The sequence below is a fragment of the Lactiplantibacillus plajomi genome (assembly GCF_005405405.1).
In the GTDB taxonomy this organism is placed as follows: Bacteria; Bacillota; Bacilli; order Lactobacillales; family Lactobacillaceae; genus Lactiplantibacillus; species Lactiplantibacillus plajomi.
Map to the genome: position 1 here is coordinate 57,672 of NZ_BJDZ01000001.1, position 95,668 is coordinate 153,339.

The window sequence follows — 95,668 nt, forward strand, 5'->3', positions numbered from 1 at the left end:
TTTTAACGTTTGCTGGTACTGGATTTGTTGATCACTCAGCGTCGCGATTTTCGTTTGGAGGGCCTGGTACTGCGGGTACCGCACCCGCGCCGCTTCGACCTGGGCACTCAACTCGCGGTACTGGTGCAACGCCCGGTTTAATTCCGGCTTGCGGCCGCGCGGTTTATACAAGTCTTCAGCATCGTGTTGTAGACTGGCGGCGGTCGTCCGCCAAGGCGCACTGCCGACTAAGCCAACTTGTTGTAGCTGGCGGTTCAGCTCTTGGGCCCCCAACGACTTCAACGCCGTTAGTTCCGCCTGGTTAAACGTAAAGAGTTGCTTATACTGGTCTAAATCATAGGGCGCTAACCAGTGGTCCAGTAAGGATAACGGCTGCGCCGCTTGGGTCGCTAAATCGATTAGTTGGGCTGGCTGATCACCGAGCCGGGTCAGTCGGTAAGTCGTCCCGTTGACCATCAGATCCAGGCTACCCCCGTACTGACTAGTGGCTTGTGGCTCATAGCGCTCTAGCGGGTGGCGCCGGGACGGAAAACCAAATAACATTCCGAGGATGAAAGCCCGCAGCGTTGATTTGCCGGACTCATTATCCCCGTAAATCACCTGTAAACCGTCGGCCAACTCAAAAACTTGTTGCGTAAACTTCCCAAAGCCAGCAATTTCAACCCGTTTAATCCGCATCCTGATCGCCCCCCGTCGTTAAGTGGTATTGTTCCGTTAATAGTCGCATCACCTGGTCTCGCCACTGTTCAGCGGACTGGTCTTCTAGTAACGCCTGGTTTAAAAAAGCCTCGTTGAGCAATGAATCCGCTAAGTCGGCAATCGTCTGGGGCGTCACGACCGCTTCACCGGCAGCGTCCCAGGTGGCGCCATTCAGCCCGAAAAGTTGCGGTTCAGCGGCGGTCCCCATTTGATGCAATCCGACCGGCCACCAGGTTGTGCCGGCGTTGGCCTGCAACTGTCCCAGTAAGCTACCCTGGTTCAAGGCTAAACTGGCATTGGCCGCCAACTGTGCTTCCGCTGGTAAGGTCACCGTGACCAGTGTCAGGCCGCTTTGAAACTGGGCGTTGAGTTGGTCAGTTAGTTGCCGCAATAAGTCGGCACGGTCACTCATACCACGTAAAGTCGGCTGCCAGTCCGTCCAAGTCACGTCCGTTAAGGGGATGAATTCCGGTTGTAAGCGGTGGTCGGCGGTACTGGTTACGATTAGGCAGCCCTTGGCCCCTTGTTCATCGCGGTGCCGCCCCTGAATATTTCCGGGGTACATGATTGGCGGGGTCTGACTCAATGCTTGGCGTTGATGAATGTGCCCCAACGCCCAGTAATCGTAGTGCTTGGCCTGTAATTCGCCGACGCTAAACGGTGCGTAGTGGTCACCGGGACGGCCGACCTGCCCGTGTAAGCACCCAATTCGGTAATCGACCGCGCTGGTTTTCAACGGGTAGTCCGTGACCATGTCGCGCTCGACCCAGCGTTGCCCGTAACTAAAGCCGCTGATGGCAACCCGCTCCTGCGCGGCGGTCGTCAGCGTAACCGTTGTAACGACGTTACCAAGCACGTGCACGGTGCTCGGAAAGTGCCAACTGCTAAGGTCCGGCTGAAAATCATGGTTTCCAAAGGACAGAACGACCGGAATTTGGGCACGAGCTAAGCGGGTCAGGTCACTCATCAAAGCCGCCTGGGCCTGTACACTCTGAGCCGAAGCGTCGAATAAGTCCCCGACCAATAGCACGCAGTCGACCCGTTGATCCAGCGCCAGGTCCGTTAGCCGTTGCAAGGCCTTGATCGGTGCTTCGACGAGTCGCCGTTGCAACGCGGGCGAGACGTCACTCAACCCGCGAAACGGGGTATCTAAATGTAAATCCGCAGCGTGTAGAAATTTCATTCTAACCTCCATAAAAAAAGAGAACAATCACGAAATAATTCCGTCATTGTTCTCTCCACCTTCAATTGAACTAGTCGCGGTAAAGTTCTTGAACCGGCTTCGTGATGATGCCGTTCAAATCATTCATTAACTGGTTTAAGCCCCGTTCTTTGCCCATTAAATTCTTAATTTCATCAACGTTACCGATTTTATCGGCTAAGTCGTGAGCCTTGTTAACTTCATCATCCGAAAGGTCTTCACCGTTCATTTGTTTTTGAGAAAGCTGCATTTGAACTTCCTGGAAATCCTTGAAAAGCGCGTAGGCACTTTCGTTCGCCTTCATAGTTTCATAAGCAGCTTGTAATTCCTTGTATTCTTTAGTTTGACGCAGATCTTGTTCTAATTGGTTCGCAGTATCGTAAATATTAACGGCCATCATCAGTTCCTCCTCGAAGTATCGGTCAATATTATTTTAGCATGTTTAACCTGCCTTGAATAGCGCCAGTCCTAGTTACCAAGGAAATTCTTCGCCTTCGAGAACCAGTCCTTTGCGGTATCCTTAACGGCCTTACCCACGTCGCCGGCACCCTTTTCAACTTCTTTCCAAACCGACTTGCCACTGCCGGAAGAACTATCGCTATTATTCGACTGGTTCGCCAACGTGGCGGCGTCCTGGGTGTCAAAGCTGGTATTCTTCGTATTCGGCAGGATATTTTGCAGCTCGGTCTTAAAGAGTGATGAGAGTTGGTTTTCGGACAAACTCTTCAAGTAATGGGTGCTGTTCGTATTGTCAAAGCCAATCCAAGTTGTGACCACGATATCCGGGGTGTAGGCGATCATCCACTGGTCCTTCGTTCCGGAACCGGTATCGTAATCGGCCTGGGTACTCCCGGTTTTCCCAGCGACCTTATAACCGTACGGCTTAGCCGCCGCCCCGGTCCCACTGTTGTAGACGCCGAGCATCATACTGGTCATTTCCTTAGCGGTACTTGCTGACATGACACGCTTCGTATCCGTATCGGTATTGTCAACGACCACGTTGCCGTTCGCATCGACGATCTTCGTAATGAAATGGGTCGTGGTCTTCTTACCACCATTTGCAAACGCCGTGTAGGCACTCGTCATTTGCGCGGGCGAGACCCCGGACGTTAAGCCACCGAGGGCCAACGCCAGGTTCTTATCGGACTTAGAAACTGGTAAGCCAAACTTCTTAACCGACTTGTAACCCTTATTAACGCCGACCTTGTTTAATAACCAAACGGCCGGAATGTTCATACTTTGTGACAGGGCGGTGTACATCGGTACCGATTCCGAATAGACGTTGTCGTAGTTATGCGGGGCGTACTTGTTAGCTCCGAAGGTTTGTTTCTTATTCGACAAGTCAGAATCGTAGGTGTAGCCGTTTTCGAGCGCCGGCGTGTAGACGGCCAGCGGTTTAATGGTTGATCCCGGCTGCCGTTTGATCTGGGTTGCGCGGTTAAAGCCGCGGAAAACGTGCTTGCCACGGCCGCCGACAACTGCTAAGGCGCCCCCGGTCGACGGGTCGACCGCGATTGAGGCCCCCTGCACCTTGGTTCCGTCGTCCGCGTTGGCGGGAAACAGCGTTGAATTCTTAAAGGCGTTTTGCATCTCGGTCTGGTCATCCTGGTCGAGAGCCGTATAAATCTTATAGCCCCGGTTCATGATGTCCGATTCGGACAAGTCGTACTTATTAATGGCCTCGCTGATCACGGCGTCGAAGTAGTACGGGTAGTTATAACTACTCTCATAACTGTAGGCGTCGTTTAAGGTCATCGCCTTTTTCGAATACGTCTGGTAGTCCGCCTGTGACAACTTCTTGTTGTTGACCATGTTGTTTAAAACAACGTTGCGGCGGGCGGTCGAGGCCTTCGGGTGATTGATCGGGTCGTAGCCGCTCGGCGAGCTTAACATCCCCGCCAAGGTGGCGGCCTGGTCGACCGATAATTCCGCGGCGTGCACGCCAAAGTAGCGCAACGACGCGTCTTCAGCGCCCCAAACGCCGTGACCAAAGTAGGCGTTGTTCAGGTACATCGTTAAAATTTCTTTTTTTGAATAAACGTTTTCGACTTCGATCGACAGGAAAATTTCCCGTAATTTCCGGGTAAACGTCTGCTGCTGGGTCAAATAAGCGTTTTTCACCAGTTGTTGGGTCAGGGTACTCCCACCACCGCTAATGTAGTCGCGGCGGAGTAGTTTATTAACCACCAACATGACGGCGGCCCGGCCCATCCCCTTGATTGAAAAACCGTGCTCGTGGTAAAAATTACGATCTTCCGTTGAAATAACGGCATTTTGTAGGTTCGTCGAAATGCGGTCTAAGTGCACGTAGGTCCCCTTTTGTGAGTAGAGGGTCCCCGCCTTCTGCTTATCGTGGTCGTAAATCGTCGTCACCTTTTCCAGTGACGCCTGTAAGTTACCGACCTTGGCCGTCTTGGCTTCAAACGTCAAGTAGGCGCTCACGACTAATATCATGGTCAAAAAAAGTACGATCAACCAGCGGGTCAACTGGCGGCGGTGCCACTGATAGCCCACCGCAGCGGCAAACCGTTGCCAGTATGGGTGTAACCAACGACCAATCGCCCGCAAGCCGGACTTGATCGTCGCCCAAAATCCATTTCTTTGCATAATCTTCCCCTTGTTCAGCCGGTGTTGCAACCAAGCAAATTGGTTGCACGAGTTATTGACACCCGCGTTACTTGTTGCTAGCTTTCATAATTGTATCATAAATCTAGCCGAACTTAGTTGCCGGCCGTAAGCTTGGAAAAATCTTCAGAATTTTAAAAAAGGCGGTGACTTTCCGTTGATTGGAAAATCACCGCCTACCGAGCAGTCCGGTTACTTGCGCCGGACTCCCCGGCGATTTGCGTTTAATTCGTTTTGTTGCCGCTTGAATTTTTCAAAGGTCGCGTCCCGTTTCTTTTGGTTTTGACGGGAAGACCGTTTTTTGGTGTATTTCATTTTCGATCCCTCCCTAACTTATGCTGTCCCTTCTATGATACCTGCTGAAAGCGGGGCTTGTAAACTAAAACGGCGGCCAAGGACCGGCCGCCGGCTTTTATAAGTCGTCTTCATTTGCAACGTGGCGCATTAAGAGTGCGTGAAACTGCTTAGCGACCGTCACGCTCGGGCTAACGACAAAGATGGTGTCGTGCCCCGCCAAGGTTCCGGCAACTTCCGGCATGTTCAGGTCGTCAATAATCGCTGCCAACAGGTTTCCATTGCTTGGTAACGTGTGAATGATATTCATGAATTCGACCCGGTCAACACCGGTGACGACGTCGTGTAAACTTTCGAACAGGCGGTCCTGTTCGTTCTTACTGGTCGTTTTGAAAATCGCGTAGTGCGCTTGGCCGTGTTCGTCGGGCGTTTTGACGATTTGCATTTCCCGGATGTCCCGCGAAATGGTGGCCTGCGTCGCAGCAATCCCCTCCGCCTTTAATTTAGCCATTAGTTCTTCCTGCGTGGCAATCGGGTACTGGTTGATCAGTTGCTCAATCGCCGCCTGCCGGTCAGTCTTTTTCATTGCGGGACCCCCCTTAATAAATATGAGTACATTATAGCAAATATTCATTACCTAAACTACGCTGATTGCACGAAAAAAGCATAATTTCCCCGTTTGTCAGGAAACTATGCTTATTTTTAATTGCATATATAACCGGCTATTAATCTAACTGGGCTAAGTAGTCACCGAGTAAGTGCAAGCCGCGCTTTAGCGTCGGCGTGTCCGTACAGTAACCGAGGCGGGCGCGCCCTGGTAAGTCGAAGCGACTCCCCGGCACTAATAGTACGCCGGTGTCACGCAACAGGTTCAAACAAAAGCTTTCGTCGTCCATTGGTAAATCGAGCTTAATGCAGGCGACCGAAATCCCCTTTGGCATGATCAGGCTGACCCGTGGTTGCTGGGCGATCCAATCCCGAACGATTGCCCGGTTACGGACCACGATTGCCCGGTTGCGCGCCCAGATCTGCTGGCGGTGCTTTAAAATCAGCACGGCCAACTGATCGTTAACGACCCCGCCACAAATCATCGTGTAGTCGCGGTACTTGCGGAATTGGTCGACGACCGCGCTGTCCGGGGTGGCCACCCAGCCGATCCGCACGCCGGGCGCTGAATAGGTTTTGGACAAACTGTTAACCGCAATCCCGTGCTCGTAAAGGTCGGCAATTGAGGTAAACGGCGTCCCGTCCAACGGCTGATAAACTTCATCCGCCAAGACGTAGGCCCCGACTTCACGTGCTAGCGCAACGACCGCGCTTAACAACGCTTTATCCATCAAGCCGCCGGTCGGGTTCATCGCGTTATTCAATAAAATCATCTTGGTGTCGGGGCGGATTAACCGCCGTAATTCCGCGATGTCCGGTAACCACTCGCGGTCTTCACGTACGTGCCAGTAATCGACGGTTGCGCCTAGTGACCGCGGGATGTCGTAAAGTTGCTGGTAAGTTGGGTACAGCGCAATCACGTGGTCGCCGGGATTGATTAAACTATAAATCGCTAAGTAGTTTGCACCGGTCGCCCCGTTGGTTTGTAAGACGTTTTCTCCAGGCACCCGCTGATACAAGTCACTCACGAGTGCTTTAAAGGTCGGCGAACCCTCGATCCAGCCGTAATCCAACCGTGCCTGGTTTAACTGCTGATAAAAAGCTTGTCCCTTTTGGCCGTCCATGGCAGCGATTTCCGCCATCGTTAGGGCAACCACCGAACTTTGACTAATATCGGTCGTTGCTTCGCGCTCGTGGTCGTTCAACCATGATTCGACCCCGAATCCCGCAATTTGCATGCTATCGTTCCTCTCAAATAAAGTCCAATAGTTCTAGCATACCGATTGTCCGGCTGAACCGCAACTAAATCTTGGTGACGAAGGTTGCCAGTAATTTCACCCCGTACAAAATAATGATTGCGCCACAAACCCGGTTGATCCAGAGCAGGACCCGCGGGCGCATCAGGTGCTTGAAACGACTAACCAGGCTCGTCAGGCTAAAGAACCAGATGATCGACGCGATGATGACCCCCGCTATAAAGAAGTGGGTCAACGCGGCCGGAATCGACACCCGAAAGGCCGCTAACAATACCGAGCCGTCGATAATCGCCTGCGGGTTCAACCAGGCGACCGAAAAGGCGGTGACGACCGCCGTCCGGTAAGAAAACGGCGCGGTCACCGTACCCATCGCTTGCTCCTGCGCGCTGACTAGTCCCCAACCAATGTAAAAAACTAACAAGCTCCCAACCAATAAAACTAACAGTTCAAGCCACGGCCGCGCCTGCAACAGTTGCCCCACGCCGTAAAAGCACGCTAGCGACAGCGACGCATCAAAGGCAATGACAATCAACGCCACTCGTAACGCCCGCCGGTACGGCTGTTCGATGGCGGTCGAAACCACGAATAAATTTTGCATCCCAATCGGTGCAATGTAAACAATTCCGAATAATAACCCTTGTAAAAAAATCGACATCCTTTAATTCCCCCAAACCCAACTAGTTCGGTTCGTCACCAAAACTGATTTTTAATTCAAAGACGATTATAATGGGGGTATTCAAAATTGTCCCCAACCAATTCAGTGAAAATTACCCAACCACTAGGAGGAATCGCCATGGCCACTGTTACCATCGACTGGCGTCCGGATAAGTCCGCGGACACGCCAATCTACCAACAAATCACCAACTTTTTTCAACACCAAATCGCAACCGGTAATTGGCCGGTCGGAACGAAATTACCCCCACAACGGCAGTTAGCCAGCCTGTTCACCGTCAACCGCAGTACCGTGATCACCGCCCTCGACGAGCTGATGGCGGTCGGCCTGATTACCAGCGTCCGCGGCTCGGGAATGGTGGTTTCCGGTAACCACTGGTCGAGCTTACTGGCCGAACACATCAACTGGTCCCAGTACGTGAAGGCCGGTCAGTTCAAACCCAACTCGCGGGCGTTACAAAAAATCAACCAGTTCGAAACCGACGCCGTCATCCGCTTAAGCACCGGTGAACCCGCTCCCGAGCAGTTCCCGCGGCCACTGTTTCAGCGATCCCTTAGCCAACTGGGCGAGCGGCTCACTAGCCTAAACTACACCGAACCGGCCGGTATCCTGGCGCTACGCCAGCAAATCGCCCGCCACTTGCAAAAGGTCGGGATTCAAACGACCGCCGCCAACATTTTAATCACCTCGGGGTCGTTGCAGGCCTTACAATTAGTTTCGATGGCGCTATTCCCCGCCAACGCGACGATTTACACCGAAGCGCCGACCTACGTCAAATCGCTGAACGTCTTTCAGTCCGCCAAGACCCACTTAGCGGGCGTACCGATGGACAGTCAGGGCATGGCCTACTGGCAAATGACGCCGCCCACCCGCGACGAGCACGCCATTATCTACACCATTCCGACCTTCAATAACCCGACCGGAATTGTGATGAGTGCGGAACGGCGTCAACAACTGTTGCAGTACGCGCAGGAGCACCGCTTACCGATTTTGGAAGACGCCGCCTACCAGGACGTCTGGTTCGACCAGCAACCGCCACAGCCGCTAAAGGCCCGGGATAGCGCCGGTAACGTCATCTACTTCGGCAGTATCTCCAAGTCACTGGCGCCCGGCTTAAGAATCGGTTGGACGGTCGCGGCTAAGCCGGTGATCGACCGCCTGACCGACGTGCGGATGCAAACCGACTACGGGGCCAGTTCGTTGTCACAACTAGTCTTAGCAACCATTTTAGCCGATCCCGAATACGAGACTTACCAAGCCCACTTCCGGCAAGTGCTACGCCAAAAAGCGAGCGCTGCCCAAGCGATTTTACAACGCTACTGGGGCGACTTTGCGACCTGGCAAGCGCCTACCGGTGGGTTCTACCTCTGGGTCCACTTGAGCGATAAGATCAACATTACCAAGCTATTCGACCTGGCGACCGCCCACAACGTCCTGTTCAACCCTGGTAGTATTTACGACTTTCAACCGAACCATTACATCCGCCTGAGTTTTTCCTACGAAACCAGCGACCGCTTTGAACGCGGCATTCAGCTACTGACCGAGTTAATCCACGCCAATTTTGACGTCTAGTTCGGACATTTCCAGAACGGACGCCTTTACTGGGATTCGCCGGCGCCGCGGTTTAAGCTTGCCAAGACGACTTGCCAAGCAGCAGCGTCAAACCAGTAGAAAGCGGGTCAACTAATGATTCAACTCATTTTAAAAACGTGGCAGCGTCACCGCCGCATCTGGGCGTACCTAATTTTTGGCGGCTTAATGACCGTCGTCAACTTTGTCTTATACGGTGGCTTAACCGGGTGGCTGCAATGTCCCTACCTAATCAGCAACGTCATCGCCTGGTTCGGGTCGGTGCTCTTCGCCTACGTCACCAACCGGCGCTGGGTCTTTACCAGTCATGCCGACAGCGGTCGGGCCCAATTACGCGAAATTGCCAGTTTCTTCTGGTACCGGGCGCTAAGCTTAGGCGTCGACGAACTGATCATGTTCGTGGGGGTCAGCTTACTAGCTGGCAACGGACTGATTGTTAAACTAATCGATCAAGTCATCATCGTCTTACTGAACTGGGTCTTTAGTAAGTACCTGATTTTCAAGAGGCCGACCAATAAAGCCACTGACCGTTAAAACGGCTCGTTACCAAGCGTTGCGGTCACCCGCAATCACCATATTTGTGTTACGCTAAACGTGTTCGTTATTAAATCACTAGGGGGATCAACAACATGGACGACACAAAGGCAACGGTACTCTCAATTTTACAAGACTTAACGGGTGAAGACGTCTCGGCCCACATGGATAGTAACTTATTCGATGAAGGATTACTTGACTCGATGGGGTCCGTCCAACTATTACTCGAACTGCAAAACCAATTAGGAATCGAAGTGCCAGTATCGGAATTTGAGCGTTCCGAATGGGAAACGCCCGCCAAAATCGTGGCGAAGGTTGCGAGCTTAGAATAAGTCGCCCCACCACTTTCAACCCGCAAAAAACAGGTTGCTTGACTAATCGCCAAGCAACCTGTTTTTTATGGGTTATTTTTTGAATCCTGTCGCACCGCTACCAGCGCGGCGGTGGCAAACACGCTGCTCATCAGCAGTGCACTGAGCCAACTCCGACTCAGTGTCTGGGGACCGTGGTACTGCACGACCCGCACCATTAAACTCGGGTTCGGCCGAGGCGTGATTCGCCCCGTTTGGAGGTTATACGAGGCGATTGCCGCACCGTACGCAACTGACCGCTGACCCACGTTTTTAATGACGACCCGCAAGCCCCCGGTGGTCTGCGGATAGGTCAACTTTTTCAGTTGCCCGCTCCGTCCCTGCCGATTGAGCAGTGGTCGTTCGCCACTCATTAGGCGAATATGCACTTGCTGCCGCTGCCCGCGTACCGGGCTTAGGGTGAGTTGATCACTCGCTGCCAGCGGGTTAATCCTAAGCGTAGTTTGCTGACCGGGACGCAACTGTAGGCTGGTATGTTCAACGTAATTGCCGTCCCCCTGCTCAGCCACGACAGTTTGGCGACTGACCGACTGCTGACTAGTTTGCCAGATACTGATTAGTGCGAGCACCCCTAGCCCAACCAAGGCCAGTGCACCACCGCGCCGCCAGTTTGGCTGCCACTGCCAGGTTGGCCGGTCAGTCAAGCCAATTGCCGTCAACAGCAACAATCCTGGTAATAACGGTAATGCATAGCGCGGCTCGACTTCCCAAAACAGGACGTGAAACGCCGTTAAGCCTAAAATCGTGAGTGCAATGAACTGACGGGCCAATGCTGGCGTGGTGGTCCGCATCAACGTGCCACAACTTTCCAATAAAAGCACTAAGTAGCCGACCTGCGCCATCAGGACCAACCAGAACTGAAAATTACGTTGGTAAAGCCGGTACGGTCGCAGCGCCCGGAGCCACTGGGTCGTCAACTTAAAACTGTCAAAGTCGCCGGTCGCCCAAAAGACCCGCATTTTTTTGGCAAGGTGGACCGCTAACCCGCTGATGCCAAAGCGTTTCAGCCGGTGCTCAATCAACGCTTTAGCCCGCCGTTGCTTCGCTTTGGCGGTTGGTTGGTCGTTAACGCGCGCAAAGTCCGGTTCATTATATTGCCCCGCGTAACGCGGGTTCAGGCTCATGGCGATCCAACTGGTGGCCGGCAACTGGGCGTTGGCGTCACCGCGGTACCCGGCGTGCTGCCGGGCCACGTTTGCACCGCCCATCACGAGGAGTAACGTCACCACCAGGCTAGCGAACCAGAGCAGCGCCGTCCGCCAAGTTAGTCGCCGAAGAGCAGCCAAGCCGATACCAATCAGGACCAGCGCCAGCCAAAAAACGATCAAGTTGGTTTTAAACCCGACCGCCCCGCTAACTAACAGCATCGTCAGTGGCAGTACCCACCAACGTTGCCGGTGGGCTGCCCAGTACGTTAAACCGGCTAAGGTGTTCAAGGCGACTGGCAAAACTAAGCCATCGGTATACGCAAACAGCCCGTAAGCGTAGATGGCCGGGCTCAGTAACCAAAATAGTAATAGCCAAAATACGCCGGGCTGGGCCCGCCGCCACCACATCAACAAGTAAATTGCGCTGACTAGCGCGGTATCGATCCAGGCAAAGCGCAGGACGTTCAGCAGCGGCCACGGCGTCGCCGTTAACGGCTGCAATAATTTTAGTAAGCCCGCTTCCAGCAACGTAAAATTAACGTTATTCGGGTAAATCAAAAAGTAACGCGACCACGTCAGGTGACCCTGGGCAAGCAAAATTGCTTGATTCCGCACGTGAAAGGCGTCCGCCCGCGCCACGTCGACAAAGGTCAGCGCCACTAATAACTGCATCAAGATGATTGTCACGCCTAGACCCACGCAGACGCGCCAGTAGGTCTTAGGCTGCCACCGCTTTAGCCACCGGCGTAACCCGTTAATGATTACAATCACGGCGAAGGCCAGACTACCGGTCACCAGCGGCGTAGCGACGTCGGGATTACCCAAAAAGCGAACCGGCGCTAACCAGGCTAGTAGCACCGCCCACGCTAATACCGCGACCGCCAACCCCGGAATCAGCCGTGCGCCCCACCGCATTAGCTGTTGACCCGTTGCTTAGTCAGGACGGCCGGCTGTTCTGAGGCCGTATAATCATTGGTTTCAATAATGTACCGCGGCCGGTGCTTGACTTCCGCAAAGATCTTGCCAACGTACTCGCCGACAATGCTAATCCCAATCAACTGGACCCCGCCTAAGAACCAGAGGCTGGTCATCAACGACGCCCAGCCATCGACCGGGTCGCCAATCAGCCGCTCGATCAGCGTTAATAACATGACGAACAGGCTGGCAGCACTAATGAAGACCCCCACCGATAAAATCGCCTTAATCGGTGCGATGGAAAATGACGTGATGCCGTCCATCGCAAAGTGCAGCATCTTTTTCAGCGGGTACTTCGAGGTGCCGGCAAACCGCGGCCGACGCTTGTAATAAAGCTTGGTCGTTGGAAAGCCGAGCTGCGGGACGATGCCGCGTAAAAACAAGTTGGTTTCCGAATATTCCATCAACGCACTGACCGCCCGCTGGCTAAGCAACCGAAAATCGGCGTGGTCGGGCACGAGTTGCACCCCAATTTTGCGCATCATGCCGTAAAAAGTCTCGGCCGTCCACCGCTTAAAGCGTGAATCGCTAGACCGGTCGTTGCGGACCCCCAAAACGACGTCGTTGCCGGCTTTAAAACGCGCCACCATTTCGGGGATCACGTTCGGATCATCTTGCAGGTCGGCATCGATCGTAATAATTGCGTCCGAAGTCGGTCCCGTGACTTGCATCCCGGCCATCAACGCGTTTTGGTGACCAAAATTACGACTGAACTTCAGCCCGCAAAACCGCTCGGACTGCCCTTCCAATTTTTTAATAATCGGCCAAGTCTGGTCGGTACTACCGTCGTCTACAAAGAGGACTTTACTCTCCCGGTCGAGTTGGTGACTCTGAATTAATTTTGTCACGATTGTCCCCAGCACCTTAGCGGAAGTTGGTAACACCTCTTCCTCGTCGTAACAAGGTACGATAATCGTTAAACGTGGCTGTTGCATGCTTAAATTTCTCCCTTTCAAGCTACTCGCCGACTACGCGAGTCATAGTCAGTATACGAACTGCAAAATTGAAAGACTAGCTTTTGACCTTTCGGCTTTCCGCCCCTACCCGTACCGCGCACTGTGACCTCCCGTCACGGCGGGCATCCGTCAGCTTTCACCCTAATAAAGTTGAGCTAGCAAACTTTGCGACCCGCTAGCGGCTAAGCGGTCGGATTAAGTCAATCAACTTACTAGTACCGTGACCGTTGTGCATCGTTACTCAACTACGGATGGCGCATTAAATCGCGTTAAACCGCGCTCAATGGGGTGAACACCGCACCGTGCTGGTCCTAAAAATCGCACTTTTTCACATTATAACCCAATTTTTAGAAGACCCGCGGCTAGGCACAGCTTTTTCTGCCGTGGTAGGCTATTCATATAACTTGCAGTCGTCTTTGGGGAGACGCTGCCAACGGTCCCGAACTGAATGCGCCGTTGACAACCGCTTACCTGACCGATGACCGCCTTATTCTGGTATCGGAGTTGAAACGGATGTTAACTTATTTTAAACGCGGAAAAAATTGGATTCGGCCGCTAAGCGCCGGTCTACTAGCACTACTAATCGTTAGTGCCGTTTTTGCCGTGTACGGGGTGACCCCCTTCGGCCACCATAATTTACTGATTAGCGATATGGGTGGTCAGTACCTATCGTTCTTTACGGCTTACCGCCACGCACTTTTAACCCATAATTTTCAGCTCTACTTCTTTTCACAATCGCTCGGTGGCAACACGGTCCCACTGCTGGCGTACTACCTGCTGAGCCCGTTTAACTTATTGATTTTACTTTTTCCGGCCGCCAAAATTCCGACCGGACTCAGTGTCATCATCATCATTAAGGTCGCGGCGATTGCCCTGACCGGAACCTTCTTTTTACAACGCCACTACCGTAGCCATAGTTGGGCGACCGCACTGTTCGGTACGGCCTACAGTCTGTGTGGCTTCGTGGCCGGCAACTACTTTACGATCATGTGGCTCGACGCCCTGATCTGGCTGCCCCTGATCATCCTGGGCTTAGAACATTTGATTGAACGCGGCCGGCCCGCCATGTTCTTCTGGTGGTTGTGGTTAAGCATCGTCACCAACTACTATCTCGGTTACATGACCTGCCTGTTTGTTTGTTACTACTTCGTTTACCTACTGTTTGAAATGAAGGCACCCGGTACTTCGTTCTGGCAAGCACTTAAAATGCAAGCCCGCTTGATTCGGCGCGCACTCCTGACCGGCTTGTTAAGCGGACTAAGCAGCCTGTTCTTACTCGTCCCGACCATGCTGGCAATGCTCAAAACGGCGAAGTCGGCCGTGTCAATCGGTAACTACTTACCGGTTCCCCAGCTGGGCCTCAGCACCTTCAGTCAACTGGGGGTTGGCGGGATTCACTACCTGACCCGCTTGCACCACGCACCGACGCTATTTGTCACCACGTTAGTCGTATTACTAGTTCTCAGCTTCTTTCAACACCCGCAAATTCGCCGCGCCCATAAATGGCACGTCGCCGGTTTGTTGATGGCGCTCCTATTAACAATGGCGATTCGGACCCTCGACACCGCCTGGCACATGTTTCAACGCCCCGCCGGTTTCCCTTACCGCGAAGCGTTTTTCCTGAGCTTCGTGATGGTGATGATTGCCTTTGAAACTTGGCAGGCCGGTATCGACGCCGTGGCGCGCAAATGGCAGTCGGCCGTAGCGCTCCTGCTAGCAGGGTTGTTACTCGCCGGCTGGGTGGCGCAACGCCTCGCCGGAACGCCCCAACGGTTACGGACGCTCGCATTCGGCTTAGCCTTCATTCTCGTGACCAGCCTAATTTTAACCCTGACCCGCGGTCGCCTACGGGGGGGCTTATTAACGGTAACGGTCGCCCTGGAGTTAGCCGTCAACCTAAGCCTCACAATGGTCGGCTCGCCACTGGGTGACCAAACCGCCTACCAGCGCACTTACCAGCTGGAGGACCGGCAAATGCGCGCCTTCAACGACCCCAGCGGTCAACTTTACCGGGTTGAAAATCAGAACACCCTGATCAACGCGGCCTTCAATTACGATAGCCGTTATCGCAATTATAACGACCCACTACTATTTAACTTCCACGACATTACTTACTACAGCTCGACGTTTAACGACCAGACTAGGCGCACGCTAAAGGCGCTCGGGCTGTACAGTCGCAACGTCCGCCGAATTAGTTCGGAAGGTCTCAACACGGTCAGCGCCATGCTTCTGGGCGTCAAGTATAACGTGACCTTGAATACGTTGGGTGAAGCCGATACCCGTACCGTTCGTAGTTACAACGGGATGGGCTTTGCCGTGCCGGACGCCTTAACCGCAGTCAAGTTAAGCTCGAACAACGTCCTAGCCAACCAAGAACGACTCTTACAAGCCTTGCAACCGCGTTCAGCGGGCTACTTTCAAGCCGCCAGCGTCGTCAGTCAGAAAACGACCACCGATCACGCGGCGCAGCGCTACCCGTACCGTCACCGCGTCTGGCTACGGGTCCGTCAAACCGGGCCGCTGTATTACGACGATCCGCACGGGTCTAGTAAATATACGACCATGACGGTCAACGGTCAGCGGGTCCCGTCGAAGTTTAACGCCAATGGTGGCGTCGTAATCCGCAACTTAGGCCACTTTACCCGCGGTGACATGGTCGTGCTAACCGTTAAGACCACCCGTCGGAGCTTACTACCGGGCGTTCAAATCGCCAGCTTAAACGCCGCGGCCTTCACCCGGCTCCACCAGTCGTTAACTGCCAGCGCCTTTTATCCGCGTTACTACGGTGCTGGCCTTCACACGGTGGTCAGTGGGACAATGACTAACGCAACCAATCAACGTTGGGGGTACGTCGCTATCCCCGCCGATAGCGGCTGGCGGGTGACCGTCAACGGCACCAACGTGACCAAGCGGGTGCGCACTGTTCTGGGCGGTATGCAGGCCGTGCCGCTGCGTCCCGGCAAGAACCAGCTCAAGCTGGTCTACCACGTTCCCGGCGCCGGACTGGGTTGGAGCGTCTCACTTCTAAGCCTTGCCATTTTTAGTGGCTGTACTTGGTACTGGCGCCGTGACCAACGGCGTTAAACTACTAACTAAAGACAACACAAATCGCACTGGGTCGGTGATGACCCAGTGCGATTTTAGTTAGCACTATTTTGATAAGGTGTTTTAAGCAATGATTGCGCACCAAAAACTTACGTTGGCGGCCCTTTTAAGTTAAGACGGGACCATCACTTTAGCCAACAACTGGCGGGCGTCCGTCAAAATTTGGGCAGGCGCCTGCTGCGCATCGCGGAGCCACCCGAGCGGTTCTAGGTCCAGCGCGGCAAATTCACGGTGCTGGGCCTGAAAGTCGCGTTGCCAAGTCAGTAGCCGTGCCGTGGTCAGCACAGAATCCCCGTGGTCACCGTAAGCATTTGCCACGGTGTAAACTTTCGGGTGCCGACCCGTGTATTCCATGCTAAATTGCAAGCTGCCGAGGTCCTGGAATAAACGTTGATTCCAGTCTGCCGTAGCCGCATAAACCAGTAGTACGTCGTCCACGAGCGGTAACCAGCACTGGTTCATCAACCAGGTCTCTTTCTGCTGATCACGGTCCGAAGTCGACAGATCGATCAGCAGGTAGTCCGTGTGTACGAACTGGAGCGCCTCCCAAAAATCAGCTTGTTCAGCGGCTGTTTGAATGTTTGTTTGCCATTGGTGACGCGTCCGACCAGCACCGATTTTTGTCCAGGTCACCGTGTCGGCGTGGCAGTGAACGATGGTAACCGTCAGCGTCCGCTCAACCAGCACGGTTGCAAATGCGAGCGAGAGTAGACTCTTGCCACTACCCGCCTGCGTACCACCAATAAGCAGTGTACGCGGTTTATTTCTCAATAGTATTACCCCATATTTTTCATATTTCTTAGAAGTACCAACAGCATAACCGCTGGCGGGATGAAATACTAGTCCACGGCGCCGTTTTTAAGCGCTGTGACCCCCTAAAAATGAGAAATCAGTGATAATTTTGTTGGCGAATCAAAGCAGTGACCAGCGGCAAATGGTATAGTCCAATGTTAGCCTGAATCGTTGGCGGTCCGCTTATTCAAATCGTTGTGTGACTCATTAATGTACGTGGTAGACAATTAAAAATGATACGACTTAATGGCGCAAAAGTTTTATAAGTTAAGTTCAAAATGAGTTTTTGCTAATAGTTTATGTTCCGATAATTAACTAACTAAAAATACAGCCGAACGCCCCAATCAGCCCCGCTTTTAAGGGCTGGTAGTTGACGTTCGTCTAGATTGGATTTAACGAGCACTTAAGGCTTTGATTGGGTTCAACCGCGCCGCGCGCCGGGCCGGTAAAATTGCGGCCAACCAAGCGATCACAACGGCTAAGCCAAAAATCACCGCAATACTGGTACTGTGAATTTGAACTAACGGGTATCCCGCAATCCGGTACAACCAGTGGTTCAGCCCAAAACCGATACCGTATGCAAAGCCGGTCGCTAAGCCGGCACTAAAGAGCCCGAGCATCAAGGCCTCGCTGGTAAATAATCGCCGAATATCACGCCGACTTTCACCAATCGACCGTAACACCCCAATTTCTTTCATCCGGGCACTCACCGACATAAACATCGTGACGATGATCATCAGCGCGGACACTAGGAGTGAAATACCGGCAATCGCAGCTAACACCGCCGTTGCCAGACCAACGTAGGTATTAACCCGGTCAAGGGTCGTGGAAATACTATTGGCAGAAAATTGCGGTTGGCCCTTAATCCGAATCTGATTAATCGCCGTAACGACCGCTTCGTTTTGCTGGCGACTAGCGACCCGCACGGTAGCAAAGGTCGGCTGTGTTGATAGGCCGGCCCGGCGCATCATCGCCCGCATCGTGTGATAATTGACGGCGTTTAGACTGGCATCCGAAGCGCTGTTAACGATCCCCGCGACCTTCAATTGCCGCTTAACCAGGATTGGTCTGCCCGCCGCGTTCATCATTTGAAAAGAAACCGTGACCGAATGGCCAACTAATTGGCGCCACCGCGTTGGTGACCACTTCTGGGCAATCGTGCTCTTATCCAAAACAATTTGATCATTTTTAGCTGCGTGACCACTCATGAGACTGGACTCCGGATCACTGCTAGTCCAAGTGGTTAACTCCGGTGCCGAGTACGGTGTCCCGTCGATGGTAACCGTTGCGTTGGTGGCAGAAATTCCGGGCTCAACGCCAACGACGTGGTCCAAATCACGCAACACTTGCAACTGTTGCGGCGAAAAGGTCGGCATGTGCGGCGCAATCGTTCCCGCCAGCGCCGGATCCAGTGCGACCGACTGTTCCTGTTGATCCTTACCATTCGTCGTGTAACGCATGACGGTGACCGACTGCGGATCGACCACGTTATTGATTTGGTGGTTAATATAACCGCGAATCCCGTTGCCTAACCCCATGAATAGCATGACGGCAAACAATCCGATTGCGGTCCCTAAAACAATTAACGTGTTCCAGCTCCAGGTAAAGCGCATGTGGCGAAACGCCGTCATTAACGAGGCGTACCACGGCAACGACCGGGCCGGTAATTGTAGGCGCGGCGCAACTTCAACCGTTACGCTTGCCCCGGACCGGTGTGGGCTTGCGACCAACTGGCCGTTGACTAAATGTTCGATGCGACTGGCCGCCTGGGCGACCTGCGCCGAATGGGTCACACAAATCACGAGGTGGCCTTCCTTCGCAATCGTTTGTAACATCCGCATCACCGCAACCGTATTCTTCGCATCCAGCGCTCCGGTTGGTTCATCGGCAACGATGATTGGCGGGTTGCCCGCCAACGCCCGGGCAATTGCAACCCGTTGCTGTTGACCGCCCGAGAGCTGCGCCGGATATTTTTTGACCTGTTCAGCCAACCCGACCCGTGCTAATAAACTCGTCGCCCGTTTAAGTCGGTCCGCACGTGACAGCGTCGTCATATCAAGCGCCAGCATCACATTTTCCAAAACGGTCAGGTGGCGGAGCAGATTGTAACTCTGCGAAATGTAGCCAATGGTGGCCCGACGATAACGGTCCAACTGCTTATCCTTCAATTGGTCAAGCTGTTGCCCGTTGACCGTGACCGTGCCGCTAAACTGACGGTCAAGACCACTGATAATGTTCATCAAGGTCGTTTTTCCGCCACCAGACTCCCCCAAAACGGCGATAAACTCGCCCAATTCAGCTGACAAGTCAATGCCTTTCAAAACCGGAAAGGGCTGCTTGCCAATGTAATAGTCTTTACGAACCGCGCGTAATTCCAAATAAGCCATTTTGTTGCCCCCTCAACACGTTCTTAGTTCAAGGGTAGCACCGGCCCCGCCGACTTGCGGGTTTGACTGGTTGGTACGCGTGGTTAACGAACCAAAAACCACTAGGACGCAAAACGCCACGTTTGATTTGAATCATCATAGTGATGAACAACTGGTTTGATTTCAATTGAATTTAAATCTACTTAATATTATTAAGTTTGAATAAGTCGCATCAACCCCGTGCCAATTCTCAACTTATTTAATTTAGGTCAAAAATAAAGAACGTGGTTTCTACTAACTCGATAAATGGTATGAAATACACAAACAGAATAAAATACCAGAATGCTTCATTGAAACTAACCACGTTGTACCGCGTCACGCCAAAAATAATGAAGCAATTTATCAACATCAGCATTGAGAAAAATTTCCGACTTTTAATCCTTTTAGCAAATAGTGAGCCAGTGATAAGGCCGCTTAAAACACCACAGCAAACGTACCCCCAAAGTTGATCACTATCCAATTTAAAGCCAGTATGAACGCCCGTCGAAAAATACAGTGCCAAAATATATGTCAGTAGATAAAGTGCTGCTATTATCTGAATTCGTTTAAACCCCATGTTTCCCCCATGATTGTCCGTATTTGGCTGGCGAATGTGCGCTTAATAATGTCTTGGCCGTAGCCTAAAGAACCCGTAATCCCCTTTAAAATGCACATTTTCGTGCTCGCTATAGTACTATACTTGATAAAACACTAAGTGCCAATCATATTTTAACCGGCTACCGTTAGTGACTTTTGTGGCATAAAAAATATAATTTAGATTTAATGATTATTTTTTTGAAACAATTCATTTTCTAATCCACTGAATATCCCTGATTGAAATTTTATATATTTTCAAAATCAAATTTTAACGATGCTCAATAGGTTATTTTGAAATGAAAGCACGTTAACTAGCTACATAAATTAGCCGTAGCCGGCGACTCCTTCCTTTAATTTATTAATCCAATCATGACGGTTATTTTCTGCATCAAATCCGTTGACCCAACCGAAGTGGCCTGATGATCTAAAAATAAAATTATTTTTAGATCATCCAACATAGCAAAGCCGGCACTCCGCCAGATTGGCCGGTTTTACCATTGCGGTCCGTTTTCATTCAACAGCGGGGTCTTTCGTAATCGCCGTCACACAAAAAAGCGCCGCAAAACCGATTACGATTTTGCGGCGCTAGTCTTGAGACGTCAACTTATCACATTATTTTTTTACATTTCGTCCGGTGCTTTAACGCCAAGTAAGCGCAAGGCTTCCTTCAAGACAATGCTGACCGCCTTAACCAGCGCTAGGCGGGCGTTCAATTCGTCGTCTTCAACCAAGATCTTGGTGTTACCGTAATACTTGTTGAAGGCCTTCGCTAAGTGGATCGCGTACTTCGCAACTACGGAAGGTTCAAATTCGGTGCTGGCGCGCACGACCGTTGCCGGGAATTCGCTCAATAGCTTCAACGTGTCCCAAGCGGCCGGGTCACTGATCTTTTGACCATCAGTAGCTAATTCTGGACTGCCCGCCTTACGCAGGATACTTTCGGCGCGGGCGTGGGCGTATTGCACGTACGGCCCGGTTTCACCTTCAAAGCGCACCACTTCTTCCAAGTTGAAGTCGAAACTGTTCATCCGTTCGTTCTTCAAGTCGTGGAAGACGACGGCGCCAACGCCGACCGCGTCGGCCACGGCGTCCTTATCCTTCAAGTCCGGGTTCTTCGCTTCGATTTGGTCATGTGCCAAGTCGACCGCGTCGTCCAACACTTTATCGAGCAAGATGACCCGACCACTCCGCGTCGATAACTTCTTCCCGTTGGACGTGATCAAACCGAACGGGATGTGGTGAATCTGGTCAGCCCAGTCAAAGCCCATTTCGGTTAAGACGGCCTTTAATTGCTTGAAGTGGTTGGTCTGTTCGTTACCAACGACGTACAGGGATTGAACGAAGTCGTAGGTCCGCTTCCGGTAAATTGCGGCGGCCAAGTCGCGGGTGATGTATAACGTCGCGCCGTCGGACTTCTTGATCAACGCCGGGTTCAAGTCGTACTTGCTTAAGTCGACCACTTCGGCCCCCTGACTTTCGTGTAAGAGGTTCTTGCTTTCCAGTAAGTCGACCACTTCCTGCATCTTATCATTATAGAAAGCTTCACCCTTATAAGAGTCGAAGTCGATGTCTAAGCGGGCGTAAATCTTCTTGAACGCCTTCAATGATTCGGAACGGAACCACTGCCATAATTCAGTTGCTTCTTCGTCACCGTTTTCCAACTTCTTGAACCAGTCGCGGGCCACGTCGTCCATCTCCGGGTGCTCCTGGTCTTCTTGGTGGAAGCGCACGTAGTACTTCAGTAAGTTATTGATGGGGTCAGCTTTTACGGCTTCTTCGCTCCCCCACATCTTGTAGGCGGTGATTAACTTACCGAACTGGGTCCCCCAGTCACCTAAGTGGTTAATTTTAACCGGTTTGTAATCCAGCTTACTTAAAATATTGGCCAACGCGTTCCCAATCACGGTTGAGCGTAGGTGGCCCATCGAAATCGGCTTAGCGATGTTTGGTGAGGACATGTCGATTGGCACTTGTCCCTGTTCACCAATTTTACCGTCACCGAAGTGGTCCGCCTGGCTCAACACTTGGTTTAAAATGTCGGCTGAAAAGACGTCCTTCTTAAAGAAGAAGTTGACGTACGGGCCCATCGCAACCACTTTTTCAAAGTTGCTCTGGTCAATTTTTTCAACTACGTCGGTAGCAATCATTTGGGGTGCTTTCCGTAAGACCTTGGCTAACGTAAAGGTCGGGAAGGCTAAGTCCCCCTGCTTGGACGTCTTCGGCTGTTCTAACTTCGCTAAAATATCAGCTGGGTCTAAATCGGGTAAAGCGGGCGCTAAAGCGTCGGTCACGAGTTGTTTGTAATCCATAGTTTCCTCCTCTGGTCACGGGAATAAAAAAAGTCCCCTACATATTTAATAAACATGTAAGAGACGAGAGTTCCCGCGGTACCACTCTAATTGATAAATTATCCACTTAATATCGAATTGTCGTCTTCAAAAGCGCGCTTCAATCGGCACTGGGTTCGGCTTGCACCACCCCGAACTCGCTAGACCAGCTGACCGGTTTACTCCTCTTTCTCGTTAGACGTGTAAATTTTTAACAAGCGTTAGTATAACAGACTTTGGTCACTTTGACTAGCTTAATGCTAAAACCATGTCCTGGTGCGGAATCCCGTCTTCCAGGTAAACGGCTGACGCCGGCAGGAACCCGAATGAGCGGTAAAAACGGTCGAGGTAGTGCTGGGCCTGAATGTTGAGTTGTACCGTATTCGGCCACTGGCGGCGAATTTGTTGAATCGCGTGGTCAACTAATTGGCGCCCGAGCGCCTTGCCACGAGCGTTTGGTGCCACCACGATCCGGCCGAAACGGGCCTGCTGGTCGGCTTCTTGCATAAGCCGTGCGTAAGCCACTAATTGACCAGCATCGTCCGTCACTAACAGGTGGCGGGCCGTTAAATCGAGTGCGTCGACTTCTTGGTAGGCACAATGTTGTTCAACGACGAACACGGCCACCCGTAACTGGTAAATGGCGTGGAGTTGTCGCCCACTCAACTGGTCAAAGCTGTAGGTCGTAAATTTCATTCAACAAGCCCCCCTTTTTAGATAACAAAAAAGACACCCTAACCAGGATGTCTTCATGACGGTCCGTACGAGACTCGAACTCGTGATCTCCTGCGTGACAGGCAGGCGTCCTAAACCAACTAGACCAACGGACCATGGGTGCGAGGAGCAACTTCAGCTCCAATGCTTTACTGATTGAGCAGGCTCTTTCAATAAAGCGGGTGACGGGAATCGGACCCGCGACGCAAGCTTGGGAAGCTTGAATTTTACCACTAAACTACACCCGCATTTGACAACAGAAATAAGTATAGCATAACTTTTTCTGGTTGTCATGGTTATTTATAAATTTTTTATGCTTCGGGTTCCGGAACCTTAACTGGCTTAGGTGCGGCCTTGATGAGTTTCGCATCCCCCTTACGAACAACCGCTCGGTGATTATATTCGTTCACGATGGGTTCGTCGGACTTGGTGAATTCCTTGATTAAAATCAAAACTGAATTTTCATACACTTTTTCGATTTCACCCTTGAAATCATGTTCCAATGAAGCAAATTTTTTACCTTGGACGTAATCGCCAATTTTTAGTTCTACCGCCATGAATAAGCTCCTTAAATAAAATTGATAACAAATACTATCAAAAAAACAACCGCCGCGCAAGCCTAGTTTTTAACGCCGGCTTCCACAACTTCGGTTGGCGCCACGTGTAACTGTTGTTCCTCACGTTCGCGTAGGCGTAATTCGTGCACCGCCTTGACGTACGCTGGTAGTAACACCGCACACGAGCCTAACCAGGCCAGCGGTTCCGACATGCAGGCCCCCGGGTACGCGAGTAGGCGGACGAGGATCAGCGCCGCGAAGACCCGCATAAAGAGCTCGGCCGCCCCCGCTAAGGTTGGAATCGCACTGCGCCCCAGCCCCTGCAAGGTGTTGCGCATAATGAACAACATCGACAATAAGATGTAGGTACTCCCGATCACGTTAAAGTAAGTCTGCGATAAGTTCAGCACCGCCACGTCACCGTGACCAACGAATAGTGCCACCAATTGTTTACCCCAAATGATTTCGATGACCCCGGCCGCCACACTAAAGCCACCGGATAACCACATGGTCTGCTTGACCCCCTGAACGATCCGTTCATATTGATGGGCCCCGTAGTTTTGGGCCGCAAAGGTCGCCATCGTGACCCCGAATGACATTAGCGGCTGGGTCGCCAACTGGTCGATTTTTTGGGCCGCGGTGGTCGCCGCCACCGAGTTAGTGCCCAAACTATTTAACGCCGATTGCAGGACGATCGTCCCAATCGCAATAATCGACATTTGAAAGGCCATCGGTAAACCAACGTTTAAGTGGGCTTTAACTTCCGCCATGCTGAGTTTAAAGTGGCGCCAGCCAATGTGTAGCACCGGCACGCGCAAAATAATGTAAACCACGCACATCAGGGTCGCGATTAACTGGGCTAAAATCGTTGCCCAGCTGGCCCCGGCAATCCCCCACTTAAAGACCAGGATGAAGAGTAATTCCAAGCCGATATTAATGATTGAGCTGATGATCAAGAACCACAGTGGGGTTCGGCTATCACCGAGCGCGCGAATAATATTTGATAACAAGTTGAACCCGATCGGTGCCAACATGCCGCCCAACATAATTTGTAAGAAGGTACGGGCGTCGGCCATGATGTCGGCCGGTGTTTGCATCAATACCAAAATATGATCGACTAACACCATCGAAATCACCGTTAAAATCAGTCCCACGATCAAGCTGACCACGATACTGATGGCAAAACTGCGGCGGACCCCCTGATAATCCTTCGCACCAAAGTGTTGCGCCGTTAAGATTGATAACCCAGCGGTCAACCCCTGGGCAAAGCCAATGATCAAGAACTGGACACTCCCGGTCGACCCAACCGCCGCCAAGGCTTTGACCCCCAGCGTCTGGCCGACGATCAACGTGTCGGATAAACTATAAAATTGCTGAAAAATATTTCCAATTAGAAGCGGAATCGTAAACCAAAAAATTAACTTTAACGGACTCCCCTTGGTTAAATCGTTCATTTCCCGCACCCCTTTCATTAATTGACATGGCCGTAAGGTAAGCGATTACAGCTTCATTCACTTACCAAACAAACTTTGCTAGTATAGCAACTTTACCCCCTAAATACCAGTGGTTTGTTCGTTAATATTAAATAAATTATTTTGACGGCAAAAAGCCACTCCCAACGCGCGGAGTGGCACTCAAATAACCATGTAAACGTAATAGGTCGTGAACACGCAAATCACCATGCAGAGCAGGTTCAGTGGGATGCCCACTTTAAAGTAGTCAGTAAACTTATAATGGCCGGGGCCGTAGACAATCAGGTTGGTCTGGTAGCCAATCGGGGTCGAAAAATCGGCGGTAGCCGCAATCGTGATCAGCATAACCAGCATCATCACCGGTAAATCTTGCAGACTGGCGGCGGAAATCGCCACCGGAAACATCAGTGCGAGGGCGGCCGCGTTCGAGAGAATCGCCGTTAAAAAGTTGGTAATGAAGTAGAGCAAAAACATATATAGTAGTGGCGACGCGGTTCCCGCGACGTTAACCAGTAGCTTGGCAATGAACTTATCCGCACCAACGTTCGACATCGCTAATCCAAGCCCGTAACTACTGGCAACCAATAACAACACGTTCAAGTCGACCGCCTGAACAATGTCGCTAATCGACACGCACTTGGTCACGAACAGGACGACGCAACTCGCGGCCAAGCCAACGAATAACGTTAAGACGTTGGCCGTTGACAGCCCAATCGTCGCGACCAACAGTGCAATTGGTAACTAGTCGCGGTACGACCGGTGTTGCGGCTGCACGGCTTGGGCGTTAAACACGTGGAGGTCCTTTAAGCTATCCATCTCAGCCGGGCCATTGGTTGTAATGATGACCAGGTTATCGCCACTCCGCAACCGGATGCGGCCTAACTGGCCCTGTAAGTTAACCGTATTACGGTGAATCGCAACAACCACGCTGCCAAAAACGTTGCGGAAACGGGCCGACTTAATGGTTTGATTGATCAGACTGGACGTTTCGGGAATGCTGACTTCTAACAACCGGGCGTGATTATTAATAATATCGGCCATCGCGATCGTTTCGGTACTCGGAATCAAACCTTTGATTTGAACTAAATCACTAATGCACTCAACCGAGCCAGTAAAATACAGGCGGTCGCCTAGCCGTAAAATCGTGCGGTCGGTCACCGGTACGATTGACGTTCCCTTGCGGTTAATGGCTACTAAAAACGAACTGGTCAGGTGCCGTAAATTGGCCTTCGCCACCGTTTGGTCCAGGTGCGCAAAGTCCGCCCCAATCGACATTTCAATTAAGTAATCGTTCGGCGTGGCCACCACGTCGTCCACGGTACTACCGTGATAGGACGGCAACAGTCGGTACCCGACCGTCAGCAGGTAGACCAAACCGACCACCGTAATCGGCAGGCCGACCAATGCGAGGTCGAAGGTCCCGAATTGTTTGAGGTGGTACTTGGACAGCAGCCCCTGCGCCACTAAGTTGGTCGAGGTTCCTAGGACCGTCAGCAAGCCGCTTAAAATCGTCGCGTAGGATAACGGAATCAGGAACTTGGAAACCGCTAAGCCCTTTTGCTTACTCCACCGTTGAATCATCGGCGTCAGGGTCGACACGATTGGCGTGTTATTCATAAACGGTGAAATTAAACTGACACTCGCTAGTAGCCGCACCAGTGAGCGTTTTTCACTGTGGCCGGTCCCCAGCACCCGGTTAAATAATCGGGTGATGACGTTACTCTTCGCAATCGCGAAGGCCACGATGTACATCAGCGCGATCGTGGCCAGCCCTTCGTTGGCAAAACCGGCCAGCGCGTCGCTCGGTGACAAGATGCCGACCACCATTAAAAACGTTAACGCGCATAAAATGACTGCGTTCGGCGTGGTGACTTCCAGTGCCATTAACACGAAGGTCACCAGTAATGTGAGTAAAACAATTGCAATTTTAACGGTCACGCGGCCCCCTCCTTCCAATCAATATGGACTTCATTTTAGGCGCTCGATATGAACATCCAGCTTATAGTTAATGAAATTAATCCGGATTTACTGAGAAATCGGTGGCGTTTTTGTGACTTTTTTTAGGTGACCGCGTAGTACGCAAAAAAGCGAAGCTGCAACCAAGGTCACAACTTCACTTTTGGATGGTCAATGCAGTCCGGTGTTTCGCCTTTAGACGTCCAGTTACGGGTAACTATTCATCCGTCCCGTACGTCCGACTAGTTGGATACAGCGAGAACCGTTCAGCCCGGTAAACATAGCCGCTATCGCCAAGGTTAGACAGTTCCACGTTGAAGACCTGCTGATTGGTTTTCGAATCGTATTCGATAACGTTGGCGGTCTTACCACCGTTTAGCCAACCAAAGTCGAGTAAGCGGTTTGACTTGCTCAAATAGCGGTTCGACCCGATGATGTTCGCAAAATTGCCCTTACCAAGTGATTTACCGTAGCTGCCAACTTGAGAAATCGTCATGTTCTTTTCATTAATGTGGTATTCCACCCCTTCCGAATAATTACCGGAAGACTTTTGCAACGCTGACTTGGTCTTACCGACCGCAACGTTGTTATTGAAAATCAATAAGTTGAGTGAATTTTTATTCGCCAACGTCGTTGGATCAACGATGGCCGCGTGTTGCCCGCCCGGCCAGGAAATTTTACCCTTAGCCGTCAGTAAATACTTGCGGTAAGCTTTCGGCCAAGCCGAAGCCGACTTGCTCGATAAGATCCACTTGATTTTTTCCGTCTTGTAATCGATCTTCATGACCAGGTTCTGGTTACGACTAGAAATAATCAGACTCTTATCGGACGGGTCGTAATAGACCGAGTTCTGGTGGAACCAGTCCTTCTTACCCATGTATTTATTGGACTTGGTGGCGTTATAGGTCGTGTAAAATTTCGCCGGTAAAATATTCTTCATATTGATCACTTTGGTAATCTTACCCGTTTTATGCGAAATCACGATCATCGTATCTTCCACGTAGACCCGGCCACCGTCGGAAACGGTCGCAATTAAATCACCGTTCGGCAGTTCGGTCACGTCGTGGTGAATCTGGTTATGGTTCTGCTTCTTAGAACCCTTTGCCTTACCCCACGCTTTATGATTGAACTTATAGGTCTTATAAACCTTACCGGTATAATCCATTTCCACTAACTCGTCAAAATAAGAATGACTCGCCTTGGATTTGGTCCAAATCAGTAAGTGACCGTTACTCAACTGTTTAAAAATGTGCGAGGTCGGTTTCGTCGTGTACCACCGAATTTTGCCGTCAGCATCGAGCCCAAAGGTGTAGTTTTTCGATTTATTTTTACCCGAAATCGTCGTCCGCACCATGAACGTCAACTTCGAATTACCGGAGCCCAGCACCATTTTCGACTTGTTCGCGGTTTCAACGTTGACCTTTAATTTGCTAAGCGAACTCGGCAACTTGGCGGTCTTTAAGTGCAACGTTCGGTGCACAACTTTGCCGCTCTTGTAAGTGACCTTTAATTTCACCGTATTGGTCGTGCCGGCGTATAGTCCGAGCACCGTTAAATCGTGACTGGTCGAGTAAGTTTTGACCGAATTGGAAATCGATGTTTTGTTACTTTTTCCAACCACGGTGTAACTGACCTTCGCCGCGGAAGCCGTCTTAAAGATCACCTTGGCCGAAAGTGGCGAGGTCCCGTACGGGTTAACTTTGGTGTAAACGTTATTGACGGTGTACTGATTGGACTGCTTTGCCGCCGTTAGCGTTTTGGTCGTACTAGCCTGTTTCTTTTGTTCGGTCGTCACTAGCCGTGAATTAATGTCCTTTTTGACGGCACTGTCGGAGCGGACCTTGGCACTGGTTGTGGTCGTACTCGTCGTTGACTGTTGGTAACGATGGTAACCAAAGTACCCGCCAACGGCAACCAGCAAAATGACCAGTACCGCGATAATCCAATTTCTGGTTCTTTTCATTTATACACCCCTATCCTTGTTCGGTTATCAGCGCGGTCGCTAAAGTCGCGTGCGCAACCGTCACGAGTTGGGTGACCTGGTCTAAATCAGCGACAAAGGTCCCGCTGGCTAACGCGTGACCGCCGCCACCGAACCGTTTAGCCACTGCGTCGATCGGTACCCGCTTTGAACGAAGGTGGACCCGGTAATTGCCTTGTGGGGTCGCAACGAAGATCAACCAGGCCGTAACGTTGGCAAGGTTACCAGGCAGCGCCACGATGGCATCCTCATCACCATACGGCACCGCTAACGATTGTAAGACCGGCTGGGATAAGACCACGTGGGCCAGGCCCAGCTCGTCAACTTCTAAGTGGCTAAGAATGTAGCCGGACAGCTTGGCCAGTTGAGGCGTCAAGTCGGCCGCGTGGTGACTGACCGTTGCAATATCCACCCCGTAAGCCGCCAGTTGACTGGCCGTTGCTAAAGTTTTCGCCGACGTCGCGGGGGTCGAAAAACCGACTGTGTCACCGATAATGCCCGCGTAGAGCAAGGTGGCAATCGTCGTGGTCATCGTTAACCGGGTCCGATCAGCCGCGTACAACGCGTAAATCATTTCTGAACAGCTGCTATACCCGGCATCGACCCAGTTCAACGTTCCGTACGAATCCCGGTTCGGGTGGTGATCAATCTTGATAATCGGCGCGTCTTGCCGCCAGTGACCAGCAATCCGGTCGTGGTTCGCACAATCGACCATCACCAGTAAGTCGGCCGCCGTGGGTTGTTGCGGCGGCGTGTCGTTGGTAGCAATCCAAGTCAGATGGTTAGGAACGCTGCCAACCGCCACGACCGGTTTGTCCGGAAAAGCCGTTCGCAAGAGCTGGACGAGACCAAACTGGCTGCCAATCGCATCCGGGTCGGGATTCGTATGGCGGTAAACAAAAATACGGGGGGCGTTTTCAACGGCCCGTTGCATGGCCGCTAACAGTCCCGGATTAGTCATCGCGCCGCCCCCCTAGGTAACCGTGATTCTGCAAGTAAACCAATACCTGGTTCACCGACACTTCTAGTGGTTGGGCCGACGTATCAATGGTAATTTCCGGATTGTTCGGTACTTCGTACGGTGCGTCAATACCTGTAAAACCGGTAATTTCACCACGCCGTGCCTTAGCGTATAACTGTTTGACGTCGCGCTGCTCACAAACGGCTAACGGCGTATCGACAAACACCTCGATGAACTCGCGGTCCGCTAACAACGCCCGTACTTGGTCGCGGTCGGCGCGGTACGGCGAAATAAAGGCGGTCAAAGTCAACGTTCCAGCGTCAACGAATAACTTGGCCACTTCACCGATACGGCGAATGTTCTCCGTGCGGTCGGCCGCCGAAAAACCGAGGTTCTTATTGAGGCCAAAACGCATGTTATCGCCATCTAAAACGTAGCTGCCGACGCCCTGGTCGTACAACGCCTTTTCGACCGCGTTAGCAATTGTCGACTTACCGGAGCCCGACAAACCGGTGAACCATAAAACGGCACTTTGGTGGCCGGCTAATTGCTGGCGTTCCTGTTTACTGACCTGGGACGTTTGCCAGGTAATGTGGTCTGATTTAATCATGCGTGCGCCTCCACTTCCCGTTTGCGTTTCAAACCATCAATCAAGGTTTGGGCAACTTCTGGTCGCGACACCTCTTTCGGGGGCACGATGCCGTCGCTCAATAGTTTCCGGACCTTGGTACCACTTAATGAAATGTGGTCGTCAGCACCGTGCGGGCAAGTTTTTTGGGTCGCCATCGCGCCACAGCGCTTGCAGTAAAAGGCGTTGTCGAACTTAAAGAAGTGCATCCCAAGTTCGTCTTCGACCGAACTAATCAATTCCTGGGCTTCGTAAGTGCCGTAGTAGTCACCCACCCCGGCGTGGTCGCGCCCAACGATGAAGTGGGTACAACCGTAATTTTTACGCACAATAGCGTGTAAAATGGCTTCCTTAGGACCGGCGTAACGCATCGCTGCTGGGTAGATCACCAAGCGGACGCGATCCTTGGGATAATAATATTTCAAAATCGTCTGGTAACTAGCCATCCGGACGTCCGCCGGAATATCGTCAGCCTTAGTCTCACCGACTAACGGGTTCAAAAAGAGCCCGTCAACGTTTTCCAAGGCCAGCTTTTGAATGTATTCGTGCGCCCGGTGAATCGGATTACGCGTCTGAAAGCCCACGATGGTTTTCCAGCCTAGGTCATGGAACAATTTGCGGGTCGCAAGCGGTGCTAAGTAGAAGTCACTGAAGTCGCCGTGGTCCGGTTGCTTTAATAACTTAATGGCGCCACCGAGGTAGACGTCGCCATTAGCGAACAGCCGCTTAACGCCGGGATGAGCCGTATCAGTCGTACCGTAAACGTTTTGTGCTTCTAATTGCTTATCGGGTACGTACTTATCTTCGACCCGTAAGGTCCCGTAGATTGTCCCACTGGCATCCTTTAACGCCACCTTACTATTGAGTTCAATGGTTGCCGCTACCGCCTTGCTAACCGGTAGTGTAATCGGAATCGACCAGAGGACCCCGCTCATCAAATGCATATTTTTGACGACCGCGTGGTAATCATCGCTAGTCATAAAGCCGGTCAGCGGGCTAAAGCCACCGATGCCGATCAATTCAAGGTCTGACAAGTTCCAATTATTAATGGTTAGGCTGGGCAACGTTGCGGCCTCACGTTGGGCCGCCTCACTGTAATCTTCTAAGTTGATCAGTTTGCCGCCATGGGCTTTAATTCCGTACACTGTTTGCATATAGGTCACCTTTCTGTTCTAAAATCACGTGCTGATTAGTTGTCACGAATTGATTTAATTGGGCAAGTGCAGTTGCATCACGGCTGGCGCGTTGGCAAAGTTCGGTTAAGTCCTGTGCTAACGCGGTCCAGTCAACTGGTTCACTCAGGGCCGTTTCATCATCTTGATCACTAGCCGTGACCACGGCCGGTCGCTGCTGGCCGATTGCTTTCAGTTGGTCAATGGTCGCCGACGCGGCGAGTGTTTCAGCGGGAACTACCGTCACAGCGTGGCCCCGTAAAGCAGCTAACGTTCGAACCAGTCGTTGCACCCGCAACCGTTGTTCTGCCGGAGTCCCGGTGGTTAAATCGTCAACGATGACCACGTTATTAGTCGTTAACCCCAGTTCGGTGCTGACCGCCATCAGCATTTCGGGAATCTCGGTATTAGCAACGTCGCCAATTCCCCACCGATCCTGCTGTTTCGCCTGTTTGCGCAAAAAGTTATTAAGGCGTTCTTTTTGGGCTAAGACCTGGTAATCCTTGGTGTAAGTTTGTGGGTCAATTGTTCGGTCTTCCAACTGGGCGGCCAAATCGCGCGCAACATCGTGACTGGTCCCCGTGCCTTCCTGCATTGCCACCCCGGCGTGCGCCAAAGTGTTGCTTACTTGATCAACGCTCGTTTGGTCGGCACCAAAAACAAAGAACGTTTGACCGTTAATTTTCGGATTAAAATCACGGTATAGTGCCCCGTACCGGTCTAAATAGTCGCTCAGCAACCGGTCGATTTGTTGTTGAAAATCGGTCGACGCGAAGAATTCGGGGTCGGCGGCTGCCTGACGAGCCAACAAATAGAGGGCTTTAACGTCCGCTGCCACGTCCGTCCGGGCTTCAAAGGCGGCCAAACTTTCGTGGTGGTCGCTGTGTTGTAAGCTCGGGTCGATGAAATCGTCTAGTTGGGCCTGCAACTGGCCTTCGTCCGCGGGCCACGGCAAGTCAAACTGGCTGGCAATCCGTTTTAAGGTCGCTAAAGTGTTGCCGAATAGGTCCTCGTAAGTCACCAGTATTCGCGATTGCGGTTGGGTGTCCTTCAACGATAATAGGGTCCGAACCTGCCATTGACGCATGGCGAGCGTGTTATCGCGGTGCCAGGCCCGTTCGTTTGAAGAAACCACGTCCAACGGGTTACGAATCAAAATTACTTCGACCGGCGTGACGTGAATATCCGCCAAAACGTGTTGCCAGAGCTGGATATAATCGTTCATCCGCGGATCCTTGATCAACAAATTATCCTGCTTTTGAAACGCGCCGCGTAAATAAGTGGTTAGCCGTTGCCGGTCACGCTTAACTTGCGGCTGATCATAATAGCCGACCGTGGCCGGCCGGTAACGGATCTTACTACCCAGTGACTTATGGATTTTAATGACATCCTTATTTTCAAAGTAGCCCTTGGGATTGATACGTTTGCTGGGGGCCAATAAGTGGTCGGTCCCCAGCGAGACACCCATTAAATTCAGGCTTTTCGTCATGACCGACGTTCCGGAGCGGCCACTCCCTAGTACGAGGACCGCGTGCTGTTGCCGGTGATTAAATAGGCGTTGCCAAAAGTGTTGACTCATATCATCATTCCTTACTTTGATTTGATCATCCTTAGCTAAAGCTCATAAATTATCCTATCAAGCAGATACTGAAAAGCCGTTGCTTTAAAACGAAAAAAAAGTGACGATTCTATGAAAAGTGCCCGTTTAGCCAGCCGGCAACTGGTAAATATGGGGTTAATCGTGGCTAATCTAGCCAAAAAATCAGAAAATATGAAGTTCCCCGAACCCCACTACAACCGGTTTTTAAAAGCATTAACGGAGAAGTCAGCCGGGTTAGTTCACCCGCTTAACTTTTCGACCTGATTGACGGCAATATAAAAAGCCGTTCCAGTCAACGACTGAAGCGACTTGTCAAATTTTGAAGGGTCGGATTACGGCTTACCCCAATTTGGGAGTTGTTTACCATCTTCACTATATTGTGGGCCGTCACTGGGGGTGACCACCGCATCATCCGTGGCGCCAAAGTTATTTTCAAGCGCGTCGACGAACCGTGCCGAAGCCCGCCCGTCCAAGTCATCAAAGAAAAAGTTCACGAAACCGGTCAACTTTTGCTGATCGACCTGGGGGTGCTGCAGCTGCGTAATCAGGTCAGTCGTGTTCTCCGCAAGGGAACCGGGAATAAAGTCGAAGTAGTTGAAGTAAAAACTCCGTGAGCGCATATAATCCGCTAAGTCCGGTGCAAAGAAAACCATCGGTCGCCCGAGTAACGCGTATTCAAAGCAGACCGACGAATAATCGGTAATCAGCTGGTCGGCGACCAACAATAAGTCGTTGATTTCACGGTAATCGGACACGTCGTGGTAAAAGTCGGCAAACTCGTACGGTAAGGTCGGCTTATTTTGCACAAACGGGTGAATCTTCAACAAGAAGACGTAATCTTCGTGCAACGCCGCGTAAATCTTTTTAAAGTTCAACATTTCAAACGGGTAGTAGGCCGACTGCTGGCCGTTACCGCGAAAGGTCGGCGCAAACAGGATCACCTTTTTACCCTTAATAAACGGTAATTCTTCGGTTAAACGTGCGCGAATGGCGCGCTTCTTGGCTTCATCAAAGAAAATATCGGTTCGCGGTATGCCTAACGGTGCGACTTTGTCCGTACTGATACCGAACCCCTCGGCGTACTTATCCGCCACGTTATGCGATGACACCAACGCCCGCGTGTAGTTTCGGTGGTTGAGTGACTGGGCTTTCGGTCCACCCGGCATCCCTAAACGGCTGTAGCCAAAGGTCTTAAAGGCGCCGACCGCGTGCCAGGCCTGAATCAGGTCGGCGTTTTCCCGAATCCGTAACGGGTAAACTAACGGGTAAAAGTCATCTAAAATTACGTAGCGGCTAGTGGCCAACGCTTTAGCCAGCGTGCGGGTCTCACGCCAACTTTTTTTCGCTTTAATGCTTGGTTTCAAATAAAATTTGATTTGAAAATCACTTTGACGGCGTTGCAATTCCTGGTAAATGAACTCAAAGTTACCAGAAATCGTGACCCGGCTGTCGGAAACAAAGGCAATCTGGCGTTTCTTAATCGGTCGCAAACAATACCAGCGGTACCACCACTTCAATACTCGTCGTTTTAACCCGCGGAGCGCCGCCGATTCAAAGCCGGTCGTCGCGTCCAATTGGTTTTCGGCCGGATCAATGTCACTCAACTTATCCGACATCACCGTTAAGCCTTGCAACGCCAAGCTGTATTGCAACGTTAGCCGAAACGATTTATTACTATGGGCGCTGTAACTCGTCATTTTGGCCGTGTAATTCAGATCACGGTCCACCCCCACCACTTGTCCAAGAGTCGTCCGGCGAATCAACCAGCCCTTTTTCAGGTACTGCTTTAGTTGGAGCAAGATTTGATAACGCCCCGGTTGTAACGGTTTACCGTCACTGATAGTCGAAAAGTTGACGTTACCAGCGTACCCGGCCTGCGGAAAATCGGCTAATTGCACTGATTGATTGACCAGTGGCACTTCAATTTCTTGCCCCTGTTCGTCAACCAGCACCAAACTCTTAATAATTTTTTCCGGGTCACTTTCCGGATAATTTTCAAACCAGGCGCGCCCAACTAACGATAAGTAAGAGCGGTTAAAGTCTAAGGTCGTCACCGAACGCTTGATCAGGGATTCCGCATCCTGGTCCAAGCGCGGCTCGTTTAACCCCGTCCGCTGAAGTTCGGTTGTGGCTTCCGCTTGCGGCCCCGCGCTACTGGGTCGGCGTCCGAGTAAAATTCGGCGTGCGATTCGTTTTAGTCGTTGTAACATGCTTAATTCCCCACTTCTTAATTTTCATTGGTTTCACAACCCACCGGCTGCTTTTTAATCAGCGTCGTCAAAAATGTGACCACCCGTTGCGTATTCTGGCCATCCTGGTGGTCAAAGGTCCGCTGGCGCAGACGTTGCACCCCCGCAAGCGGATACTGGCTCAAATTATGGTTTAAGTATGTCACCAGCTGGTCGGCCCGGTTAAAATGCGGGACGTTTAAGTACTTGTAATAGTCAACGTAAAAGCCGCCAGTTCGAACATAGCGTTCAAAGTCAGGTGTATATAACAAGATTGGCCGGTCAAAGTAACTAAAGCTCAGTGACAACGACGAGTAGTCAGTGACGAACAGGTCGGTACTGGCTAGTAATTGTTTGACCCGCGTCGCATCTTGGAAGACGTGCACGTTTTTTGGTAAGCGCACTTTCGGCCAGGCAACGTACGGGTGAATTGAAATATAGACCTCCCACGGCTGAGCTAATTGGCGGGTGGCGCGGATAAAACATTGGATAATCGCCAGCAACTCTTCCTGTCCAGTCTTGCCAGAACGGTAAGTTGGTGCATACAAGAGTCTTTTTGAAGCGGCGTGCTGGTCCGGTCGTTGTGCCACGAGCTGATCGAGCATCGGTGCGCCGGTCGCCACGACCCGCTCCGGTGCGATATCGAACGCCTCAACGTAAGCGGACCTGTCCGCCGCACTGTTGATCAGTACCCAGTCGTAATTTTGGTGCGCTTTGAGGACGTTCTGCCGTGGTTGGGGCAAACTCAGCCCAAATTTTTTCAAGGTTCCGATAGCGTGCCAAAGTTGGACGACCTGATTCTGCGGTCGCTTACGAATGGTGTCTAACGGAAAGCAGTAATCATCGATCACCATCACTTCCGAATGCGCCAAGAGCCGTAACGTCCGTAACGAAGCGACTAAAAAGCCAAACTTACTTTGCCAGCTACGGTCGTACTGATAGCACAATGTCCGCAACTTGTATTGGCCATCTTGCGCCATCCGGTTATGCACAGCCCGCAGGTTATCGGTTAGTTTCGCACTGCGCATCGTGACAAACACAATCTGTTTTGGACGTACGGACCCTATCCGGCTACATACTTGGTAATAGCAATTAAAGCCAAATCGCAATAGGTTCAGCTTAATTGTTTTGGCCGTCAAACGTCCCATTCCATCACCGCCTTACCCCAGTAATTCGTCAGGTCGTGCTCAAAGAAAGCCACGATATCTTGAATCGTCCTAACTTTACGGGTAAAGCCCACTAGGTTTTGCAACCGTTCACGGGTGACTGGGCTAGCCTTTAAAATCGCGACCGCCCGTTCAAAATCGGCACGGCCGCTGCGGCTAACCCCGCGTAAGGTAATGCCACGGGCTAGTACCGAACGGGTATCGATGGCGACCGGTTCTTCAGAAACGCCCATTAGCACCGCGCTGCCCATTGGTCGTAGGTGCTTGACGATCTGACTAATGGCCGCTTCACTTCCCCGACCACCGGTACATTCTAGCGCCTGGCTAACCACTAAATCACGCGGAATCTGGTCAACTAAGACCGTTTTATCAGCGAAGGAAAAGTAGTCGAGCTTGGATCGATGCCGGCCAAAAATCACCAGTTGACTATCCGGAAAGATCTGCTTGACTAGCGTTGCGGTAATGTAACCTAGGTTACCGTCACCCCAAATTCCGATGACCCGTTGATCGGCGTCCATCACCGTTTCTAAGCGGCTTAAGCCCTGTACGCCAACTGACACCATCTCGATAAAGGCACTCACCGGTGCGTTGAAGTCGGCAGGTAACGGTAACACCCGGTCGCGTTGCAGCACAACGTATTCCTGCATGATACCGTCAAAACCGCTTGACCGAAATTTTGAACTCGGCAGGTAATTTTCATTAATAATTGGATCGTGTTGGGTTGGCGTGTTGGGAATGATGGCGACCGTCGTCCCCACCGCCAACTCACCGGCGGGATCATGAACGACCGTTCCGATGCCTTCGTGAATCAAGGCCATCGGTAACTTCTGGCGCAAAATGGCGTCGGGGCGCTGGCCGGTGAAGTACCGTTGGTCCGCGTGGCAAACGGAAAGGTAGCGGGGGCGAACAACGAGTTCATCCGTGACCACCGCTTCCGCGACCGTTTGGACCTCGAATTGCCGGGCGGACACTAAGCGATAAACTTGATTCAACATGGTTAAGCCCTCTTTTCTACTAACGCAGAAGCGACCCGTAAGTCGTACGGGGTTGTGATTTTAAAGTTCCAGTTCTCGCCGCGGACCATCGTCACCGGGTGCCCCGCCAATAAGCAAATTTTGCAGGAATCCGACAAGCTGGCCTTCTGAGCGTCATCGAGCGCCGCGTACGACGCCACCAACGTTTTGATTTGAAAACTCTGCGGCGTTTGACCCTGGTACATCGTTTCGCGTACCGGAATCTCCGCGATGGTGGCAGTTTGCCCCTGAACGATCGTATCGATTGCCGGCACGACCGTATCAACGGCCGGCGCTTTTAAAACCGCTTCGATGTTGTCGTGAATGATGCGTTCGGTCACAAACGGTCGGACGGCGTCGTGGGTCACCACCACGTCGTCATCGTGGGTCCCAAAGGTGCGTTGAATGTAATCGATGCCCTTCATTAAGGTGTCATTACGCTCAGCTCCACCGGCGATCACGCGAACTCGCGGATCATCAATGGTCTTAGCCACCAGGTCGCGAGCGTGGCTGACCCAGTCAGGCGGGCACACAACAATAATCGCGTCAAAGCGGGCTTCCAACGTAAACTTTTCAATCGTGTGGATCAGAATCGGTTTACCGGCCAAGGTTAAAAATTGTTTGGGCATCGGAACGTTTCCCATCCGTGAGCCCTTACCACCGGCTAATATTTGTGCGTAAATCACATTGCATTACTCCCATCGACTTTAGATATTAGCCACTATCTTAGCCAACGATTGTGACCTTTTTATGACAGAAATGCGACCCGAACCGTTATAAGGTTTGAAAATTAACCGCTCCGGCGTTGGCCAGTTATTATTAACATAAAAATATTTCATGGCCCAAACACCGGCCTAATGACCGTAAAAACCGAATTCTACAAATAAATAAATTAATATTTAACAATAAAGATTAAAATTAGATTTGACTAAATGAGAAAACGGTGGTAATTTCTATGCAAGTTAAAAAGTTAAGAACGTCCTGCGAGGGAAAGTAGTTCGCTAGTGCCGTGCAGTGAGTCTGGAACAGTGGAAACCAGGCCGGAGAACGGTGAATGAAAATGGCCCTTAAACGGCACCACTGAGCACCTGCTAGGTGATGACAGCCAGCTTCTGTTAGCAAGCTACCGTATGAAACGTACGGGATAAGATCAATATCGTGAGGTATTGGTAAACTAAGGTGGTACCACGAACGGCAACTTCGTCCTTTTGGGAGGAAGTTGCCGTTTTTTATGCTTAATTTAACTTAAAAGGAGTGGTCCGCATGACCGTTATTAATAGTAATTTAGGGTACCCCCGCTTAGGCGAGCACCGCGAATGGAAACACCTACTCGAACATTTTTGGAAGGGTGACTTTGACGACGCGACCTTCCACGACCGCGCAAAGGCGTTACGGCTCGCTAACTTAGAAAAGCAGCGGGCACTGGGGGTCGACCTGATTCCGGTCGCTGATAACTCCGACTACGATCACGTGTTGGACACGATCACCGCGTTCGGGGTGATTCCCGCCCGCTACGGTCACTTTGATCACCGCCTAAGCCTGACCGACTACTACGCCCTGGCGCGCGGGTCAAAAACGGCGGTCGCCGCCGAAATGACTAAGTGGTTCAATATCAATTACCACTACATCGTGCCGGAATTCGACAACGCCGACTTTCAACTACTTGATAACCGCTGGCTACGTTACTACCAAGAAGCCAAGCAAGAACTTGGCATCGATGGCAAGCCCGTTCTGCTCGGGCCAGTTTCCTTCCTTAAACTCGGTAAACGCCACGGTCACTACCTAAATGACGCGGCGGTCGCCGAACTGTTGCCAAAACTACTCCCCTACTACGTGCAAGTTTTCCAAGAATTAGCCGCGGCCGGAGCCAGCTGGATTCAACTCGACGAACCGACGTTAGTTCAGGTCACCGACCCCGCTGACATCGCGCCTTACCGGGCCGCGTTAACCAACTTACGGGCCGCCGCACCGACCCTCAACATTGAACTGCAAACTTACTTTGACAGCCTCGACTGCTACGACCAGGTCGTCGATTTACCGGTTCAGGCAATTGGTCTCGACCTGGTTCACGACCACGGTGAAAATCTCGACCACCTAACGACCAGCGGTTTCCCATCCGATAAGATCCTCGCCGCCGGCATCATTGACGGCCACAACGTCTGGGCGAGTGATCTACACCAAAAAGCCGCACTCGTTCAGCGGCTATTAACCTTCGTGGACCACGACCACCTCTGGCTACAACCGGCGAACTCACTCCTGCACGTGCCGATTACGACCCGTAACGAACCCAAGGCCGACCCGGTCTTACTCGGCGGCTTGGCGTTTGCTGACGAAAAACTAACTGAACTACGGTTGCTGACCGCCGCGGCTAACCACGGTATTGCCAGTGTCCAGGCGGATTTCGACCGTAATGCCGCTAACCTGGCGGCCCTCAACGCTTCGAGTCACCGCAATAACCAGGCCGTCCGTGACGCCGAAGCGCAACTGCCACGACAACACTTCGAACGGCACGCGCCGTTTGCCAGCCGGATTCAACAGCAACACGCGCGCCTTAACTTGCCGTTACTGCCCACCACCACGATTGGGAGCTTTCCGCAAAGCCGCGCCGTTCGCGCTAAACGGGCTGCCTGGCGCAAGGGCAACTTATCAGACGCTGATTATCAAGCCTTTCTGCACGCGGAAACAAAGCGCTGGATCAACCTGCAGACCGAATTGGGATTAGACGTGCTGGTTCACGGTGAATTTGAACGGACCGACATGGTCGAATACTTCGGTCAGAAACTGACCGGCTTTTACGCCACCCAAAACGGCTGGGTGCAATCGTACGGTTCCCGGGCGGTTCGGCCACCAGTGATTTTCGGTGACGTGGCGTACACCAAGCCGATTACCGTAGCTGAATCAGTCTACGCCCAGAGTTTGACGACTAAGCCGGTCAAGGGCATGTTAACGGCGCCACTGACAATCATTAACTGGAGCTTCGTCCGCGATGACATTTCAAAAGCTCAGGTCCAAAATCAAATCGCGCTGGCCCTCCGCCAAGAAGTCTTGAACTTGGAAAAAGCCGGTATCAAGATTATTCAAGTCGACGAACCGGCGCTCCGCGAAGGGTTACCACTAAAACGGCGCCACTGGCAAGCCTACCTCGACGAAGCGGTGTATTCGTTTAAAATTACGACCAGCGGTGTCCGCGATGATACCCAGATTCACACCCACATGTGCTACTCGAACTTCAGCGACATCATCGCCACGATTAAGGCGTTGGACGCCGACGTCATTTCAATCGAAACTTCGCGTTCGCACGGTGAAATCATCAGCGCCTTTGAGGAACACGCTTATGATAAAGAAATCGGGTTGGGCGTCTACGACATTCACAGTCCACGGGTCCCTAGCGTGGCGGAAATCACCGCCAACATCCAACGGGCGCTGCGGGTCATCGACGTCCACCAGTTCTGGATCAACCCCGACTGTGGCTTAAAGACCCGCCAAGAACCGGAAACTTTGGCCGCCTTAACTAACATGGTGGCTGCCCGCAACGCCGTTCTCGACCAGCTCGGCGCCACCACTAAGTAGGGAGGCCCCGCCAATGGATCTTAGACAAGCACTCCGCCAACGGGTCCTCGTCGCGGACGGCGCGATGGGCACCCTGCTATACGGTAATTACGGCATCGCTTCTGCCTTTGAAAACTTAAACTTGACCCACCCGGACACGATTTTGCGGGTTCACCAGTCCTATATCAGTGCCGGAGCGGACGTCATTCAAACCAACACTTACGCCGCCAACCGGCTGAAGCTCGCCCGCTACGACCTTGAAGACCAGGTCACGGCCATCAACCAGGCCGCCGTCCACCTCGCCGTTAAGGCCCGTCAAACGGCCGACCACCCGGTTTACATTTTAGGCACGATCGGTGGTCTGGCCGGCGACACCGACCAAGGCATTCAACGGGCCAGCCAAACAGAAATTCAGGCCAGCTTAACCGAACAGCTGACGGCACTACTCGCAACCAACCAGTTAGACGGCATTTTGCTAGAAACTTATTACGATTTACCGGAACTGCTCGCCGCCCTCAAACTGGTGAAACAAGCAACGTCCCTGCCCGTCATTGCCAACGTCTCCATGCTGGCGGCCGGCGTGCTACGCGACGGGACTAGCTTTGCTAGCGCCATTCGGCAACTCGCCGCGGCCGGGGCGGACGTGGTCGGGACTAACTGCCGTTTGGGACCGTACTACTTAGCCGAATCGTTCAAGCACCTCGCCGTGCCGGCGACCATTCAACTGGCCGTTTACCCGAACGCTGGCTTACCGGGGACCGATGCGGCCGGTGACGTCGTTTACGACGGTGAACCAAGTTACTTTCAAAGCTACGCCGAACGGTTCCGCCAACTAGGGCTTAGTCTGATTGGTGGCTGCTGCGGCACCACGCCGCTACACACCGCCGCTACCGTTCGCGGGCTCAGTAGTCGGGACTTAGTCAGTCGCCACGTCAGCCAGCACCCGCGCACAACCGCACCACTAACCCCAACGAGCAGTCAGCACCCCTTCTTGACCAAGGTTATCACGCAAAAAACGGCGTTAGTCGAACTGGACCCGCCGCGCAATTTTGAAACCGATAAGTTTTTCCGCGGTGCGGCCCGGCTGAAAGCGGCCGGCGTCGACGGCATTACGCTGTCGGATAATTCACTGGCCGAAGTCCGGATTGCCAACACCACCGTTGCTGCCCAACTCAAACTCAACTACGGGATCAACCCAATCGTTCACCTGACGACCCGCGATCACAACTTAATTGGCTTACAATCCGAAATCATGGGGCTGCACAGCTTGGGCATCGAAGACATTCTGGCGGTCACCGGTGACCCGGCTAAATTAGGGGACTTTCCCGGAGCGACCTCGGTCGGCGACGTCCGCTCGGTCGAACTGATCAAGTTGATCAAGAGCTTCAATAGCGGCATCGGTCCGACCGGAAAATCGTTAAAACAAACTTGTGACTTCCGAGTCGCCGCAGCTTTCAATCCGAACGCCCCACGGACCACGATTTCCACTAAGGGCATCGAACGGAAACTAAGTTACGGCTGCGACTACCTGATCACCCAACCGGTATTTGACCTGGCCAACGTCACCAAATTAGCGACAGCGCTAGCCGCAAGCGACTTGCACGTGCCGGTATTCGTCGGCGTAATGCCGCTGGTATCGCGCCGCAACGCCGAGTTTTTACACCACGAAGTTCATGGCATCCGCTTACCGCAAGCCTTGCGCGACCGGATGGCCCAAGCAGAACTTGACGGTAACGAACGCGCCGTCGGTATTCAAATTGCTAAGGAACTAATCGACGGCATCTGTACGGGTTTCAACGGCGTCCACATCGTGACCCCCTTTAACCGCTACCGGACGGTCATCGAGCTAGTCAACTACGTCCACCAAAAGAACCTGACGGCAACCGCTTAAAAAACTTAACGCCTCCGCAACTCACTTTCATGCTAAAATTAGACATGAATCGTGAATTCGGAGGCGTTTTACATGTTTCTATGGCTACACATCGGCGGCTGGATCTGGCTCGCACTGATGGTGACGCTGGGCTTGACCCGTCGCGCTATCAAGAGTGCCAACCGCTACTTAATTTTAAGTCGACTCGGTTACCTACTATTAATCATCACCGGCGTCTACCTGGCAACGCAAACTTTCGCCACGAACTGGTGGCTCACCTTGCTCAAGGCGGGGCTCGGCTTAGCAACGATCGGACTGACCGAAGTGGCCTTCGCCCGCCTGCAGGAAAGCCATTTGACCGGCCGTTTACGGGTACTACTAGTTGCCGGCTTTATTTTAACGGCCGGTTGTGGCGTCGGCCTGCACCTCATCGTTAGTGGCCACTGGTTCTAAAAAAAGGCCCCCGTTTTCGACTAGAAAACTAGGGACCAATTCATCACATTATTTAAGGCGTGTCGTTCCAATTCCGGCTACCGAGCCGCTTCATGAGGTCACGCCGCATCCGCATTTTTTGATTATGTTCCATAAAGATCAGTCGCGAGGTCCCGTAATTAAAGAGCCCTACTAGGACTTGATCAATCACTTTAACCAGCATCGGTCCCCAAAACAGGACCGAAATGCCAACAAACATCACGGCCGTATCAAAGAAGTAGGATAAGCCGCGCGTTAGCATGAAGCCGATAAATTCCCGGCACCAGTGCCAAAAATTAGTCGACTTGGAGCGGAAGACCACCGCCTTGTTCGAAAAAAAGCTGAATAAAGTGGCGATGATCCACGCAATCGTGTTAGAGAACAGGTAGTGTTCCCCAAGCACTGAATGTAAGACCCAAAAAGCCACAACGTTAACGAGTGCGGCCATAAACCCAAAAATCGCATATTTCCAAAAATAATGATATCGCCGGTAGACTTTAGTTAACCACTGCACTGTCGTTCGCCGCCGTTTCTTAAAATATTTCAGTTAATTAAGCAATAGCCATCATAACCCATTCAACGGGGTACTGACAAGCTTTCCTAAAAAATTGGCGTTTGTCAACGCCGTAAACTATACTTAAAGTATTAATCTGCAATTTGTCTTGGAGTGAACGTATATGACAACTTTTCTAATCATCTTCGGGCTGCTAATTACCTGCCTGATCTTACTTATTATTGTAATCACTTTGGCTTCTAAAAGCCATCATCTTAAACAGGACGCCGATAAGCAAGCCGCGTTGTTGAAATCGATCCGGACCCGGCTAGTCCACCAAAGCTTGGCGAATCAGGAACAGGAACGCGAAATCACTAAGCTGACGACCCAAAACGAAGGCTTTCGGACCCAGTTACGGACCACGACGCCCCACGCGGTCAAAACGCCGCACACCCGGCGAATTACCGCTAATTCTCGGGCCATTTTCCGGTCCTACGTGATTGGCTTAGACTACTACCAAAAGGAATTCGAAGCCGCGTTGAAAGACGCGATCGCCCGCGGTTATTTTAAGCCCTATAATGGCTATAACGAATCCGGGCTGAAGGCCGACTACCTTTACGATAAAAAATACCGGGTCGATGCCAACGCTAACATTGGCGAAATTCAACTCGTTGAAGAAGTCGACGGTCCCCACCGTTCCGTCCGGGTCGACTTGAAAATTGCCGACCACGGTTACACGGTCGGTTACCTACCTAAAAAGCAGGTCAACGAAGCCTTTAACGTGATCGACATCTACGCCAACTCCGTAATGACCTTGTCTTCGAAGACCCACTTGACCGGTGGTGAGTGGAAGATGGCCATCGACGCGGTCGATGAAATGCAGTACATGGTCGATCCGAACGCTCAACAACGCGACTTACCGGATTACGGAGCGGTCGGGACACCGCTTAAAATTAAGACTGGGCACAAGTCTTACTTCCTTCAATTTACGTTGTACGAGTTAGAAATTGACAATGATGAAATTCCGCTATACAGTTTGGTCGACACCGTCGATGGCCAACGCGGTTCGGTCGTGCAAGTTGACGCGGCCCCAACCACTTACACGGTGGCGGTCGAATCTGGTTCCAAGGCCGGCCAACGGGTCACGGCAATCCCCGAACAAATTGACCGGGTCATCTGGGTGCCAAACTGGAAATAAACGAGGTGCTTACCATGAAACGATTGTTGTTGGTCATCTTCTTATTGGTTAGTATCGGCATCATGGCTAGTAAGGATTACCAAATTATTAGTCAGACCCACTACCCGAGTTTGTCACAAGTCACCAACCGTTAGGAGGCGCCAATTCGTGCGGAGATTCACCTTATTGGGATTCGGAGCGCTCCTGTTACTCAGTGGCTGCGCTTCACCAGCGGCGACCGGCGTTTCAACAACCCAGCAAAAACGGATTACCGCGGCGGCCCAGTCCGCTTCCAGCCAAGCGAGCGCTAAGGCCCAGGACGCCAGTGCAAGCCGGCAAACCGGCAAGCAGTACCAGGCGACTGACGACCACATTACCAGTGCGACTAAGGCTGCCGCGGCCGTCCAACAGGTTTTAGGTGCGCCGCGTGATCAACAGTTCAGTGCCGTTCCAAGCGTCAACGTTGATGGTCGCGGCCACCACTACTACCAAGTTAACGCGTTCAAGGTCACCGCTGATCAACAGCGCGGCCCGCTCCTGCAACGTTACTTTGTGTATTTAGATGGAAAAATTGTGACGAAACAGTTAGATTAGACGTAGTGTCGCAGTTGTAAGTGTCATTTGGACATTTACAACTGCGACTTTTTAATATAAAAAAGGTAACGCCTGCGCGTTACCTTTCCATTAATATAAGGGCGGTAGGTGGGAATCGAACCCACGCGTGCCGGAGCCACAATCCGGTGCGTTAACCACTTCGCCACTACCGCCATCACGTTGATTAACATCAACACTAACTAGTATACACTAGTTTAATGGTTTGCATAGGGCGTTTTGACAATTTGCAATTTTTTTTGCATAAATATCAAAAAAGGTTTCTTTTTTGCTGATTATTCGTTATAATTAACGATGTTGTTAAATATTCATGCCCCAGTGGCGGAACTGGCAGACGCGCAGCGTTCAGGTCGCTGTATTGGAAACAATGTACAGGTTCGAATCCTGCCTGGGGCATAATTTATCAGCTTTGATGGTACTTAACCATTTGAAACCTCGCTTAAGCGGGGTTTTTATTTTTAACATATATTAAATTTATAAACCATACAATACAGTAATCAAAATAGTCTTTAGTATGGTTAGTTCAAAAGTATCAAATGATTCTTTTAAAATGTTCTATATAGCAAGATTAGCTCAAAGGTCAGTTTCTGCTTCAAATAATTCCAGGAACGTATATGCTACTTAGCGTATCAATTTTTAGTCGCACCATCACCCTTATCAACAACATATACAAAAACACGCTATTCAGCCCCAAGCTGAACAGCGTGTTTCTTTTTAACTGAACAAGCTGATCATTCATCAAGTTAATGAACAGACCAACAACTTGCCATGTAGACTCCCCCAAGTAAAAATGAACACTGACCTGACCACCAGCGTCAAAATTACAGCTATTATTTTAGCCAAACTTGGTAACTACAGCAAGCGCCAGTTCACTTTTCAAACGGTTAACTGAATAAACATCCGTTAGTACTTAGGTAGCCGTACGTTCACCACCTGACTGTTCAGTTTACAAACTAAACCTGAACAAGCCTACTTACCCGGATCAACCAGCTTAACGACCGTTCCGTACCCGGTCACAATCAAAAACCGGGGGGCGACACTCATCTGAGCGATTTCCGTGTTGAAATGCACGTAAATCAGGCCGTCACCATCGTTATCAGCCGCCTTTTGCAATAGAGCCGGCTTAACCTGTTCAATTAAATCATCAAAGCGTTCAAATTGGTCAATTTCATCCGATTCAAACATTAAGTGTTTTGTTACTGAAACGACGCCCTTAACCATGTGCGCACGTTGTAAATCTCCGGTTGTCATAAACATCGTGTTCAACCCCCTGTCCCCTTAATTTTACTTGATATTAGGTCAGCTCGCAAACTGCGGGAAAATAATTGACCATCGCTTGCTGAGAGACTACATTGGGGCTTAGGGAGTGATATTTTGACATCAGTAACAGAACTTTTACAAAAGTATACTTTTGAACCGGTCACCACGACCACCAAGTTTGATCAACATACCTTACCCGTTAATCACCAAGACCGGGTCGTCCCCTTTGGTCATTTTAAATTACGACTAAAGAATATTGATAACCAACAAAATTACGACCTAGTCGTCAAGCAACGCTTACAATTGACCGCCCCGTCCGGGTTCCAGTTACGTTCCCGGCTCCACGGCATCCACGTGACGCACGATTCACAGGCAAAGCAGGCCAGTCACCAAGTCGTGACGACCTTAAAGATCAATCGCGCAACCACTGAACAGTCGGCACTTAAGCACGACCACGCCAGTCAGATTTGCCAAATTCCAGTCCGTAATCAAGTGGCGAAAAGTTTACCCGATCAAGTTCCGCTATACGCCTTTACCGATAGTCACCAGGTGACAATCAACCAACAAGCCATGGCGCAACTATTTTTGCAAGCCATTGGACACCAGAATGGTAAGCTCGCGAGCTAACCGTTCATAATATTTTACATTTAAATTTATAAGTTCACGTAATATCAATTGCATTTGGCTAATTAATTGCGTACAATGTACTAGAAAGAGAATCAAGGAGGCTAGTTTAATGGCAACACCAACCAAAAATATTTTATTAGATGAGCAACTTTGCTTTGCTCTGTATACGGCTAGCAAGCGGTTCAACCGTTTCTACGCGGATGCGTTAGCGCCATTTAAGCTTACCTATCCCCAGTACATCACGCTTTTGGCCTTGTGGGAAAATAGTCCGATGACGGTACGGGAATTAGGCTCGCACGTCAACCTCGACAGCGGAACCCTGACCCCATTACTAAAGCGGATGCAAACCCAGGGATGGGTCGAGCGCAAACGCGACGAAAACGATGAACGCCAAGTCAACATTTCACTGTCACAAAAGGCAATCGACGCAAAACCCGAAATTTTTGCCCACGTTAACTCGTGCATGGACCTACTGGGCATGGATGAAAAGACGTACAACGAGACGCGCAACATCGTCAATTTCGCGTCTGAACGGATCAAAGCTGCCGATCCTAAACAAGTTAAGTTTTCCGATGATCAACTTTAAATTATAACCAAGTATGAACGGGTTACAGGAAGACTAACTTGTGTGTATAAATAAAACAGACTGGAAGCTAAGTGAAATACAACAAAAAGGTTAGACGAAAGTAAATAATTTTTATACTGCTGAGGTGTGTTCCTGATATTCGGTTGGGGACATACCTTTTATTTTCAATGACACCCACTGGCAATTAAACCATTCGACATATTCTTTTAAAACTGCTTCAAGCTCATCTAAGCTTTGGCATGGGGAGAAATCCAGTTAACCACTCGGCCTTATTGATAAAGAGGCCTTACACATCCTTAACCTGCAAATGTTAAACAACTGGTTGCTGCATTCAGATGTCGGTTGAATTATGCAAAAGCCAGCATCCTAGGATACTTTGATTACTAACGCAATTTAGCTCTCATAAGATGATTTCTCATCGAATCTTCTTTAAATTACACAAAAATAGCGTAATAGTTAATTTTCAACGACTGTCACTATGAAAGTAATTATTTCATATCACCAATTATGATAACAGAGCAATCAATATACTAATCTTTTTGCCCTTTATATTTAATAAAAGCTACTTTGTGAAAGTTCTAGAGATTTTCACAAAGCAGCTTTTCATTTGGACATTTATGCTACTTTTTCTTATAGAATTTTAGACAATTCAACTGATGCTCGTATTCATGCTATAATACTCAAGGTTTATCTTAATAAAAGGAGTTGGACATCATTAACATAAAGGTATCAGATAATAATCACGAAGCTACCTTATTAAAAACTAAAGCATTTTTAATCATCACCATTGTCGCAATTGCTTTATTAGTACCCCAAATTCTAACTAAAAGTATTGTCCTAGGATCAGATGCAATTTTTCATTTTAATCGGATTTACGATACAGCTCAACAAATTCGTACCGGCAATTTCAACTATTTCCAATCTAATTATGGCTTCCAACAGGCTGGTCGAATCATTACCCCACTGTATGGGCCCTTAATGAGTTATCTATTAGGAACTATTTTGCTATTAACTGGGAGCTGGCTTAAATTTCAAGTTATTATCAACCTCCTAGTCTTAGTCATTGCTGGCTATGGTTTATTTTTGCTTGCCAAAAGAACTGGCGCAGAACAAACATTCGCATTAATTGCCGGCATATTATTTATGACTAGCGTCTCCGTTACAGCTTGGATTACCAAACAACACTTTACCTCTGTTGGATTAATACTTATTCCCTACGTTCTCTATTATGCTATCGATTTCTTAGAGGAAGATCGTCCCCTACGTATCTGGGGACTTGCGCTTTCAATGGCACTAATCGTTGAAACCCATTTTCTGAGTGCGTTATTCGCGGTTGTTGCGCTCGTCATCTTGTTTATCATCGGTTTAATTATTCATAAAAATAAATTAGCCTTTTTCCGTCAAGTTGCCTTTGCCGGTACCATAGCGCTGCTATTAACCCTAAATGTCTGGGGTAGTCTATTAGATGTTTACCATGGAAACCATTTATTATCAACTTGGCCATATCAGAACTTAGATGCAGGCGCAATGAAACTCTCATTTGCCGAAGAAACTGAAACACAACTTGGATTGACCTTATCAATTTTATTAATCATACAATTAATATATGTAGCAACTCATTTAAAGCAAGTTTCAAGAAACAATCTAATTTTTTCATTTATAGGTGGATTTTTCTTACTACTTTCTTCTAAATTAATGCTCTGGAATTTTCTGGGAGCTGCCTTCCCATCATTAACAACTTTAATGCAATATCCATCGCGAATTCGTGGAATTGCAGTGGTTTTCCTATTTACAGCTATCGCACTTAGTTGCAGCGAAAACGCTGTTCACTACTCAAAATTACGACCAATCTTAACTGGAAGTCTATTATTAGTCGCAACGTTTGCCGCGTTTAATACTTATATGAACATGACTCAGTTAGCACAAACTTGGCACTCTGATCAACCAATCAGCGCAACGAATGCTATCGTTAAACGTAAGCATTTAACTGCAGATCAAATTCGAGGAGCATTCCGGTCAGCCAATTTAAGTAAAGGTTTAAAAGTAGTGCCCAAATCAACTCCCGACTACTTACCCACTCATACAAAAGTTGATCCAGCACACTATCTTAAAATGCATCCGTACGCTCTAGTTTCCACTAATCTCATAAAAAACAATGGGTTTGATAAGTTTGTACTCAGCGATGGTACTTTAAAAATAAAATGGTATTCGAAAACCACTAAGCAAGTAACGCTCCCCGCCGTTATCTATGCACATAGCAATATAACACTCAATAAACATAACGTGAAAGCTACAAAATTAACAACAACGCAAATTGGTAATCCAATTGTTCAGTCAAAACCAGGGAATAATGTCGCCACTATTAATTACCACACTTCCAAAACAGTATCTACCTTGATTTGGATTTCATTAATACTCTGGCCAATAACGCTATTAGTTATCTTAGTTGTTAAAACCATTAAAGTAGTTCAAAATAGGCACCATTTATCACTATAATAACTGATTAACATCTAAAACGGATGAGAGACCAAAGTTTAGTCTCTCATCCGTTTTAATTGCTAAGCAATTCCTGCAATCAATCATTAGCGTAACCAACTTCATGATGTTTAAGCCTATCGTGACAATTCCAACTTTCTTTGTAGCTTTATCCAAATAACGTACAAGAAACGTCTTAAATGGCGAATTATCAAATCAAGCGCTACTTTTTGTCGAAGAAAACTTCACTTACTACAAGACCTTGCGTGGACAGCTATTTAAATCTGTAACGAATGCGATAATCTCCTAGTCATTTAAATCGTTCAAATCAGTTCCTTGAGAAAAGTATTCGCAAATTAAACCGTTAATGCTTTCATCAGTTCCACATTGTTGTGGTGCGTGTGAATTCGGGAAAAACACTGGTGTTTCTAAAGTGTCAATGATGTCTTGATATTTGGCAAACTCAGTTCCACAATCAGGCGCAATTGTCTTTACCCGCTTCGGTGTAACGTTATTTAATAAGCCTATCATAGCTTATGCCACAGGCTCAGCCGCGACTTTACTAACCCGTTCCGCTAATAAGTATCGTGATTTACGGTCTACCAGTGTCACCAACGCTGAGCGTCCAGTTTTACCACGCACTGTATCACCTTTCCAATGCCAAACCGAGTTCTATTTTTAGCTGAACGGGGGCATTCATGGATCGAAGACACATCGTTAAAACGACCATGCCGTTTCTTGATAGTTCCCTTAACTTTGCGCGTTTTACCCCGATGTCTTAACTGACGGGAAATGCCACGGGCACCATGACTTTGACGCTTTTCACCAAGATTATTCAAAGCAATCCCACGATAAATTGGATTATAGCTGATTTTCCAGTTACTATGCTCAAAATGTAAACGTCCTGCAATTTGTTCTGGGGACCATTTACGCCTGTAAGTATTCGCTCAATACTTGTTATTTTAATTGAGAACCTAATCCCCCCTAAATTTGGATTTACTCCAACTTAGAGGGGGATTCACTTTAACCCTGTTGTACGACCTCCCTCTATTTTATGGTAATTTAAGAGTAGATCCCTATAGCCTTTTATTTAATTTATGTTTTGAATTTAAATGTATATTAATTTAAAATCATTATATTTATTTCCAAAGAAACTAAGTGTTAGTAATTAACTGCACAAATATAAAAAAATGACTCTACCGCTTGATAGCAGTAGGGCCAAAGAGTTAGGTTTAAGTACAATATGGGGGATTGTACTTGCTTGTCCATCCACTTTGGGGGAGTAAAATGAACAAGTATATAACTATTAGGTACGATTATATGCTATTACATAATTGTGAAGAAAGTGTGAATATTTGCCCTAAAACGTTAGTTAATATATATATTTCTTTAGAAGTATGATTGTTTTTCTATATAAATAATTATTTCAAGTAATAGGCAACCAGCTATCACTTTATATTTGCGATTACGTGATGAATGACCGCGATTGCGCTAAAATTTAGCTAGAGGGCGGTGGGCAAATGACAAGTATAGACCTGGTGTTAGCTTGGCTATGGCGAGTTCTAGTCATGGCGGGATTATTAGTGGGCATTCAAGTGCCACCAATGTTACTTAGATTAATTAACGAATTGATTGGTCAACCAGCCTTGGTTGGGTGGCAAATTGCGGCAACCTGCCTATATTTTCTGGTTTTTGCCATCGTGGCGATGGTTGCCGGGGTGACGATGCGCCACTACGCCGTATCGGATCAATGGACGCGACTAACCCCACACGACTGGCGACTAGTTTGGGGCAGCTATTTCTGCATTATTCTTTGCGAAGGGGCCTTTGAGCTCGTTAATCGCCTGGTTTACAGCCAATCCGAAACTGAAAATAATTCAATTATCAAAAACTTGATGAGTGGCAGCACGATCGCACTCTGGCTGATGGGCTTTAGCGCCGTCATCTTAACACCCATCGTTGAGGAATTGATCTTCCGCGGCGCCTTGATGAACCTATTCTTGAATCACGGGAGTTTAAAAATCATTCTAAGCGGTCTCGTATTCGGTAGCCTGCACAGTAGCTCAACGCTTGCGAGCTGGTTAATTTACGTGATGATGGGGCTAATTTTAGCAACCGTGTACTGGCATTCCCATAAAATTCAAACTTCAATTCTATTGCATTTTGTCATCAACGCGGCCGCAATGGGCGTGATGATCTATCAGATTACCTAAAAATGGCCCCCCAAGAATTTATTGAAGTGCCACCAGCTCATTTTTAATTATGTTTTTTTAGGATTCAATACCCTGCCAAATCACCGAACCAAACCAGCAACAAGTCAAAGATCAAGAATAACACGTTAAACTGCAATAACCACCAGTTCATTAACCCGCGTTCACGCACCATTCCGATAATTGAAACCACAATCCCAATAATCGGAATCAAACCACCCTGAAAGAAGCGGTAAAGCGGAATGTAAGCCTGTTGTGCAAAGAACGTTGGCCCCGTAATTTGGCCCAGCAAGATGAAGAGCAGGAATACCCCGATATTTAATAATGAACAGGCAAACGCCGTCTCCGTAATCGTCCCCATTGATAAGCGAAAATGAAATCCCCACCGCAGGATCACCGTCCCAACAATACCTACCGCCAGGATGCTGCCAATAATTAACATACTCGTCCTCTCATTCCCCTGTTTTAATAGTTCCACCATACGCTAAAAAGGACGCCAACTCAGCGTTTTTTGGGAAGTTTTAAACTTTTTTAGCAAATAAAAACTGCTAAACCGTGGTAGTACCACCGCTTAGCAGTTTAAATTATCCCGAACTCTTTGACCCCGTTGTGACCGTTAAAACTTGCGCTTTTTGTCCTACGACCCGAACAACCACCGACTGAGTTTTCTGAACGGGCATCTGAACACTGAAGCGTCCGTTCTGCTTATTAGAAATTACTCGGCGTCGCCGGTTACCACTTTGCAAGGTCACGATGACCCCCTGCTTGGTCCGACCACTAATCGTCGCCGTTCGCGTTTTTGTGTGATAGTCCAGTTTGACCGTCAGCGCCCGCGTATGCTGCCGTTGATACCCGCCACGTAGGCTGTATTCCAGCCCAACAATGACGATACAACTTGCCAAAATTAATAGTCCTAACGACCAAAACCGTCGCACATCACACACCCCCAGACCGATCCCCATAACCGGTATTTTAATGTCTTCATGATACTCAGAAAGTTCGGTTGCGACACAAAAAAGGTGCAAACCTCTAAATAGGTTGCACCACCGTGGTTTCAGAATGTTCAACTTTTGCGATTTTGTTACATTTTAGTTCTCATCAAACGTGACCGTCCACTGAGACTTTTGAATCAGTTTGACTAAGTCCCGCATTTTTCGGGTTGCAATATCGACGGTTTCGCCATTCGCAAAGTAACCCAGCTGGTGTTTCTTATCGATCCGGACTAATTTTTGCGGATTAACCAGAAAACTCTTATGCACTCGGAACAACTCCGGGTGGGCCGTCGTTTCGTCACTAATTTTACCGTTATACTGAACCAGCCGCTCCTCTAAGTGCAGTACCAGCCTATTACGGCTCATACCGGTTTCAATGAACAAAACTTGCGCTAATGGCACGTTGAATAACTGACCACCCTTCGCATAGGAAAACATCGCTTCACTAGCGACGCCTTGTTTCGTATAGCGTTCGTAAGCCACGCGGATATCTGTTTCGACCTTTTCTTTGACCGTGGCCGCACCCAGATCCTTAACGATAAAATCAAGTGGCTCAATGCGGCGTTCAAATGTCAAGAAAGCCATCTCGGCGTGCGTCGAAACAAACACGATTTTAGCGTTAACGTCTTGTTCGCGAATCTTACTAGCCAGCGTCAATCCGTTCAACTCTTGTTCAGGATACTCAATATCCAAAAAATAGAGTCCTTCCTGAACGGGTTGACCGTCCAAATAATCCAGTAATTCTTGGGCGCGCGGCGTTGCCAAAGTCAGGGCCATGTCAAATTCATTAATCATAATGTGGTTAGCAATAATTTCTCTTAGCGTTGCTAACTGCTCCGGATTATCTTCAACAACGAACGTTTTTAACATGCGTGCTTACCCCTTTTCAATACTAATGACGAACTCAAACCGTTGGCGCGCACTAATTTCGTAAGTAACGTTATCCAACGGATCTAATAACTCGCGGACGGTGGCCAGTCCCTGGCCATGATTAGTCCCCTTGGTCGTATTACCCGCAACTAATAGCTGGTCCACCCGTTCAACGGGTTGCCTGAGCGAATTGGCAAACACTAATTCGACCATCTGCGGATAGTGAATGGCTGCTACCGCAAGTTGCCCATCTGGTTGCGCCTTAGCCGCATCGATTGCATTATCAAGTAGGATTCCGCTGACCCGGGCCAGCGTGACCGGGTCAATTGCCAAGCCACTGACCGGGGCGTCGGCCTCCAAGCGTACGGAAATCCCCGCTTGGCGCGCCACCGAAAACTTATCCTGAATAATCGCCTTGAGCGGCTTATCCTTAATTTGCTCTAAATTATCAAAGTGGCCAAAATCACGGCACAGGCTCTGTTGTGAACTATCCATAACCGACTTGAAATAAGCTTTTAACTCCGAGTCCTTTGACGTTTCAACGTACTCACTTAGCGACAACAAAATATTTTGATAATCGTGCCGGAACTGCCGTAAGTTTTGGTAACTGCGTTCCAAATTATCCACGTAAATGTCGTATTGCCGCCGTTCTAAAGCTTGCCGGTGGGCTTGAACCCGCATGGTATAACTATAAAACAAATAAATAAAGGTTCCCGCGTTAATCATTAAAACAGCGACTAAAATTATCATTAAAATACCGACAAAACCGGAACCAATTCGATAATTATCGGCTGCCGCCGTGATAGCCAGAAAAGCGATCGTGACAACGGTAAGCACACTGACCACGACGTTTAACGTGACGTCGTTGTTCAGCTGTTGCGGGTGTCGTTTTTGCAGTAACCGAAAGCTGATTGCCACCGCCAGCATGCAAGCCGTCACGATGAGCTCACCCACAATTTCAAATAGCCAACCGCTCCAATGGTTAATACTCAAACCGACCCAATAAAATAAGCTTTCAGTCGCGTAACTTCCAAAAAAGCTGAACAGGACGTAGGCAATCGTGGCCGTTAAACTGGTGACAATAAAATACCGTTTATGACGCACAAACGCCAGTAACCCCATGTTAATTAGGAACGTTAGGATGTCCGAGTAATCGTCATACCACATGTAGACGGCCGTCAAAAACACCGCCATTAGGGTCACGGTAACGTAAACCCTGCGTTGACGTAATTCACGGTTCATTAAAATTTGAAGTAGAAAGACAAGCATCACCGAATACCAGTGATCAAACGCCGCAATGTACCAATAAACGTAAACGATACCGTACCCCTCCCCCGCGTACCGCCGTTATTCAATAGTCCTATTGTAGCGAAAGTCTCCGGCTTTGTATATTTCCACCAATAAAACTTAATAATCTTTAACCAAATTAACCTAATTCTGAACAAATGTGAACATAAAAAACGGGTGCGCGTTCAGCACACCCGTTTGATCATCATTATTAGTGGAAATCGCCCGGCATAAAGCTTTCAATAACGGCCGTGGCGTTAAAAGTTTCAAAATTATGGAAACTTGCTTCATCAATTTCTGAATAGCGAACCGCAATTTGGGGCCGCTGACTGAGATCGAACATGTTCAAATAGTTAAATTCCAAGTATTTTTTATGTTCACTATGGATAAACCCGGTATAACTGTCACCGTGTTTCTTAATCCGACCGGAAAGTTGAATGACTTGGTCATGCTTGAATGCCAACTTCAATAAGGTCTTTAGCAGTGAATGCTTCGACTGCTTCTTTAAAAACTTCGCAATCATCCGTTCCGTGTTCCACACGTCGTAATAACCGCGCTGTTGAGCCAACGCAATGATGGTCGCCATACTCTTAAGGTAATCGGTCCCGCTAACGACCTTGGCCAGTGACGCCTTCCGAAAGACAACTAAGCCGTCTAATTCACCATCAACGTTAATCGCCATGACGAGGACGAACTTTTGATCTTGTTGGACAACGTAACCGACACTAAACTGTTCATTGGTACCTTTGGAATAGATTTCAACAAGTTGCTTATTCTTAATCGCTTTAGCCAAATCGTCGCGAATCGCACTCATGCGTGTTCCCCCATTCAATGATGTGGACGCTATCATTCATTAAATTCATAATGCGCCATTTTACTTCAAGTTCCATAATAACACTAGTAAAAGCCGAAATTCAATTCTCTATCCCCCAGTATCCTGAATCAGAGAATAAATTTATTAATTATCTCCGCCAGCGCATCGTGGTTGTTATCGGCATTAGTCACGTACTTAGCAACCGCCTTTACCGAATCGATCCCGTTCGCCACACTGACGGGTAACCCAACTGCGTTTAGCATCGATAAGTCGTTATCGTTATCGCCGACCGCGATAATTTCTTCTGGTTTGATGTTCAGTAATTCGCCTAACTGAACGGAAGCCGTCCCCTTATCGATACCGGCCGGATTGAATTCAACGTAGCGGTCAGACGAATAGGTCACGGCCAGTTGGTCCGCTTCCGTCACCGCCGCAACACGCTTAGCCAGGGATTTCCGGTCAGCCATGGTTGGCAATGCCATGATGATCTTCATGATGTTCATATCTTTAAATTGGCTGAAATCCGCGGTGTTCATTTCTTCAAACTGAACACCGCGATTATGCAGATAAGCTGAATCGTCAGCCGTTGGGTGGTAAATGTATAAGACGTCCTGCGTATAAACGTGGGTTGCGGCCGCCGGCGTTGCAACCCCGGCTTCAAAAACAACTTTAGCCAAGTCATACGGCATCGCGTTGATGATCAACGGCCGGTTGTCCTGATTTTCCAATACTAACCCACCGTTATACGAAATTGTGTACTGGTGTGGTTGATTTTTCAGGTTCATTTGGGCCAAATCATTTTGGAAGGACGTATAGCTCCGGCCAGAATTCGGCACGAAGTAGACCCCCTTAGCGGTTGCAGCTTGAATCGCCGCGGTATTACCGGCTGACAGCGTCCCGTCGTCGTTCATCAAGGTCTCATCCAGGTCGCAGACAATCATTTTATACATAGTCAAAACCCTCTCAATCATTAGTTTACCTTCCCACTCTATCGAAGTATCCCGGGGAATGCAACCGCTTTACAAGGCAACACTTAAGAATTTGCTAACTAAGTAACATAAAAACATTATTTTTTGTCATTCTGGTGATTAGCATTTTCAACTCGATTTAACTGTTTTTGTAACTGATCAACTTTACTAGTTAGTGTATCAATTTTTTCTAATACTTGACTTAAATCATTTCGTTTGGCTACTTCGCGGGTCACCGCCGCATGACTAGTTTGTTGCGTGAAAAAGTCCGTTATCGTGCTGGTCAGCAACCCGATAAACCCAATTCCACCAAACATCAAACCAACCGCAATAATTTTTCCCACCGCCGTGTGGGGCGTATCATCACCATAGCCAACGGTCGTTGCTGTCGTGATTGCCCACCATAACGAATCCGATAGACTCTGGTGTTCGAACACGGAAAATGACAGTGCACTCAAAACAATAATTGCAATGCTAATTGAAAACAGGTAAATAAAACCAGTATCATAAATAAACCGGTGAAAATAGTGGCTCCATTTGCCAGCCCAACCTAGTCGCCAAAATAAATGGTGGTAACGAACCATCCGAATCAAACGTCCTAACCGAAACAGTGCAAAGACGGGGTGCATCGGGATAATCCCCATCAAATCAAATGCAGAATGAATTAAGAACGTCTTACGGTCAGTCGAGCGCGTCCATCGTATGGCATAATCAATCACGAAGGTTATCAGTAAAGCATTACTGATACGCATTTCAGTCTGCCAATTACCAATATGAAACGATAACGACATCACATTAATCACTGAACAAAGTGTTAAAACTGTGACAAGTAGGTGATAAAAGATTATTTGGTGCTGTCGACGTTTTACCATTTTCATCATCCTTACCTTTGATCTACAAATTGATAACAATATAGTCCATCCAATAAAGAATAACCATTACCCCACCAAATTTTTAATAATACACTAACTTTTAAAAACAACCACGAATCCTTAAAATTAGCGTCCAAAGTCAGGCTGAGTCGATTAATAGCCTTGAAGCTCCCAATGACGTAAGATGAAACTATTAGCAAAGTTTGAATATTTAGTTTACGTTGGAGGTTCTTTATGACCAATCTATTTCAAGACGGCGCGATTTCAATCCATGGCGCCCAAGAAAACAACTTAAAAAACGTTAGTTTAGATATTCCTAAGCACCGCACGACCGTGTTTGCCGGACTATCCGGTTCTGGTAAATCTTCATTAGTGTTTGATACCCTGGCCGCCGTTTCGCGCCGGGAACTGAACGAAACTTTTCCGAGTTTCACCCAACAGTACCTACCGAAATACGGACAACCGGAAGTCGCGAATATCGACCACTTACCGGTCGCCATCGTCGTGGAACAAAAACCGATTGGCCGCAACTCCCGCTCGACCTTAGCAACGTACACGGGCATCTATTCCGTGTTACGCCTGCTGTTTTCACGGATTGGTCAGCCGTGGGTCGGTTATTCCGAATGGTTCTCGTTCAACCTCCCCCAGGGGATGTGTCCAAACTGTCAGGGACTCGGCTTCGTGGACGACGTCGATGAACAACAGCTGTTTGATCCGGAAAAGTCGCTCAATGAGGGCGCACTGACCTTTGCCGGCTTTCAACCCGGAACTTGGCGGTGGAAGGAATACGGTAACAGCGGCCTGTTCGATTTAGATAAAAAGTTAAAGGACTACTCGGCCGAAGAATACGAGCTCTTGATGCACGCACCCCAGCAAAAACTCAAGAATCCCCCGGCACAGTGGGCGCGGACAGCGTTATACGAAGGGTTGGTCCCGCGCATGCTGCGCTCCGTCATTCACAGTGCTTCCGGCCGGCACCACCAAGCGGCCCTGGCTAAAATTGTGACCCGCAAGCCGTGTCCGGTTTGTCACGGCACACGTTTAAACGCTAAAGCACTGACGGGTAAAATTAACGGTAAAAACATTGCGGAAGTTAGTGATATGGACCTAGTCAACGTCCTCACGTTCCTTAATCAAATCACGGACCCCAAGGCCAAAACGATGGTCCACGATTTAAAACGCAAAGTGCAAGCGTTAGTCGATATCGGCTTAGGCTACCTGTCACTCGGTCGGGGCACCGACACCCTGTCCGGTGGGGAAGCCCAACGGATTAAAATCGCCAAGTACTTAACCAGTTCACTATCCGACCTGGTTTACGTGCTCGACGAACCCAGCGTTGGCTTGCATCCGCACGATATCCAACTGATCACAAAGTCGCTTAATCAATTAAAGCATCAGGGCAACACCATCGTCCTCGTCGACCATAACCCGGCAATTATCTCCGCGGCAGATTACGTTGTCGAAATGGGCCCCCAGGCGGGTAAAAACGGTGGTCAGGTCACCTTTAAGGGCACTTACGCCGAATTATTAAAATCGGACACGCTGACCGGCCGCGCCCTGCGCACGCCGCTTACTTTCTGTGAGCCGCGGTCCGCGCCAGCCTGGCTGGAAGTTGACTACGTGACCAACCATAATTTACGCGACGTTAGCACAAAAATTCCCCAAGGGGTGATGACGGTCATTTCCGGCCCCGCCGGTTCTGGTAAAAGCACCCTGGTCAACGCCTTTAAACAACAAGTTGCCAATCAGGACTACGTCGATTTAAGTCAGGATGGCGTCGGCATCAATATCCGCTCCACCCCGGCAACCTACTTAAAGATCCTAACGCCGCTTCGCAAACTATTCAGTAAGGCCAACGGTGGCGTTTCAACCCAGTTATTCAGTTATAACGGCAAGGGAGCCTGTCCGCGGTGTAAAGGTAAGGGCATCATGATCACCGAGATGGCCTTCATGGATCCGGTCGTCCAAGAATGCGAACTTTGCCATGGTAAACGGTACAGTCCCGAGGCACTTCAATACACCTATCATGGTAAGAACATTGCCGAAGTGCTCAACCTATCGATTGACGACACGCTGGCCTTCTTTAAGGACGTACCCAGCATTTACAAAAAGGTGCAGCTCCTTCAGCAGGTCGGCCTCGGGTATCTGAGCCTAAATCAATCGATGACAACCCTGTCCGGCGGTGAAGTCCAGCGGGTCAAGCTCGCCATGGAACTAGATCATACGGGCCAAATTTACTTTCTCGACGAGCCGACGACTGGGCTGCACTTGCAGGATACACAAAAATTAATTGACCTATTCGAACGGCTGGTGGCCAAGGGCAATACCCTGATTCTCATCGAACACAACCTCAAACTCATCGCCCAAGCTGACTGGCTAATCGATATGGGCCCCGACGCGGGTAAGTTTGGCGGCCAGATTTGCTTTGAAGGGACGCCGCAAACCAGCTTGAAAGCGACAAGTTCGCGAACTGGTACGGCCTTAGCGGCGTTACGGGCTTAACGCCGACCAATTATCATGGATCCGTTTAAAACGCCCCCAACCACCCATCGAAGTGGTTGGGGGCGTTTTGGAACAAAAAAAGAACTCAATTCAAAATTGAATTGAGCTCTGTCAGTGCCGATAAAAGCTTTTTAGAATTCTGCGTTCCCCGGTGTCCGTGGGTAAGGGATGACGTCACGGATGTTGTCCATCCCGGTGAGGTACATCACGAGCCGTTCGAAACCGATCCCGAAACCGGAATGCACGGTTCCGCCGTACTTGCGTAATTCCAAGTACCACTTGTAATCTTCTTCGTTCATTTCGAGTTCGGCCATCCGCTTTTCAAGTACGTCTAAGCGTTCTTCACGTTGGGACCCACCAATTAATTCCCCGATTTCTGGCACTAATAAGTCAGCGGCCGCAACGGTCTTGCCGTCGTCGTTTGCCCGCATGTAGAAGGCCTTAAAGTCCTTCGGGTAATCGGTAATGAAGACCGGCTTCTTGTAAACTTGTTCAGATAAGTACCGTTCATGTTCAGAATCCAAGTCTAAGCCCCAGTAAGGTTTAACTTCAAATTCCACGTCGGTCGCCTTTTCCAAAATGTCGATGGCGTCCGTGTAGGTCACTTGGGCGAACTTTTCGCCGGCCGTTGCTTTCAACCGGTCAATCAAGGTATCGTCAACGTTGGCGTTCAGGAATTCGAGTTCTTCCTTCGCGTGGTCCATGACGTAATTGATTACGTATTTCAACAACTCTTCTGAACAGTCCATTTCATCCTGCATGTCGGCGAAAGCCAGTTCAGATTCGATCATCCAAAATTCGGAGACGTGGCGACCGGTGTGTGAGTTTTCGGCACGGAAAGTTGGGCCAAAGGTGTAGACGTTCCGGAATGCCATTGCGAATGGTTCAACTTCCAATTGACCACTCACCGTTAAGTTGGTTTCCTTCTTAAAGAAGTCTTGACTGTAATCGACCTTGCCGTCGTCAGTCTTCGGTACGTTGTTCATGTCTAACGTCGTGACTTCGAACATTTCGCCGGCGCCTTCAGCATCCGAACTAGTAATGATCGGCGTGTGCACGTAAACAAAGTCGTGCGTTTGTAGGTATTCGTGAATTGCGAACGCGGCTAACGAGCGAATTCGGAAAACCGAGTAAAAAGTGTTCGTCCGGGGACGTAAGTGTGCAATCGTCCGCATGTATTCGTACGTGTGAGCTTTCTTTTGTAACGGGTAATCGGAATCCGACGCCCCTAATTCAACGATTTCGGTTGCGTGAATTTCGAACGGTTGTTGCGCCTTTGGCGTTAACGCGACTTCACCAACGACCCGAATCGTCGTACTGATTGGAAATTTAACGACTTCGGCGTAGTTAGCCATGTCACTGGTCAACACGACCTGAACGTTCTTAAAGAACGACCCGTCGTTTAATTCGATAAACCCGACCCGTTTGGAACCCCGAACGGTCCGAATCCAGCCTTCAAGCGTTACTTTGTCGCCATCGGCAAATTCTTTACGGTATAAATCTTTTACTAAAACGTCTGCCATTTGCTTCTCCTTTGATTTTTAGAATGTCAGGACTAAAAAAAGACCTTTCATCCCCTGTAACAGGGACGAAAAGTCTTTCCGCGGTACCACCCAAGTTTTTTTATAAAAAAACACCTCAAAGCACACCGAAGTATGCCTACCAGTGATAACGCACTGGGACTGCGTCGAGGCCTACTGTGAGTTCAGCCCGAGGAAACCAAGATGTTTTTCTGCCAAACCGCCTTACCGGGTTCTCAATCACCCCGGCTCCCTGTAAATCAAGTTTGACGTACTCGTTCTTTTTACATTCCAAATATTGATTTTCTTAAATGTAGCATATTCCCAATTCATTTGTAAAGTATAGTATGGTAATTATAGTCACAAATCTTTGGAGGCAAGCATGCGTAAACTCAAGAAATGGTTGATTGGGATCGGCTTAACCCTCGTCGCCGCCCTTGCTATCGGCCTAATCGTTATCAAATCTAAGCAGTACCACCCGTCTAATGAAGCGACGGTGGCGGCTCAAACGAGTCAACAAGTTGGCAGTACCATTAAATTCGAAGGTAACCCCAACAATCCGCGGGTCGTCTTTTACCCCGGCGCCCTCGTTGAACCTAAAAGTTATAGTCTTTGGGCCAAGCGGGTCGCGGCCGCCGGTTACAGTGTCTACATCGTCCACTTTCCACTCGACCTCGCCGTGTTAAACGCTAACGCGGCCAAGTCATTGACGGGGACGCACGGATACGTTATCGGTGGGCACTCCCTCGGCGGTACGATGGCCGCCCGCTACGCACACAACCACCCCCAACAGCTCAAGGGCGTCTTCTTCCTGGCAAGCTACCCGGAAGCAAAGGGGTCGCTTAAAAAGACCAGCGTGCCGGTTTTATCGGTCACCGCCTCGCGGGACGGCGTGTTAAACCGGACTAATTACCGCAAAGCCGCCCAGTGGTTACCAAAACAGACCGTTTTTCAGGTCATTAACGGCGGCAACCACGCCAGCTTCGGTAGCTACGGTCATCAGCGTGGTGACCACGCCGCAACCATCAGTAACTACCAGCAGCAGCGGGCCGTCAGTGACCTTCTGATTCGGTGGTTGAAATATCAAGTTAAGCGTTAATTAAAGGCGCGGTCATTTTGCTTCATGACCGCGCCTTTAATCAATCCCGTTCCTTTTTCAAATAGTACTTGGTCGTACCCACGAACGGGCAGTCGACCAGTTCACCAAAAATTTCAAAGCCGCAACGCTGATAGAAACCCAGTGCCTGGTGAGCCTGCGTACAAACCGTGATGTAACGACAACGTTCGCGAGCAGCGATCTTTTCCAGTTCCGCCATTAACTGCCGCCCCAGTCCGGCCCGCCGCCGCTGACTAACGACCCCCAGTGAAGCGAGGTGCAGCGTATTTCCGTACAAACTGGCCACCGCACCACCCTGCCACTGACCCTCATCGTAAAGTGCGAATGAGTAAGTCGCGCTGGGTACCGTCTCCAAACCGTCAAATAACTGCTGACGCTGAGCATCTAAAATTTGATAAATCCGCGCAGTATTGTCCGCCTCGGGCACTGACCGTAATTCCATTTGCTTTTTCCCCCGTTTTAAATTGTTTAACTTCAAATTAACCGATTATCGTGGTAAATGCAAGCGGTTTTACAGCTTGGACCTAACCGGCTTTTCGTGCGTTAAGTCGAACCGGTTTGTTTGCTCAGCTTATTATTGTATACTTACGATAATCATAATCAATACTTAAATAGGTGAGTGTCACCACCAACTCGCCCGGCCAGCCAAACAATCTTAAGTTTACGAGTAATCTCAGCTTTAAAACCGTTAACTTTCATTTTTTAGGCCGGTTCAAAGTTGAGCTACCTCGCATTTTTGGCTATACTGGTTCAGGACAAATAAAAGGAGGAACCTATTTTGATCAAAGAATTCAAAGAATTTATTGCGCGTGGTAACGTGATCGACCTAGCTGTTGGGGTCATCATCGGGTCCGCATTTACCGCCATCGTTAAGTCACTGACCGATAATTTAATCAACCCGCTGATTGGGATTTTTCTTGGGAAAATCGACCTTTCAAATTTAAAAGTTAGCATCGGAGACGCCACCTTCAAATACGGTGCATTTTTAAATTCAATCATTAATTTCTTTATCGTCGCCATCGTGGTCTTTATTTTAGTCAAAATTATTAATAAAGTCGTTAATAATAAGCCGGCCGACGAAGAAGTCGAAGAAACGCCGGCCGCATCGGAACAGTACCTCGAAGAAATTCGCGATTTACTGAAAGAACAAGCCAAAAAATAATTATTTTTGATTCCAAGCAAAGTTTCTACCAAATGTCTATATGGTATTGAAACTTTTTTTGTTATACAATATATAGTGCAATTTTCAATAAAGAGGGGCTATCATGGTGATAATAACAGCAGGAATGATCGGGGTCGGCAAAACCACGTTAACGGGATTAATTGCCGATCACCTTGGAACTAAGGCTTTTTACGAACCAGTTGGCGACAACCCAGTCTTGCCGCTTTACTACTCTGATCCTAAAAACTACGGGTTCCTTTTACAAATTTATTTCCTAAACAAACGCTTTGCAATGATCAAGAAGGCATTGGCCGATGACAACAACGTCCTCGACCGTTCGATTTACGAAGATGCCCTCTTCACCCGCGAAAACAACGCCGAGGGTAATATTTCGGATACTGAACTAAAGGTCTACCTGCAATTGTTAGACAACATGATGACCGAACTGACTGAATTACCTAAAAAAGCTCCGGATTTGATGGTTTATTCCGAAACGGATTTTGATACCATCCTCTACCGGATTAAAAAACGCGGTCGTGATTACGAACAATTTGATAACAATCCCGAACTGGAATCTTACTACTACAAAATGTGGTCCGCCTACCGTAAATGGTACGACGAATACGATGCTAGTCCGAAGATGAAGATTGACTTGCAACACTACGACCTCGAAAAGCCTGAGAACCAACAAGCCGTTCTCGCACAAATCGACGCCGAATTAACTAAAATCCGCAAACCAGAAAACGTCTAACGACGACTGGTCAGCGTAATAAAATCCCCACTCAACGTTTTGGTTGAATGGGGATTTTTATTTAGTTTAAATCGCAGCCCGGACGTCACGGGCTAATTCAAAATCATTGGTAATTACGGCGCTCACCGCGTGATCGAATAATTGCCGCATCTCATCGGGGTCGTCGACTGTCCAGACCCGTTCGGAAACGTGGTGGACCGGTTGATAATGCTCTAGGTGCAAGCCCTCCAGGTGTTCGGCCTTCGCGAAGGTTTCCGGATTACCGATGTGAGCGGAGGTTAAAAAGGCGTATTTTTGGGTCGGATCAATCGCGTAACTGCGTTCTAAGCTACGGAGATTAAACGAAGAGAATACCACCGCGTACACTAAGTCGGTCTGCTTAACCATCCGTAAAACGGTATGCTCAATCCCCGGGTAGTACTGGCGATCGGTTTTAAACTCCAAGTTAAGGTGAACGACTTCCCCGCTGACCAAGTTTAAAAATTCCGCGAGTGACGGAACCGGTTCACCGTTCGCTAAGTGCACGTGGCGTAACTCCTGGAAGGTGTAGTCGATAATCTTCCCGGTTGCGTCGGTCGTGCGATCAACGGTTTCGTCGTGCATTATCACGGGAATCCCGTCCTTAGTCAGGTGAACGTCAAACTCCAATCCGTCCACGTGACGGCTAATGGCGTAGGCGAACCCCGCCAGTGAGTTTTCTGGAAATTTGACGGGCACCCCGCGGTGTCCATAAATCAACGACTTGATCGTCATTTCAATTCATCCTCTCTTCTCGTCGTTATTATTATACGTGTTTTCCGCTCGTTTGCGCGCTCAAAGGACCCTTAATTTAATTCACACAAAACCGCGACACGCCTTAAGCACGCCAGAGCAACGTATCAATCGAATGAGAAATTTGTTAAAAAAGTGTCACATCTTTGTAAATAAAAATCAGTCCCAGTCATTTGACCAGAACTGATTATTTTTAAACTGAAAAAATTGGTAATCGTGCTAAACGTTACGCGTCATCCGCTTAGGCATCGTCACCGGTTCATGATCCAAATTCGTCCGCACAACTAACGTATCACAGGTTGCGTTGCGAATAACGTAGGACGCGTTACTCCCAATCAGGATCCGCGACACGTTATTTAGGCCGGTCGCTCCCACAATGATTAAGTCAGAGCCAAGTTCTTGTGGCAGCGTCGTGGCCAAAATTGTTTTTGAATTGCCGGTCCGCAAATGGACCGCTACATCCTTAACACCGGCGTCAACGGCCAGGTGACGAGCCTCAGCCAAACTTACTTTCAGCCGGTTCGTCATTTCATCCAACATTTGTGGGGTTGCGGCGCCAAACCCCATTGGGCCCTGCGTAATACCGACAAACTTTTCCGTGTTGATCACCGTCACAATGTCAAGGGCCGCACCGCTCTCGACTGCGATGGCAATTGCCTTCTTCAAAGCTAACTGTGCCTGTGGCGAGGTATCAATACCGACAAGAATACGCTGATATTTGGTCATCACAACTACCCCCTTGAATTAATTTTAGTTATCGGTGGTCAAAACAGCGATTGATTCGGCGTAAATCGCCATCGCTGCCAATAAATCATCGACCGGTTGGAATTCGTTGGCTTGGTGCATCGTATCCTGAGTATGTGGGAACAGTGCCCCGAAGGCTACACCGCGATCCATCATGCGACCGTACGTCCCACCACCAACGATTTCTGGTTCAGAATCGTGGTCACCAGTTTGACGGCGGTAAACGTCCATCAGTTCCTTAACGATCGGGTCCTGTGGATCAACGTAGTGCGGCACCATGTAATCGCCCTGCGCAACCGTCGTACCAGCGGGAACCTGCGCCTTGATTTTAGTCGTTAAGTCGGCCGGTTCGATGCCCTTTGGATAACGGAAGTTAAGCGTTAAGTCGCCACCCTGTTCGTGATCAAAGTGCAATAGCCCGACGTTCATCGTCAGGTCGCCCATCACGTCATCGGTGAAGGCTAAGTCTAATTGTTCGACCCGCGAATCGTCGTGCAGCTTAGTCGCAATGAACGTTAAGAAGTTCGCTGCGTCACCACCAAAGTCGTACTGACTCAGGAACGTTGCTAAATAGGTCCCGGCGTTGATTCCGTTACGTGGTTCCTGACCATGAGCGGCTTTACCAACCACTTCGAATTTCAAGCCGTCCGCAGTTTCCGCAACCGAACCGGTTACTGGTTGACCCGCGAGGAAGGCGTTAAAATCAGCCGTTAATTGCGCTGCGTCCGGGGCCGTAACCACCGCTACGGCTTCCCGTGGCACCATGTTTTCACGTAAACCGGAGTCAAAGGAAACGAGCTTGGCCGCCCCGTTATCCGCGGTGCCAAAGTGCAGTTTCAGGCTAACGTTCCCCTTTTCACCGTTGATCAACGGAAATTCCGCGTCCGGTGAAAAGCCAAAGGTCGGTGCCGGTTCAACTTCAAAGTAGCGTTTCATTCCGGTCCAGTTACTTTCTTCGTCAGTCCCAACAATAAAGCGGACCTTCTTATTCAGCTTTAAGCCTAATTCTTTAACGATCTTCAGACCGTAGTAAGCCGCCATCCCGGGACCCTTATCATCGGAAGCACCGCGGGCGTATAACTTACCGTCTTTAATGGTCGGTTCGAACGGGTCGGTATCCCAACCGTTACCCGCCGGCATTTCGTCCACGTGGGCCAGAACGGCTAAGGTTTCATCACCCTCACCATATTCGGCATAGCCGACTAAGTTATCGATATTTTTAGTTTTGAAACCGTCGCGTTTGGCAATCGCCAGGAAAGTTTCGAGGGCCTGCTTCGGACCAGGGCCTAACGGCGCGTCGGCCGTGGCCTTGCTATCGTCACGAAAACTTGGTACCCGTAACATCGTTGTTAAATCAGCTAAGTAGTCATCCTTATGCTGTTGCGCTGCTTGTTGCCAGTCAATTGTCATTGGATCATTCCTCCCACCTATTATTACTTTAATTCTATCATAGCTGCCTGAAACTTAATAATCGGAAGTCACTTAATTGGCTAAATGGTATACTCAAGGTAAAGCACACGAAAGTTGGTGATTTATTGATGCATCCAATTACTGCACAGCTCGTCCACCAAACCATCCGGCCCCGGCCGGCCGAATCCTATAAGGGCAACTATGGGCGGGTCTTACTAATCGGCGGTAACCAAAACTTTGGCGGTGCGATCATCATGGCCGCGACCGCCGCGACTTACAGCGGCGCCGGTCTGGTGACCGTGGCGACCGACCCACAAAACTTTGCGAGTTTGCACGCCCGTTTACCGGAAGCGATGGTCATGGACTACCACCAAACCGACGCTGTTTTAGCGCTAATGGCCGGCGTCGACGTCGTGGTCATCGGCCCCGGTCTTGGAACCGATCCGGGTGCTGACCAGCTGCTCAGCGCCGTTTTAACCGCCGCTAAGCCGCAGCAACGCCTCGTCCTCGACGGCTCGGCGCTAACACTTCTGGCTGCCACGCCGCGCCCGCTGCCCGCTAGTCCGATTGTCATAACGCCCCACCAAATGGAATGGCAACGGCTGAGCGGCTTGGCCATCAAAGATCAAAGCCCGACTGCCAACCGGCGCGCTCAGCGGCAACTCGGCGTGATTGCGGTCGTTAAAGCCCACCACACCACGATTTACACGGACCAAGACGTTTGGTTCAACCCGGGCGGCACGCCGGCGATGGCAACCGGTGGCATGGGGGACACGCTCGCGGGGATGGTCGGTGGCTTTGCCGGTCAGTTTAGTGATTTTACCGCCGCGATTTTAAGCGCCGTCTACTTACACAGCGCCATTGCGGACGACTTAGCTGCCACCCGCTACGTCGTCCTCCCGCACCAAATTAGTGCGTTGATTCCCGAATACATGCACCGTTACAGCGTTGCGGTACCCGATTAAAACGTAAAACGACGTTCCACTTTGAAAGCCCTGCTTTCGTGGTGGAACGCCGTTTTTTATTAGTTACTTCATTAGACCGTCACCGGTTGGCCGGCGTCGCGTTTGAGCGCCGCCGTTTCGTCAGCCGTCAGGGCGCGGTAATTACCGGCTAATAAGCCCACTGGTAATTGTAACGAACCAAAACTGACCCGCCGTAACGAGACGACCCGTTCACCCAGGCTACCGACCATCCGTTTAACCTGGTGGTACTTACCCTCGTGAATTTTGATCCGGACCGTCGTAAAGTTTTCAATCTCGTGGTAGGCTACCACGCTGGCTTCGGCCGGTTGGAGCTGGGTGCCGTCCTTCAGCACCAGTCCATCTTGAAAACTCGTCAGTTGTTCCGGCGTCACTTCGCCGGTCACTTCCGCTTCGTAAACCTTGGTAACGTGGTGGGCGGGTGAAAGCAAGGCGTGGCTGAGGGCGCCGTCGTTAGTAATCACTAACACCCCTTCCGTGTCCTTGTCCAAACGTCCGACCGGGAACAAATCGTCGCGAAAATCGGTGCTATTGAACAAATCCATCACCGTTTTGGCACTGGCATCCGTCGTGGCCGTAATCACGCCGACCGGCTTATTTAAGACGTAGTAAAAGTATTGTTGATAACGGACCGGCTGCTCGTCTAAATAAACGACGTCGGTCCCAGGATTGACCTGTTGCTTGCCGGATAAAACCGGTTCACCGTTAGCCGTCACGTGGCCGTCCTTGATCAACTTCCGGACCTGGGTCCGCGTCCCGATTCGCATGGCGTGTAAAAATTTATCTATTCGCATCATTCACCTACTTAATGCGTAGCTTCCGGCGTAACCCGGCAGCTCGCGACCCAATCATCATGTCGGCCAAGCGCGATTTTAACGTAAAGTACGCGTAAATTGCACCACCGACCGCAACCGCAACGATAACGATCAGCATCGATTGCGTCTTACTTTGTTCATTGAAAACTAAATTTAGCAGAAAGACCGCCAAGCGCGCCCCAACGTACGTTAAAATCGCGTACATCAAGATTCGGTTGACCTTTGGTAAAATTCGCACGTAGCGAATGCCAAAGTTAACTTCCAAATCATATAACGCCATCAGACTTGCCACCGTCATCCCGATTGCCGTGGCCACCAACGGTCCAGCCGTGGACAGCAGGTAAATACAAGGCAACTGGATAATTAATTTCACGAGTAAGCCGATCAGGTAATAGCGAATAATATCGCGGTTACGTGATAGCCCCTGCATCAGTGCCGAAACCACCGTGAACAGGCCTAAAATAATGGCCGTAAAGGCGGAAATTTGTAAAATCAACGTCCCGACCTGGTCGTAACTATAAAACAACGTGTTCAGCGGTTGGGCAATTGCTGCCATTCCGAGGGCCCCCGGAATCATGATGAACAGGAACAAAATGATGGCGTCTTCCAACTGTTTACGAATATTACGGCGGTTATGACTCGCAAGTGATTCGGATAACAGTGGCACCACCGTCACGGCAATCGCCGAAGCGAGCGAAACGATGATCATCACTAACTTGTTGGCATTAAACGCAAAATACGCGTATAACGTGTTGATCTGGGTATCGTCGAGGTGGTAAGCCAGCTTCATCATTGGTTGGAAGGTAGCCTGGTCTAACAGGTTAAAAACAGTCGTGGCCGTATCGACCACGATAAACGGAATCGCTTGGACAATAATATCTTTGAACAGTTTCCAAACCGGAATTGCGAGCTTATTATCGCTTTGTTCAGCTAACGCGTTCAGTTCCGGCCGCTTACGGTAATAGTACCAGCCCAATAACAGCAGACTAGCTGCTGCCCCGACAAAGGCGGCAAAGGTCGATTGGGTGACCGCCTTGACCCAGTCACCCCGTTGGACCTTCATAATGAAGAAAGTTGCCGCTAACATGTAGAGCACGCGGAAAACTTGTTCAATGAATTGTGAAATGGCAGACGGTGCCATCTGTTGGTATCCTTGGAAAAAGCCCCGCGTCAACGACATCGATGGGATAATGACTAACGCAATCGCTAGTGCCCGTAACACTGGAATCACGTTCGGGTCACCACCACCAAAGACCACCCCAATTGGACCGGCACCGAACCACATAATCGCGCCGCCCACGATCCCAAACGCGGACGTGAGTAAGAGACCACGCTTATATAATCGTTGCCCGACCGCGTACTCGTTAATGGCGTTATACTCTGAAATTTGTTTTGAAATGGCCGATGGGATCCCACCGATGGCCACTAACAGGAAGAAACTATAAATATTGTAACCCTTGGCGTACAGGGCGTTCCCCTGAGTGTAGTTGCTGCCCATCCACAGGACCCACGGAATAATATATAAGGCTCCCAGAATGCGTGAAAAAAGGCTCCCAGCCGTCATCCAAGCTGATCCGCGAACCATCTTTTGGCGCGCTTCAGCATCCGAATTAACGTGCGGATTCGCTTTTGGTTCCTCAGACATGTTCGTAACCCACTTTCTTAGTTCAATCTTAATCATTTTAGAGGAAATATCCCACGGTTGCAATCCAAATCCGAACTTAACCGTGAGTTTAACCGAACCTTAACGGATTCATTAAACCTGTTCAGATTCAGTTCAGTCCTTGTCACCCCCTATACTACCGTGAAGCCCCGTCAGACGTGAGAAAAAGCAACGGGTACCCGCCGTTTAATTAAGTCAGCGCCCCAACTGAACGCTGCTTGACTTTCAGGCCCACAGCGCTATCCTTGAAATCAGCGTCACCAACGGGGGGAACATAACATGACAGACGAAAAACTGAACGCTTTTATTACGCAACTTAGTGACTTATACCAACAACCGGAAATCAAACGGGTCCCGGCGTTGCGCGCCTTACTACTGACAGCCGCTAACCGACTCAACCAGGACGAAGACTTCGGTCAGGTCGTTTCGGACCTTTCACACGCCATTTCGCAACGCTACGTTGCCCACCACGACGTTCCGGACGTCCTGATTCAATTCTATAATCAAATTCAAACCGATGTTCAGGCCGGTAAGTATGACGACACGAACATCCGTAACTACTTCATCGCTACCGGACTAATTTCACTATCCATTTCGTTTGGTGGTTTCTAGCCAGCAAAAAGGCCGTGCACAAAATTTTTCTTGTGCACGGCCTTTTATAATGGTTAAAAATTAGTTAGCAACGATGTTAACCAGCTTACTCGGAATCGCAATCACTTTGCGAACCGTCTTGCCAGCCGTAAACTCTTGGATTTTTTCATCCGCAAGGGCTAACTTTTCAAGTTCATCCTTACCCATGTCCTTCGCAATGGTTGCGTGTGAACGGACCTTGCCGTTAACTTGAAGTGCGATCTGAACGGTATCTTCAACCAACTTCGATTCGTCATAAGTTGGCCAAGTTGCGTAGGTGATCGTGTTTTCATGGCCTAATAATGACCATAATTCTTCCGCAACGTGCGGCGCAATCGGTGATAACATCTTAACAAAACCTTCGATGTAAACGACTGGTAAATCGTCGACCTTATAAGCTTCGTTTACGAAGACCATCATTTGGGAAATGGCAATGTTGAAGCGCATGTTTTCGTAGTCTTCGGTGACCTTCTTAACGGTTTCGTTGTAAATCTTCGTCAACTTACCGTCGTTGATGGTCGTGACCCGGTCACGCACGTGGTTGTTATCGTCAATAATCAACCGCCATACCCGTTCAATCCACTTGTTAGCACCGTGTAACCCTTCGGTACTCCACGGAATTGAAGCTTCCAAAGGCCCCATGAACATTTCGTATAAGCGCAACGTATCGGCACCGTATTCGTCGACGATATCATCCGGGTTAACCACGTTTCCACGTGACTTCGACATCTTTTCGTGGTTCTTCCCAAGGATCATTCCTTGGTTAACCAATTTCTGGAACGGTTCCTTAGTTGGTACGACCCCTAAGTCGTAAAGGAACTTGTGCCAGAAGCGGGCGTATAGCAAGTGCAGTACGGCGTGTTCGGCCCCACCAACGTATAGGTCGACCGGTGACCAGTACTTCAACTTATCGTAATCGGCTAACGCGTCGGCGTTGTGCGGATCAACATAGCGTAAGAAGTACCACGAACTCCCCGCCCATTGCGGCATCGTGTTGGTTTCCCGTTTCCCCTTGCGGCCGTTTTCGTCAACCACGTTGACCCAGTCGTCAATGTTGGCTAACGGACTTTCACCGGTTCCGGAAGGTTCCAGGTTTTTCGTGGCCGGTAAGCGTAACGGCAATTGGTCTTCTGGAACCAGCGTCGTTTCGCCGTCTTCCCAGTGAATAACTGGAATCGGTTCACCCCAGTAGCGTTGCCGTGAAAAAATCCAGTCCCGCAAGCGGAAGTTGACCTTCTTTTCACCACAATGGTGGTCTTCCAACCAAGCAATCATCTTATCGATGGCAGCCTGCTTATCCAACCCATCCAAGAAATCGGAGTTGATATGTTCCCCATCACCAGTGTAAGCTTGTTGGTCATAATCGTTATCACCAGCAATCACTGGTTTGATTGGCAAGTCGAACTTCTTGGCAAATTCGAAGTCGCGGTCATCGTGGGCCGGAACGGCCATGATGGCCCCAGTCCCGTAGGAAGCCAGAACGTAGTCGGCGATCCAGATCGGTAACTTTTCACCGTTGACCGGGTTAATCCCGTAACTCCCGGTGAAGACCCCGGTCTTATCCTTGTTCAGGTCAGTCCGTTCAAGGTCGGACTTGCTGGCAATCTTGGCCTTATAAGCCTTGATAGCATCCGCTTGTTCAGGCGTCGTTAATTGTTCAACTAAGGCGTGTTCAGGTGCTAAAACCATGTAACTTGCACCGAACAACGTATCTGGGCGAGTCGAAAAGACTTCGATTTCGGTATCGTCAGCTTGCCCGGCAACCTTGAACTTAATTGAACCCCCAACTGAACGGCCAATCCAGTTGCGCTGTTGTTCCTTGATGTTTTCTGGCCAGTCGATGTCGTCTAAGTCGTCGATCAGGCGGTCGGCGTAGGCGGTAATTTTCAGGCTCCACTGCTTCATCGGCACACGGTAAACGTCGTAACCACCACGTTCCGTTTTACCATCAACAACTTCTTCGTTTGAGACAACCGTCCCACCCATCATATCGGGGGCCCAGTTGACCAGCGTTTCGGATTCGTAGGCTAAGCCCTTCTTATAAAGTTGTTCGAAGATCCACTGCGTCCACTTGTAGTAACTTGGATCGGTAGTATTGACTTCGCGGTCCCAGTCGTAAGAAAAACCGAGCGAGCGAATTTGGCGCTTAAAGTTCTTGATATTCTTCGCCGTAAAGTCCTTCGGGTTATGTCCGGTCTTTAAAGCGTACTGTTCAGCGGGTAAGCCGAACGCATCCCAGCCCATTGGGTGCAACACGTTGTAACCTTGCATCCGCTTGAACCGTGACATAATATCGGTTGCCGTGTAACCTTCCGGGTGACCAACGTGTAACCCTTGACCAGACGGGTACGGGAACATGTCCAGTGCGTAGTACTTCTTCTTATCGGTCGACTCGAGTGTCTTAAAGGTCTTGTTAACCTTCCAGTAGTGTTGCCATTTACGTTCAATGACTTTGTGATTATATGCCATGATGGTGCCCCTTTCTTGCTGCTATTTATGTAAACTAGCATTGCGACTTATCCTAGTAACCGCGGTCGTTGGTATAAAAAAATCCTATAAGCCACTTAAGCTTATAGGACGAAACGGATTCCGCGGTACCACCTATGATTCCACGTTACCGTGGCCTCTTGATTTCCTTAACGCGAAACCACGTCCGTACCTACTTGCGTTCAGCCGGAAGACTTGAAGGTGAGTTCAGTTCGTGCGAATCCCCGTTTGCAACCACCACGGAGTTTCTGAAAAACGCCCGGACCTAGTAATCCTTCTCAAAGTCGTAAAGTTATTGTTCTCATCGTAGCAAACCCGCCCCCCTTTTTCAAGCATCGACCCCACAAATTCCGAGATTTTCGTGCGTCTCATGATTAAAAAAATAATAAACAATGCTATAATAAGCGAAGTAAATTTTTCATCGGAGGTGACGGGATGCCCAAATATTGGGAGCGCCGGGATACGTTGATGCTCGCACTACTCGCCTTTTGGGGTTACTGGGTCTTTGCCGTGGTAACGCAGCCAGCTTGGCTTAAACAGTTTGATCAGACGGTCGCCCTTAGTCTGCACCACACCCCCGGATGGTTTCAAACCGCGATGCTGCACTACACGTTACTGGCCAACCCGCATAGCATGACGATTATTATTACATTGATTACCGTCATCTTTTTGTTGCTCCGTCAACCTAAGAGCGGCTTATACTTTGTGATCAACAGCGCCGTTTTGGCAGCTTACGGTAATTACTTTATTAAACAATTAATCGACCGGCCGCGGCCAACCGCATGGCGGCTGACCAATATCGGCGGCTTTAGTTTTCCGAGCGGGCACGCCACCACCACGACCGTCGTAATTGGCAGTTTGCTGGTGTTGGCTTACGACCTGCTCAAGAACCCGACCGTCAAACGAGCGTTGCTCGGCCTAGGCATCGTGTCAATTGGCCTGATGCTTGTCAGTCGGGTCATCGTGGGCGTCCACTACCCTAGCGACGTGGTCGGCGGTTGCCTACTAGGCAGTCTGCTTCTATACATTAGTAGCCGGTTAACTAGCGGGCACCGAACCGGGACGTTTCATTTTCATCGTCAATCGAAGTAAGTTGGCCCATTTCAGGAGGGATCCACTATCCAACTCAGTTCAGCACTAAACTTTAGTCACACCTTAATCAATCAAACCGTTGACCCCGGTGATACCGTCGTCGACGCAACGGTCGGCAACGGTCACGATACGGCTTACTTGGCGAAACTAGTCGGGCCGGCCGGGCACGTTTACGGCTTCGACATTCAGGCGGCCGCCATTCGGGCCACCGCCAGTGCACTCGCGGCCCACGACCTCGATCAGCAGGTGACGTTGACCCAAACCGGGCACGAAAACCTTGCCCAAGTCATTCCCGCCAGCCAGCCGGTTAAATGTGCCGTTTTCAACCTCGGCTACCTCCCCGGCGGTAATAAGGAAATCGTCACGAAAGCAAGTACCACGTTAACTGCCGTGCAGGCGCTAGAAAGCCGCCTTGCCGTTAACGGACTGATTTTACTCCTAGTCTACACCGGTCACCCCGGCGGCCAGGACGAGGCCACGGCCCTGCTAGACCACGTTAAGCAACTTGATCAGCACCAATTTCAAGTGCTGCAGTACGGGTTCTTAAATCAAGTCCACCGCCCGCCGTACCTGGTGGCGATTCAGAAACGCTAAGCATCATAAAAATCCGAACTAAAATTAGCGCCGTCAAACCAAATTGGCTTGACGGCGCTAATTTTATATTCTTGTTACTGACGTTTTAACAGTGACTTACTGGCGTTTCCGGTACCACCAGGTTGCACCCACCAGACTAAGCAACGCTAGTCCCAGTTGGTGCACCCAACCGGCAGCTTGCTCGTCGGTCTGGGGGAGCATTTTTGCCGTCATTTCTTCACGGTTTAGCCCACCGCTTGGCTGGTCAGTTGTCGTCGCAGTTACCGTCTCGAGCCGTTTGAGGTACGACGTGTCTTGAGCCGCAGAGGCGCTGACGACCTGCTGGGCCGGTTCCAAATCTGCGATTATCCCTGATTGCGGAGATGGTACCGTCGCACTTTCGACCGGTTGGTCGTTAGTGCCCGCCCCGCTAGTTTGGCCCGGGTGCTCAGATGAGGCCGCGGGGTCCGCCTGACCAGGCGTTGCGTTACTACCCGGTTGTGCTGAGGGTCCCGGTATTGATGGTTCGCCCGGCAGACCGGGTCCACTTTCCCCTGGCTGACCCGATTGCCCCGGAACACCTGGCGTTGACGGTTCACCCGGCTTAGCGGGCTGTTCGGGAACCCCCGGAATTGCGGGTTCACCCGGTTGTTCTGGTTCGCCCGGTCGATCAGGCTGTTCGGGCGTTGCCGGTTCTTCGGGCGCGCTCGGGAATTCGGGAATTCCAGGCACTTCCGGTTCACCCGGTTCTGAAGGTGTGCCCGGCACTTCCGGTTCGACCGTCACCGCGTCTTTTTCATACGTGTACGTGACGCTTAGATCCGCATCCCCGAATTTACCAGTGCTATCCCCCGCCGTTGCAACCAGGTGGTAACCCGGAATCGGTTTAGGGACTAACGTGTAATCCGTTCCTAACGTCCCACTAACCGTATCATCAGCGGCAATTGGCTGATTGTTTTGATCGACGTAGTGCACTGTCACCTGACCATTCTTCCGTTTACACTTAAAGATTATGACGTGTTCTTTTTGCGTAAACCTCCCCTTAAGTCCATCTTTAAAATCTTCAAACGCCATTGTTTTGCCATCCAGTTCGGCTGAAAGCATTTGAAACATCGCGTTTTCCTTAAATGTGAAGGACCAGCCCCCGCCAACTTTACCATACCGACTCATATCATATAACTCTTCAGGAACCTGGTTACCATCCTGATTAACCAAAAAGACGTGGAGTTTAGCGGTTGGAACAAACATGACCACCTTAAGCTTGTGACGTTCGGCCGTCACCGTCCAATTTCTTTCTCCCACGTAGTGATACGTTTCCGCCCACAAGACGTATTCAAGGTAGTCCATGGTGGCCTCGTAATCCGCATTATCCGAAATATTTATTTCTTCACCAATTGGTGCCGATAAATTTAAGACCGGAGCAAGCAGGTTACCATCGCGATCCACAAACGTCACTTCCGCGGTCCCATATTGCTGATTGGTTTCATAAGGAATTGAAATCTGACCACTAAACCGGTTATCAGTGAGGCCAGCGTTAACAGCCGGTACATCCCACGCCATCACTAAGGTGCCGGCTGGTCCCAAGTGATCCCATTCGATGGTATAGGCATCCAAGTTATGCCCGCTAGCGGTTGCGGTAGCCCCCACTTTAATTGGAATCCGCTTTCCGTCGGCGTCAATCGCGTACGACGTGGTCACGTACTTCCCAGTAACCGGGTCGACGTTCACTTTGATGGCCTCGTTGGCTTGAACCTGATTTTCGACCACGATTGAAACTAGGTTTTGCTCAGCGTTCATCGGCAGTTCGCTAAGGTTGTTGATTTTGTTATTGGATAGATCAATGCGAACTAACTTGGTCAGCAGGCGCAACGCCCGGATATCACTCACCGAAGTCCCGTTTACCGTTAACTCGGTGAGGTGCAATTGCGACCGTAACGGATCGATATCCCAAAGCTTACTACGACCACTTTCAGCGTTGTAACCCCACTTACTTAGTGCGGCCTGCGAAACGCTAAAACTAAATTTTTGCAACCCAATCATATACTGAATGCCCATGATGGACTCGACGTTCAAAACCGCGTCCATGTACGCACGATCCTCTAATTGTAAGCGCTCATCGAGTTGAAAACCTTTTAATTGCGACACCATTTCGGCGGTGATTTGATTAGGGCTGGTAAGCTGGTAGCCGATCTTCTTTAACTCGTGGAACAAGATATAGCGGAAATTTTCATCCGGTAACCACCGGTCAATATCATGCGGGTAAAAATAAATCACGTCCGCCCGCTCAGTCGTCACCGGTTCACTGGTTACCGCTGCCGGTGATGCTAAAACCGTGGTTGGCGCCGTCCCCGCACTCGTTGGGCCCGCTGATAACGGGGCTTCCGGAATGGCAACCGTTGAAGCGCCCGCATCCGCGATGACGGTACTTGAGCTGACCGGCTGAGCAGCAGCACTCGTTGTCGGGCTTAAGTTTGTTTGATCCTCCACGTTGGTTACGGATTGCTCATCGCTAGGTGCCACGCTCGTCGCCGGTTCGGGCGTTACGGCACCAGCACTAAGCGCGGACGTGTTTGGAACCGGTTGACTGTTGGCCGGCTCGGTCTCAGCGGTGACACCCTGGTCGTCACTGGAAACCGTACTAGCTGGCTCATTAGCCGTTATCGCGGGCGTTTGACTGGTAGCAACCTGATGACTAGTGTCCGGTTCAGCCGTTGAAGACTGACTGTTCGCATCAGTTTGTGCTGAAACGACCGCGCTTACCGGTTGCGTAGTCAGCGCCGGTAGCGGCGTCATCACGAGTTGCCGATGCTCCTCAATTTTTACTTGGTCACTCGCGGCTAACCCCTTTAGCTGGTTACAAAGTAAGCCGGTTGACAAGGTTAAACCAACAATTATCCACGTTTTACCACTCTTATACATTTTATAATGAACTTTCTCATCTCGAACTGCGCGCATGGCGGGTAACTCCTCTCAATTTCTAATTAATTAACTTAGACTCCTCGGAGTATACGAGATGAAACGGGTTTCGTAAAGACACAAAATTAACGTGATAACGGTAACTTAACCGATTTCAAGGATGATTGAGCCACGCACTTTTTATTCTTAAGAACTTATAATTCTTATTCTAACTGGTTTATAACCAACTGGCCCGTTCAAGCTAACCCGGAACGATTAATTTTCTGACGTTTTTTACCGGCTGCCATTTTGGGCAAACTAAGGGGGACGCCCACCGTAGCGGTGAACGTCCCCCTTAGTGGCTTAGTTTAGCCACGGATTAACTAATCAAAACTGCAAGCTAATCCTTATTTAACTTCGAAGCGTGTTGGGCCGCCGTCAGCTGCGGACCGCGGTCAAAAGTATTGACGATAAACGCTAAAATGACCAGTGCAAGGCCAATCCAGTAGACCCAGTGCAGCCCCGTGTACAAAATACCGTGTAAGGTCGGCAGCAGGTCCTTTGGCAAACTAGTAGCGGTTTGCGGGTTGATCAGCTTGTTCATCATCGCCATGTTGGTGCCGGCGTGACTCGCAATTCCCTGGTTCATGCCGACGTTGAGGGCAATTCCAAAGACCGAAATCATCAAGGTTTGACCAATCGTCCGGCTCAAGGTGTTAAACGAAGTGGCGACGCCGACGTTATCCGCGCTAACTAGGTGTTGCGAGGTCACGGTCGTTGCGGTGATCGTAATCCCAAAGCCGATTCCGCCGATTGCTGTGATCAAGAAGAACCAGAGGAACGGCGTGCTAACTGGCAATAACGCGAGGCAGATACTCGTCACTAAGATAAAGCTCAAACTCAGGTAAATAATCCGCCGCGGCGCCCACTTAGCCAGCAAACGGCCGGTCACAAACGACCCCACGATCCACATTAACGAGCTGGGTGTAACCGCAAACCCCGCTAACGATGCCGGTACGCCTAAAATCCCCTGCGTCCAAGTCGGAATGTAAACTTCGACCGCCATCAGGAAGCCACTGACTAACGCCGCGACCGCATTTTGAATCACAAAGGTGTGGTTCTTAAATAAATCGAGCGAAATTACCGGGTGGTCGGTGCGCCCCTCACGGCGAATAAACAGCCAGAGACTCGCGCCACTCACCAGCCAGCTAATAATGACCGCTGACCAACTGATGGTCGCGTTTCCCAATAATTGGAAACTGAGCATTAACCCCAGCAGGAACAGCATCAACCAGAAACTACCGAGGTAGTCGATTTCAACCTGATTATGACGCTTCGGTTCGCGCAAGTAGAACTGAAACAGGAAGAGCGTGATCAGGCCCACCGGAACGTTGATGAAGAAAATCCAGTGCCAGCTCAACTTATCCACGATCAGTCCCCCAATCAATGGTGCCAGCACCGAAGCGATGCCCCACGCCGAGCTGTTAAAACCCAGCACCTTGGCACGGCGTTCAAACGAATAAATATCCGCAATGATTGTCATCGAAACTGGCATCAACGCGCCGGCCCCAATCCCTTGAATTGCCCGCCACAAAATCAGCATCGGCATTGATTCGGATAAGCCACTCATCATCGAACCAATAATAAAAATAATCAGTCCGGTTTGCATGACTGGCTTACGACCAACCAAATCGGTCAACTTGCCGTAAATTGGCGTCATCATTGCGTTTGTCAATAAATAAATCGAAAAGACCCAGTTCATCAGTGAGACCCCGTGAAGGTCACCAACGATGGTCGGTAAAGCGGTCGACACGATGGTCCCTTCGATCGCACTCATAAACGTGGCAACGTAAATGGCCACCGTGACGGCCATAACGTTCGTCTGACGTTGTTTGTTCATGAAAAAACTCCTTTACTATTCCCACCAACCACCTTTAAATCAACGGCGCAAAAAAACGACCTCAAAAAAGAGGTCGCTTTTAGCGTCGAGTACCTACAGACTAATCACGCGCATAACCACGTGACGATTAATTAATTACTTAAATTCGGCTTTTAAGGCGTCGACCTTATCCGTGTGTTCCCACGGTAAGTCGATGTCGGTGCGACCAAAGTGGCCGTATGCGGCCGTTTGCCGGTAAATCGGCCGTTGTAAGTCCAACATTTTGATGATTCCCGCTGGCCGTAAGTCAAAGTTCTTACGAATGGCGTTGATCAAGTCATCGTTGCTGACCTTACCGGTACCAGCCGTATCCACGGCGATCGATACGGGTTCGGCAACCCCGATGGCGTAGGCTAATTGAACTTCAATTTGGTCCGCTAAGCCGGCTGCAACCACGTTTTTAGCGATGTAGCGGGCGGCGTAACTAGCCGAACGGTCGACCTTGGTCGCGTCCTTCCCGGAGAAGGCACCGCCACCATGATGGGCGTAACCACCGTAAGTGTCCACGATGACTTTCCGACCAGTTAAGCCGGCGTCACCTTGGGGACCACCGATAACGAAACGGCCAGTCGGGTTAACCAAATATTTCGTCTGGTCATCCAATAAATCGGCCGGAATAACGGCCTTGATCACTTGGTCGATCACCGTTTGGCGAATCGTGGCTAAATCCACGTCGGCGTCGTGTTGCGTTGATACGACCACCGTGTCGACCCGTTGGGGCTGGTTGTTACCATCGTATTCGACCGTAACTTGAGCCTTCGCATCCGGACGGAGCCACTTGATGGTACCGTCTTTACGTAACGCCGCAATTTTGCGCATTAACCGGTGGCTAAGCGCAATTGGTAGTGGCATTAGTTCAGGTGTTTCGTTAATGGCATAACCAAACATCATCCCTTGGTCACCCGCACCGATTTTATCGAGCGGATCAGCATCACCTTCACGCGTTTCTAACGAGTCGTCGACCCCTTGCGCGATATCCGGTGATTGTTCGTCTAAAGCAACTAAGACCGCACAGTTGTCACCGTCAAAGCCGTATTGGCCATCGGAATAGCCAATTGACTTAATGGTGTTACGGACGACGTGCTGGATGTCCACGTAGGCCTTCGTCGAAACTTCACCAAAGACCAGGACTAACCCGGTCGTGACCGACGTTTCAACGGCGACCCGTGCTTGTGGATCTTGTGCTAACATTGCATCTAGGATGGCGTCACTGATTTGGTCCGCGATTTTATCGGGATGCCCTTCAGAAACGGATTCAGATGTGAATAAGTGTTTTTCACTCATTTTAATAATTCCCCCTTAGAATATTCGGTTACAAGGCATCTAAAGACGTTCGGAATCTATCCAAAACAACGTCTTTATCCTTTCGGGAACGGCTCATAACTATATCAGAGTATCACAATCCTTGTTTTTTTAAAAGATTCTGCCGAAAATATTGACGGTTTTCCCGCCGACCGGTACGATTGAAGCATTACAACTTACAGAAAGATGTCAGCCTATGATTCGAATTGGAAAATTGAAACTTAAGCGTGAACACGTCCAGCTGGGCGTGTTCACCATTTTACAGAGTATCGTTTGTTGGTGGGCCGCCCTCAACTACGGCCAATCGTTTGAAACGGCGGAATTCTCCGCCGCCCAGTTACCACTGATCGGTTATACGATTGCGGTCGCCGCGGCTATTTTCATTATCCTGAACGCGCGCGTGCCCTCACAGTGGAGCTTGATCACCATTGGCATTTCGGTCGCTTTCGCGTTTACCAACATCATCGCTAAGGAGTCCGAGTTACTTTACCTCTTACTAACTTGTAGCGTCTGGTTGTTCGTCATGGCCGTCCCGCGCTTTGGCATGCAGAACTACTTCGGGCTGGTCGTCTTCGGCGTCATCATGACCTTCACCATTCCGGTGGCGGTCTTTGACTTACAAAATAACTACTTGTCGACGACCTTCCTCAGTAAACTGGGGCCACTTCTATTCAGTTACCTCTTCTTATACGTCCCCAGTTTTAGCCACCAACGGGAAGTTAACCAGCTGATGTCCGCTATTACCGGCGGATTATTAATTTTAAGCATCTTCATTGAAAGCATGAACTGGCAGGCGATTGCCGCCATCGTGATCGTGATCGCAGTCTGGTTCAGTCAACAGGCCCTCGGTAAGACCCGCGGCCACCTGATGATTACCGTGGTCGTGCAATTCGTCTTGATGTGGCTACTTTATTAAGTTAATAAAATCGGAACGGGGCTGTGACAAATGTCACAGCCCCGTGTGTGTCTCCGAATATTAATAGCCGAAACGTGCGCCAAAAGTCAGCTGGCTCCGCTTAACCCCGTAAATCCAACAATCCAAGCCCAGGATTATTCGCCTTCCGCCGTTATGCTAACCAGCTAACCAACTTTTGTCACACTCTCGTTCTGATTTTTTATACTTTACCGTCGTGCTAACTGGGTCGCAACCGTTCGGATATCCGCCGGGGTCGTCCGACAGCAGCCACCAATGATTTGGGCTCCGGCCGCCAGCCAGCCGGGTACCGCCGTTTCAAAGGTTTCACCGTGCTGCGTGGGTTGCCAAGTTTTCGTCACCGGATCGTACAGGTCGCCGGAGTTCGGGTAGACAATTAACGGCAAGTCGGTCGCCGCCCGCAACGTCTTTAATGCCGGTTCGATGTTTGCGAGTGTCGTGCAGTTGACCCCAACTGCGACCACGTTAGGTTGGTCAACGACCCACCGCGCCGCTTCGGCTAACGGGGTCCCGTCGCATAACGTCTGCGGATCCGCGATACTAAAGCTGACCCAGTATTTTTGTTGCGGGTAGTTCACCGTAATCAGGTGGACCAGCGCCTGAACTTCTTCCAACTTAGGCATGGTTTCGAGCGCCAGTAAGTCGACCCCTGCTGCCATGATTAAGTCCAGCCGCTCGCGGTGAAATTCCTGATAGGCAACTTCGTCTAGGTGGTACTTTCCCGTGTATTCACTGCCATCCGCCAAGTAAGCCCCGTAAGGACCAATACTGCCGGCGACCACCCCGTTAAAATCCGGGTGGCTTGCCGCAAAGTCCTGCTTGGCCGTGTTCGCAATGGTTACGGCCGCTTGAATCAGCTTGCGGGCTTTCGGCGCCGCGATGCCCGCGTGAACGAAGGCCGGCACGTTAGCTTGGTACGTATTGGTCGTCGCGATTTGGGCCCCGGCTGCAAAGTAGCTCTGGTGAACCGCCGCAATTGCTTCCGGATGGTCGAGCATGGCGGTCGCCGACCATAGTGCGGAATCGGTGGCAACCCCACGCTTTTCTAACTCGGTCGCCATGGCGCCGTCGGATACGAGCGGCGTTTGCTTTAATAATGAATCGATAGTTGAATCTTGCATAAATGATTTCCTCTCTGCCGTAATACTGTGTTATTCTATTAACACCGTTGATTTCCTCATCTTATTCTAATCAACTAATTCTTGCAAGTAAGGAAGGCCATTTAATCATGTCAAAACAAACCCACTTGAGTCGCCAGATGGAATCGCGGCACGTGCTGATGATTTCACTGGGTGGCGTCATTGGGACCGGACTCTTTTTAAGTTCCGGTTATACGATCCACCAGGCCGGCCCCATCGGAACGTTGCTGGCATACACGATTGGTGCACTACTCGTTTACCTCGTCATGCTTTGCCTGGGCGAACTCGCGGTGGCCATGCGGTGGCCATGCCTTACACCGGCGCGTTTCACGTCTACGCTAAGAAATACATCGGTCCTGGGACCGGCTTTACGGTCGCCATCTTATACTGGTTGACCTGGACGATCGCCCTCGGTTCGGAATTTACCGCCGCGGGGCTGATCATGCAAACCTGGTTCCCACACGTTGCCACCTGGATTTGGAGTTTAGGCTTCATGGTGGTAATTTTTACGGTCAACGCCTTATCGGTGCGCTGGTTCGCCGAGGCCGAATTCTGGTTTTCCAGTATCAAAGTTTTTACCATCATCGCCTTTATTATCCTGGGAGGACTCGCCATCGTCGGCGGGATTCACTTACACGGTGAAGCCGCACCGGGACTCGCTAACTACTATAAAAACGGCTGGTTTCCAAACGGCTTCGGCGGTGTTTTCACCACGATGCTAACGGTCAACTTCGCCTTTTCCGGAACCGAATTAATCGGCATCACGGCCGGCGAAACTAAGGACCCGGCCCACACGATTCCGAAGGCCATCCACACCACGTTATGGCGCCTCATTATTTTCTTTGTCGGTAGCATGTTCGTCATGGCCGCTTTGATTCCGTATAAGCAGGCCGGCGTCACCGAGAGTCCGTTCGTGTTAGTGTTCAGAGAAATCGGAATCCCCTACGCGGCGGATATTATGAACTTCGTTGTTCTGACCGCGATTATGTCGGCAGCCAACTCGGGGCTCTACGCATCGACACGGATGCTCTGGTCACTCGCTAACGAGGGCACGATTCCCAAGATTTTCAAACGGACCACGAAACGCGACGTGCCGCTGATTGCCCTGATCACCAGTATGCTGGGTGGGATTTTAGCCCTCCTTTCCAGCATTTACGCCGCCGGAACGGTGTACTTGGTACTAGTGTCGATTTCGGGACTAGCCGTTGTGATCGTCTGGATGGCAATTGCGTTGTCGGAACTCAACTTCCGTAAGGCCTTCCTTAAAAGCGGCCATTCGCTCGATGAATTGGCCTTTAAAACGTCCGGTTACCCGGTCGTCCCTTGGTTAGCCTTTATTTTGAGCGGACTCTCCTGTATTTTGATTTGGTTCGACCCTAATCAACGGATCGCCCTGTACTACACGGTGCCGTTCGTGGCCATCTGTTACGCTGGCTACTACTTACGTCGTAAATTCAAACGGGCGTAACGCAACGTGAATATGCCAAGAACTAACCGTGCGACGTTTCGACTGCCGTTATTCAGAGATACAACTAGCGCTACGACTTTGGTCATAGCGCTAGTTTTTTTCGTCTTTCGTATATCACCCGATAGGTGGATTAAACCGCGGAATCAAGCGTTTTAATCGTTAAAATTATGCTATCATTAACTTAAATTACTTAAGGGGATGTTTCATATGCGTCCAGGCTTATTACTCGTTAATTTGGGATCGCCCGCTAGCCCCCGGACGGCGGACGTCAAAAGTTATTTGCGGGAATTTCTCAGTGACCAAAACGTGGTCGAAATGCCACGGGCCGTTTGGCAGCCACTACTCCGCGGAATTATTTTGCCGACCCGTTCCTGGCGGTCAGCGACCTTCTACCGCGATATTTGGACGGCGGCTGGATCGCCGCTGACTGTGAACAGTGAACGTTTACGTGACCGCGTGCAGGCTCTGTTACCCGACTGGGACGTGCGCTTGGCGATGACCTACGGGGAACCGCACATCGCAACCACCTTAAAAGCGATGGCGAAAGCTGGCTGTGAACGGCCAGTCCTATTACCGCTGTTCCCTCAGTTTACCCAGAGCACCGATCAGGGCATCATCGACCAGGCGGACAGCGCCAACGTGCCCTACACGTTGGTGCACCACTTCTACGACCACCCCGGCTACCAACGGGCGCTGGCCGCTAAATTATGGGCGAGCTACCAGCAACACGACTATGACGCGGTCATCTTTAGTTACCACAGTATTCCGACCGCGATGGTCCGCCACGGTGACCCCTACCAACGGGAATGTGAAGCCACAACCAAGGCCGTTTGCGCCCTATTACCGGACTTGCCGACCGACAAAGTCGTCACCGCCTACCAATCTAAATTCGGCCCGATGCCGTGGCTAAAACCCTACCTCCGTAACGAACTTTTACAACTCGTCGAACTCGGCAAACGCAACGTCTTGGTGATTACGCCGTCCTTTGTTTGCGACTGTTTGGAAACCCTGGAAGAGGATAACGTTCAAAACTACCAAGCCTTTCGCGCTAGTGGTGGTGACCGTTTCGAACTAGTCCCGTGCCTGAACGCCGACCCGGACTTTGCCGCCAGCCTAGCCGAATTGGCGACCCAAACGAGGGAGAAGGTCGGCACCCATGGCTAAAGTCCGACGCAGTCTTGAAGAAATCAATCAAAGCGTGGCTGTCCCCGACGTTTACCAAAGCGCCTTTTGGCAAAAATTTCTGGCGTACAGCGGTCCGGGCGCACTAGTTGCGGTCGGTTACATGGACCCCGGCAACTGGCTGACGTCGATTGCGGGGGGCGCCCAGTTTCAATACCGGCTACTCGCAGTCCTGTTACTGTCAATTTTGGTTGCCATGTTCATGCAGGCACTGGCAATCAAACTGGGGGTCGTCACCCGCCAAGATTTGGCCCAGGCAATTGCCGCGACGCTGCCGCGACCGGTACGCTTCGCTGCGTGGATCTTAAACGAGTTGGCAATGATGGCAACCGACATGACCGGCGTTATTGGTACCGCCTTGGCACTCAACATGCTGTTTAAGTTGCCGCTACTCTGGGGGATTTTACTCACAATCGGTGACGTGTTAGTGGTACTACTGTTTTTGCGTTTCGGCATCCGGCGGGTCGAGTTTATCGTTCTACTGGCGATCCTGACGGTTGGCGTTATTTTTGGTATCGAAGTCGGACGGGCCAACGTCCAATTTGGCGCCGTCTTGAGTGGTTTTATCCCCAGCCAGTTGCTGGTCAAAAATCACGCCGCCCTGATTTTAAGCCTCGGCATCTTAGGGGCCACGATTATGCCCCATAACCTGTACTTACACTCATCACTGGCTCAAAGCCGGCGCTATGATAACCACGACCCCGCACAAGTCAAAGAAACATTAAGGTTCGCCAACTGGGACTCCAACACCCACCTAGTCGCGGCCTTCCTGATCAACGCACTTTTGCTAGTTTTAGGCGGCAGCCTATTTTTTGGGCACGGTCGAGCACTAGCCAGCCTCCAAGCGGTCTTTCACGGTTTGCAAAGTTCCGCAATTGTCGGTCAACTTGCCAGCCCCTTAATGGGCGGTCTATTCGCGCTTGCCCTGTTGATCACCGGGCTAATTTCTTCCATCACCAGCACCTTAGCGGGGCAAATCGTGATGGAAGGTTACCTACACATCCGCTTACCACTATGGCAACGGCGGTTACTCACCCGGGCAGTCACCCTAATCCCGATTTTAATTATCGGTTGGCTCGTCGGCTTTAACGACCACGCCCTTGAAACAATGATTATTGACGCCCAGGTCGCGTTAAGCCTGGCGTTACCGTTTACGATTGTTCCATTGGTTATGCTGACCAGTAACGCGAAGTTAATGAAACAACACGTCAACTCCCACTGGGTGCAGCTGCTCGGTTACACGTTAGCCATTATTATTAGCTTATTAAATCTCGATTTAATTATTAACTTATTTTAAAATTAACCCCCGCCAAAAGCTGGCGGGGGTTAACCTATTCTTTACAGTTTAGCTTAAGTGCGCTTGAATAAAAGTCTGTTCGTCATCGACCGCCCGTTGGCCCAGCGGGTCGCGTTGATCGATTAAAAAGACGTGCCCGCGTGGTTGTTCGGCTGTCCCGTAGCACCGATAAACGTGTTCGATGTCGCGCGTCTTGAACAGTGCCGCCAACCGTAAAGCGTTAGGCTTCAAAAAGTCGGCGGTGGCCGTACAAATGAACGTTGGCAAAAACGGGGCTTGAATGGCGCTCTCAGTCGCTAACTGTGCCCGGTGCGTTGCCACCACCTTTTCCGGAAAGTAGGCCCGGACCGCCCCGGCTAACGCGTCTGGTCGCAGTAATTCGGTGGCCGCACTATTTAAGATCAGTGCCCGCACCGTCATTTCCGGTCGCGAGTAACCAAATAACCGCCGAAACTGCGGGTTAGTCAAGATTGTCGCGTACTGTTCCGCCATTTGACCACCGGCGCTGTCCCCCATCAGAATCACGTTGTTCAAGTCCAGGTGGTACTCGTCAGCGTGCGCCACCACCCAATCAACGTAGCAGTTAACGTCGTCAAGCTCAGCGGGAAAAGTCACTGCCGGAGCTAAACGGTAATTGGGGTTCACAAAGGCAAAACCACGCCGCGCCCAATCTAACCCGTAAAACTGGTAGGTTTCCTTGGTCCCGTAACACCAACCGCCACCGTGAATATTAATAATCGTCGCTAACGGCCGTTTAGCCGCCGTTGGTACGTATAAGTCTAACAGGTGCCACGGGCGTTTTGGCCCGTATGCGAGGTCGTTATAGCGCCGAACCCCCGCCACGTTAGTCGGTAACCCGGCATCGCGGCGGTCATCACTGGCCTTAAAATCACGGCGGAGTTGCGCCACCGTTTGTTCTTCCGTCATTTGATCACCCACTACTTTCCACACGCCTACTCAAAATAAGCACACTGCCAATTCGGCGTATGCTAAAATAAAAGCCGTCGTTATCACGAGGATAACCACGGCCGCGAAACGAATTGGCTTGAATATACGTGCTAATATATTACTTCGTTTCACGTCTCATTATAACAGAAAAAAGTTACGATGAGTTTGCAGAGTAATTACAAACTTACATTTTAATTTCACCCCCGCCACCATCAAGATGGTGACGGATACATAGAAAGGAAGTTATCACATGGTTAAAATAGCCGTTTTATCAGACGTTCACGGTAACGCCACCGCGCTAGAGGCCGTCTTAGCAGATGCTCAGGCAGAAAACGTCAATGAATACTGGACGGTTGGCGACTTAACGGTTCGCGGACCGGAATCCGAACGTTGTATGGCCCTCCTGGATGCCGTCCAACCAACCGCCTACGTATTAGGCAACCACGAGCAAAACTACCAAAAGGTGCTGGACGCCGATCCCGACAAATTTACCAAGCCCAAACAGGTGATGGCCACCATCCTGACCGCTTACGATCGTCGGCAACTCACAGCAGCCCACTTTGATCAATTACGGCAACTACCACTGACCGTGACCAAGCACGTGGGACCACTGACCATCCGCCTGCAACACGTCCTGCCGACCTTTGCGAGCGGTCACGCCCTGGCACCAACGGCGGAACAGGCTAACTTCGATCAAGCCGCCACTGGCCAGCCGGACATCGTGATTTACGCGCACACCCATCAAGCAATCATGCGTTACTCCACCCGTGGCCAACTGATTTTAAACGCCGGCACGGTCGGGCTACCGACCGCCGTGAACCCCAACTTAAGGCAACCACGGGCGTCGTACCTGCTGCTAACGATCGATCAACGGGGACTTCAGGCAATCGACTACCGCCAAGTCGACTTTGATTGGCGTCAGGCCATTGAGATTGCCCGGCAACGCCACCTGCCCTACTTCGACTTTTATGCACAAACTTTAAAAACCAATGCTTATCAATACGCACCGAGTGCGGTCGCCGCCTATAATATTCAACATGATATGGATAAACAGGCGCGCCAAATTTTACGCAACCACCGGCGCTGAAAAAATGCTAAGAATCGAGTTAAAATAGTTCCAATTTGGCGTGATTTCTGTATACTGTTTAAGTCGGCGTTTTTTCTCACGTAACGCCCGGCTTAAGAGAGGAGTCACGATTTATGTACTTAAAAAAAGCAACCCTTGATGATCTCGATACGATCATCGATATTTTGAGCGACGGCCGTAACCAACTCGCCGAATCCGGTGTTGACCAGTGGCAGGGCGACTACCCGTCCCGCAAACAAATTACGGCTGACATTATGCAAGGCGCGGCCTTCCTAGTTAATTCGGACGACAACGCCACGGTTGGCGCGGTCGCCGTGGTCCAGTCCCCAGACGAGACTTACACAACGGCCCACGCGGAATGGCTCAACCAAAACGACCCCTACCGCGTTATTCACCGGGTCGCAATCCATTCCAACCATGCCGGTCACGGCTACGCCACCCAATTATTTGAAAAGGTGATCGACCACATTACCCGCCGGCACCCCGAAATCAAGAGCATCCGCATTGATACCCACTCGGACAACTTAGCGATGCAACACTTGATTGCTAAGATGAACTTCAAACGGGTCGGTGAAATGGTTGGCGTTTACCACACTGACGATATTTGCTACGTTTATGAAAAATTAATTCACTAAATTGTTGAGCCTCCGCTTGCGGGGGCTTTTTTGTCGTGATTTTTTAAATCATTAAACAAATTACGGTCAACGGCTCAAGCTAAAGGTTTTCACACTTAAACACGAATATTATAGTGTTAATAAAATTCAATAATTCGTTATTTTCCTATAATTTACTGGATTTAAACCATTTTATATTGTATATTGTTCGTATCAAAAGCAAAGGTGGAATTATTTTGCACTGGTTAGCAGATTTTCTCGCCGCAATCGGCGTTGTTTTAAACGGGATTCCCCAAGGGATTATGGCGATGACGCTTGGCTTTGCCGTTTTCCCGACCGCATTTTCATTCGGATTGGCCGCACTGGTAAACGGGGTCGCCGGCTCGGTCGCTCCAATTTCGTTCCAAGCGGAATCGTTGGCGCTCACGGGGCACCTTGGTAAGAACTTACGGGAACGGACCTCAATCATCTTCTTCGGTGCCACCATCATGTTAGTGATTGGGCTTACCGGCTCACTAACCAAAATCGTTGACGTACTCGGTAGTCAGATCATGGCCGGAATGATGGCCGGCGTCGGGCTGATGTTAGCAAAAATCGCCCTGCAAATGGCCAAGGACGAGGCCCACTTCGGCTGGTTATCAATTGGGATGGCCGCTGTCACTTACATCATCAGTCACGACCTAGTCTGGACGATTGCCATTTCGGTTATTGGCACTAGCGGCTACGCGGTCATTGGCGAACATTACCGCGTCACGCTTCCCGCTCACGTTACCGCCCGTAAGTTTCAGTTCGTCAAACCGCTGGTCAGCGTCAAAATTTTACGCGGCGCCCTGAGTTTAGCCTGCTTGAACATTGGCGCCAACATTTCCTACGGCTTGATCACCGGTCAAATGACCGGCCAGAAGCCCAACCCGGTTAACTTAAACTTGCTGACGAGCACCCAGGCGTTAGCCGACTTCGGAACCAGTTTACTCGGTGGTGCGCCAGTCGAAACGATTATTTCCGCGACCGCCAGTGCACCGGAACCGGTCGTGGCTGGTATTATCATGATGCTGATCATGGCCGTGATTTTACTACTGGGTTGGTTACCAAAAATCGGTCAGTACGTGCCCAGCGCTTCAATCGCCGGTTTCTTACTGATTCTCGGTGCGGTCGTAATTTTTCCAGAAAACGCCGCAACTGCCATGCACGGCTCACTGTCAACCGTTGCCGGCATCACACTAGTCGTTACCGCGCTTGTTGATCCGTTTACCGGACTCTTGAGCGGCGCCTTACTGAAATTCGGCTTACCATTATTAGGATTGGGGATCTAATTATGACAAAGACTTATGAATTAACGATTGGCCCGTTAAAACGGAAATTACCACTGATTAAAATTAACCCGACGACCACGATTGCCTCGTTCGTTTTACTGGGCGATGCGGAACTGACCGCCTACGCGGCTGAACAACTCGGGCAAAAATTAGCGGACGTCGACTTCGACTACCTCGTGACGATGGAAAGTAAGGGCATCCCGTTGGCGCAAGTCCTCAGTGACCAGACCAACCACCCGCACTTCATCGTCCTGCGTAAAAGCGTTAAGGACTACATGCACGCCCCGCTTACCGAAGCCGTTCACGCCATTACGACTAGCGCTGACCAGGAACTCGTACTGGACGGTGCGGACGCGGATTTAATCCGCGGTAAGCGGGTCGTGATCGTTGACGATGTCATTAGCAGTGGTGGTTCACTAACCACCGCCCGCGCGCTCCTCAAACAAGCGGGTGCGACCGTCGTCAAGCAGCTCGCCATCTTAGCGGAAGGTCCGGCCGCCGAACGCACCGACATCGACTTTCTGGCACCACTGCCACTGTTTTAAAGAATACTACCTACTAACCTCCTTCCGCGTGATTTCGCACGAAGGAGGTTTTTGGCGTATCCTTTACGTCGCTATTTAGTGAGAGCCACATCCACACCAGTGCCCCTTTAAGGACTGGCCTTTGCACCGGAAAATACCGAGCCCGACAGCGCACCGTTCAACTTGGCTTGGTTGATTGGCAACGTTCCTCGTTTTCCACTTCGATAGCTTTCACGTCACTCAAGGCACGCTTGGTATTCTCGATATCATGGCCATTAGTTTCCGTAATCGAGTTAATTTATTCTTCGGTAAGTCTCTTTTTTGTTAATACTTCTTGTTTCACAGTGATCATCCTTTCACGCTTTTATTACGTGGTACAACCGCAATTCAAGGCATAAAAAGTAAGCCTTTTTACGTCATGCTTGGGACAGCTTTAGGTATAAAAATAGCACTCAACATCTTTAGTCGAATGCTTCTCAAAAGTCGATTTCATTTTCATCCTGGTACTTTAAAAAATCTAAATATTCCTGATAAGCTTTCTGGGCTTCCTGAGGAGGGGCGTCAATCAAGACTACTTTTTGATTTTCATCCCACCTAAACCATTCGGGATGTTTCATTAGTTCAAGTACTAGCATTAATGCTTCCCCCCTCAAGTACAGTTTCATAACGCTTTGCCATTCGATTAACCTACACCCTATTTGTGTAAATGCGAATAGCTCAACGAACAGTCCTCAGCTTCTTTGCTTGAAATATAGCACTTGGTGGGGGCTAAAAGTCTATTTCATTATCATCACAGAACTTAAGTAAATCTAAATATTCTTGATAAAGTTTTTTTGCCTCTTCAGGCGCGTCATCTCTGATTGTTAGTCTTCCCGTCTCCCTAGACCAAGTGGACCATTCTGGATGCATCGCAAACTCTGGGACCAGCATGCCTTATTCACCTTCTTCAAATAATCTTTCACAACTAGGTTCTATTTATTAGATTCATATCCTATTAAAGAACTCAGCTGATGAGTACTTTACCCGACACCATAGACAAATAACTTAGGCGGGTCGGTTTTAAAATTTAACGTTCCAACAGCTAATTCCTCAATAAACTCCTTAAAAAACATCGAACTAAATTGTCCCTGTAAATCTGCCCTATGTGTTTCCTTATTAACCGTTACTGTGCCTTCAATATTATCCGTGACCACTCGATAAACACGATAATGATTATCATCTAAAATCAATGTATAGGTCATCATCATTACAGCTCGCTCCACTTCCATTTAACCAAAATAACCGATTATTGAAAATTAGATGAGTAAATTTTGGGGTCTCTGAATAGCTCAGTCCTTTACTATCTAACGTAATTGTATCATGTTCCAAAGGAAAGCCACTACATAAACACTGTAAGCTTTTGCATAACTTGAATCGAAATTTCTAACTATCGTCCCATAAATGTGAGAGTCAAACAGTTCGTTTTCATAAAAGAGGTATGATCTATAACTTTTTCGAACTCGGTCCTCGATTTTTGTCACAACAATCGCCCACATTTTCGCTTCATTTTCTGGCTTCCAGTAAGCTTCATTCGATTAAATTTAAACGCCCTTTTGCAAATTAAGAGGTATGCTTTGCGCCTGGTACTCTCTTTTCTCCCAATAACTGAGTTTGATTATTGTCCTCTCTACCTGAATTTTCAACAATATAGGACGGTTCAACCTATACCGCTGTCCCCTACTTTGTAATATACGAAACACTGAAATGTGCAAGCTGTTTGGACACTCAGTGCCTTCGTATAACTTCTGAAAACACAAAAAGACCGTCATATCAAAGATATGACGGTCACCTGTAGGTACCGAAAGCTATATAAATAGCTTGCTAGTACCGGCGATCGGGATAAAACTCAGCTCCAAACGGTTGATATGACAGCATCCGTTTAGAGCATTTTACAGAGTGGCACCAAAATGGCACCATTTTTTAAACAGCCTAGTGGTCCCCTGTCAATAAAATAGACAATTTAAATAGAGACTTTTTTGTCCTATGCCACGACTAAATTTTGAATTTGAGTTTGATACTCATCTTCAAGTTG

At 49.9% G+C, this 95,668-nt stretch carries 80 protein-coding genes, 4 tRNA genes, 2 pseudogenes, 1 riboswitch and 2 other annotated features (1 of these 89 running past the window's edge); of the genes and pseudogenes, 30 read left to right on the forward strand and 56 right to left on the reverse strand.

All coding sequences use genetic code 11. From position 1 onward, the window contains the following. The 8 genes from FFM82_RS00285 to FFM82_RS00320 form a co-directional block, all read right to left on the reverse strand. Positions 1-678: the beginning of an ATP-binding protein gene (locus FFM82_RS00285; protein ID WP_137643867.1), read on the reverse strand. Its footprint begins 1,812 nt before the window's first position; only the first 678 of its 2,490 coding nucleotides appear in the window; the start codon lies at positions 676-678; the stop codon falls past the left edge of the window. Further along, positions 668-1,882, reverse strand: a complete 1,215-nt coding sequence (locus FFM82_RS00290; protein ID WP_137643868.1) for a metallophosphoesterase family protein — start codon at positions 1,880-1,882, stop codon at positions 668-670. Before FFM82_RS00290 ends, FFM82_RS00285 begins: the two co-directional genes overlap by 11 nt. A 70-nt stretch (positions 1,883-1,952) precedes the next feature. Next, the gene (locus tag FFM82_RS00295; RefSeq protein WP_137643869.1) at positions 1,953-2,297 is read right to left on the reverse strand and encodes a YlbF/YmcA family competence regulator; all 345 of its coding nucleotides are present in this window, start codon (positions 2,295-2,297) and stop codon (positions 1,953-1,955) included. Between the two features lie 71 nt (positions 2,298-2,368). Then, positions 2,369-4,507, reverse strand: coding sequence for a PBP1A family penicillin-binding protein (locus tag FFM82_RS00300; protein ID WP_137643870.1), 2,139 nt, complete (start codon positions 4,505-4,507; stop codon positions 2,369-2,371). A 210-nt stretch (positions 4,508-4,717) separates the two neighbouring features. Beyond that, the gene (locus tag FFM82_RS13825; RefSeq protein WP_137643871.1) at positions 4,718-4,840 is read right to left on the reverse strand and encodes a hypothetical protein; all 123 of its coding nucleotides are present in this window, start codon (positions 4,838-4,840) and stop codon (positions 4,718-4,720) included. Positions 4,841-4,937: 97 nt separating this feature from the next. Then, on the reverse strand, positions 4,938-5,405 hold the full coding sequence (gene argR, locus FFM82_RS00310; RefSeq protein ID WP_137643872.1) for an arginine repressor: 468 nt from the start codon (positions 5,403-5,405) through the stop codon (positions 4,938-4,940). 139 nt (positions 5,406-5,544) lie between these two features. Continuing rightward, on the reverse strand, positions 5,545-6,663 hold the full coding sequence (locus FFM82_RS00315) for an aminotransferase (RefSeq protein WP_137643873.1): 1,119 nt from the start codon (positions 6,661-6,663) through the stop codon (positions 5,545-5,547). 64 nt (positions 6,664-6,727) lie between these two features. After that, positions 6,728-7,336, reverse strand: coding sequence for a LysE/ArgO family amino acid transporter (locus FFM82_RS00320; RefSeq protein ID WP_137643874.1), 609 nt, complete (start codon positions 7,334-7,336; stop codon positions 6,728-6,730). Between the two features lie 138 nt (positions 7,337-7,474). On the opposite strand from FFM82_RS00320, the gene FFM82_RS00325 reads away from it, so the two are divergent. The 3 genes from FFM82_RS00325 to dltC all read left to right on the forward strand — a co-directional run bounded on the left by FFM82_RS00325 (position 7,475) and on the right by dltC (position 9,810). After that, the gene (locus tag FFM82_RS00325; RefSeq protein ID WP_137643875.1) at positions 7,475-8,926 is read left to right on the forward strand and encodes an aminotransferase-like domain-containing protein; all 1,452 of its coding nucleotides are present in this window, start codon (positions 7,475-7,477) and stop codon (positions 8,924-8,926) included. 114 nt (positions 8,927-9,040) lie between these two features. Then, positions 9,041-9,478 carry a GtrA family protein gene (locus FFM82_RS00330; RefSeq protein WP_137643876.1) on the forward strand — a complete coding sequence of 146 codons (438 nt, stop codon included), beginning with the start codon at positions 9,041-9,043 and terminating at the stop codon, positions 9,476-9,478. A gap of 95 nt (positions 9,479-9,573) precedes the next feature. Then, a complete protein-coding gene (gene dltC / locus FFM82_RS00335; RefSeq protein ID WP_137643877.1) occupies positions 9,574-9,810 on the forward strand; it encodes a D-alanine--poly(phosphoribitol) ligase subunit DltC in 237 nt (78 codons plus the stop codon). Positions 9,811-9,875: 65 nt separating this feature from the next. Here dltC and FFM82_RS00340 read toward each other — a convergent pair whose 3' ends face one another. Next, on the reverse strand, positions 9,876-11,912 hold the full coding sequence (locus FFM82_RS00340; protein ID WP_137643878.1) for a glycosyltransferase-like membrane protein: 2,037 nt from the start codon (positions 11,910-11,912) through the stop codon (positions 9,876-9,878). Beyond that, entirely contained in the window at positions 11,912-12,907 is a 996-nt protein-coding gene (locus FFM82_RS00345) for a glycosyltransferase family 2 protein (RefSeq protein WP_137643879.1), read from the reverse strand. Before FFM82_RS00345 ends, FFM82_RS00340 begins: the two co-directional genes overlap by 1 nt. A 534-nt stretch (positions 12,908-13,441) precedes the next feature. On the opposite strand from FFM82_RS00345, the gene FFM82_RS00350 reads away from it, so the two are divergent. Continuing rightward, on the forward strand, positions 13,442-16,012 hold the full coding sequence (locus FFM82_RS00350) for a YfhO family protein (protein WP_137643880.1): 2,571 nt from the start codon (positions 13,442-13,444) through the stop codon (positions 16,010-16,012). Between the two features lie 132 nt (positions 16,013-16,144). Here the strand turns inward: FFM82_RS00350 and FFM82_RS00355 are convergent, their stop codons facing one another. From FFM82_RS00355 to FFM82_RS00445, 19 genes are all read right to left on the reverse strand, one after another. Then, positions 16,145-16,804: a hypothetical protein gene (locus tag FFM82_RS00355; RefSeq protein WP_137643881.1), complete on the reverse strand. Its 660-nt coding sequence runs from the start codon at positions 16,802-16,804 to the stop codon at positions 16,145-16,147. Positions 16,805-17,217: 413 nt separating this feature from the next. Beyond that, positions 17,218-19,212 (reverse strand): ABC transporter ATP-binding protein/permease, encoded by a 1,995-nt coding sequence (locus tag FFM82_RS00360; RefSeq protein WP_137643882.1) that lies wholly within the window; start codon positions 19,210-19,212, stop codon positions 17,218-17,220. A 1,235-nt stretch (positions 19,213-20,447) separates the two neighbouring features. Further along, complete coding sequence (gene argS, locus FFM82_RS00370; RefSeq protein ID WP_137643884.1) at positions 20,448-22,136, reverse strand: arginine--tRNA ligase; 1,689 nt, start codon at positions 22,134-22,136, stop codon at positions 20,448-20,450. Positions 22,137-22,403: 267 nt separating this feature from the next. Continuing rightward, positions 22,404-22,850 carry a GNAT family N-acetyltransferase gene (locus FFM82_RS00375; protein ID WP_137643885.1) on the reverse strand — a complete coding sequence of 149 codons (447 nt, stop codon included), beginning with the start codon at positions 22,848-22,850 and terminating at the stop codon, positions 22,404-22,406. Between the two features lie 59 nt (positions 22,851-22,909). Further along, positions 22,910-22,984 (reverse strand) — tRNA-Asp (locus FFM82_RS00380). 61 nt (positions 22,985-23,045) lie between these two features. After that, positions 23,046-23,116: transfer RNA gene (locus tag FFM82_RS00385), tRNA-Gly, on the reverse strand. A gap of 63 nt (positions 23,117-23,179) precedes the next feature. Continuing rightward, a complete protein-coding gene (locus FFM82_RS00390; RefSeq protein WP_137643886.1) occupies positions 23,180-23,425 on the reverse strand; it encodes a DUF2187 domain-containing protein in 246 nt (81 codons plus the stop codon). A gap of 62 nt (positions 23,426-23,487) precedes the next feature. After that, positions 23,488-24,879 carry an MATE family efflux transporter gene (locus FFM82_RS00395; RefSeq protein ID WP_137643887.1) on the reverse strand — a complete coding sequence of 464 codons (1,392 nt, stop codon included), beginning with the start codon at positions 24,877-24,879 and terminating at the stop codon, positions 23,488-23,490. A gap of 180 nt (positions 24,880-25,059) precedes the next feature. Next, complete coding sequence (locus FFM82_RS13645; protein WP_225425561.1) at positions 25,060-25,623, reverse strand: SLC13 family permease; 564 nt, start codon at positions 25,621-25,623, stop codon at positions 25,060-25,062. 15 nt (positions 25,624-25,638) lie between these two features. Beyond that, positions 25,639-26,835, reverse strand: a complete 1,197-nt coding sequence (locus FFM82_RS00400; protein ID WP_225425563.1) for an SLC13 family permease — start codon at positions 26,833-26,835, stop codon at positions 25,639-25,641. 235 nt (positions 26,836-27,070) lie between these two features. Further along, positions 27,071-28,816: an aryl-sulfate sulfotransferase gene (locus FFM82_RS00405; RefSeq protein WP_137643888.1), complete on the reverse strand. Its 1,746-nt coding sequence runs from the start codon at positions 28,814-28,816 to the stop codon at positions 27,071-27,073. A gap of 10 nt (positions 28,817-28,826) precedes the next feature. Continuing rightward, positions 28,827-29,795 carry a DHH family phosphoesterase gene (locus FFM82_RS00410; RefSeq protein ID WP_137643889.1) on the reverse strand — a complete coding sequence of 323 codons (969 nt, stop codon included), beginning with the start codon at positions 29,793-29,795 and terminating at the stop codon, positions 28,827-28,829. After that, positions 29,788-30,405, reverse strand: coding sequence for an adenylyl-sulfate kinase (gene cysC / locus FFM82_RS00415; protein ID WP_137643890.1), 618 nt, complete (start codon positions 30,403-30,405; stop codon positions 29,788-29,790). The genes FFM82_RS00410 and cysC overlap by 8 nt, the downstream gene beginning before the upstream one ends. Next, the gene (gene sat / locus FFM82_RS00420; protein ID WP_137643891.1) at positions 30,402-31,577 is read right to left on the reverse strand and encodes a sulfate adenylyltransferase; all 1,176 of its coding nucleotides are present in this window, start codon (positions 31,575-31,577) and stop codon (positions 30,402-30,404) included. The genes cysC and sat overlap by 4 nt, the downstream gene beginning before the upstream one ends. After that, on the reverse strand, positions 31,555-33,174 hold the full coding sequence (locus FFM82_RS00425) for a sulfotransferase family protein (RefSeq protein WP_137643892.1): 1,620 nt from the start codon (positions 33,172-33,174) through the stop codon (positions 31,555-31,557). Before FFM82_RS00425 ends, sat begins: the two co-directional genes overlap by 23 nt. A 353-nt stretch (positions 33,175-33,527) precedes the next feature. Continuing rightward, positions 33,528-35,405, reverse strand: coding sequence for a CDP-glycerol glycerophosphotransferase family protein (locus FFM82_RS00430; RefSeq protein WP_137643893.1), 1,878 nt, complete (start codon positions 35,403-35,405; stop codon positions 33,528-33,530). A 17-nt stretch (positions 35,406-35,422) separates the two neighbouring features. Continuing rightward, complete coding sequence (locus tag FFM82_RS00435) at positions 35,423-36,571, reverse strand: CDP-glycerol glycerophosphotransferase family protein (RefSeq protein ID WP_137643894.1); 1,149 nt, start codon at positions 36,569-36,571, stop codon at positions 35,423-35,425. Further along, a complete protein-coding gene (locus FFM82_RS00440) occupies positions 36,559-37,584 on the reverse strand; it encodes a ribitol-5-phosphate dehydrogenase (RefSeq protein WP_137643895.1) in 1,026 nt (341 codons plus the stop codon). The genes FFM82_RS00435 and FFM82_RS00440 overlap by 13 nt, the downstream gene beginning before the upstream one ends. Before the next feature lie 2 nt (positions 37,585-37,586). Next, a complete protein-coding gene (locus FFM82_RS00445) occupies positions 37,587-38,288 on the reverse strand; it encodes an IspD/TarI family cytidylyltransferase (protein ID WP_137643896.1) in 702 nt (233 codons plus the stop codon). A gap of 577 nt (positions 38,289-38,865) precedes the next feature. Here FFM82_RS00445 and metE point away from each other — a divergent pair. From metE to FFM82_RS00460, 3 genes are all read left to right on the forward strand, one after another. Next, positions 38,866-41,172 carry a 5-methyltetrahydropteroyltriglutamate--homocysteine S-methyltransferase gene (gene metE / locus FFM82_RS00450; protein WP_137643897.1) on the forward strand — a complete coding sequence of 769 codons (2,307 nt, stop codon included), beginning with the start codon at positions 38,866-38,868 and terminating at the stop codon, positions 41,170-41,172. A 13-nt stretch (positions 41,173-41,185) separates the two neighbouring features. Beyond that, positions 41,186-43,042: a bifunctional homocysteine S-methyltransferase/methylenetetrahydrofolate reductase gene (locus tag FFM82_RS00455; protein ID WP_137643898.1), complete on the forward strand. Its 1,857-nt coding sequence runs from the start codon at positions 41,186-41,188 to the stop codon at positions 43,040-43,042. Between the two features lie 72 nt (positions 43,043-43,114). Further along, positions 43,115-43,474 carry a DUF1516 family protein gene (locus tag FFM82_RS00460; RefSeq protein WP_137643899.1) on the forward strand — a complete coding sequence of 120 codons (360 nt, stop codon included), beginning with the start codon at positions 43,115-43,117 and terminating at the stop codon, positions 43,472-43,474. Between the two features lie 52 nt (positions 43,475-43,526). Here FFM82_RS00460 and FFM82_RS00465 read toward each other — a convergent pair whose 3' ends face one another. Further along, positions 43,527-44,006 (reverse strand): GtrA family protein, encoded by a 480-nt coding sequence (locus FFM82_RS00465; protein WP_170178162.1) that lies wholly within the window; start codon positions 44,004-44,006, stop codon positions 43,527-43,529. 163 nt (positions 44,007-44,169) lie between these two features. Between FFM82_RS00465 and FFM82_RS00470 the strand changes: the two genes are divergently transcribed. After that, positions 44,170-45,183: a hypothetical protein gene (locus FFM82_RS00470; protein ID WP_137643901.1), complete on the forward strand. Its 1,014-nt coding sequence runs from the start codon at positions 44,170-44,172 to the stop codon at positions 45,181-45,183. A gap of 147 nt (positions 45,184-45,330) precedes the next feature. Then, on the forward strand, positions 45,331-45,756 hold the full coding sequence (locus FFM82_RS00475) for a hypothetical protein (protein WP_137643902.1): 426 nt from the start codon (positions 45,331-45,333) through the stop codon (positions 45,754-45,756). A 100-nt stretch (positions 45,757-45,856) separates the two neighbouring features. On the opposite strand, the gene FFM82_RS00480 is transcribed toward FFM82_RS00475, so the two are convergent. After that, positions 45,857-45,929: transfer RNA gene (locus FFM82_RS00480), tRNA-His, on the reverse strand. Positions 45,930-46,086: 157 nt separating this feature from the next. Between FFM82_RS00480 and FFM82_RS00485 the strand changes: the two genes are divergently transcribed. Further along, positions 46,087-46,170: transfer RNA gene (locus FFM82_RS00485), tRNA-Leu, on the forward strand. 573 nt (positions 46,171-46,743) lie between these two features. Here the strand turns inward: FFM82_RS00485 and FFM82_RS00490 are convergent. After that, positions 46,744-47,031, reverse strand: a complete 288-nt coding sequence (locus FFM82_RS00490; RefSeq protein WP_137643903.1) for a hypothetical protein — start codon at positions 47,029-47,031, stop codon at positions 46,744-46,746. Between the two features lie 117 nt (positions 47,032-47,148). Between FFM82_RS00490 and FFM82_RS00495 the strand changes: the two genes are divergently transcribed. Both FFM82_RS00495 and FFM82_RS00500 read left to right on the forward strand, forming a co-directional pair. Continuing rightward, positions 47,149-47,661: a hypothetical protein gene (locus tag FFM82_RS00495; RefSeq protein ID WP_137643904.1), complete on the forward strand. Its 513-nt coding sequence runs from the start codon at positions 47,149-47,151 to the stop codon at positions 47,659-47,661. 109 nt (positions 47,662-47,770) lie between these two features. Then, positions 47,771-48,247, forward strand: a complete 477-nt coding sequence (locus tag FFM82_RS00500) for a MarR family winged helix-turn-helix transcriptional regulator (RefSeq protein ID WP_137643905.1) — start codon at positions 47,771-47,773, stop codon at positions 48,245-48,247. A 111-nt stretch (positions 48,248-48,358) separates the two neighbouring features. Here the strand turns inward: FFM82_RS00500 and FFM82_RS00505 are convergent, their stop codons facing one another. Further along, positions 48,359-48,502 carry an IS3 family transposase gene (locus FFM82_RS00505; RefSeq protein WP_137643947.1) on the reverse strand — a complete coding sequence of 48 codons (144 nt, stop codon included), beginning with the start codon at positions 48,500-48,502 and terminating at the stop codon, positions 48,359-48,361. A 450-nt stretch (positions 48,503-48,952) separates the two neighbouring features. Between FFM82_RS00505 and FFM82_RS00510 the strand changes: the two genes are divergently transcribed. Further along, positions 48,953-50,743, forward strand: a complete 1,791-nt coding sequence (locus FFM82_RS00510; RefSeq protein WP_137643906.1) for a putative glycosyltransferase family protein — start codon at positions 48,953-48,955, stop codon at positions 50,741-50,743. Between the two features lie 288 nt (positions 50,744-51,031). Here the strand turns inward: FFM82_RS00510 and FFM82_RS13650 are convergent. Next, positions 51,032-51,648 (reverse strand): annotated as a pseudogene (locus FFM82_RS13650) (IS30 family transposase); the annotation flags it as partial. A gap of 594 nt (positions 51,649-52,242) precedes the next feature. Here FFM82_RS13650 and FFM82_RS00520 point away from each other — a divergent pair. Further along, the gene (locus tag FFM82_RS00520) at positions 52,243-52,935 is read left to right on the forward strand and encodes a CPBP family intramembrane glutamic endopeptidase (protein WP_137643907.1); all 693 of its coding nucleotides are present in this window, start codon (positions 52,243-52,245) and stop codon (positions 52,933-52,935) included. 64 nt (positions 52,936-52,999) lie between these two features. Here FFM82_RS00520 and FFM82_RS00525 read toward each other — a convergent pair whose 3' ends face one another. From FFM82_RS00525 to FFM82_RS00555, 7 genes are all read right to left on the reverse strand, one after another. After that, complete coding sequence (locus FFM82_RS00525; protein ID WP_137643908.1) at positions 53,000-53,374, reverse strand: hypothetical protein; 375 nt, start codon at positions 53,372-53,374, stop codon at positions 53,000-53,002. A 142-nt stretch (positions 53,375-53,516) separates the two neighbouring features. Beyond that, positions 53,517-53,867, reverse strand: a complete 351-nt coding sequence (locus FFM82_RS00530; protein WP_137643909.1) for a hypothetical protein — start codon at positions 53,865-53,867, stop codon at positions 53,517-53,519. A 153-nt stretch (positions 53,868-54,020) separates the two neighbouring features. Then, on the reverse strand, positions 54,021-54,794 hold the full coding sequence (locus FFM82_RS00535) for a response regulator transcription factor (RefSeq protein ID WP_137643910.1): 774 nt from the start codon (positions 54,792-54,794) through the stop codon (positions 54,021-54,023). 6 nt (positions 54,795-54,800) lie between these two features. Continuing rightward, positions 54,801-56,063, reverse strand: coding sequence for a sensor histidine kinase (locus FFM82_RS00540; protein WP_137643911.1), 1,263 nt, complete (start codon positions 56,061-56,063; stop codon positions 54,801-54,803). Between the two features lie 229 nt (positions 56,064-56,292). Beyond that, complete coding sequence (locus FFM82_RS00545; protein ID WP_137643912.1) at positions 56,293-56,895, reverse strand: hypothetical protein; 603 nt, start codon at positions 56,893-56,895, stop codon at positions 56,293-56,295. Between the two features lie 128 nt (positions 56,896-57,023). Next, positions 57,024-57,845 carry a Cof-type HAD-IIB family hydrolase gene (locus FFM82_RS00550; protein WP_137643913.1) on the reverse strand — a complete coding sequence of 274 codons (822 nt, stop codon included), beginning with the start codon at positions 57,843-57,845 and terminating at the stop codon, positions 57,024-57,026. 116 nt (positions 57,846-57,961) lie between these two features. Continuing rightward, the gene (locus FFM82_RS00555; RefSeq protein ID WP_345368028.1) at positions 57,962-58,789 is read right to left on the reverse strand and encodes a potassium channel family protein; all 828 of its coding nucleotides are present in this window, start codon (positions 58,787-58,789) and stop codon (positions 57,962-57,964) included. A gap of 180 nt (positions 58,790-58,969) precedes the next feature. On the opposite strand from FFM82_RS00555, the gene FFM82_RS00560 reads away from it, so the two are divergent. Further along, on the forward strand, positions 58,970-61,237 hold the full coding sequence (locus tag FFM82_RS00560) for an ATP-binding cassette domain-containing protein (RefSeq protein ID WP_137643914.1): 2,268 nt from the start codon (positions 58,970-58,972) through the stop codon (positions 61,235-61,237). A gap of 131 nt (positions 61,238-61,368) precedes the next feature. Here the strand turns inward: FFM82_RS00560 and asnS are convergent, their stop codons facing one another. Further along, positions 61,369-62,760, reverse strand: coding sequence for an asparagine--tRNA ligase (gene asnS / locus FFM82_RS00565; protein WP_137643915.1), 1,392 nt, complete (start codon positions 62,758-62,760; stop codon positions 61,369-61,371). Positions 62,761-62,818: 58 nt separating this feature from the next. After that, positions 62,819-63,054 (reverse strand) — a binding site (T-box leader). An 85-nt stretch (positions 63,055-63,139) separates the two neighbouring features. On the opposite strand from asnS, the gene FFM82_RS00570 reads away from it, so the two are divergent. Beyond that, positions 63,140-63,856, forward strand: coding sequence for an alpha/beta fold hydrolase (locus FFM82_RS00570; RefSeq protein WP_137643916.1), 717 nt, complete (start codon positions 63,140-63,142; stop codon positions 63,854-63,856). A 40-nt stretch (positions 63,857-63,896) separates the two neighbouring features. Here FFM82_RS00570 and FFM82_RS00575 read toward each other — a convergent pair whose 3' ends face one another. Then, positions 63,897-64,316, reverse strand: a complete 420-nt coding sequence (locus tag FFM82_RS00575; RefSeq protein ID WP_137643917.1) for a GNAT family N-acetyltransferase — start codon at positions 64,314-64,316, stop codon at positions 63,897-63,899. Between the two features lie 336 nt (positions 64,317-64,652). Here FFM82_RS00575 and mscL point away from each other — a divergent pair, with 336 nt between their 5' ends. Together mscL and FFM82_RS00585 are read left to right on the forward strand one after the other, a co-directional pair. Then, positions 64,653-65,036 carry a large-conductance mechanosensitive channel protein MscL gene (gene mscL, locus FFM82_RS00580; protein ID WP_137643918.1) on the forward strand — a complete coding sequence of 128 codons (384 nt, stop codon included), beginning with the start codon at positions 64,653-64,655 and terminating at the stop codon, positions 65,034-65,036. Positions 65,037-65,139: 103 nt separating this feature from the next. Further along, positions 65,140-65,787 carry a deoxynucleoside kinase gene (locus FFM82_RS00585; protein WP_137643919.1) on the forward strand — a complete coding sequence of 216 codons (648 nt, stop codon included), beginning with the start codon at positions 65,140-65,142 and terminating at the stop codon, positions 65,785-65,787. A gap of 66 nt (positions 65,788-65,853) precedes the next feature. On the opposite strand, the gene FFM82_RS00590 is transcribed toward FFM82_RS00585, so the two are convergent. From FFM82_RS00590 to pepV, 3 genes are all read right to left on the reverse strand, one after another. Then, positions 65,854-66,540 carry a glycerophosphodiester phosphodiesterase gene (locus tag FFM82_RS00590; protein WP_137643920.1) on the reverse strand — a complete coding sequence of 229 codons (687 nt, stop codon included), beginning with the start codon at positions 66,538-66,540 and terminating at the stop codon, positions 65,854-65,856. Positions 66,541-66,777: 237 nt separating this feature from the next. Then, entirely contained in the window at positions 66,778-67,284 is a 507-nt protein-coding gene (locus FFM82_RS00595; protein ID WP_137643921.1) for a universal stress protein, read from the reverse strand. Between the two features lie 24 nt (positions 67,285-67,308). Then, complete coding sequence (gene pepV, locus FFM82_RS00600) at positions 67,309-68,712, reverse strand: dipeptidase PepV (RefSeq protein ID WP_137643922.1); 1,404 nt, start codon at positions 68,710-68,712, stop codon at positions 67,309-67,311. A 128-nt stretch (positions 68,713-68,840) separates the two neighbouring features. Here pepV and FFM82_RS00605 point away from each other — a divergent pair, with 128 nt between their 5' ends. Beyond that, the gene (locus tag FFM82_RS00605; protein ID WP_137643923.1) at positions 68,841-69,677 is read left to right on the forward strand and encodes an NAD(P)H-hydrate dehydratase; all 837 of its coding nucleotides are present in this window, start codon (positions 68,841-68,843) and stop codon (positions 69,675-69,677) included. Between the two features lie 71 nt (positions 69,678-69,748). On the opposite strand, the gene FFM82_RS00610 is transcribed toward FFM82_RS00605, so the two are convergent. Continuing rightward, positions 69,749-70,489, reverse strand: a complete 741-nt coding sequence (locus FFM82_RS00610) for a pseudouridine synthase (protein ID WP_137643924.1) — start codon at positions 70,487-70,489, stop codon at positions 69,749-69,751. A 7-nt stretch (positions 70,490-70,496) separates the two neighbouring features. Beyond that, entirely contained in the window at positions 70,497-72,155 is a 1,659-nt protein-coding gene (locus FFM82_RS00615) for a putative polysaccharide biosynthesis protein (protein ID WP_137643925.1), read from the reverse strand. Between the two features lie 297 nt (positions 72,156-72,452). Here FFM82_RS00615 and FFM82_RS00620 point away from each other — a divergent pair, with 297 nt between their 5' ends. Further along, positions 72,453-72,785, forward strand: a complete 333-nt coding sequence (locus FFM82_RS00620) for a bacteriocin immunity family protein (protein WP_137643926.1) — start codon at positions 72,453-72,455, stop codon at positions 72,783-72,785. A 60-nt stretch (positions 72,786-72,845) separates the two neighbouring features. Here FFM82_RS00620 and leuS read toward each other — a convergent pair whose 3' ends face one another. Continuing rightward, positions 72,846-75,272, reverse strand: a complete 2,427-nt coding sequence (gene leuS / locus FFM82_RS00625) for a leucine--tRNA ligase (RefSeq protein ID WP_137643927.1) — start codon at positions 75,270-75,272, stop codon at positions 72,846-72,848. Between the two features lie 101 nt (positions 75,273-75,373). Continuing rightward, positions 75,374-75,581: a binding site (T-box leader), on the reverse strand. A gap of 144 nt (positions 75,582-75,725) precedes the next feature. On the opposite strand from leuS, the gene FFM82_RS00630 reads away from it, so the two are divergent. Together FFM82_RS00630 and mnmM are read left to right on the forward strand one after the other, a co-directional pair. Further along, a complete protein-coding gene (locus FFM82_RS00630) occupies positions 75,726-76,382 on the forward strand; it encodes a phosphatase PAP2 family protein (RefSeq protein WP_137643928.1) in 657 nt (218 codons plus the stop codon). 27 nt (positions 76,383-76,409) lie between these two features. Next, positions 76,410-76,976 carry a tRNA 5-(aminomethyl)-2-thiouridylate-methyltransferase MnmM gene (gene mnmM, locus FFM82_RS00635; protein WP_462923181.1) on the forward strand — a complete coding sequence of 189 codons (567 nt, stop codon included), beginning with the start codon at positions 76,410-76,412 and terminating at the stop codon, positions 76,974-76,976. A 96-nt stretch (positions 76,977-77,072) separates the two neighbouring features. Here mnmM and FFM82_RS00640 read toward each other — a convergent pair whose 3' ends face one another. The 3 genes from FFM82_RS00640 to metK form a co-directional block, all read right to left on the reverse strand. Beyond that, positions 77,073-79,910, reverse strand: a complete 2,838-nt coding sequence (locus FFM82_RS00640; protein ID WP_137643930.1) for a MucBP domain-containing protein — start codon at positions 79,908-79,910, stop codon at positions 77,073-77,075. 340 nt (positions 79,911-80,250) lie between these two features. Beyond that, entirely contained in the window at positions 80,251-81,750 is a 1,500-nt protein-coding gene (locus tag FFM82_RS00645; protein ID WP_137643931.1) for an MDR family MFS transporter, read from the reverse strand. Positions 81,751-81,885: 135 nt separating this feature from the next. Then, entirely contained in the window at positions 81,886-83,073 is a 1,188-nt protein-coding gene (gene metK, locus FFM82_RS00650) for a methionine adenosyltransferase (RefSeq protein ID WP_137643932.1), read from the reverse strand. Continuing rightward, a riboswitch (SMK box riboswitch) is annotated at positions 83,071-83,177 on the reverse strand. It overlaps the preceding gene by 3 nt. A 110-nt stretch (positions 83,178-83,287) precedes the next feature. Between metK and FFM82_RS00655 the strand changes: the two genes are divergently transcribed. Continuing rightward, positions 83,288-84,007 (forward strand): hypothetical protein, encoded by a 720-nt coding sequence (locus FFM82_RS00655; protein ID WP_137643933.1) that lies wholly within the window; start codon positions 83,288-83,290, stop codon positions 84,005-84,007. 206 nt (positions 84,008-84,213) lie between these two features. On the opposite strand, the gene mmuM is transcribed toward FFM82_RS00655, so the two are convergent. Beyond that, the gene (mmuM, locus tag FFM82_RS00660; RefSeq protein ID WP_137643934.1) at positions 84,214-85,146 is read right to left on the reverse strand and encodes a homocysteine S-methyltransferase; all 933 of its coding nucleotides are present in this window, start codon (positions 85,144-85,146) and stop codon (positions 84,214-84,216) included. Positions 85,147-85,253: 107 nt separating this feature from the next. Here mmuM and FFM82_RS00665 point away from each other — a divergent pair. The 3 genes and pseudogenes from FFM82_RS00665 to FFM82_RS00675 all read left to right on the forward strand — a co-directional run bounded on the left by FFM82_RS00665 (position 85,254) and on the right by FFM82_RS00675 (position 89,111). Continuing rightward, positions 85,254-86,632, forward strand: a pseudogene (locus tag FFM82_RS00665) (amino acid permease). 207 nt (positions 86,633-86,839) lie between these two features. Then, complete coding sequence (hemH, locus tag FFM82_RS00670; RefSeq protein WP_137643935.1) at positions 86,840-87,796, forward strand: ferrochelatase; 957 nt, start codon at positions 86,840-86,842, stop codon at positions 87,794-87,796. Continuing rightward, on the forward strand, positions 87,789-89,111 hold the full coding sequence (locus FFM82_RS00675) for an Nramp family divalent metal transporter (protein WP_137643936.1): 1,323 nt from the start codon (positions 87,789-87,791) through the stop codon (positions 89,109-89,111). Before hemH ends, FFM82_RS00675 begins: the two co-directional genes overlap by 8 nt. A 48-nt stretch (positions 89,112-89,159) precedes the next feature. Here FFM82_RS00675 and FFM82_RS00680 read toward each other — a convergent pair whose 3' ends face one another. After that, positions 89,160-90,038 (reverse strand): alpha/beta hydrolase, encoded by an 879-nt coding sequence (locus FFM82_RS00680; protein WP_137643937.1) that lies wholly within the window; start codon positions 90,036-90,038, stop codon positions 89,160-89,162. 271 nt (positions 90,039-90,309) lie between these two features. On the opposite strand from FFM82_RS00680, the gene FFM82_RS00685 reads away from it, so the two are divergent. The 4 genes from FFM82_RS00685 (at position 90,310) to FFM82_RS00700 (ending at position 93,618) form a co-directional block, all read left to right on the forward strand. Next, entirely contained in the window at positions 90,310-91,146 is an 837-nt protein-coding gene (locus FFM82_RS00685) for a metallophosphoesterase family protein (RefSeq protein WP_137643938.1), read from the forward strand. A gap of 113 nt (positions 91,147-91,259) precedes the next feature. Further along, positions 91,260-91,781, forward strand: a complete 522-nt coding sequence (locus tag FFM82_RS00690) for a GNAT family N-acetyltransferase (protein ID WP_137643939.1) — start codon at positions 91,260-91,262, stop codon at positions 91,779-91,781. Positions 91,782-91,996: 215 nt separating this feature from the next. Then, the gene (locus tag FFM82_RS00695) at positions 91,997-93,073 is read left to right on the forward strand and encodes an NCS2 family permease (protein ID WP_137643940.1); all 1,077 of its coding nucleotides are present in this window, start codon (positions 91,997-91,999) and stop codon (positions 93,071-93,073) included. A 2-nt stretch (positions 93,074-93,075) separates the two neighbouring features. Continuing rightward, the gene (locus FFM82_RS00700; protein WP_137643941.1) at positions 93,076-93,618 is read left to right on the forward strand and encodes a phosphoribosyltransferase family protein; all 543 of its coding nucleotides are present in this window, start codon (positions 93,076-93,078) and stop codon (positions 93,616-93,618) included. A gap of 455 nt (positions 93,619-94,073) precedes the next feature. On the opposite strand, the gene FFM82_RS13485 is transcribed toward FFM82_RS00700, so the two are convergent. Both FFM82_RS13485 and FFM82_RS00705 read right to left on the reverse strand, forming a co-directional pair. Then, positions 94,074-94,232: a hypothetical protein gene (locus FFM82_RS13485; RefSeq protein WP_170178163.1), complete on the reverse strand. Its 159-nt coding sequence runs from the start codon at positions 94,230-94,232 to the stop codon at positions 94,074-94,076. A 384-nt stretch (positions 94,233-94,616) separates the two neighbouring features. After that, entirely contained in the window at positions 94,617-94,844 is a 228-nt protein-coding gene (locus FFM82_RS00705) for a hypothetical protein (RefSeq protein ID WP_137643942.1), read from the reverse strand. Between the last annotated feature and the right edge of the window lie 824 nt (positions 94,845-95,668).

Bases quoted from the DNA above. Each gene is read 5' to 3' on its own strand.
- FFM82_RS00290 (WP_137643868.1), bottom strand. From the start codon at position 1,882: ATGAAATTTCTACACGCTGCGGATTTACATTTAGATACCCCGTTTCGC.
- FFM82_RS00295 (WP_137643869.1), bottom strand. From the start codon at position 2,297: ATGGCCGTTAATATTTACGATACTGCGAACCAATTAGAACAAGATCTG.
- FFM82_RS00300 (WP_137643870.1), bottom strand. From the start codon at position 4,507: ATGCAAAGAAATGGATTTTGGGCGACGATCAAGTCCGGCTTGCGGGCG.
- FFM82_RS13825 (WP_137643871.1), bottom strand. From the start codon at position 4,840: ATGAAATACACCAAAAAACGGTCTTCCCGTCAAAACCAAAAGAAACGG.
- argR (WP_137643872.1), bottom strand. From the start codon at position 5,405: ATGAAAAAGACTGACCGGCAGGCGGCGATTGAGCAACTGATCAACCAG.
- FFM82_RS00315 (WP_137643873.1), bottom strand. From the start codon at position 6,663: ATGCAAATTGCGGGATTCGGGGTCGAATCATGGTTGAACGACCACGAG.
- FFM82_RS00320 (WP_137643874.1), bottom strand. From the start codon at position 7,336: ATGTCGATTTTTTTACAAGGGTTATTATTCGGAATTGTTTACATTGCA.
- FFM82_RS00325 (WP_137643875.1), top strand. From the start codon at position 7,475: ATGGCCACTGTTACCATCGACTGGCGTCCGGATAAGTCCGCGGACACG.
- FFM82_RS00330 (WP_137643876.1), top strand. From the start codon at position 9,041: ATGATTCAACTCATTTTAAAAACGTGGCAGCGTCACCGCCGCATCTGG.
- dltC (WP_137643877.1), top strand. From the start codon at position 9,574: ATGGACGACACAAAGGCAACGGTACTCTCAATTTTACAAGACTTAACG.
- FFM82_RS00340 (WP_137643878.1), bottom strand. From the start codon at position 11,912: ATGCGGTGGGGCGCACGGCTGATTCCGGGGTTGGCGGTCGCGGTATTA.
- FFM82_RS00345 (WP_137643879.1), bottom strand. From the start codon at position 12,907: ATGCAACAGCCACGTTTAACGATTATCGTACCTTGTTACGACGAGGAA.
- FFM82_RS00350 (WP_137643880.1), top strand. From the start codon at position 13,442: ATGTTAACTTATTTTAAACGCGGAAAAAATTGGATTCGGCCGCTAAGC.
- FFM82_RS00360 (WP_137643882.1), bottom strand. From the start codon at position 19,212: ATGGCTTATTTGGAATTACGCGCGGTTCGTAAAGACTATTACATTGGC.
- argS (WP_137643884.1), bottom strand. From the start codon at position 22,136: ATGGATTACAAACAACTCGTGACCGACGCTTTAGCGCCCGCTTTACCC.
- FFM82_RS00375 (WP_137643885.1), bottom strand. From the start codon at position 22,850: ATGAAATTTACGACCTACAGCTTTGACCAGTTGAGTGGGCGACAACTC.
- FFM82_RS00390 (WP_137643886.1), bottom strand. From the start codon at position 23,425: ATGGCGGTAGAACTAAAAATTGGCGATTACGTCCAAGGTAAAAAATTT.
- FFM82_RS00395 (WP_137643887.1), bottom strand. From the start codon at position 24,879: ATGAACGATTTAACCAAGGGGAGTCCGTTAAAGTTAATTTTTTGGTTT.
- FFM82_RS00405 (WP_137643888.1), bottom strand. From the start codon at position 28,816: ATGAAAAGAACCAGAAATTGGATTATCGCGGTACTGGTCATTTTGCTG.
- FFM82_RS00410 (WP_137643889.1), bottom strand. From the start codon at position 29,795: ATGACTAATCCGGGACTGTTAGCGGCCATGCAACGGGCCGTTGAAAAC.
- cysC (WP_137643890.1), bottom strand. From the start codon at position 30,405: ATGATTAAATCAGACCACATTACCTGGCAAACGTCCCAGGTCAGTAAA.
- sat (WP_137643891.1), bottom strand. From the start codon at position 31,577: ATGCAAACAGTGTACGGAATTAAAGCCCATGGCGGCAAACTGATCAAC.
- FFM82_RS00425 (WP_137643892.1), bottom strand. From the start codon at position 33,174: ATGAGTCAACACTTTTGGCAACGCCTATTTAATCACCGGCAACAGCAC.
- FFM82_RS00430 (WP_137643893.1), bottom strand. From the start codon at position 35,405: ATGTTACAACGACTAAAACGAATCGCACGCCGAATTTTACTCGGACGC.
- FFM82_RS00435 (WP_137643894.1), bottom strand. From the start codon at position 36,571: ATGGGACGTTTGACGGCCAAAACAATTAAGCTGAACCTATTGCGATTT.
- FFM82_RS00440 (WP_137643895.1), bottom strand. From the start codon at position 37,584: ATGTTGAATCAAGTTTATCGCTTAGTGTCCGCCCGGCAATTCGAGGTC.
- metE (WP_137643897.1), top strand. From the start codon at position 38,866: ATGACCGTTATTAATAGTAATTTAGGGTACCCCCGCTTAGGCGAGCAC.
- FFM82_RS00455 (WP_137643898.1), top strand. From the start codon at position 41,186: ATGGATCTTAGACAAGCACTCCGCCAACGGGTCCTCGTCGCGGACGGC.
- FFM82_RS00460 (WP_137643899.1), top strand. From the start codon at position 43,115: ATGTTTCTATGGCTACACATCGGCGGCTGGATCTGGCTCGCACTGATG.
- FFM82_RS00470 (WP_137643901.1), top strand. From the start codon at position 44,170: ATGACAACTTTTCTAATCATCTTCGGGCTGCTAATTACCTGCCTGATC.
- FFM82_RS00490 (WP_137643903.1), bottom strand. From the start codon at position 47,031: ATGTTTATGACAACCGGAGATTTACAACGTGCGCACATGGTTAAGGGC.
- FFM82_RS00500 (WP_137643905.1), top strand. From the start codon at position 47,771: ATGGCAACACCAACCAAAAATATTTTATTAGATGAGCAACTTTGCTTT.
- FFM82_RS00520 (WP_137643907.1), top strand. From the start codon at position 52,243: ATGACAAGTATAGACCTGGTGTTAGCTTGGCTATGGCGAGTTCTAGTC.
- FFM82_RS00525 (WP_137643908.1), bottom strand. From the start codon at position 53,374: ATGTTAATTATTGGCAGCATCCTGGCGGTAGGTATTGTTGGGACGGTG.
- FFM82_RS00535 (WP_137643910.1), bottom strand. From the start codon at position 54,794: ATGTTAAAAACGTTCGTTGTTGAAGATAATCCGGAGCAGTTAGCAACG.
- FFM82_RS00540 (WP_137643911.1), bottom strand. From the start codon at position 56,063: ATGCTTGTCTTTCTACTTCAAATTTTAATGAACCGTGAATTACGTCAA.
- FFM82_RS00545 (WP_137643912.1), bottom strand. From the start codon at position 56,895: ATGAGTGCGATTCGCGACGATTTGGCTAAAGCGATTAAGAATAAGCAA.
- FFM82_RS00550 (WP_137643913.1), bottom strand. From the start codon at position 57,845: ATGTATAAAATGATTGTCTGCGACCTGGATGAGACCTTGATGAACGAC.
- FFM82_RS00560 (WP_137643914.1), top strand. From the start codon at position 58,970: ATGACCAATCTATTTCAAGACGGCGCGATTTCAATCCATGGCGCCCAA.
- asnS (WP_137643915.1), bottom strand. From the start codon at position 62,760: ATGGCAGACGTTTTAGTAAAAGATTTATACCGTAAAGAATTTGCCGAT.
- FFM82_RS00570 (WP_137643916.1), top strand. From the start codon at position 63,140: ATGCGTAAACTCAAGAAATGGTTGATTGGGATCGGCTTAACCCTCGTC.
- FFM82_RS00575 (WP_137643917.1), bottom strand. From the start codon at position 64,316: ATGGAATTACGGTCAGTGCCCGAGGCGGACAATACTGCGCGGATTTAT.
- FFM82_RS00585 (WP_137643919.1), top strand. From the start codon at position 65,140: ATGGTGATAATAACAGCAGGAATGATCGGGGTCGGCAAAACCACGTTA.
- FFM82_RS00590 (WP_137643920.1), bottom strand. From the start codon at position 66,540: ATGACGATCAAGTCGTTGATTTATGGACACCGCGGGGTGCCCGTCAAA.
- FFM82_RS00595 (WP_137643921.1), bottom strand. From the start codon at position 67,284: ATGACCAAATATCAGCGTATTCTTGTCGGTATTGATACCTCGCCACAG.
- pepV (WP_137643922.1), bottom strand. From the start codon at position 68,712: ATGACAATTGACTGGCAACAAGCAGCGCAACAGCATAAGGATGACTAC.
- FFM82_RS00605 (WP_137643923.1), top strand. From the start codon at position 68,841: ATGCATCCAATTACTGCACAGCTCGTCCACCAAACCATCCGGCCCCGG.
- FFM82_RS00610 (WP_137643924.1), bottom strand. From the start codon at position 70,489: ATGCGAATAGATAAATTTTTACACGCCATGCGAATCGGGACGCGGACC.
- FFM82_RS00615 (WP_137643925.1), bottom strand. From the start codon at position 72,155: ATGTCTGAGGAACCAAAAGCGAATCCGCACGTTAATTCGGATGCTGAA.
- FFM82_RS00620 (WP_137643926.1), top strand. From the start codon at position 72,453: ATGACAGACGAAAAACTGAACGCTTTTATTACGCAACTTAGTGACTTA.
- leuS (WP_137643927.1), bottom strand. From the start codon at position 75,272: ATGGCATATAATCACAAAGTCATTGAACGTAAATGGCAACACTACTGG.
- FFM82_RS00630 (WP_137643928.1), top strand. From the start codon at position 75,726: ATGCCCAAATATTGGGAGCGCCGGGATACGTTGATGCTCGCACTACTC.
- FFM82_RS00640 (WP_137643930.1), bottom strand. From the start codon at position 79,910: ATGCGCGCAGTTCGAGATGAGAAAGTTCATTATAAAATGTATAAGAGT.
- FFM82_RS00645 (WP_137643931.1), bottom strand. From the start codon at position 81,750: ATGAACAAACAACGTCAGACGAACGTTATGGCCGTCACGGTGGCCATT.
- metK (WP_137643932.1), bottom strand. From the start codon at position 83,073: ATGAGTGAAAAACACTTATTCACATCTGAATCCGTTTCTGAAGGGCAT.
- FFM82_RS00655 (WP_137643933.1), top strand. From the start codon at position 83,288: ATGATTCGAATTGGAAAATTGAAACTTAAGCGTGAACACGTCCAGCTG.
- mmuM (WP_137643934.1), bottom strand. From the start codon at position 85,146: ATGCAAGATTCAACTATCGATTCATTATTAAAGCAAACGCCGCTCGTA.
- hemH (WP_137643935.1), top strand. From the start codon at position 86,840: ATGCGTCCAGGCTTATTACTCGTTAATTTGGGATCGCCCGCTAGCCCC.
- FFM82_RS00675 (WP_137643936.1), top strand. From the start codon at position 87,789: ATGGCTAAAGTCCGACGCAGTCTTGAAGAAATCAATCAAAGCGTGGCT.
- FFM82_RS00680 (WP_137643937.1), bottom strand. From the start codon at position 90,038: ATGACGGAAGAACAAACGGTGGCGCAACTCCGCCGTGATTTTAAGGCC.
- FFM82_RS00685 (WP_137643938.1), top strand. From the start codon at position 90,310: ATGGTTAAAATAGCCGTTTTATCAGACGTTCACGGTAACGCCACCGCG.
- FFM82_RS00690 (WP_137643939.1), top strand. From the start codon at position 91,260: ATGTACTTAAAAAAAGCAACCCTTGATGATCTCGATACGATCATCGAT.
- FFM82_RS00700 (WP_137643941.1), top strand. From the start codon at position 93,076: ATGACAAAGACTTATGAATTAACGATTGGCCCGTTAAAACGGAAATTA.
- FFM82_RS13485 (WP_170178163.1), bottom strand. From the start codon at position 94,232: ATGCTAGTACTTGAACTAATGAAACATCCCGAATGGTTTAGGTGGGAT.
- FFM82_RS00705 (WP_137643942.1), bottom strand. From the start codon at position 94,844: ATGATGATGACCTATACATTGATTTTAGATGATAATCATTATCGTGTT.